Source organism: Acinetobacter sp. SwsAc6, assembly GCF_013391565.1.
In the GTDB taxonomy this organism is placed as follows: domain Bacteria; phylum Pseudomonadota; class Gammaproteobacteria; order Pseudomonadales; family Moraxellaceae; genus Acinetobacter; species Acinetobacter cumulans.
Genome location: NZ_JACAXE010000003.1, coordinates 1 through 115,343, shown reverse-complemented (window position 1 = coordinate 115,343; position 115,343 = coordinate 1). Strand labels below are relative to the sequence as shown.

108 protein-coding genes, 1 pseudogene and 1 riboswitch (1 of these 110 running past the window's edge) are annotated in these 115,343 nt (G+C 42.1%); of the genes and pseudogenes, 44 read left to right on the top strand and 65 right to left on the bottom strand.

Annotation, left to right across the window (positions count from 1 at the left end):
- From recJ to HYG93_RS03120, 10 genes are all read right to left on the bottom strand, one after another.
- On the bottom strand, positions 1 to 1,330 hold the 5' portion of the coding sequence (gene recJ / locus HYG93_RS03165; RefSeq protein WP_178961838.1) for a single-stranded-DNA-specific exonuclease RecJ. It extends 374 nt beyond the left edge of the window; 1,330 of the gene's 1,704 nt are visible here — the first part of the coding sequence; the start codon lies at positions 1,328 to 1,330; its stop codon lies beyond the left edge, outside the window.
- Positions 1,330 to 1,986 carry a pyridoxamine 5'-phosphate oxidase gene (pdxH, locus tag HYG93_RS03160; protein ID WP_106984206.1) on the bottom strand — a complete coding sequence of 219 codons (657 nt, stop codon included), beginning with the start codon at positions 1,984 to 1,986 and terminating at the stop codon, positions 1,330 to 1,332. Before pdxH ends, recJ begins: the two co-directional genes overlap by 1 nt.
- Positions 1,987 to 2,000: 14 nt before the next feature.
- Entirely contained in the window at positions 2,001 to 3,332 is a 1,332-nt protein-coding gene (gene glmM / locus HYG93_RS03155; protein WP_106984205.1) for a phosphoglucosamine mutase, read from the bottom strand.
- A 123-nt stretch (positions 3,333 to 3,455) separates the two neighbouring features.
- A complete protein-coding gene (guaB, locus tag HYG93_RS03150) occupies positions 3,456 to 4,922 on the bottom strand; it encodes an IMP dehydrogenase (protein ID WP_106984204.1) in 1,467 nt (488 codons plus the stop codon).
- A 229-nt stretch (positions 4,923 to 5,151) separates the two neighbouring features.
- The gene (locus tag HYG93_RS03145; RefSeq protein ID WP_106984203.1) at positions 5,152 to 5,508 is read right to left on the bottom strand and encodes a YkgJ family cysteine cluster protein; all 357 of its coding nucleotides are present in this window, start codon (positions 5,506 to 5,508) and stop codon (positions 5,152 to 5,154) included.
- Between the two features lie 99 nt (positions 5,509 to 5,607).
- Complete coding sequence (locus tag HYG93_RS03140; RefSeq protein WP_120365493.1) at positions 5,608 to 6,405, bottom strand: MBL fold metallo-hydrolase; 798 nt, start codon at positions 6,403 to 6,405, stop codon at positions 5,608 to 5,610.
- A gap of 193 nt (positions 6,406 to 6,598) precedes the next feature.
- Positions 6,599 to 7,177 (bottom strand): TMEM165/GDT1 family protein, encoded by a 579-nt coding sequence (locus HYG93_RS03135; protein ID WP_120365494.1) that lies wholly within the window; start codon positions 7,175 to 7,177, stop codon positions 6,599 to 6,601.
- A 74-nt stretch (positions 7,178 to 7,251) separates the two neighbouring features.
- Positions 7,252 to 7,390, bottom strand: a riboswitch (yybP-ykoY riboswitch).
- A gap of 157 nt (positions 7,391 to 7,547) precedes the next feature.
- Positions 7,548 to 9,503, bottom strand: a complete 1,956-nt coding sequence (locus HYG93_RS03130) for a 2-oxo acid dehydrogenase subunit E2 (RefSeq protein WP_120365495.1) — start codon at positions 9,501 to 9,503, stop codon at positions 7,548 to 7,550.
- A gap of 2 nt (positions 9,504 to 9,505) precedes the next feature.
- Positions 9,506 to 12,205, bottom strand: a complete 2,700-nt coding sequence (aceE, locus tag HYG93_RS03125) for a pyruvate dehydrogenase (acetyl-transferring), homodimeric type (RefSeq protein WP_120365496.1) — start codon at positions 12,203 to 12,205, stop codon at positions 9,506 to 9,508.
- 320 nt (positions 12,206 to 12,525) lie between these two features.
- Entirely contained in the window at positions 12,526 to 13,221 is a 696-nt protein-coding gene (locus tag HYG93_RS03120) for a M23 family metallopeptidase (protein WP_117006573.1), read from the bottom strand.
- A gap of 106 nt (positions 13,222 to 13,327) precedes the next feature.
- Between HYG93_RS03120 and HYG93_RS03115 the strand changes: the two genes are divergently transcribed.
- Positions 13,328 to 13,768, top strand: a complete 441-nt coding sequence (locus HYG93_RS03115; RefSeq protein ID WP_117006572.1) for a DciA family protein — start codon at positions 13,328 to 13,330, stop codon at positions 13,766 to 13,768.
- A gap of 97 nt (positions 13,769 to 13,865) precedes the next feature.
- On the opposite strand, the gene lpxC is transcribed toward HYG93_RS03115, so the two are convergent.
- From lpxC to gshB, 8 genes are all read right to left on the bottom strand, one after another.
- Positions 13,866 to 14,768: a UDP-3-O-acyl-N-acetylglucosamine deacetylase gene (lpxC, locus tag HYG93_RS03110; RefSeq protein WP_106984197.1), complete on the bottom strand. Its 903-nt coding sequence runs from the start codon at positions 14,766 to 14,768 to the stop codon at positions 13,866 to 13,868.
- 124 nt (positions 14,769 to 14,892) lie between these two features.
- Positions 14,893 to 16,077, bottom strand: coding sequence for a cell division protein FtsZ (gene ftsZ, locus HYG93_RS03105; RefSeq protein WP_106984196.1), 1,185 nt, complete (start codon positions 16,075 to 16,077; stop codon positions 14,893 to 14,895).
- A 158-nt stretch (positions 16,078 to 16,235) separates the two neighbouring features.
- A complete protein-coding gene (gene ftsA / locus HYG93_RS03100; protein ID WP_106984195.1) occupies positions 16,236 to 17,498 on the bottom strand; it encodes a cell division protein FtsA in 1,263 nt (420 codons plus the stop codon).
- 68 nt (positions 17,499 to 17,566) lie between these two features.
- On the bottom strand, positions 17,567 to 18,421 hold the full coding sequence (locus HYG93_RS03095) for a cell division protein FtsQ/DivIB (protein ID WP_106984194.1): 855 nt from the start codon (positions 18,419 to 18,421) through the stop codon (positions 17,567 to 17,569).
- A 3-nt stretch (positions 18,422 to 18,424) separates the two neighbouring features.
- A complete protein-coding gene (locus HYG93_RS03090) occupies positions 18,425 to 19,354 on the bottom strand; it encodes a D-alanine--D-alanine ligase (protein ID WP_120364084.1) in 930 nt (309 codons plus the stop codon).
- Between the two features lie 56 nt (positions 19,355 to 19,410).
- Positions 19,411 to 20,859 carry a UDP-N-acetylmuramate--L-alanine ligase gene (gene murC, locus HYG93_RS03085; protein WP_178961836.1) on the bottom strand — a complete coding sequence of 483 codons (1,449 nt, stop codon included), beginning with the start codon at positions 20,857 to 20,859 and terminating at the stop codon, positions 19,411 to 19,413.
- Between the two features lie 12 nt (positions 20,860 to 20,871).
- Positions 20,872 to 21,969, bottom strand: a complete 1,098-nt coding sequence (murG, locus tag HYG93_RS03080; RefSeq protein WP_106984191.1) for an undecaprenyldiphospho-muramoylpentapeptide beta-N-acetylglucosaminyltransferase — start codon at positions 21,967 to 21,969, stop codon at positions 20,872 to 20,874.
- A gap of 345 nt (positions 21,970 to 22,314) precedes the next feature.
- Positions 22,315 to 23,265 carry a glutathione synthase gene (gene gshB, locus HYG93_RS03075; protein ID WP_106984298.1) on the bottom strand — a complete coding sequence of 317 codons (951 nt, stop codon included), beginning with the start codon at positions 23,263 to 23,265 and terminating at the stop codon, positions 22,315 to 22,317.
- A gap of 633 nt (positions 23,266 to 23,898) precedes the next feature.
- Between gshB and HYG93_RS03070 the strand changes: the two genes are divergently transcribed.
- Entirely contained in the window at positions 23,899 to 24,108 is a 210-nt protein-coding gene (locus HYG93_RS03070) for a cold-shock protein (protein WP_106984297.1), read from the top strand.
- A gap of 139 nt (positions 24,109 to 24,247) precedes the next feature.
- Here the strand turns inward: HYG93_RS03070 and HYG93_RS03065 are convergent, their stop codons facing one another.
- Together HYG93_RS03065 and pyrE are read right to left on the bottom strand one after the other, a co-directional pair.
- Positions 24,248 to 24,661, bottom strand: a complete 414-nt coding sequence (locus tag HYG93_RS03065) for a hypothetical protein (protein WP_130125645.1) — start codon at positions 24,659 to 24,661, stop codon at positions 24,248 to 24,250.
- Positions 24,662 to 24,958: 297 nt separating this feature from the next.
- Positions 24,959 to 25,609 carry an orotate phosphoribosyltransferase gene (gene pyrE / locus HYG93_RS03060; RefSeq protein ID WP_106984188.1) on the bottom strand — a complete coding sequence of 217 codons (651 nt, stop codon included), beginning with the start codon at positions 25,607 to 25,609 and terminating at the stop codon, positions 24,959 to 24,961.
- 40 nt (positions 25,610 to 25,649) lie between these two features.
- Here pyrE and HYG93_RS03055 point away from each other — a divergent pair, with 40 nt between their 5' ends.
- Together HYG93_RS03055 and HYG93_RS03050 are read left to right on the top strand one after the other, a co-directional pair.
- Positions 25,650 to 26,468 carry an exodeoxyribonuclease III gene (locus HYG93_RS03055; protein WP_106984187.1) on the top strand — a complete coding sequence of 273 codons (819 nt, stop codon included), beginning with the start codon at positions 25,650 to 25,652 and terminating at the stop codon, positions 26,466 to 26,468.
- A 514-nt stretch (positions 26,469 to 26,982) separates the two neighbouring features.
- Positions 26,983 to 27,330 (top strand): Spx/MgsR family RNA polymerase-binding regulatory protein, encoded by a 348-nt coding sequence (locus HYG93_RS03050; RefSeq protein ID WP_178961834.1) that lies wholly within the window; start codon positions 26,983 to 26,985, stop codon positions 27,328 to 27,330.
- Positions 27,331 to 27,409: 79 nt separating this feature from the next.
- Here the strand turns inward: HYG93_RS03050 and HYG93_RS03045 are convergent, their stop codons facing one another.
- On the bottom strand, positions 27,410 to 27,847 hold the full coding sequence (locus tag HYG93_RS03045) for a DUF2147 domain-containing protein (RefSeq protein WP_178961832.1): 438 nt from the start codon (positions 27,845 to 27,847) through the stop codon (positions 27,410 to 27,412).
- 157 nt (positions 27,848 to 28,004) lie between these two features.
- Between HYG93_RS03045 and HYG93_RS03040 the strand changes: the two genes are divergently transcribed.
- Positions 28,005 to 28,916, top strand: coding sequence for an alpha/beta hydrolase (locus HYG93_RS03040; RefSeq protein WP_178961830.1), 912 nt, complete (start codon positions 28,005 to 28,007; stop codon positions 28,914 to 28,916).
- 176 nt (positions 28,917 to 29,092) lie between these two features.
- On the opposite strand, the gene HYG93_RS03035 is transcribed toward HYG93_RS03040, so the two are convergent.
- Positions 29,093 to 29,662 carry an FMN-dependent NADH-azoreductase gene (locus HYG93_RS03035; protein WP_106984183.1) on the bottom strand — a complete coding sequence of 190 codons (570 nt, stop codon included), beginning with the start codon at positions 29,660 to 29,662 and terminating at the stop codon, positions 29,093 to 29,095.
- Between the two features lie 261 nt (positions 29,663 to 29,923).
- On the opposite strand from HYG93_RS03035, the gene HYG93_RS03030 reads away from it, so the two are divergent.
- Positions 29,924 to 31,126 (top strand): GGDEF domain-containing protein, encoded by a 1,203-nt coding sequence (locus HYG93_RS03030; protein WP_117006568.1) that lies wholly within the window; start codon positions 29,924 to 29,926, stop codon positions 31,124 to 31,126.
- Here the strand turns inward: HYG93_RS03030 and HYG93_RS03025 are convergent.
- The 5 genes from HYG93_RS03025 to HYG93_RS03005 all read right to left on the bottom strand — a co-directional run bounded on the left by HYG93_RS03025 (position 31,123) and on the right by HYG93_RS03005 (position 35,523).
- A complete protein-coding gene (locus HYG93_RS03025) occupies positions 31,123 to 31,767 on the bottom strand; it encodes a glutathione S-transferase family protein (RefSeq protein ID WP_106984181.1) in 645 nt (214 codons plus the stop codon). The two genes, HYG93_RS03030 and HYG93_RS03025, sit on opposite strands and share 4 nt — an antisense overlap.
- A gap of 11 nt (positions 31,768 to 31,778) precedes the next feature.
- Positions 31,779 to 33,596, bottom strand: coding sequence for a protein-disulfide reductase DsbD (dsbD, locus tag HYG93_RS03020; protein ID WP_178961828.1), 1,818 nt, complete (start codon positions 33,594 to 33,596; stop codon positions 31,779 to 31,781).
- A 48-nt stretch (positions 33,597 to 33,644) separates the two neighbouring features.
- The gene (locus HYG93_RS03015; RefSeq protein ID WP_178961826.1) at positions 33,645 to 34,415 is read right to left on the bottom strand and encodes a transporter; all 771 of its coding nucleotides are present in this window, start codon (positions 34,413 to 34,415) and stop codon (positions 33,645 to 33,647) included.
- 31 nt (positions 34,416 to 34,446) lie between these two features.
- Positions 34,447 to 34,989 carry an ankyrin repeat domain-containing protein gene (locus tag HYG93_RS03010; protein ID WP_117006565.1) on the bottom strand — a complete coding sequence of 181 codons (543 nt, stop codon included), beginning with the start codon at positions 34,987 to 34,989 and terminating at the stop codon, positions 34,447 to 34,449.
- A 162-nt stretch (positions 34,990 to 35,151) separates the two neighbouring features.
- Positions 35,152 to 35,523, bottom strand: a complete 372-nt coding sequence (locus HYG93_RS03005; RefSeq protein ID WP_106984177.1) for an HPF/RaiA family ribosome-associated protein — start codon at positions 35,521 to 35,523, stop codon at positions 35,152 to 35,154.
- Positions 35,524 to 36,026: 503 nt separating this feature from the next.
- Here HYG93_RS03005 and HYG93_RS03000 point away from each other — a divergent pair.
- Entirely contained in the window at positions 36,027 to 36,773 is a 747-nt protein-coding gene (locus tag HYG93_RS03000) for an outer membrane protein OmpK (RefSeq protein ID WP_106984176.1), read from the top strand.
- Positions 36,774 to 36,870: 97 nt separating this feature from the next.
- Complete coding sequence (locus HYG93_RS02995; protein WP_120364095.1) at positions 36,871 to 37,371, top strand: GNAT family N-acetyltransferase; 501 nt, start codon at positions 36,871 to 36,873, stop codon at positions 37,369 to 37,371.
- 55 nt (positions 37,372 to 37,426) lie between these two features.
- Here HYG93_RS02995 and HYG93_RS02990 read toward each other — a convergent pair whose 3' ends face one another.
- From HYG93_RS02990 to HYG93_RS02955, 8 genes are all read right to left on the bottom strand, one after another.
- On the bottom strand, positions 37,427 to 37,912 hold the full coding sequence (locus HYG93_RS02990; protein WP_106984174.1) for a DUF1877 family protein: 486 nt from the start codon (positions 37,910 to 37,912) through the stop codon (positions 37,427 to 37,429).
- A gap of 245 nt (positions 37,913 to 38,157) precedes the next feature.
- Positions 38,158 to 38,856, bottom strand: coding sequence for an urea ABC transporter ATP-binding subunit UrtE (gene urtE / locus HYG93_RS02985; protein ID WP_120364097.1), 699 nt, complete (start codon positions 38,854 to 38,856; stop codon positions 38,158 to 38,160).
- Positions 38,857 to 38,866: 10 nt separating this feature from the next.
- Entirely contained in the window at positions 38,867 to 39,685 is an 819-nt protein-coding gene (urtD, locus tag HYG93_RS02980) for an urea ABC transporter ATP-binding protein UrtD (RefSeq protein ID WP_106984172.1), read from the bottom strand.
- Complete coding sequence (urtC, locus tag HYG93_RS02975; protein ID WP_106984171.1) at positions 39,682 to 40,755, bottom strand: urea ABC transporter permease subunit UrtC; 1,074 nt, start codon at positions 40,753 to 40,755, stop codon at positions 39,682 to 39,684. The genes urtD and urtC overlap by 4 nt, the downstream gene beginning before the upstream one ends.
- 4 nt (positions 40,756 to 40,759) lie before the next feature.
- A complete protein-coding gene (gene urtB, locus HYG93_RS02970) occupies positions 40,760 to 42,397 on the bottom strand; it encodes an urea ABC transporter permease subunit UrtB (protein ID WP_178961824.1) in 1,638 nt (545 codons plus the stop codon).
- A gap of 103 nt (positions 42,398 to 42,500) precedes the next feature.
- Positions 42,501 to 43,787: an urea ABC transporter substrate-binding protein gene (gene urtA / locus HYG93_RS02965; protein ID WP_121530959.1), complete on the bottom strand. Its 1,287-nt coding sequence runs from the start codon at positions 43,785 to 43,787 to the stop codon at positions 42,501 to 42,503.
- Positions 43,788 to 44,181: 394 nt separating this feature from the next.
- Positions 44,182 to 46,062 carry a DNA topoisomerase IV subunit B gene (parE, locus tag HYG93_RS02960; RefSeq protein WP_106984168.1) on the bottom strand — a complete coding sequence of 627 codons (1,881 nt, stop codon included), beginning with the start codon at positions 46,060 to 46,062 and terminating at the stop codon, positions 44,182 to 44,184.
- Positions 46,063 to 46,076: 14 nt separating this feature from the next.
- Positions 46,077 to 46,664, bottom strand: coding sequence for a YqiA/YcfP family alpha/beta fold hydrolase (locus HYG93_RS02955; RefSeq protein ID WP_178961823.1), 588 nt, complete (start codon positions 46,662 to 46,664; stop codon positions 46,077 to 46,079).
- Between the two features lie 248 nt (positions 46,665 to 46,912).
- Here HYG93_RS02955 and HYG93_RS02950 point away from each other — a divergent pair, with 248 nt between their 5' ends.
- The gene (locus HYG93_RS02950) at positions 46,913 to 48,244 is read left to right on the top strand and encodes an alpha/beta hydrolase (protein WP_117006560.1); all 1,332 of its coding nucleotides are present in this window, start codon (positions 46,913 to 46,915) and stop codon (positions 48,242 to 48,244) included.
- Between the two features lie 92 nt (positions 48,245 to 48,336).
- On the opposite strand, the gene HYG93_RS02945 is transcribed toward HYG93_RS02950, so the two are convergent.
- The gene (locus HYG93_RS02945) at positions 48,337 to 48,834 is read right to left on the bottom strand and encodes a disulfide bond formation protein B (RefSeq protein WP_117006559.1); all 498 of its coding nucleotides are present in this window, start codon (positions 48,832 to 48,834) and stop codon (positions 48,337 to 48,339) included.
- Positions 48,835 to 48,853: 19 nt separating this feature from the next.
- Positions 48,854 to 50,431 carry a glutamate--cysteine ligase gene (gene gshA / locus HYG93_RS02940; RefSeq protein ID WP_120364104.1) on the bottom strand — a complete coding sequence of 526 codons (1,578 nt, stop codon included), beginning with the start codon at positions 50,429 to 50,431 and terminating at the stop codon, positions 48,854 to 48,856.
- Between the two features lie 211 nt (positions 50,432 to 50,642).
- Between gshA and HYG93_RS02935 the strand changes: the two genes are divergently transcribed.
- From HYG93_RS02935 to HYG93_RS02910, 6 genes are all read left to right on the top strand, one after another.
- The gene (locus tag HYG93_RS02935; RefSeq protein ID WP_178961821.1) at positions 50,643 to 51,182 is read left to right on the top strand and encodes a DUF924 family protein; all 540 of its coding nucleotides are present in this window, start codon (positions 50,643 to 50,645) and stop codon (positions 51,180 to 51,182) included.
- Between the two features lie 48 nt (positions 51,183 to 51,230).
- Positions 51,231 to 51,794: a hypothetical protein gene (locus HYG93_RS02930; RefSeq protein WP_121530969.1), complete on the top strand. Its 564-nt coding sequence runs from the start codon at positions 51,231 to 51,233 to the stop codon at positions 51,792 to 51,794.
- A 21-nt stretch (positions 51,795 to 51,815) separates the two neighbouring features.
- Positions 51,816 to 53,120 (top strand): DUF445 domain-containing protein, encoded by a 1,305-nt coding sequence (locus HYG93_RS02925; RefSeq protein WP_178961819.1) that lies wholly within the window; start codon positions 51,816 to 51,818, stop codon positions 53,118 to 53,120.
- Positions 53,121 to 53,285: 165 nt separating this feature from the next.
- Positions 53,286 to 53,879 carry a hypothetical protein gene (locus HYG93_RS02920; protein ID WP_117006555.1) on the top strand — a complete coding sequence of 198 codons (594 nt, stop codon included), beginning with the start codon at positions 53,286 to 53,288 and terminating at the stop codon, positions 53,877 to 53,879.
- A 221-nt stretch (positions 53,880 to 54,100) separates the two neighbouring features.
- A complete protein-coding gene (argS, locus tag HYG93_RS02915) occupies positions 54,101 to 55,891 on the top strand; it encodes an arginine--tRNA ligase (protein ID WP_120365537.1) in 1,791 nt (596 codons plus the stop codon).
- 251 nt (positions 55,892 to 56,142) lie between these two features.
- On the top strand, positions 56,143 to 56,742 hold the full coding sequence (locus HYG93_RS02910; RefSeq protein ID WP_120365511.1) for an SPOR domain-containing protein: 600 nt from the start codon (positions 56,143 to 56,145) through the stop codon (positions 56,740 to 56,742).
- A 135-nt stretch (positions 56,743 to 56,877) separates the two neighbouring features.
- Here HYG93_RS02910 and asd read toward each other — a convergent pair whose 3' ends face one another.
- The 5 genes from asd to HYG93_RS02885 form a co-directional block, all read right to left on the bottom strand.
- Positions 56,878 to 57,729: an archaetidylserine decarboxylase gene (gene asd / locus HYG93_RS02905; RefSeq protein ID WP_178961817.1), complete on the bottom strand. Its 852-nt coding sequence runs from the start codon at positions 57,727 to 57,729 to the stop codon at positions 56,878 to 56,880.
- Entirely contained in the window at positions 57,726 to 58,568 is an 843-nt protein-coding gene (locus HYG93_RS02900) for a sulfurtransferase (RefSeq protein ID WP_106984157.1), read from the bottom strand. Before HYG93_RS02900 ends, asd begins: the two co-directional genes overlap by 4 nt.
- A gap of 165 nt (positions 58,569 to 58,733) precedes the next feature.
- On the bottom strand, positions 58,734 to 59,939 hold the full coding sequence (gene pncB / locus HYG93_RS02895) for a nicotinate phosphoribosyltransferase (protein WP_106984156.1): 1,206 nt from the start codon (positions 59,937 to 59,939) through the stop codon (positions 58,734 to 58,736).
- A gap of 103 nt (positions 59,940 to 60,042) precedes the next feature.
- Entirely contained in the window at positions 60,043 to 60,573 is a 531-nt protein-coding gene (locus tag HYG93_RS02890) for an ankyrin repeat domain-containing protein (protein WP_106984155.1), read from the bottom strand.
- Positions 60,574 to 60,779: 206 nt separating this feature from the next.
- Positions 60,780 to 62,297: a catalase gene (locus tag HYG93_RS02885; protein WP_178961815.1), complete on the bottom strand. Its 1,518-nt coding sequence runs from the start codon at positions 62,295 to 62,297 to the stop codon at positions 60,780 to 60,782.
- A gap of 230 nt (positions 62,298 to 62,527) precedes the next feature.
- Between HYG93_RS02885 and dtd the strand changes: the two genes are divergently transcribed.
- Positions 62,528 to 62,968 (top strand): D-aminoacyl-tRNA deacylase, encoded by a 441-nt coding sequence (gene dtd, locus HYG93_RS02880; protein ID WP_106984153.1) that lies wholly within the window; start codon positions 62,528 to 62,530, stop codon positions 62,966 to 62,968.
- Between the two features lie 90 nt (positions 62,969 to 63,058).
- On the opposite strand, the gene HYG93_RS02875 is transcribed toward dtd, so the two are convergent.
- From HYG93_RS02875 to serB, 3 genes are all read right to left on the bottom strand, one after another.
- A complete protein-coding gene (locus HYG93_RS02875; protein WP_120364111.1) occupies positions 63,059 to 63,538 on the bottom strand; it encodes an SCP-2 sterol transfer family protein in 480 nt (159 codons plus the stop codon).
- A gap of 151 nt (positions 63,539 to 63,689) precedes the next feature.
- Positions 63,690 to 64,022, bottom strand: a complete 333-nt coding sequence (aciT, locus tag HYG93_RS02870; protein WP_178961813.1) for an AciT family ciprofloxacin tolerance protein — start codon at positions 64,020 to 64,022, stop codon at positions 63,690 to 63,692.
- Between the two features lie 405 nt (positions 64,023 to 64,427).
- On the bottom strand, positions 64,428 to 65,648 hold the full coding sequence (gene serB / locus HYG93_RS02865) for a phosphoserine phosphatase SerB (protein WP_106984150.1): 1,221 nt from the start codon (positions 65,646 to 65,648) through the stop codon (positions 64,428 to 64,430).
- Between the two features lie 77 nt (positions 65,649 to 65,725).
- On the opposite strand from serB, the gene HYG93_RS02860 reads away from it, so the two are divergent.
- Positions 65,726 to 66,976: a hypothetical protein gene (locus tag HYG93_RS02860; RefSeq protein ID WP_106984149.1), complete on the top strand. Its 1,251-nt coding sequence runs from the start codon at positions 65,726 to 65,728 to the stop codon at positions 66,974 to 66,976.
- 67 nt (positions 66,977 to 67,043) lie between these two features.
- On the opposite strand, the gene HYG93_RS02855 is transcribed toward HYG93_RS02860, so the two are convergent.
- The 4 genes from HYG93_RS02855 to mhpT all read right to left on the bottom strand — a co-directional run bounded on the left by HYG93_RS02855 (position 67,044) and on the right by mhpT (position 70,587).
- Positions 67,044 to 68,012: a bile acid:sodium symporter family protein gene (locus HYG93_RS02855; RefSeq protein ID WP_106984148.1), complete on the bottom strand. Its 969-nt coding sequence runs from the start codon at positions 68,010 to 68,012 to the stop codon at positions 67,044 to 67,046.
- 120 nt (positions 68,013 to 68,132) lie between these two features.
- Entirely contained in the window at positions 68,133 to 68,768 is a 636-nt protein-coding gene (gene pncA, locus HYG93_RS02850; protein ID WP_117006546.1) for a bifunctional nicotinamidase/pyrazinamidase, read from the bottom strand.
- 51 nt (positions 68,769 to 68,819) lie between these two features.
- Positions 68,820 to 69,230 (bottom strand): hypothetical protein, encoded by a 411-nt coding sequence (locus HYG93_RS02845; RefSeq protein WP_106984146.1) that lies wholly within the window; start codon positions 69,228 to 69,230, stop codon positions 68,820 to 68,822.
- A 151-nt stretch (positions 69,231 to 69,381) separates the two neighbouring features.
- Positions 69,382 to 70,587: a 3-(3-hydroxy-phenyl)propionate transporter MhpT gene (gene mhpT, locus HYG93_RS02840; RefSeq protein ID WP_121530981.1), complete on the bottom strand. Its 1,206-nt coding sequence runs from the start codon at positions 70,585 to 70,587 to the stop codon at positions 69,382 to 69,384.
- A 728-nt stretch (positions 70,588 to 71,315) separates the two neighbouring features.
- On the opposite strand from mhpT, the gene dapA reads away from it, so the two are divergent.
- The 3 genes from dapA to purC are packed head-to-tail and all read left to right on the top strand — an operon-like array spanning position 71,316 to position 73,592.
- A complete protein-coding gene (gene dapA / locus HYG93_RS02835) occupies positions 71,316 to 72,215 on the top strand; it encodes a 4-hydroxy-tetrahydrodipicolinate synthase (protein WP_106984144.1) in 900 nt (299 codons plus the stop codon).
- Positions 72,216 to 72,229: 14 nt separating this feature from the next.
- A complete protein-coding gene (locus HYG93_RS02830) occupies positions 72,230 to 72,835 on the top strand; it encodes a lipoprotein-34 precursor (NlpB) (RefSeq protein ID WP_106984143.1) in 606 nt (201 codons plus the stop codon).
- A 37-nt stretch (positions 72,836 to 72,872) separates the two neighbouring features.
- Positions 72,873 to 73,592, top strand: coding sequence for a phosphoribosylaminoimidazolesuccinocarboxamide synthase (gene purC, locus HYG93_RS02825; RefSeq protein WP_106984142.1), 720 nt, complete (start codon positions 72,873 to 72,875; stop codon positions 73,590 to 73,592).
- A gap of 415 nt (positions 73,593 to 74,007) precedes the next feature.
- Here purC and HYG93_RS02820 read toward each other — a convergent pair whose 3' ends face one another.
- Complete coding sequence (locus HYG93_RS02820; RefSeq protein ID WP_106984141.1) at positions 74,008 to 75,282, bottom strand: replication-associated recombination protein A; 1,275 nt, start codon at positions 75,280 to 75,282, stop codon at positions 74,008 to 74,010.
- Between the two features lie 274 nt (positions 75,283 to 75,556).
- On the opposite strand from HYG93_RS02820, the gene HYG93_RS02815 reads away from it, so the two are divergent.
- Positions 75,557 to 77,689 carry an EAL domain-containing protein gene (locus HYG93_RS02815; protein WP_106984140.1) on the top strand — a complete coding sequence of 711 codons (2,133 nt, stop codon included), beginning with the start codon at positions 75,557 to 75,559 and terminating at the stop codon, positions 77,687 to 77,689.
- A 69-nt stretch (positions 77,690 to 77,758) separates the two neighbouring features.
- Positions 77,759 to 78,224: pseudogene (locus HYG93_RS02810) on the top strand (DUF523 domain-containing protein).
- On the opposite strand, the gene HYG93_RS02805 reads toward HYG93_RS02810, so the two are convergent.
- Positions 78,221 to 78,673, bottom strand: a complete 453-nt coding sequence (locus HYG93_RS02805; protein WP_120367340.1) for a YcgN family cysteine cluster protein — start codon at positions 78,671 to 78,673, stop codon at positions 78,221 to 78,223. The pseudogene HYG93_RS02810 and the gene HYG93_RS02805 sit on opposite strands and share 4 nt — an antisense overlap.
- Before the next feature lie 194 nt (positions 78,674 to 78,867).
- Here HYG93_RS02805 and HYG93_RS02800 point away from each other — a divergent pair, with 194 nt between their 5' ends.
- Entirely contained in the window at positions 78,868 to 79,026 is a 159-nt protein-coding gene (locus tag HYG93_RS02800; RefSeq protein ID WP_005006601.1) for a DUF1328 domain-containing protein, read from the top strand.
- Between the two features lie 108 nt (positions 79,027 to 79,134).
- Here the strand turns inward: HYG93_RS02800 and murJ are convergent, their stop codons facing one another.
- Positions 79,135 to 80,685: a murein biosynthesis integral membrane protein MurJ gene (murJ, locus tag HYG93_RS02795; protein ID WP_171356294.1), complete on the bottom strand. Its 1,551-nt coding sequence runs from the start codon at positions 80,683 to 80,685 to the stop codon at positions 79,135 to 79,137.
- A gap of 77 nt (positions 80,686 to 80,762) precedes the next feature.
- Positions 80,763 to 81,335 (bottom strand): 1,6-anhydro-N-acetylmuramyl-L-alanine amidase AmpD, encoded by a 573-nt coding sequence (ampD, locus tag HYG93_RS02790; RefSeq protein ID WP_106984138.1) that lies wholly within the window; start codon positions 81,333 to 81,335, stop codon positions 80,763 to 80,765.
- 185 nt (positions 81,336 to 81,520) lie between these two features.
- Between ampD and nadC the strand changes: the two genes are divergently transcribed.
- Positions 81,521 to 82,366: a carboxylating nicotinate-nucleotide diphosphorylase gene (nadC, locus tag HYG93_RS02785; RefSeq protein WP_106984137.1), complete on the top strand. Its 846-nt coding sequence runs from the start codon at positions 81,521 to 81,523 to the stop codon at positions 82,364 to 82,366.
- A gap of 58 nt (positions 82,367 to 82,424) precedes the next feature.
- On the opposite strand, the gene HYG93_RS02780 is transcribed toward nadC, so the two are convergent.
- The 3 genes from HYG93_RS02780 to rph all read right to left on the bottom strand — a co-directional run bounded on the left by HYG93_RS02780 (position 82,425) and on the right by rph (position 85,635).
- The gene (locus HYG93_RS02780; protein ID WP_178961811.1) at positions 82,425 to 84,638 is read right to left on the bottom strand and encodes a phosphocholine-specific phospholipase C; all 2,214 of its coding nucleotides are present in this window, start codon (positions 84,636 to 84,638) and stop codon (positions 82,425 to 82,427) included.
- Positions 84,639 to 84,659: 21 nt separating this feature from the next.
- The gene (locus HYG93_RS19290) at positions 84,660 to 84,791 is read right to left on the bottom strand and encodes a hypothetical protein (RefSeq protein ID WP_256733376.1); all 132 of its coding nucleotides are present in this window, start codon (positions 84,789 to 84,791) and stop codon (positions 84,660 to 84,662) included.
- Positions 84,792 to 84,918: 127 nt separating this feature from the next.
- Positions 84,919 to 85,635 carry a ribonuclease PH gene (gene rph, locus HYG93_RS02775; protein ID WP_106984135.1) on the bottom strand — a complete coding sequence of 239 codons (717 nt, stop codon included), beginning with the start codon at positions 85,633 to 85,635 and terminating at the stop codon, positions 84,919 to 84,921.
- A gap of 211 nt (positions 85,636 to 85,846) precedes the next feature.
- On the opposite strand from rph, the gene HYG93_RS02770 reads away from it, so the two are divergent.
- Positions 85,847 to 86,500 carry a TetR family transcriptional regulator gene (locus HYG93_RS02770; protein ID WP_106984134.1) on the top strand — a complete coding sequence of 218 codons (654 nt, stop codon included), beginning with the start codon at positions 85,847 to 85,849 and terminating at the stop codon, positions 86,498 to 86,500.
- Between the two features lie 59 nt (positions 86,501 to 86,559).
- Here HYG93_RS02770 and HYG93_RS02765 read toward each other — a convergent pair whose 3' ends face one another.
- The gene (locus HYG93_RS02765) at positions 86,560 to 87,177 is read right to left on the bottom strand and encodes a thiol:disulfide interchange protein DsbA/DsbL (RefSeq protein WP_106984133.1); all 618 of its coding nucleotides are present in this window, start codon (positions 87,175 to 87,177) and stop codon (positions 86,560 to 86,562) included.
- 181 nt (positions 87,178 to 87,358) lie between these two features.
- Between HYG93_RS02765 and ubiG the strand changes: the two genes are divergently transcribed.
- From ubiG to HYG93_RS02700, 13 genes are all read left to right on the top strand, one after another.
- Positions 87,359 to 88,075 carry a bifunctional 2-polyprenyl-6-hydroxyphenol methylase/3-demethylubiquinol 3-O-methyltransferase UbiG gene (gene ubiG, locus HYG93_RS02760; RefSeq protein ID WP_106984132.1) on the top strand — a complete coding sequence of 239 codons (717 nt, stop codon included), beginning with the start codon at positions 87,359 to 87,361 and terminating at the stop codon, positions 88,073 to 88,075.
- A complete protein-coding gene (locus HYG93_RS02755; RefSeq protein ID WP_106984131.1) occupies positions 88,072 to 88,770 on the top strand; it encodes an HAD family hydrolase in 699 nt (232 codons plus the stop codon). Before ubiG ends, HYG93_RS02755 begins: the two co-directional genes overlap by 4 nt.
- A gap of 45 nt (positions 88,771 to 88,815) precedes the next feature.
- Positions 88,816 to 89,565 carry a YciK family oxidoreductase gene (locus HYG93_RS02750; protein WP_106984130.1) on the top strand — a complete coding sequence of 250 codons (750 nt, stop codon included), beginning with the start codon at positions 88,816 to 88,818 and terminating at the stop codon, positions 89,563 to 89,565.
- 160 nt (positions 89,566 to 89,725) lie between these two features.
- Entirely contained in the window at positions 89,726 to 90,145 is a 420-nt protein-coding gene (locus HYG93_RS02745) for a hypothetical protein (protein ID WP_106984129.1), read from the top strand.
- A 275-nt stretch (positions 90,146 to 90,420) separates the two neighbouring features.
- Positions 90,421 to 90,576: a hypothetical protein gene (locus HYG93_RS02740; protein ID WP_167514216.1), complete on the top strand. Its 156-nt coding sequence runs from the start codon at positions 90,421 to 90,423 to the stop codon at positions 90,574 to 90,576.
- Between the two features lie 264 nt (positions 90,577 to 90,840).
- On the top strand, positions 90,841 to 91,245 hold the full coding sequence (locus HYG93_RS02735; protein ID WP_106984128.1) for an RcnB family protein: 405 nt from the start codon (positions 90,841 to 90,843) through the stop codon (positions 91,243 to 91,245).
- Positions 91,246 to 91,469: 224 nt separating this feature from the next.
- Positions 91,470 to 91,862 (top strand): RcnB family protein, encoded by a 393-nt coding sequence (locus tag HYG93_RS02730; RefSeq protein WP_106984127.1) that lies wholly within the window; start codon positions 91,470 to 91,472, stop codon positions 91,860 to 91,862.
- A gap of 145 nt (positions 91,863 to 92,007) precedes the next feature.
- Entirely contained in the window at positions 92,008 to 93,354 is a 1,347-nt protein-coding gene (gene argA, locus HYG93_RS02725) for an amino-acid N-acetyltransferase (protein WP_106984126.1), read from the top strand.
- Between the two features lie 331 nt (positions 93,355 to 93,685).
- Positions 93,686 to 94,648 (top strand): sulfonate ABC transporter substrate-binding protein, encoded by a 963-nt coding sequence (locus HYG93_RS02720; protein ID WP_106984125.1) that lies wholly within the window; start codon positions 93,686 to 93,688, stop codon positions 94,646 to 94,648.
- Positions 94,649 to 94,752: 104 nt separating this feature from the next.
- Positions 94,753 to 95,922, top strand: coding sequence for an FMNH2-dependent alkanesulfonate monooxygenase (gene ssuD / locus HYG93_RS02715; protein WP_106984124.1), 1,170 nt, complete (start codon positions 94,753 to 94,755; stop codon positions 95,920 to 95,922).
- A 1-nt stretch (position 95,923) separates the two neighbouring features.
- Entirely contained in the window at positions 95,924 to 96,739 is an 816-nt protein-coding gene (ssuC, locus tag HYG93_RS02710) for an aliphatic sulfonate ABC transporter permease SsuC (RefSeq protein ID WP_106984123.1), read from the top strand.
- 15 nt (positions 96,740 to 96,754) lie between these two features.
- A complete protein-coding gene (locus tag HYG93_RS02705) occupies positions 96,755 to 97,573 on the top strand; it encodes an ABC transporter ATP-binding protein (protein WP_106984122.1) in 819 nt (272 codons plus the stop codon).
- Between the two features lie 345 nt (positions 97,574 to 97,918).
- Positions 97,919 to 98,533, top strand: coding sequence for a TetR/AcrR family transcriptional regulator (locus HYG93_RS02700; protein ID WP_106984293.1), 615 nt, complete (start codon positions 97,919 to 97,921; stop codon positions 98,531 to 98,533).
- Between the two features lie 71 nt (positions 98,534 to 98,604).
- Here HYG93_RS02700 and HYG93_RS02695 read toward each other — a convergent pair whose 3' ends face one another.
- The 3 genes from HYG93_RS02695 to HYG93_RS02685 form a co-directional block, all read right to left on the bottom strand.
- Positions 98,605 to 99,174, bottom strand: a complete 570-nt coding sequence (locus HYG93_RS02695; protein WP_106984121.1) for a 5'-nucleosidase — start codon at positions 99,172 to 99,174, stop codon at positions 98,605 to 98,607.
- A 115-nt stretch (positions 99,175 to 99,289) separates the two neighbouring features.
- Positions 99,290 to 100,366, bottom strand: coding sequence for an aromatic ring-hydroxylating dioxygenase subunit alpha (locus HYG93_RS02690; protein WP_106984120.1), 1,077 nt, complete (start codon positions 100,364 to 100,366; stop codon positions 99,290 to 99,292).
- Positions 100,367 to 100,672: 306 nt separating this feature from the next.
- A complete protein-coding gene (locus HYG93_RS02685; RefSeq protein WP_178961809.1) occupies positions 100,673 to 101,824 on the bottom strand; it encodes a TDT family transporter in 1,152 nt (383 codons plus the stop codon).
- Between the two features lie 206 nt (positions 101,825 to 102,030).
- Here HYG93_RS02685 and ribF point away from each other — a divergent pair, with 206 nt between their 5' ends.
- From ribF to HYG93_RS02660, 5 genes are all read left to right on the top strand, one after another.
- Complete coding sequence (gene ribF, locus HYG93_RS02680; RefSeq protein ID WP_106984118.1) at positions 102,031 to 103,032, top strand: riboflavin biosynthesis protein RibF; 1,002 nt, start codon at positions 102,031 to 102,033, stop codon at positions 103,030 to 103,032.
- A gap of 65 nt (positions 103,033 to 103,097) precedes the next feature.
- Positions 103,098 to 105,944, top strand: coding sequence for an isoleucine--tRNA ligase (gene ileS / locus HYG93_RS02675; RefSeq protein ID WP_106984117.1), 2,847 nt, complete (start codon positions 103,098 to 103,100; stop codon positions 105,942 to 105,944).
- Complete coding sequence (gene lspA, locus HYG93_RS02670; RefSeq protein ID WP_106984116.1) at positions 105,937 to 106,479, top strand: signal peptidase II; 543 nt, start codon at positions 105,937 to 105,939, stop codon at positions 106,477 to 106,479. The genes ileS and lspA overlap by 8 nt, the downstream gene beginning before the upstream one ends.
- Complete coding sequence (locus HYG93_RS02665; RefSeq protein ID WP_106984115.1) at positions 106,472 to 106,954, top strand: peptidylprolyl isomerase; 483 nt, start codon at positions 106,472 to 106,474, stop codon at positions 106,952 to 106,954. The genes lspA and HYG93_RS02665 overlap by 8 nt, the downstream gene beginning before the upstream one ends.
- 114 nt (positions 106,955 to 107,068) lie before the next feature.
- On the top strand, positions 107,069 to 107,611 hold the full coding sequence (locus HYG93_RS02660; RefSeq protein WP_106984114.1) for an NADPH-dependent FMN reductase: 543 nt from the start codon (positions 107,069 to 107,071) through the stop codon (positions 107,609 to 107,611).
- A 256-nt stretch (positions 107,612 to 107,867) separates the two neighbouring features.
- Here the strand turns inward: HYG93_RS02660 and HYG93_RS02655 are convergent, their stop codons facing one another.
- Positions 107,868 to 108,263 (bottom strand): tautomerase family protein, encoded by a 396-nt coding sequence (locus tag HYG93_RS02655; protein WP_106984113.1) that lies wholly within the window; start codon positions 108,261 to 108,263, stop codon positions 107,868 to 107,870.
- A gap of 825 nt (positions 108,264 to 109,088) precedes the next feature.
- Here HYG93_RS02655 and HYG93_RS02650 point away from each other — a divergent pair.
- Positions 109,089 to 110,129, top strand: a complete 1,041-nt coding sequence (locus tag HYG93_RS02650) for a TauD/TfdA family dioxygenase (RefSeq protein WP_106984112.1) — start codon at positions 109,089 to 109,091, stop codon at positions 110,127 to 110,129.
- Between the two features lie 264 nt (positions 110,130 to 110,393).
- On the opposite strand, the gene HYG93_RS02645 is transcribed toward HYG93_RS02650, so the two are convergent.
- The 4 genes from HYG93_RS02645 to HYG93_RS02630 form a co-directional block, all read right to left on the bottom strand.
- Positions 110,394 to 110,705 carry an ankyrin repeat domain-containing protein gene (locus tag HYG93_RS02645; RefSeq protein WP_106984111.1) on the bottom strand — a complete coding sequence of 104 codons (312 nt, stop codon included), beginning with the start codon at positions 110,703 to 110,705 and terminating at the stop codon, positions 110,394 to 110,396.
- A gap of 74 nt (positions 110,706 to 110,779) precedes the next feature.
- Positions 110,780 to 111,766 (bottom strand): DUF3644 domain-containing protein, encoded by a 987-nt coding sequence (locus HYG93_RS02640; protein ID WP_178961807.1) that lies wholly within the window; start codon positions 111,764 to 111,766, stop codon positions 110,780 to 110,782.
- A gap of 88 nt (positions 111,767 to 111,854) precedes the next feature.
- Positions 111,855 to 113,195, bottom strand: a complete 1,341-nt coding sequence (locus tag HYG93_RS02635) for an aromatic acid/H+ symport family MFS transporter (RefSeq protein WP_106984109.1) — start codon at positions 113,193 to 113,195, stop codon at positions 111,855 to 111,857.
- A gap of 314 nt (positions 113,196 to 113,509) precedes the next feature.
- On the bottom strand, positions 113,510 to 114,874 hold the full coding sequence (locus HYG93_RS02630; RefSeq protein ID WP_106984108.1) for an MFS transporter: 1,365 nt from the start codon (positions 114,872 to 114,874) through the stop codon (positions 113,510 to 113,512).
- Positions 114,875 to 115,343: the final 469 nt, after the last annotated feature.

Genomic DNA, 115,343 nt, shown 5'->3' with positions numbered 1-115,343 from the left:
CCTCAAAAAACTGCTTAAATTTACCAAAATGTTCTTTTAAAATACTTAAGCCTGCTGCAGCAGCATGTCCACCAAAATGACTGATCAAATGCGGATATTGCTCGGCAATTTGCTCTATACAATCTCGGATATGAATGCCCTCAATTGAACGCGCTGAGCCCTTAATATGCAAGCCATCTTCATCCGAAGCAAAGACAATACTCGGTCGATGGAACTGCTCTTTTAAACGTCCTGCGACAATCCCAATCACACCTTGGTGCCAATGGGGTTCATACATAATAAGCGCTGAAGGCAAGTCTTGTATATCGAGTTGAATCGTCTCTAGCTCAGCCAGAGCTTCTTGCTTAATTTTACCTTCAACTTGACGGCGCTCAACATTCAATTGATTCAGTTGCTGCGCCAAAGCATAGGCCTGATTCAAATCTTGCGCCAATAGACATTCAATGCCGATGTCCATCGTTTCCATACGGCCAGCCGCATTAATCCGTGGCCCAAGCACAAAACCTAGATCCTGCGCTTTAAGGCTTGCTGGATCACGCCCAGCAATATCTAATAACGCAGTAATACCTGGGCGACACTGCCCTTGCTGGATGCGCTTTAAGCCCGCATCAATTAAAATTCGATTATTATAATCGAGGCTTGCGACATCGGCATAAGTGCCTAAAGCGACCAAATCCAAATACTGCACCACAGCTGCAGTGGATTTTCCGAGCTTTTTACGGTGGGTCGCCAAATTGGCCAATACATAAAAAGCCACCCCAACACCTGCTAAGGCTTTACTTAGAAATGGGCAACCTAGCTGATTCGGATTGACTACTGCTTCTGCATGAGGCGTTGGCTTAGTGGTTAAATGGTGATCTGTGATAATCACCTGCATGCCATGCGCCTGTGCTTGCGCTACACCAGTATGACTGGAAATACCATTGTCGACCGTAATGAGTAAATCTGGGGTATAAGTACAAAATGCCAAATCAGCAATCGCAGGCGTTAGGCCATAACCATATTTAAAACGGTCTGGGACTAAATACTCAACCTGTGCACCCATTTGACGAAGTACTAAGACCATCAGTGCCGTACTTGTCGCACCATCCGCATCATAATCCCCAACAATCACAATCTTCTGCTGCTGGTCTATGGCCTGATCAATGCGCTGAATAGCTTGCTCGAGCCCTTTCATTTCAGGGGCGAGTAAAAATTTAAGCTTTAAATCTAATTCTTGTTCCGACCTAACACCACGACGTGCCAAAATTTCGGCAATAAAGGGCGCAACGCCCTGAAAAGATTCAGGGCGTGACAATAAGGGTCTATGTTTAATTAACATCTTAGGCATTAAGGCATCAGTCTTTGCAGTGTCCAAACACCATCTACTTTTTCATAGCTCAAGCGATCATGCAAACGGTTTGGTCGCCCTTGCCAAAACTCATAATGGTCTGGCTGTAAACGGTAGCCTCCCCAAAATTCTGGCTTATTGAGTACCGTTTGACTTTCAACCTGATCATGTAAGCGCTGAAAGCGATCTTGCAGTTCTTCACGACTTTCAATCACACCACTTTGTGGTGTACTAATATGCGCAGCAATTTGACTGTCACGTGGACGCTTATGGTAATAGTCTATGGACTCAGCTTCATCAATTTTAATCACGCGTCCGCTCACACGAATTTGACGCTCTTGCTCTTGCCAATAAAACAGCAATTCCGCATACGGGTTCTCAGCAAGATCATTGCCTTTTTGGCTGTCATAGTTGGTATAAAAATCATAACCCAACAAGGTTGCGCCACGTAGCAAGACCGTACGTACATGTGGACGACCTTGCGCATTAGAGGTTGCCAAAGACATTGCATAAGGCTCAGGTAATTGAGCCTCTAATGCGTGATTAAACCAAGCCAAAAACTGCTCATGTGGATCTGCATTTACCTGATCCTCATGCAACTCTGCCTTTTGATAACTCAGACGAAGCTCACTTAAGTCTTTAATCACATCACTCACAGTACAACTCCCAATTAGACAGCATTGGCACGAACAGCATCCGCCAAATGATTGGCCAAAGCTGTAACTTCTGCCAAGTCATCTCCTTCAACCATCACACGGATCACAGGTTCTGTACCTGATTTACGAATTAATAAACGACCACGGCCTTTCAATTGCGCTTCTGCTTTTTCAAATTCAGTGACTAAAGCAGGGACTGAGTATGGATCAAACATAGCCTCTAAACGCACATTGACCAACACATTCGGCAGGAGTTTAAAATCTGCAACCAATTCATCTAAAGCTTTTTGTTGCTCAACCATGACTGTTAAAACTTGCAGTGAAGCAATAATGGCATCGCCTGTGGTGCTCTTGTCTAAGGTTAAAATATGGCCCGATGGCTCGCCACCAATCGCCCAACCTTTTTCTTCTAAACCTTGTAATACATAGCGATCGCCTACTTTAGCACGTAGTAGTTCTACACCCGCTTTTTCAAGTGCCAGTTCAAGCGCCATATTGGACATTAAAGTACCGACTATACCTGCCGGTTTATGCTTCGCTTTGGTCGCAAGAATATACAGAATATGATCGCCTGTAATTTGCTGACCATGTTGATCTACCATAATTACACGGTCTGCATCGCCATCAAAAGCGATACCTACATCAGCTTTATACTGAACCACTGCTTGTTGTAAGCTTTCAGGATGCGTAGAGCCACAGCCTTCATTAATATTTAAACCATTCGGCTCATTATGTATAGCAATGACTTTGGCACCCAATTCACGATACACCGCAGGACCAACGTTATAAGCCGCACCATTGGCACAGTCCACAACGATTGTAAGATCATTCAAATCATAATGGTAAGGAAAGGAAGACTTACAAAATTCAATATAGCGACCCTGAGCATCGTCTACACGAACACTCTTACCTAAGTTTGCAATATCATCAATAATCAATTCTTTTTCTAATTCTTGATTAATTTCTTCCTGTAATGCATCTGGTAATTTTTTACCTTCGCTAGAAAAAAATTTAATTCCATTATCAAAGTACGGGTTATGTGAAGCTGAAATCACAATACCTAAGTTTGCATGCAATGCACGAGTCAAATGTGCAATTGCAGGTGTAGGCAATGGACCCAGTAAATGGACATATACACCTGCTGCATTTAAACCTGACTGTAAAGCAGACTCTAGAATATAGCCTGAAAGTCGCGGGTCTTTACCCATTACAACAACTGGTTTGGCTTTTTTACTATGGCGTTTGATGACTTTACCAGTGGCAAAACCTAATTTTAATGCAAATTCAGGGGTAATTGGCATCACACCAAATTTACCACGAATACCATCGGTACCAAAATAGCTCATGTATGTCTCACTTCTTAATGGGTGATTTGCATCATCCTTTTCATTACGAAATACTTTACACCAAAACAAAAAAAACCGTCAGTTGAATGACGGCTTTTTTACGCTACTGCTCAGACTAAAATATTAGCCTACACGGTAGTTCGGCGCTTCTTTCGTAATCGTTACATCATGCACATGAGATTCAGACATGCCTGCTGAAGTAATTTTTACAAACTTCGCATTTTGACGAAGATCTTCAATCACCGCAGAGCCTGTATAACCCATAGATGAACGTAAACCACCCATCATTTGATGCACAATATTACCCATAGGGCCTTTGTATGGTACGCGACCTTCAATACCTTCTGGTACTAACTTCTCTGCGCCTGCTTTAGCGTCTTGGAAGTAACGGTCAGCAGAACCTGTAGAGCCTGCCATTGCGCCCAATGAACCCATGCCACGGTAAGCTTTGTAGTAACGACCTTGGAAGAATTCAACTTCACCTGGTGCTTCTTCAGTACCTGCAAGTAAAGAACCCACCATAATCGTGCTTGCGCCCGCGCCAATCGCTTTCGCCATGTCGCCAGAGAAGCGAATACCGCCATCCGCGATCAATGGAATTTGATCTTTTAGTGCATTTGCAACAGAGTCGATTGCCGAAATTTGTGGCATACCAATACCAGCCACAATACGTGTTGTACAAATTGAACCAGGGCCAATACCAACTTTAACCGCATCTGCACCAGCATCAAGTAAAGCCAATGCAGCATCGCCAGTTGCAATGTTACCGCCAATGACTTGTACTTGTGGGTAGTTTGTTTTCACCCAACGTACGCGTTCGATTACACCTGCAGAATGACCATGCGCTGTATCAACAACAATGGCATCAACACCTGCTTCTACCAATGCTTCAACACGGCTTGGTGTTTCAGCGCCAGTACCAACTGCAGCGCCGACACGCAGACGACCGAGGTCATCTTTACAGCTATTTGGATAGCTTTCAGCTTTACGGAAGTCAGTTACCGTAATTAGGCCTTTAAGCTCATTGTATTCGCCAACAACCAATACTTTTTCAATACGGTGTTTTTGAAGCAATGCTTGAATATTTTCTTTAGATTCGCCTTCACGCACAGTCACTAAACGGTCTTGACCGGTCATGATGTTGCTTACAGGCTGTTCTAAGTTCGTCACAAAACGTGTATCACGACCAGTCACAATACCTACAACTTTGCCATCTTTTACAACAGGTACACCGCTGATGTTGTTGGCTTGTGTAATTGAGATAAGGTCACGAACAGATGTTTCTGGCGTTACAGTGATAGGATCCTTCACCATACCCGCTTCGAATTTTTTCACACGGCGTACTTCTGCAGCTTGGGCAGCAATATCCATGTTTTTGTGCAAAATACCAATACCACCGTTTTGCGCCATTGCAATTGCCATACGTGACTCAGTCACAGTATCCATAGCTGCTGAAACAAGAGGAATGTTTAAATTAATGCCACGAGTGAATCGTGTCTTTAATGAGACATCTTTTGGGAGGACAGTCGAGTAGGCAGGGAGTAATAAGACATCATCAAAAGTCAAAGCGTCTTGAACGATGGTCAACATAACAGTCTCACTGGTAATTTCCGTGCGCTATTATAAACAAAAATTTGCTTTTTATTCATGCCTATTTCAAGCAATGCAGATTTTTTTTGTCAAAAGTGACCATTAATTTTTTTATTATTCTCTCAAGCATTGATTTTATCTTGCTTTATTTCAAGGCACTTGCTTTTTAAACACTCAATTTTTTATGTTACAAAAGTGAAGCCCTTGCTTCACTCTTGTAGTCACTAATTTAACTCACTTGATCAAAATGCTCAGTAAGTGCTGGTTCCAGGGCAACCAAAGGAATTAAATTGTAAGCCCGACGTGCTTTATTACATTGCGCATCTGCAACCTGTACATCCTTACAAGATTCACTACGCTGGTTATACACCCCACAACTGACCTGCCGACCAATTTCACCTTCTAGAGCGATACAACGCGGTGAACTTTGATTGGTTCCGACCATACATGAATATACGGCCGTCACTGGCTCTGTATAGTGCTCAGGTAAGTTCAAACCCTCTGCCCAATAAAACGATACCCTAAAAAAGGCGCAACAGGCGCCACAGCTTAAACACGCATCCTGTGTTGGAACTTGAGACAACATTTTTTACTATTCTCGTCATCTAAAACATTTATTTTTGGACGAAAAATTTTAAAAAATGCTGATTTTCAACTCAATATTTTTCTTTGAATACCGCGTTCATTATTCTGGGCAAGTAAAGACGGTTTCATCCATTAAATCGATACCGCATTCCAGCGTTTCAATCCAATCCAAGAATTGATTGATTTGTGTTTTGCCTACAAATGGAGTGCCATGCTGCGGCACAATCATTTCCACATCCATCGTGCGCACCATTTGCACCCATAAGCGAATCACTTTGTTCGAGCACATATAGCGCTGATGGAAGCCTTTCATTTTTGGAATATGCGCGGCGAAATTTTCCAGCGGCTTCGATGCGTCTTCAACCATTGATGCGCCCATATCGCCCGAAAACAGAATTTTGGCAATCGGATCATAGAACTGGAAGTTGCCGACTGAATGCAGGAAGTGCGCAGGCACCGCGATAATTTTGCTTTCACCCAAGCTAATCACCTGACCATGGTCTGGTAATTCAATTAGACGATCTAACCAGTTGCCCTTCATACGATCGCTCATAAAAGAAGAGTTTAAATGTGGTAAGAAACGTGCCCACAGCTTTGATGCCACGATTTTGGCATCGGTATACACCAACCAACGTGGCATTGAGGTAATAATGTCTGGATCTTGATGCGATGCCATCACCAAATCTAAATTGGTCAACCGTGTGTACTTATTCAACTCCATAGTCAGGGGGACATAGGTCAAGTCACCCCCTGGATCAAGTACTGCAGCACGGCCATTATCAATGATCAGGAATTGGTTGGCCTGTACACCTTCACCTTTAACCAAACTGGTAAAGCTGATGCATTTATGGATGCCATTATCAAATAAGACCTGCGATGTAGTACGTTCAAAAGCCATACCAATTCCCCAAAATTTTCTTTTAAAAATTGAATTTATATATGTGTCTACGATATAGAGATTTAGTTAAAGTTACAACAAGCAAAACAGACTATATTGTCTGAAATATCAGTGAATTGAATCACATTTTTAAAGCAAAAATCCCGAGCTTAAAGCTCAGGATTTGCGTTAATAATCGCTTTAAATATTAATTTTAAAATAAATAATGCTGCGCCAAGGCTGCCACACCGATCACCAAGAACACCAGCGCGCCGATTTTATGAATTAAAGCAATCGGCAGTTTTTCCGCCAGCTTATTGCCGATAAACACTGCAGGCGCATTCACCAGCATAATGCCCAGTGTCGTACCCAAAGTCACCCAGCCGATACTGTCAAAACGGGCAGCCAAAGCCACGGTTGCAATTTGGGTCTTATCGCCAATTTCAGCCAAGAAGAACAAAACAAAGGTCGCGCCGAATACGCCGTATTTCTGCCATTTGTTAATGCTCTCAGATTCATCATCCAGTTCATCCGGAATCAGCATCCATGCAGCCATGGCAATAAAGCCCAAAGAGACAATCCACAGCAGGACTGTAGGGCTCAGCAACGTGGTAATCCATTGACCTAAAACCGCCGATACGCCGTGGTTCACCACAGTCGCTAGAAAAATCGCAATGAGAATAGGAACAGGCTTACGGAAACGCGCGGCCAGCAATAAGGCCAAAAGCTGGGTTTTGTCGCCCATTTCAGACAGAGCAACAACGGCAAGTGAGATAAAGAATGCGGTAAGCATGATGCGTTTCTCTGGCTAGCATAACAAATACCGATGACTCACCTCTCCTGCTAGCCAAATGTGCAGAGGGGTAAATCAAAGGTCTTGCCAACAGAGAAATGCTTTGAAGAAAGCAATTGGTTCTTTGCTATGATGACCATGCCCGTTTTAGAGCAAATATGTTGACCATCACCTGTTCGAGCTGAACAGCGGCTACTCCCCAATGAAGTACGCTTATCTTAAGCTGTGCGCAAAGAATTTTCAATCTTCCGCGCATTAAAATTGCGCATAAAAAACACCCTGCCGTAGCAAGGTGTGTTCATCTTTTTCAATCCCTCGCAGTCCCTACTTCCAACGAAGAAGTGCGATGTAGAAGGACTTAATTCATGCTTTAAATTAACAAGGTGCGAATGTCTTTAAGTAACTTGGTGAGTTTATTGGTAAAGCGTGCCGCATCTGCACCATTAATCACACGGTGGTCGTATGACAATGAAAGCGGAAGCATTAACTTGGGATCAAAACCTTGACCATTCCAAACTGGCTGCATCGTTGCAGGTGAAATACCCAAGATTGCCACTTGAGGCCAGTTCACCAGTGGTGTAAACGCAGTACCGCCAATTGCGCCTAGGCTCGAAATTGTGAAGTTTGCGCCCTGAAGATCTTTCGGAGAAAGTTTCTTATCACGCGCTTTTTGACCCAACTCACCCAATTCAACCGCAATTTGCTTAATCGATTTTTGATCAGGGTTACGCAGTACTGGCACAGTTAAACCATCCGGTGTTGCAACTGCAATACCCATGTGAATTTCATTACGCAACAATACTGATTTACCGTCATCGGCCAAGTGGCCTGCAAACTCACGCTCTTCTTTGAGCAGGTGTGCAACCGCTTTAATAATGAATGCCATAATGGTCAGGCTGATGCCGTCTTTCTTAAAGTTGCCTTTAAGATCATTACGCCAAGCTTCTAGCTCTGTAATATCCGCCAAGTCGAACTGCGTCACTTGTGGAATGTAGTTGTTTAACGACAACTGTGGAATCGACACTTGTTGTAACCGTGTCAATACTTTCTCTTCCACCCCACCAAAGGCATCAAAACTTGGCAGTTTTGGCAAGCCCGATACCTGAGCGACTGCTGCCACTGGTGCAGCTTGTGGCGCAGTTAAACGTGTTTTCACATAAGCAAACAAGTCTTCTTTCATTAAACGTTCATGTGGACCCGATGCTTTGACTTCTGCAAGGACTACACCCAATTCACGCGCAAGTTTACGAACAGCTGGGCCTGCATATACTTTGGCATTGGCAGCATTTTGCTCTTTGGTCAGCTTGTCTGATCCTTGAGCGACAGGTGCTTGAGCCACAGGTGCAACCGCTTTAGGTGCTTCCGTTTTAGCAGGCGCTGGTGTAGCAGCAGGTACTTTGGCTACAGGTGCAGGCGCCGCCTGACCTTCAGCCTCAATTGTCACTAAAGCAACACCTTCAGAAACGTTTTGGCCCAGCGCGACATGAATTGCTTTAATCACACCTGCAGTCGTGCTTGGCACTTCTACAGTCGCTTTATCCGATTCAACCACAATAATGCTTTGGTCTTTTTCAACTTTGTCGCCCACTGCAACCAAGATTTCCGCCACAACCGCTTTATCTACACCCAAGTCAGGCACTGCAACGTCTACGTCACCTGCTGGAGCTGATACAGTTTGAGACACAACTTCTGAAACCTCTGCAACAGGTGCAGGAGTAGCAGCAGGTTGCGGTGCAGCTTGAGCCGCTGGCGCTACAGATGAAGCAGACTTCACTTGCAGAATCACCACGCCTTCTTTCACGCTGTCGCCCACTTGAATGCTGATTGACTCAACCACGCCTGCAGCTGTGCTTGGCACTTCTACCGTCGCCTTGTCTGATTCAACCACCACAATGCTTTGATCAACTTCAATCGTGTCGCCTACAGCAACCAATATTTCACCCACAATGGCTTTTTCAACGCCAATGTCTGGCACCTGTACATCAACAGTTTGTGATGCAGCAGCAGGCGCTGCAACTGGAGCTACAGACTCAGCTTTTACTTCAGCAGCGGGTGCAGCTGCAGCCTGAGGCGCTTCTACAGCTGGCGCTGCAGTTTGACCTTCAGCTTCTAATTCAATCAGCACAGCACCTTCAGCAACTTGGTCGCCTTGATTCACTAAAATGCTTTTTACAACACCCGCTGAAGTGCTAGGCACTTCAACTGATGCTTTATCAGATTCCAAAAGCACAATGCTTTCGTCAACACTGATGGTATCGCCAACTTTTACCAAGATTTCAGCAACTGTCGCTTTATCTACACCAATATCAGGAGTGGTAATTTTCATACTTAGTTCTCCTCTTTGTAGTCAGCAACAGCATGAAGTTCTGGAGTCGCTTGCGGCGCCCATGCAACTGGACGGTCTGTATCCAACTCAAAACTCGAAATTGCATCTTTCACCAAGCGTGCATCCACTTCGCCTTCATCAGCCAATTTCTTCAATGTTGCAACCACAATGTGGGCAGCATCTACGCCAAAGTAGCTACGTAATTTTGCACGTGTGTCCGAACGGCCATAACCGTCTGTACCCAGCGCTACAAATGGGCGGTTGTCCGGCAGGTAAGCACGAATCTGTTCGCTGTAAGCACGCATGTGATCTGTTGCAGACACCACAATACCTTTGGTGCCACGCAATTGTTGAGACACCCATGATTCTTTCGCTTCTGCCATTGGGTGCAAGCGGTTGTATTCTTCAACCACCATACCATCACGCGCAAGCTCGTTAAAGCTCGTTGCACTCCATACATTTGAATGAATTTGGTATTCATCACGTAGAATTTGCGCAGCTTTAATCACTTCACGAAGAATCACACCAGAGCCCATCAACTGAACCGTCGCTTTTTCATCTTCTTCAAGTAAATACAAACCGCGTTTAATGCCTTCTTCCGCATTTGCAGGAATCGCAGGATGCTCGTAGTTTTCGTTCATCACCGTTAAGTAATAGAACACACGCTCTTGATTCACATACATGCGTTTTAAGCCGTCATGCACAATCACAGCCAATTCATAACCGAAACATGGATCGTATGAAATACAGTTTGGAATCGTATTAGCCAAGATATGCGAGTGACCATCTTGGTGTTGTAAACCTTCACCGTTCAAGGTCGTACGGCCCGCTGTTGCACCCAACAAGAAGCCTTGCGCCTGCGCATCACCTGCAGCCCATGCAATATCGCCAATTCGCTGGAAGCCGAACATCGAGTAGTACATGTACATTGGAATCATTGGCAAGTTATTGGTTGAATAACTGGTTGCCAAGGCAGCCCATGCACTCATTGCACCGGCTTCGTTAATCCCTTCCTGAAGCATGTGACCGTCTTTTGCTTCACGGTAATGCATCAACTGTTCTTGGTCTTCTGGGGTATATTTTTGACCATGTGCGGCATAAATACCCAACTGACGGAACATACCTTCTAAACCAAAAGTACGTGCTTCGTCTGGAACAATCGGAACGACACGGTCTTTAATGGCTTTTTCTTTTAATAGCGATGAGATCAAACGCACCATCAGCATGGTGGTCGATTGTTCTTTGCCTGCAGAACCTTTTAACACTGCATCAAATACAGAAAGCTCTGGAATCGCCAGCTGTTCGCTTTCTTTACGACGTGCTGGCAGGTAACCACCTAAAGCTTCACGGCGCGCTTTCATATATTTCAATTCAGGTGAATTTTCACTTGGGCGATAGAACGGCACTTCGTCCAACTGCTCATCGGTAAATGGCAGGTTAAAACGGTTACGAACGTATTTTAAAGATTCCAACTGCATTTTCTTGATTTGGTGCGTTTTATTCACCGCCTCAATTTCTTCAGACAAGCCGTAGCCTTTTACTGTCTTCGCAAGAATAACCGTTGGCTGACCATTGGCTTTCATTGCTTCTGCATAGGCTGCATATACTTTGTATGGATCATGACCGCCACGGTTCAGGTTATCGATGTCTTCATCGCTCAAGCCCTTCACCAGCTCTTCAGCTTCAGGATATTTACCAAAGAAATGTGCGCGAGTATAAGCACCACCCTTCACTTGGTAGCGTTGATAATCACCATCAACCGCTTCTTCCATTACCGCTTTTAAAGCACCGCTATCATCTTTTGCAAGCAGTGGATCCCAATGACGACCCCATACAACTTTAATTACACGCCAGCCCGCACCACGGAATAGAGACTCAAGCTCTTGAATGATTTTACCGTTACCACGTACAGGGCCATCTAGACGCTGTAAGTTACAGTTCACTACCCAAATCAGGTTGTCTAGCTTTTCACGACCCGCAAGCGAAATAGCACCCGTGCTTTCAGGCTCATCCATCTCGCCATCACCAAGGTACGCCCAAACTTTACGGTTTTCTTCTTTAATCAAACCACGGTTCATCAAGTACTTTTGAATGTGCGCTTGATAAATCGACATGATCGGGCCCAAGCCCATCGATACGGTAGGGAACTGCCAATAGTCAGGCATTAAGTATGGATGCGGGTAAGACGGTAAGCCAATGCCATCGACTTCACGACGGAAATTATTCAAATGTTCTTCAGTCAAACGACCTTCAAGGAAAGAACGCGCATAAATACCTGGTGCACAGTGACCTTGGTAATAAATCATGTCGCCGCCAAAGCTATCGCTGTTGGCACGGAAGAAGTGGTTAAAACCCACATCATATAAGGTTGCAGAAGATGCAAAGCTGGCCAAGTGACCACCTAAATCATCGCCCGTTTTATTCGCGCGAAGTACCATTGCCAATGCATTCCAGCGGATTAAAGCGCGGATACGGCGCTCCATATCCTGATCGCCTGGCATCGCTGGCTCTTCTTTCACAGAAATCGTATTTAAATAAGGAGTATTTAGGCGCTGAATAGGAACGTGTTTAGCGATTGCTTGCTGATACAGTTTTTCGAGCAAAAATGCCGCGCGCTCTGTGCCCATATGCTGTAAAACTGAGTCAAATGCTTCTTGCCATTCCTGGGTTTCTTGCGCATCAGTATCGCCGTAAAACGCCATAATTCACCTATTCTATAAGCCTAATGTAATGTTCTTATATGTATCATATTTAGGTCGGTGGCAGTTATGGTCGCAGCTGAATACGCTTTTCGACCACTATTTATAAAATAAATAATGACTGACGTTTTATTACACAAAAGCACAATAAAAAGCCAATTGCGCGCATTTTATATACAGTTTCTATTTGTTTTTAGTGATAGTGTGATCTTTAATCAGCTATAAAAACAAATACCACCGTGACACTTTGAATATATTATTCAAATGACAACAGTGGTATCTGTAAAAGAGGTTTTTCTATTTGGTGCGGTGTATGACCTAAATTATGGCAACATCGCTAAATATGTAGATGGGTTCTTACGCTGACCATCTTTAACAACTTCATAGTGCAAGTGAGGACCAGTACAACGTCCTGTACAACCCACATTAGCGATTAACTCACCCGCTTGTACACGATCACCTACACGCGCAACTAAACGAGATGCATGCGCATAACGGGTTAAATAGCCATTGCCGTGGTTGATTTCAACATACTGACCATAGCCTGTGCCCCAGCCCGATTTGGTCACAATACCTGGGCCTGTAGCATAAATTGGCGTACCACTTGGTGCAGATAAATCTAAACCAGAATGATTTTCAGCGCGACCACCCATAGTACGACCGCCAAAATCTGAGCTTACACGCTTCATATCAGGTAATGGATGCGACACCAACCATGAATATGCACCACCAGCACTCATAGAATTGTAAGAAGATTTATTGACACTGCTATTGCCATATTTCTTTGCAATTGTATCGTTATTTAATTCGATGCTTTTTTCACGCAATTGAACGTTTAATTTCGTTTCTGCTGGTAGGTCAATATCACTCGAGTCAGAATATGCACCTTGAGACAAAGTACGTGTGAGTTGCTCAAGACTGTCAGTGGATGAATCGTTTAACTGAACCAAATCTGCAAATGCTACTGAAGCTGCAGAAGTTGCCAGAGAAAAAGCCAATAAAATACGTCGCAAATGCATAAAAAACCTCTTTAACTGTTCTTAACTGAGTTCCTTGGTGATCTCTTCCTTGATATCTACCGAAAGGAGCGCATAAGATTAAGACATAACCATGAAGGAAATATGTATGTCTGAACCTGTCAACGTCTTTCAACAAACAAGAAAACACATAAAAACAGGAAACTTATCGTTTCTCTCAACGCAAGTTGCTGCTTGGCAGAAACTTACTAAAATCATCCAACCTGTCTTGCCCCAACCAGAACAATGGCAAGTGGTTTGTTATCAAAATGGGGTGCTTACTGTGACTGGTGAAAACCAAGCCTTGATTAGTCAATTGGCTTATCTTCAGCACCAATACATCAGTCAGCTTTCACAAATAGCGGAATTTAAAGATTTAAGCAAGATACAAGTTCGTTTAAGAGTTCCTTCTCAAACACCGCATGTCCCTGAAAAAATTTCCAGATCCCTTAACCCAGAAACACAGGAATTACTTCGCCATGCTGCCGACTTTGTGAGCGACCCTAAGCTTAGCCAAGCCATGATACGTTTGGCAAGCAATAAAAAGTAACCGCCATGCTCACGTACCATTCAAAGATTTTTAATTATGCGACACACATCACACTATTGGTTGTTATATCATAACATAATAACCTAAAGACAATGACTTAAGTCACAGTCACATATTGAATTGGGCAATCTTCTATGTCATTAAATGTTACAATTTCATAGCTGCTTGGATCATTTTGAACATTGCGCAACAACTGATTATTCAACGCATGACCCGATTTAAATGCATCATATTTACCAATAATTTGATGACCTAATAAATATAAATCACCGACTGCATCTAAAATTTTATGACGTACAAATTCATCCGAAAAACGTAAACCTTCTTCGTTAACTACGCCAGTTTCGTCCACCCCAATTGCATTTTCTAAACTTGCACCCAAGGCCAAATTATTGGCTTTGAGATAATCCAAATCCTTCATAAAACCAAAAGTACGGGCTTCACTAACCTCATAAACAAATGTTTCTGTTGAAAAATCAATGGATGCTGTTTGGAACTCTTTTTTAAAGGCTGGGTGATCAAAGTCGATCTCAAAGTTCAACTGAAAGCCATCATGCGGACTAAAGACTGCTTTTTTATCATCAATAAACGCTTCTACAGGTTTAAGAATTTTGATGAACTTTTTAGGTGCGTCTAATTCTGCAAGGCCACCTTGCATTAATAAATAAATAAAAGGACCTGCACTACCATCCATAATTGGGACTTCGGAAGCAGAGACTTCAATGAGCAAGTTATCAATCCCTAAACCCGCAATCGCACTCATGATATGTTCAACTGTGCCGACTTTGGCCTCACCTTGAACTAAGTTTGAGCACATAAATGCTTCTTGAATCAGCATCGCATCTGCAGGAATATCAACAGGTGGATTTAAATCAATACGACGAAATACGATGCCACCATCTGCATGATGAGGCACGAAATTAATCATCACTTTTTGCCCGCTATGCAGACCGATTCCACTTGCCTTTACTACACGCTGCAGGGTTCGCTGTTTCAACATGCTCTTATTCATCAGTACACAAAACCGCTATACGTTAGCATATTTAGCCATTGATAAAAAATAAAAAAGGCAACATTACTGTTGCCCTTTCTTGTTTATTTGTTAAAAATCAAAACACTATAAATTATTTACGTTGCTGATTTTTCAAATAATCTTGGATGCTCATTGGCGTTGGACGCGGACTAGAGACTGCTGGCGCAGGGCTTGCCACTTCGGCTTGCTGGCGTTGAATTGCAGGAACATCGTCTTCATCTACAGCAGCTTGAGTCGCAGTTGCAGGACGTGTTGCTTGCACAGTCGTTGGGCGTTTCGTTGGTTCGGCAGAATCTGCTGAATTACGTGTTAAACCAGTCGCAATCACTGTTACGCTGATTTCGTCACGTGCATCAGGATCAAATACTGTACCGTAGAATACTTGACCTTCATCAAGGTCAACAATTTGGTTTACGACATCGGTAATTTCTTCAATTTCACCGAAAGTAACGTCATCACCACCAGTGACGTTAATCAAGATACCTTTGGCGTTCATGATCGTCACGTTATCCAGTAATGGACTACGAATTGCTTGCTCAGCAGCTTGGCGTGCACGGTTTTCGCCACGACCAGAACCTGCACCCATCATCGCATAACCACGTGTGCTCATCGCAGTTTTCAAATCGGCGAAGTCAAGGTTAATATGGCCCGGACGTACCACTAAATCAAAGATACTGCGCACCGCGTTTAACAATACATCATCTGCTTTTTTATAAGCATCTTTCATTGAGATATCACGGAATACTTTTAACAAACGTTGGTTCGGAATGATAATTAATGAATCTACATGTGCTTCTAAAGCTTCAATGCCTTTTTCTGCAGACTGCTGACGGCGCTTGCCTTCAAAATTAAATGGCGTAGTTACTACACCTACAGTCAAAATACCCATTTCTTTGGCAATTTCTGCAACTACTGGCGCAGCGCCTGTACCTGTACCGCCACCCATACCCGCAGTGACAAACACCATATCGGTGCCTTCTAAATGCTGACGAATCAACTCACGGCTTTCTTCTGCTGCAGCCTGACCCACTTGAGGATTTGCACCTGCACCTAAACCACGCGTACCTTGCTCACCCAATTGGATTTTAAACTGAGCGTTCATACGATCTAATGCTTGTTTGTCTGTATTTGCACAAACAAATTTCACACCTTGAATATCAGATTCAAGCATGTGCTGCACTGCATTACCACCAGCACCGCCTACACCAAATACAGTGAAACGGGCTTGACCATTGCTATCGCTTTGATCATCTTCAAAAAATTCAAATGAGGCCATGACCTATAAAATTCCTAATCTATAATGGCAGTCACTTCAGCCCGTATACTGCCTTGATCTTAATAAAAATTGTTTTTAAGAATGCTGTCCCTGTCTCGGCTTGTCAAGTACAAGCGATCATCCGTACAACTTCTTAACAATATTCCCAAATTTTTCAACTAAAAAATTGATTTCAGTGTTTCATTGAAACCAGACCATGCACGTTTGAAACGCTTCATCACAGTGAGTTTTTCTGAATCATCTGGCTCTACAATCGTGTCCTGCGTTTCACTTTGGCTAAACATCAACAAACCTGATGCTGTGGCATATTGTGAACGACGCAATGCCGCTTGATTTTGTTCATCCGCGTTGACTTGCGTAGGCGGATTACCCAAATGAGCCGAAACACCTAAAGTTTTACGAGAGAAACTAATCATACCCTCAATTTGACTTGCATCACCCGTTAATACAACACCATGATACAACCCTTGTAAGGCACCATTTCCTTCTAATACTTGACGCACTTGACCCAAAATTTCGTCATAACGCGCAATAATAATTTCAGTTAACTCAATACGACTAATGGTTTGTGGACCATCAATCCCTTGGAACTGAATCATGTGTTCTGGCTTCACCACTTTCAGATCCACACAGCCATAGAGCAATTTAATGCGCTCTGCTTCTTCTGTCGTGGTTTGTAATACTGCAGCAATATCACGCGTGACATGCTCACCACCGCGTTGCAAGGTATGCGTCATGGCCAAACGACCATCAAGATAAACCGCAATATTGGTTGTACCTGCCCCAATGTCGAGTAGGCACACACCATATTCACGCTCATCTTTCAGTAAGCTTGCTTCTGCCGTTGCTAAAGCAGAGACCACCATCTTCTCGACGCCAATATTGGCACCTTTTAATGCGCGGTCTAAATTCTGCATGGTGCTAATCGGAAGCATCATTAAATGATAATGGCCAGTCATACTGTGCGCAGACATACGAATAGGATTGAGCACCCATTCTGACTCGTCGTCTAGCTCAAATCCTAAAGGTACAGCACTCACCAAATAGTGATCTGAAGTTTGGTGGCTGGCTTTGGCGAGTTCTAACGCACGCACCACTTCACTTGTTGTAATCGTATGTTCACTATTTTCTACAGGCGTACGACCTGAAGCATAAAAACTTTTCATCTCTGCACTAGGAATAGAAATCCAGGCTGAATGCACACGGCACTCCGCCATATCCTCTGCTTCCTGCACAGCATTTTTAATTGCGGTGATGACTTTATCGAGACTGACAATTTTTCCCTTATTCATGCCTCGGTTACGTGCGGTCGCCATCCCGATCACTTGGATATTGTCTGGCGCATGTACCTTACCAATCAAAACTGAAACTTTGTGTGTCCCAATGTCAATCGCAACAACCGAGGGAACAGCTTCACTCATTATTTACTACTACCATTCACGTATTGGTTTAATTTATGGCACGAAGCCTCTATTTGCAAAGCGCCTCATTATGGCGTTGCTATTCTTCCATCTGCAATGCTTAAGTCACTACTGGTTACAAGAAAGTGACCATTTACTATCTTAGGCGCAGTTGCATTCTTCCATTGAATTGCAAGTCCATTACGATAGCGCAAGTCAATTGCTGAGATATTCGACCAAACTGGCTTTAAGTCAGTATGAGCCAAATGACTCAAGCGTTGCAGCTTACTCATGGTTTGATCCTGATCGACGATAATTCGTAAACCTGAATCAAACTGCATAAACCAAGTCATGCGCTCCGTTAAATATAGTTCTTTTAAACGAATGCCGACTGGCAGGAATAATTGGTTAATTTCGTTGTAGCGACGCATCATCATTTTTGAATGACTGACAGGTCCGTGTAGTAGTGGCAAATTTTGATTTTTAATTGGCGCAACTTCTACAAACACATCTCCGCTATCACTCAATAAGCGACCTGTACCCCAACGTGCAATTGCATGTCGTGGCATGACACGTACTCGAATCGCATTCGGCCAAGCACGTGACACTACAACACGATCGACCCAAGAAACTTCTAAGGCGCGATCTCTGATTGTTTCCAAATCCGACGTAAAATAATTTTCGGTGACTGTGGGTGATACGTATTGCATCACCTGCTGACGCTCAGCATCTGAACGGGCACCAACGACATCCAGTTCAGCTACTTTTGCATCCGTCATCACACGATATAAGCCCAACATCCCAAGTGCCAAGACCACGATTGCCACGCATAGCAACAACCAACCACCCGCATTGGCAAGTTTTTCCTTGCGCGTCGGTGGCTTGTCATGAATCGAGGTCACCGCCGCTTTTTTACGGCGCATGGATGCAGGAAGTTGAGCCATAATTTAGTGAGCCGTACCAGTTAAGGTTTGCTCTAAAATTGCCACACACAGTGCATCAAAATCAATGCCGATCGCTTGTGCTGCTTTAGGAACCAATGAATGACTGGTCATGCCTGGTACTGTATTGACTTCGAGCAACCAGAAATTACCTGCTTCATCTTGCATAGCATCAATGCGACCCCAGCCACTTGCACCTACCGCTTGGAAAGCACGCAAGCATAAAGCCTGTAAACTTTTTTCTTCATCTGCAGTCAAACCACACGGAATACCATATTGCACATCATTACGATTGTATTTTGCTTCGTAATCATAGAATGCAACGTCTTCAGGAGGCTGCAAACGAATAACTGGTAAAGCCTGACCATTTAAAATCACAATGGTAAACTCACGACCTGTAATCCATTTTTCAGCCATTACCACAGCATCATGTACGGTTGCTTTTGCAATTGCTTCAGCAAAGTCTTCGATTTTTTCGACTTTGCTCATACCAATACTTGAGCCTTCATGTACTGGCTTAATAATAAACGGCAGACCAATGCTGTCTACAATCTCATTTAAATCCGAATCTTTGCTCACAATACGGTACGGCGCTGTTGGTAGTTCTGAACCTTGCCAAACCTGTTTGGTTTTTACTTTGTCCATACCAATTGCAGAACCCTGAACACCTGTACCTGTATAAGGGATATTCAACCACTCCAACGCACCTTGGATTTGACCGTCCTCACCACCACGACCATGCAAAACAATAAATGCACGATCAAAGCCTTTGAGCTCAGTAATACTACGTTGTTGCGGGTCAAATGCTTCAGCATTTACGCCTGAACGGCATAATGCCTCAAGTACCGCTGTACCGCTATCTAGAGAAACCTCACGCTCAGCAGACTTTCCACCAAGCAACACGGCAACTTTGCCGAACTTTGAAGCATTTGACACGTTTATATCCTTAAACTTTTATAACTGGCCGATCAAATCTAATCACTACAAAGTGATTATTTTAAATACAAATTATTTTGAGCCAAATCGATTGAGATAGCTCCAACATTACCCGCACCTTGTGTTAATAACAAGTCTTTTGCTTGTAGGACTTTTTTCATCACACTTTGGATATTGCCTTCTACTGGATCCAGTAAAATTGGCTCGACTTCACCACGTAGACGAATACTGCGTGCTAATGCGCGACTGTCTGCACCCACAATTGGTTTTTCGCCCGCTGGATAAACCTCTAGTAGCAAGAGTTGATCCACTTGAGACAACACATCAACAAAATCATCAAAGCAATCACGGGTACGACTAAAACGGTGTGGCTGGAACATCATCACCAAACGACGGTCTGGATGACTTGCACGAGCCGCCTTAATGGTTGCTTCTACTTCTTTTGGATGGTGACCATAGTCATCAACCAATTTCACATCACCATTTTCTAGCTCAAATTGACCTTGAACTTGGAAACGACGACCAACACCACTAAAGCTTTCTAAAGCACGTGCAATTGCAGCATCAGACACACCTTCGTCTGTTGCAATGCCAATGGCTGCCAAGGCATTTAAGATATTGTGTAAGCCAGGTAAATTAATAGTTAAACGTAGTGGCTCACGGTCTTTACGTAATACAGTAAAGTGAGATTGCATGCCTTCTTGCACAACATCTACAGCGCGAATGTCATTGTCTTCATTAAAACCATAAGTCACCAATGGGCGACCAATACGTGGCATGATTTCACGGATATTGGCATCATCACCACACACCACCGCTAAACCATAGAACGGGAGCTTTTGTAAAAATTGTACGAAAGTATCTTTCAGTACATCAAAGCTACCGCCATAGGTATCCATATGATCGGCATCAATATTCGTGACAATTGTTGCCATTGGTTGTAAATGCAAAAATGATGCGTCTGATTCGTCAGCTTCTGCCACGATATAACGACTTGCACCTAAAGCTGCGTTCACACCTGTACGGTTGAGCAAACCACCAATCACATAGGTTGGATCAAGATTTTCTTCTGCCAACATACATGTTACAAGGCTTGTTGTTGTGGTTTTACCATGTGTACCCGCAACCGCAATACCATGACGATAACGCATCAACTCACCCAACATTTCTGCACGGCGTACAACAGGTGTACGGGTTTCTATCGCAGCTTTAATTTCAGGGTTTTCTTGATCAATCGCTGTGGATACCACAATAACGTTGGCACCTTGAATATTGTCAGCAGTATGGCCGATATACACTTGAATGCCATTTTCTTCTAACTGCGCAGTGGTTTTTGATGCCTTGATATCAGAACCAGATACTTTGTAACCTTGGTTCTTTAATACTTCTGCAATACCACACATCCCTGCACCACCAATACCCACAAAATGAATGTGTTTGATACGGCGCATCTCAGGAACTTTAATTAACTTTTTCGCTTGCTCAGCAGGAGTAGATGGAGACATATTTTACTCGTATTACAATTCTTGAATTAAACGAACCACATGCTGTGCTGCATCTGGCTGTGCCTGCTGACGTGCTTTCACTGCCATTTCTTTCAATAATTGGCGGTTCATCAGCGGTTGGAGCAGTGTCGCTAAACTTTCTGGCGTCATGTCTGCTTGCGGGCATATTTTCGCAGCATTAATGTTTGCTAGGAATTTGGCATTTGCAGTCTGGTGATCATCCACGGCCGAAGGAAGTGGAACAAATACCGCTGCTAAACCGGCGGTGGCAATTTCAGTGACTGTTAAAGCACCCGCACGGCAAATAATTAAATCGGCTTCAGAATAGGCTTTAGCCATATCTTCAATAAAAGGTGACACTTCCACTTGGAGTGTTTCAGGTGCGTTGGCATACAACGCTTGTGTTGCTTCCGCATGATTTTGCCCACATTGATGAAAGACCTGTAAAGGCACATTCAACTTCTGTAAAGCCAAAGGCACACATTCATTGAGTGCTTTTGCACCCAATGAACCACCCACAATTAAGATCCGTAACGCTTGACCCGCTTTTTCACGCTCTTGGTAGCGCCACGATGGATTCAATATTTCGGTAATTTCTTTACGTACAGGATTACCTGTCGTCACAATTTTGGTGCTTTCTGGAAAGGTATTTGGAAATGCCTGACACACAGTTGCGGCCACACGCGACAATTGCGTATTGGTAAAACCCGCAATCGCATTTTGCTCATGAATAATGACAGGAATACCCAAAATACGTGCTGCTAAGCCACCAGGCCCCGCAACATAGCCACCAAAGCCTGCAACAGCATCGACCTTTAATTGCTTCATGTATTTCATGGCACTCAACGTGGCTTTTAAAATTTTAAACGGTGCTAAAACTTTACGCACGAGGCCATTACCACGTACACCCTGAATGTCAATTTGATAAATTGGAATATTATGATTTTTTAACAGACGGTTTTCCATACCTGTCGGGGTGGCTAACCATGACACTTGTATGCCTTTTTGTTGTAATTCTTTGGCAACAGCCAAGGCAGGAAAAACGTGCCCACCAGTACCTGCGGCCATCATCATGACATGTTTAAGCTGTTTTTGCGGTGCGTCGGTCACGTTAATTCTTCAATTTAAATAATAGAGATTAAAAGGTGTTTATAGGTTGACAATTGTAATCACAAACGCATTGCGGTGAAAGATGATTTAGTTTTTTTCACGGCCGCCACTCATTGTTTTTTTCTACAGAAATTCGAGTTTAAACTAGTTTTATTATTAATCATGCGTTTTTGGCAAACTTTTACATTTTTTATGCAAATAGAAGCGCATATTTACAACCTACCCCTCCCCTGCTTAAACGATTTAAATAAATTCATCACACTAATTTTAACCTTTGTTCTACTTTAAATCACACTCTAACCCCAAAGGCGCTGTCATTACAGCGCCATTCTTTGAGCCCATGCCTTAAACTTTTTGTTTTAAACCTGCTTCAAGCACATCAAATAGATCATCCGCAATAGACGTACCAAACTGCGCATCAATTTCACGTACGCATGTTGGACTTGTCACGTTAATTTCCGTCACGTATTCACCAATCACATCCAGCCCCACAAAGACCAAACCTTTTTCACGTAAGAAAGGCCCAACTTTAGCTGCAATCGCTTTGTCATGTTCAGTTAATGGACGTGCTTCACCACGGCCACCAGCGGCCAAATTACCACGGGTTTCACCATTTTGAGGAATACGCGCTAAGCAATACGGTACTGGCTCACCATTGACCATCAAAATACGTTTATCACCATCCACGATTTCTGGAATATAACGCTGCGCCATAATCGGTTGTTGACCCATTTGCGTCAGCATTTCTAGAGTTGAACCAATATTTGCACCATCAGCAGTTAAACGGAAAATCCCCATCCCACCCATGCCATCTAGTGGTTTTACAATCACATCTTGATGCTGTGCAATAAATTCACGGATTAAACTTTGTTGCGATGTCACGAGCGTTGGCACTTGTAACTCAGGAAACTGCGTTGCAAATAACTTTTCATTACAGTCACGCAGGCTTTGTGGTTTGTTAATAATCCACGCACCTTCACGTTCTGCCTGTTCTAAAATATACGTGGTATAAACAAAGTTCATATCAAAAGGCGGATCTTTACGCATTAAAACGACGTCATAAGCCGCAATAGATTCTTTTTGTCGTGCACCTAATTCGTAATAGTGCTCATAATCTTCAAATACTTTTAATGGGGCAATCAGACCAAATGCTTTGCCTTGATCAATATATAAATCTTGCTGTAAAGCATAACCCAATTCATGTCCACGACGTGCCGCCGCCCAAAGCATGGCCATAGAAGTATCTTTTTTCAGGTTTACACTTTCGATGGGATCCATCACCACAAGTACGCGCATGCTGTCTGCTCTTTTAAAAATAATCTGGCAACGAGTATAACGGAGAATAATCGTTTCTTTAGTTTCAATTTCGCTAAAGCCCAAGACCTTCTTGCTTTCTTTTACTTTGTGTATTCATCATTTTTCATGATGCAGTGGACGTTGGTGAAACACCGCAGCCGAATCATTAAGACTTAAAAAGTTTCATTACAGGCTTTATATTTAAACAGTACATTCGCGGATAAAGATCTGAATTTATCTTTTGGGAGCAGTTTAATTGGGAAATTTGAGTTATTTTTTGAACTAATCGAATAAATTTATGCCAAATTGGTCAACTCAAGCAAACTCTGTCATAGAATTAGTGTAGGATGTTGGTAACGAGAAAAAAGTGTTGCTTAGGTAAACATCTTTAAAGTGCCGCCAGTTTAATTGATAAACTTTCGATTTTTCAGATTTTTATTTCCAATCCTTTTATGACCGCCTTTGATTTGAACTGGTTTTTTAACTTGTATGCCGTTGGCGTATTGCCAATTATATGCAAGACACAAAGAATATCGGGTATAATATGATGTAAAGGCGTGATTATTCAAGTTACCCCTTTTCAAGCCATGCTTCATGGCTAACATTATTAAAAATTTTGTAATAGGTTTTCTTATGTCTAATGCAGTGACTGGCACAGTAAAATGGTTCAATGAAACTAAAGGTTTTGGTTTTATTCAACAAGACGGTGGCCCTGACGTGTTTGCTCACTTCCGTGAAATCACAGGTTCTGGCTTCAAAACTTTGACTGAAGGTCAAAAAGTTTCTTTTGTTGTTGTTGAAGGCCAAAAAGGCTTAAACGCTACAAACATCGTTGTTCTTTAATTTAGAACTGCGTTAAAAAAAGCACCGATTGGTGCTTTTTTTATGGCAATCTATTTCTCTCTTGGTCAAACCCTGCGTTGCGCATAGGCTCAATTGCCCTTAGCTACACACTAGCTCGCGCTCAACCGTCAGTTTTACGCTAAATAATATTCCAGTGCAGAACTTTCGCACTCGCTTTGTTACTTTCCAAAGTTAAAGAACAAATTGAAGGATAGTCCTTCGGTTTACCCGCCAAATCTACGCTACGCTTTGATACATCACTCAGATAAAAATTATAAGTCGCCCCCATACTACTCAGTGCATAAGCACGTTGGTTGGTTAAGGTTTCATTACTCATACTTTCAATTTGTGCCTTGGTTTTCCCCAAAGAGTTTTGGCACTGCGCACCAGTTAAATAACCTGATTTAGCACGTTTAGATGATTGCGTTGCTGTAGTACTCGTCGTTTGTTGCGTACTTGCGAGAGCCTCATTTAAACTTTTAATGCCTTGATTTAAGGTGTTGTTAAAGGCTTGTACATTTTCAGGCATCGACTGACATCCTGTTAAAGTCATTGTGCATATCGCTGACGTTAGGACCAGCATCTTCTTCACATTCATTTTCCCCAAACTTCCTTATGTTTTTAAAGTGCCCCGAGCTTAAAGCCAAACGTTAAAAACAATCACCCATTTAATACTAAAGTTTATATTTTTAATTTATTTTCATATATTTAATTATAATTAATAAATTTTAAAATCTTTTATGGATCAACTTTTAATCGTATTAAAGACCATATCTTAGCCCTGACTCTTTTTCACAAGCATAAAAAAAGGAAGCCAAAGCTTCCTTTTAATCGTGTTGATTCCGTCGGATTAGATGCCGTATTTCACACGGTAATCTTCCATTTTCGCTAAAGCGTCCGTTTCACCTTTCGCATCTAAATAATCCATTAAGTCTTTCATGGTAATTAAAGCATGCACTGGGATTTCTAGTTCTTTTTGGACTTCTTGAATTGCAGACAATTCACCTTGGCCTTTTTCTTGACGATCTAATGCAACCAATACGCCCGCAATTTGCGCGCCAGCATTTTTAAGGATGGTTACCACTTCACGAATGGCCGTACCTGCGGTGATCACATCATCAATGATCCAGACTTTTTTACCTGCAACCGAAGCGCCTACCAATACACCACCTTCACCATGGTCTTTTGCTTCTTTACGGTTAAAACCCCAAGGTACGCTCACGCCATGGTTTTGAGACAATGCCACAGCCGTTGCTGCAACAAATGGAATACCTTTGTATGCTGGGCCAAAAATCACTTCAACATTTTCGCATTCGGTTAATTTAGCTGCATAGCCTGAAGCCAAGCCTGTTAAAGCCTCACCATCATTCAACAAACCTGCATTAAAAAAATAAGGACTCACACGACCCGATTTTAAAGTAAACTCACCAAATTTAAGCACACCACGTGATAATGCGAGTTCGATAAAAGCTTGTGGATTAAATGCCGCTTGCGCTGTCATAGGGTGCTCCATTTTTTTAAGTTTGAGGTTAAACCTGAGCATGATACCAAAGTGTAGCTATCCAAGTGATCAAAAAATTCTGCGTGTCGTTTCAATTAACGTAAACGGCTTACGTTCGGCAGAGAAAAAAGGGATTTTTGATTGGATGGCAACATCCGATGCGGATGTCATCTGTATGCAAGAATCTCGAATTACGCATGAACAATGGACAGATAAATTTAAACCCGAAGGCTGGTTTACCCACTTATTCCCAGCCGAGCGCCCAGGCTATGCAGGTACGGCGATTTATAGTCGCTATCCATTTGTATCCGTGACCAATGGACTCGGCTTTGAACTTGCAGATTCACAAGGTCGCTTTATTTCTGCTGAATTTGATTTAGGCTTAGCACAATCGGCACACATCTGTTCTTTATACTTGCCTTCAGGTTCTTCCGGTGATGAAGCCCAAGCGCGTAAAGATTTATTCTTAAATGAATATAAACAAATCTTGAAACAATGGCGTGATGAAAATAAATCTGTGATTGTGTGCGGTGACTACAATATCGTACATAAGCGCATTGATATTAAAAACTGGTCGGGCAACCAAAAAGCTTCTGGTTGCTTGCCACATGAACGCGCTTGGCTAGACCATATTTATGATGACTTAGGTTATGTCGATACCTTCCGTGAAGTCCGCAAAGAAGCCGAGCTGTATTCATGGTGGTCAAACCGAGGGCAAGCTCGTGCCAAGAATGTCGGTTGGCGGATTGATTACCAAGCATGTTCTCCTGACTGGAAAGAGCGCACTATTAATGCATGGGTCTATAAAGAAACATGGTTCAGTGACCATGCCCCAGTCATTATTGACTACCAGCTTTAAGCTAAAATTAACAAAGTTTGAGTGAACAACCGTTCACTCAATTAGTGTCAATTTCTCACAATGCATGTCGTATTTTCAGATTTATCTCAATCTCGAATCAGCGCATTATTACCGCACGGCACAGGGACATGTCAGGATGACACAAAAGGATAAGACGCCGTAGGAAGAAAATAAAATAAGTAATTTATTTTACTTATTTTCAAGGATGTGACAATGGACGTTGAAATGAGACCCGCATGATCAGGATGATTAAATGCGGGTTTTCTCTTTTTAAATCGTTTGTTTTTTCTTCTTATTTTCACTCTATTTATATTCTGTAATTTCACACATTATTTTTACTTTTTTATTCTAGTACTCTCTTTTTTTTATCTGTCTTTTTACTTACTTTAATCATTAGAGATGTCAGCAACGTGACGATTGCAAGTCAGTTTCATGACAGCATAGTTCTTTGAGATAGAATTGGTTAAGCTAGCCCTACCCATCTCATTTTTGAACTCGTTTAGGATCCTTTGCTATGCTTAAAATTTACGGCATTAAAAACTGTAGCACCATGAAAAAAGCCTTTGATCTACTGAATGAATTAGGCCTTGCCTATGAGTTTCATGATTATAAAAAGCAAGGCATTGATGCTACACATGTAAGTGCATGGTTAGATGCCAAAGGTAGCGACATCATTTTAAATAAAAAAGGCACAACTTGGAAAAAGCTAACTGAAGAAGAACAGCAACATGCTTTGGCTAGCCAAGAGAATTTAGTTGCTACTTTGACCACACATAGCAGTATGATTAAACGCCCTGTGCTCGAAACAGAACAAGGCTTAATTGTGGGATTTGATGAAGCTACCTATCGCGTTTTAAAATAAACAACGTTGTATATAGTTTGTGAGATTAAAAAAGCCCGACAATTGTCAGGCTTTTTTATCTTTAAATATGTGATTACACTTAGTGTGCACGTATCCACGTTTGGTTACGACCTAAGGCTGCTACGCCAATAAAGCCACGAAGCTCTAGTTTTTTACCACCATCAGCTAACTGGCCTTTTAATTTATAGGTTTTGCCTGATTGCGGATCTAAAATTGAACCACTTTCATAGCTGTTATCACCATTATTTTTTAATCCACTCACAATACGCAAGCCTTTAAGTGACTTGTTATGATATGGACCTTCGCATTTAGTACATGCGTTTTCTTCACCTGGTGTCAAAATCGCTTGGATACTGGCAGTTAATGTTCCATTTTTTTGCTCTGTAAACTTCACCAACGCTTTAGGTTGGTTTGTTTTGTCATCAATGGTTTTCCAAGCTGTACCATTTAAAGGGTCTGCCGCATTAGCCAAAGCGGTTAAACCTAGCAATCCTAATGCAAGTGCAATTTTTTTCATTTTTTTGATTTCCCTGATTTGATTTTAGATGCTTACACATAGTATTTTGCGCCGCAACAAATATTCAACTATTGATTGCCGCTATTTAGTGTAACCTTGTAAATAAAAGAGGTAAATAACCTCATCAGTAAGAAAATGATAAGAATACAGGAAGAATATGACAATCTCGCCCATCACCAAACAACTCTTCACGGAGCGCTTTCTGAAAACAGTATTGCGCGCACCGAGTCGCTTCAATTTACCTGCCTCAAGCTTACGTTTTTCATTAGAACAATTAACCAAACTCATTCCACAAAATAAAAGCGTAAAGATTCGTCCAATCCGTTTGGCTGGCTTACGTGCTGAAGAACTCAAACCCCAAGCACATTCCACACAATTAATTTTTCATATCCACGGTGGTGCATTTTTTTTAGGCTCGATGAATACGCATCGGGCCTTTTTAACTCAGGTTGCAGCACGTACGCAAATGCAAGTGTTACATGTGGATTACCCACTGGCACCTGAGCACCCACATCCAGAAGCGCTAGATGCCGTATTTGATGTTTATTGTCAATTACTTGATCAAGGCGTTTTAGCCAAAGATATTATTTTGTCTGGTGACTCTTGTGGCGCCAATTTAGCCTTAGCATTGGCCCTGAGAATACGCCAAGAGCAGCTACCACAAGCCAGTGGTCTCATTTTGCTGTCACCATTTTTAGATCTTACGCTCAGCAGTGAATCTTTACGTTATAACCGTAAGCATGATGCGCTGTTGTCTATTGAAGCCTTAGAAGCAGGTATTGAATATTACGTTCCGACAGGGATGGACCGCTCTGATCCGAGCATTTCCCCTTTCTTTGCTGACTTAAAAGGCCTGCCCCCTGTGCATATACAAGTGGGTTCGAAAGAAATTTTGCTGGATGATGCACAGCGCTTTAAAGAAAAAGCCGAGCAAGCCAAAGTGGATGTTGAATTTAAAATTTACACGGGCATGTGGCATAACTTTCAAATGTTTAGTGCCTGGTTTGACGAAGCACGCCGTGCCATCAGCGATTTATCTGACTTTGCACACCGCTTAGATCAAGACTAAAATCGCTATAATTCGGCAATGCATGATTGATCGCATCCCCGTCAAAACATGCGACATATAGTCTTCAGACAGCATTAAAAAATAAAAAAGGTCAGCACCAGCTGACCTTAAATACAAAGACTGAACAGAATAAAATACGAGGGAGAGAAATCTGTCCAGCTTACAGCCTCAATACATTATGAAATGCTACGAATCGCTTCAAAAGCATTGGTCATCGCCTGTTCTTTCGGCTCTGCACCCATATTAACACCTTCTGCACGAATCACTTCAACATCAGAAACACCTGTAAAAGTGAAGACCGTTTTAAGCAAACTTTCTTGGAAGTCCACTGGGCTGTTTTCACCATAGATGCCACCACGACTACTCGCGATATACACTTTTTTATCCCCTGCCAAACCAACAGGACCATTTTCTGTGTATTTAAATGTTCGGCCTGCAACACTAATACGGTCAATCCATGCTTTTAACGTCGACGATACGCCAAAGTTATACATTGCCGCACCAACCACCACGATATCTGCATCCAAATATTGTTGTACGAGTTGTTCACCTAATGCGCTTTGTTCTTCATTTTGCCCCATTAAAATATCAGCACTTAAATGTGGAATTGGTGTCGTAGCCAAATCTAAATGTTGTACTTGAGCAGTCGGATATTTCTGAGTTAACTGCGCTACGATCGCTTGGCTTAACTGACGAGAAACTGAAGCATCACCCATAATACTTGAATCGATATGTAAAACTTTCACGTGGCTACCTATAACGATTATGTTCTAAATTAAAACAAGTTTAATTCATAAACGTTTATAGAATAATCCTTTAATTTAAGACACTATGTCTTAAAAATAGAACAAATATTTCGGCTAAATTTTACACTCACTTTCGACTAAAGGTTAAAAATTGGTTATTAGATGTTCGACGAGTTATGTGTTATGTTAATAATATGTATATCTATCTACATAAACTCAAAGAAAAATTTTAATAGACCGAATACAGGCCTGTTGTAAATAATGAATAAAAATTCGCCTCCGCAAGAGGTATTAGACAAGCATAGAATCACCAAATTCTTGATTGAAAATGAAGCAATCATGAATTGGAATATATTAAAAAAATGTATTTTAATGCTGATTTTAGGTGCTGCTGTTCATGTGACTTGGATCATTTGGAAAGTCTCTGTCCTACTCATGCCCAATCTTTGGCAATGGGTCGACTTACCTTTATTAAAATTTCAACTGGGCCTTAATGTTGTTTTTTTAGTTCTAATGTTGTTACTCATCTATCCCTGTTATGCATGGAAAGATCGGCGATGGGCCCAAGTCGTTCTGCCTTATATTTCAGTCGGTCTGTTTGTGGTTTCATTATGCCGTGATGGCTATGTAGTAGGTGTACTCAGCCCTGCAACGATGACAGCCTATGTGAGCTTGGTGACTGTTGGTTTAGTTCTGTTTCCACGCGCCATTGTATATAGTGCGTTTCTTCCTGCAACGGCGTATTTAACGGGATGTATGTTCTTAAGCCAATGGGGCTATATCCCCTACTCGCCGGTTTTTCACATCACAAGTTATTATTTTAACAATGACTTTTGGCTCATTTCGATGGCCTTTTTCATTGCCCCCATTCTTATTACATGCTTGGTTTTATTTGAGATTTTATTGAGTCAGTGGCGCTACCGCGAACGTCTGATTAAAAAGCTGAGCCAAATCGATCCACTCACCAATCTATTTAATCGACGCCAAATCAATCAGTGTCTCGATCAAATTGTGCAAGAGCATGAACAAAACTATGCTTTGGTACTTTTAGACCTCGATCACTTTAAGTTTATTAATGATGATTATGGCCATCACAAAGGTGATGAAACCTTAGTTCGTGTCGCTGAAGTGCTCAATATGCATTTACGTGATAGTGATGTGGTCGGACGTTTTGGTGGAGAAGAATTCATTTTAATTTTACATAAATCTAATCTCGAACAAGCCACGCAAGCCGCCGAACGTTGTCGTAGCGCAATACAAGCACTTGAGATTTACAGCGATGATGGTGAAAAGATTCATGTGACCGCCAGCTTTGGCATTGCAATTTCACATGCAGAACTGCGCCCACAACAGTTATTGAGTCAAGCCGATAAGGCACTGTATGAAGCCAAAGCCAGTGGTCGTAACCGAGTAAAAACGTTTACGCTCAAAGCACAACCCGACACCGCCACAGCACCACTTTAAGCGACAATTTCCGCCCTAGCCCCCTGTATCCATAAGCGCACTGCAGGATGAGCCAGCATTGTATGCATATACTGCTGTGAGCTCGGATGAACAGCGAATTGATAGCTGATTAAACGACTCACCACAGGTGCATAAAAGGCATCAGCAATTGAAAAATGACCACATAAAAAGCCCTCTGGCTGTGGACGTTCAGCCCATATCTGCTCAATGCGCGCTACATCTTGACGTAAATCAGAATAGGATGACCATAAAACTTGGCCTTGTTGAGCCAAATTTGCAGTGATATTCATGGGACAATGGTTGCGTAAGGATGTAAAACCGCTGTGCATTTCTGCACTGATGCAACGCGCACGTGCTCTCAACATACGATCTTCAGGCCAAAGATGTTTAGCTGGAAATAGTTCTGCCAAATATTCACAAATGGCCAGCGAATCCCAAATGACATGATCATCATGCACCAAAGCAGGCACCTTTCCATTCGAATGGAGGCTTTGCATGGTCTGCGCAAATGTGTTTTCCGCTTGATCTGGCGTCGAAAAGCGTACCAGTACTTCTTCAAAAGGCAAATCAAAAGCAGTACAGACCAACCATACCCGCATTGACCAGCTCGATAGGTTTTTATTGCCGATATATAAGTGCATGCTGACTCTCCCTATTTTTTGCCTACACCCTCAAAATCCTTGAGCTGACGCAATAATTCAGCCTCAGTAAATGCGCCTGTCAAACGTAGGCCTCGTACTTCCTGATGTGTATGATCTAAAAATAAATAGGTCGGTGGGCCCAAAATATCCCATTCATTTAACAGCGCCTGATGGCCTGCATCATAATGGCTCAAATCCAGTTTAATCAGATAATAGGACGCCAATGCCTGCTGAACAGTCTCTGATTTTAAAATCCGATGCTCAATTGGCTGACAAGCCACACACCAATCGGCATAAACATCAATCACTGCTTTTTGGCCTGCTGGAATCTGCTTTAACAGTTGCTCAAATTCAGTACTGGTTTGAGCACGATGCCATTGCAAGTCTTGGTTCGAGCTTGCCACTAAAAAGCGCTGGCTTTGTTGGTATTGGCTATACAATAAATAGGGTACTGCGAGACACAACACCACAATATAGAGCCATTTCAATTGACTGTTGCGCTTAAAAATATGCCATAGCACATAGGCCACAAAGCTGAGCCCCAATGCCAAAGAAAGCCATTGCATCCATGCATCGCCCATTAATGGACGCACAAAATACAAGGCCAGACCCAACATGAGAAAAGCAAAGAGCACCTTGACTTGGTTCATCCATAAACCCGCCTGAGGCAAAATACGCGAACCCAGTACACTCGCAAGGAGTAAAGGCGTTCCCATCCCAAAACCAAGCGCAAACAGGAGCAATGCACCCTGCCACTGACTTTGGGTTTGAGAAATAAACAGCAATGCCCCTGCCAATGGAGCAGTCATACATGGACCAACCAATAGCGCGGAAATCATTCCCATCACACCAGCGCCCAGCAAACTACCGCCACGTTGCATGGATTGCACACGATCCAAACGGTTCATTAAGCCTTGGGGTAGCTTTAATTCAAACAAACCAAAAAGGTTGAGCGCAAACAGTACAAACAACAAACTAAAGGCAATTAAGGTCGAAGGCTGTTGCAGCCAGCGTTGAAAGCTTAATCCAGCTGATGAAGCGATCAAACCTAAGCCCGCATAGACCATCGCCATACTGCAAACAAAAGTCAGTGCAATCATCCAAGCCTTTAAACCCTTGCTATCACGAACAATTAATGAGGTCAAAATAGGGAGCATAGGCAATGAACAAGGCGTAAAAGCCAACAAGCATCCGAGGCCAAAAAACAGCAATAAGCCATAGCCCCACGAGCTTTGTGCCAAGATATCTGACCATTGCTGATCTTGAGCACGGTTTGAAAGTTGCACAGCGGAGGATGTAGATGATGAATCCAGCGCTCCTTCTGTCGAGCTTGTGGCCAGATTCTGTTCTGCTATAGAAGCATTACTCGGAGCTAAATCTAAAATCCGCTTAGGCGCTACACTTTGATTTTGAACACTAACCAACCCTGATTCATCGGTACGAAAGTCAATACTTTGCGGTGGATAGCACACTCGATCTTGGGCACAGCCTTGCCAAGTCACTTGATATTCGGTAGAAGCTTGTGTCGGTACATGCAGTTGTAACTGCTCAAAATAGACTTGCACATTGCCATAGTTGTCATCATGCAACTGTTGAGCTGGAGGCAATGTTAAAGGCACAGCCTGTTGGCCGTGTTTCACCTCTATTTTGTGCTGATAAAGATAATAATGTTCTGGAATGGTCCAACGAATTTCGGCTTCGTTGTCTTGGGTAGAACTGATTTGTATCGGAAAGGCTTGTTCAGCAGACAGCAACGCTGGCGCTGCTGATCCTGTCACTGAAGTTAAACTTAATGCGATGGCTACGCACCCATAAGCCAAAATTTTCATGCAACTGGACTCTGCTGATTATAAGATTTTGATATTAGGTTAACGCTCTTAAAATAAGTACGAAACGCCTAAGCCAGACTGATAACCTTTGTAAGCACCATTCAAATCCACACCAACACTGGCATCGAGTTGAAGGCGATCATTGACTGCATAAATTAAACCTGTACCCAAGGCATATTCTTTCTCTTCACTTTCTGCTTTACGGAAGACAAATTCAGAAAAGCCCGATAAATTGCCTGCAATTTTATATTCAATTGTTGACACAGCAGAAACAGCCCAATCGCTATTTTGAACTTCATAGCGCATGGTTAAAGAAGTGCTGATCAGATCGTTATAATCATAAGCTACAGCTGAGCTCAGACTATAAATATCATCACCATTCGAAAACTCATCATTGCCTGTAGCTAAAATCGCTTCAGCCAAAACTGCCATACTGAGTTTGTCATCATTCAGATCAATGGCTTTTTTCAAGCCAATGCTGACATCACCTAAGCCATGTTCTTCAATACGACGACCAGCAGCTTTGGTTTGAGACCAAGCTGGCCCCTGCCAACCTAACTGTAATTCTAAGTCTTCAGCTAAACCAGTACGGAACAACATGTCGGCATTTAAAGTTGTGGTTTTCACTTTTTGGCCATCAACACGCGCTTCACTATAGCTTGCCGAAGGTAAACCTTGCTCCCACGCGAGTTTTCCAACCGGTGTAATCCCCGTACCAAAGCCCGCACCAGGGCGGTCAAAGGAAAAATCAGCAGCCATTGCATGGCTAGCACAGCCCACAGCCACGGCTAAAAACGATAATGTTTTGATTATTTTCATATCTAGTCTCTTTATCCCGATTAGGTATAGATTAAGCCAATTCCTTCGTCATTTTTGCGCCATGCTTACGCAATAATTCTAAAGTTTGCTTTTCTTCTGCCAATGCTTCATCCCAATTGATTTCATCGAAATCACAATCAAAAAATAATTCACTAATTGAAGACAGAATTGTTAAATCGTCACTGTCTTTAGTATTTGGATTAACTTTTTCATCCAATAAACGTTGCACCGCAGGTGTGCAGGCTGCACTTGCAGCATCCCATAACGGGCCATAAATTTCTTCTGCATCCCAAAGGTGTACATTTGCCTTCGCTTGAATCAACGCTTCCAAAATATCAAGATGAACTACCAACAACTGCTGTTTTTCTTCTTCTGCTAAAGGCTGACCTGCTTCATACGCTTCAGATACAGTTTCCCACCATTTAAATAGGCCATCTGACCACACTGAAATTGCAGGGCCTTTTTCAAGGTCAATAAAGTTTGGATTGAGACCTTCCGCTAAAAGTCGCTTTACTTGCTCAAGATCTAATTCCTCTAAAGCTTGTACAAAAACTTGCTGTTGGGCATTTAACATTTAGAAAGCTCACTTCAATTCATTTTTGTCTATTATGCCGAATAAACGCTCTCTTGTTTGAGCTAAATGTAAAACAAATTTAAATTATTCACTGTCGTTAATTTGCATAACTTGATATGCACAAAAAAAGCCCCGAAGGGCTTTTTTAATCATAAAGTCATTTTAATCAAATGCTTCTTCACCAGCTTCATCTGCATCCGCCAATTCTGGCTGTGTACTACGCGGATTTTCTTTTTTCTCAAACAGATGTTCTAAACTGCGTTTTAGTCGATCAATGGCGCCATGAACTGCAGTATCTACATTATGCGCTCGATGATGTACGACGACAGGTTTCAAACCTGCTGGGCGCGCTTCGATCATACACTTGATGTCGTCGTCGCCACCTTTATCCCCATTTTCATCACTTAAATGCACCGAAAAATGCGTAATTCGTTCACTATGACGTTGAAATTCTTGATTGAGTTCTGCACGTATATATGTAATTAAACGATCGCTATTTTGAATGTTTTTATCAGTACGGATTTCAATATTCATAATATCATCCTCGACTTTCTCTGTCTTTCAGTATTCTAAAATTGTGCAAAACTTATTTATTTCGGCACGCTTTAACATGCTGTTTTAAAACAGCAAATTCATTTTTCAACTTCGTTTGGAACGTATTCCTCCACATTGAATAATGAACACTTTGAATGTCTGCAGAACTGTGCTCTTATACTTCGAATATCGTGCCTAAATTGATTTTTTGCAAGTGCTATTTTTATATTTTTTAAAATTCCTTACATAATGTAAGACTTTTTACTACAAATTGCTTCATTCCTGTCTATTCCGCACTGTATTGAACGCCATAATCGCCAACTCGGCCTTCAGCTGACATATTTTTTTATCTGAACTATGATTTTTTTTATTATTTGATAAATATCAACATTGTGTGAAATAACACCACAAATAGAATTTAAATTCGATCGTCTGATCATTTTTGGCTTTATTTTTGCTTAAGAATCTGTATGCTTTCATTGCTTCTTGGGGGAGACTTTTAAATGAAACTTACACAAATCGTTACTGCATGTACTTTGGCTTCAGCTGCTGCTTTCGCGCAGGCTGCACCAATCTGGCAAGACTTCAGCATCACTGGCTTATACGGTGAAGACTATGCATTTCCAGGTGCAGGTGACAACAACAAGCAATCTACTGCTACCTTTGAATATACTGCAAAGTTAAAGTACGGTGACTTTTTTGCTTTTGCTGATCGCACACACAATGACTCAGGTAATGCAACTTACTTCGAAGCATCTCCACGTTTAAGCCTTGGTGCTGTAACAGGTCAAAAATTGGAACTTGGTCCAGTTAAAGATGTTTTACTTGCAGGTACTTGGGAAGGTAACAGCGCAAACTACCCTGGTAGCGATTTTAACAACTACTTATATGGTGTAGGTGTTGATTTAGCGATTCCTTATTTCCAATATGCTCAAGTGAACTTGTATCGTGCAAACAACGATGGCAACACACCTGATGACTACCAATTAACGCTTGTTTACGGCGTACCGTTCAAATTAGGCTCTGAAGATTTCCTTGTTGATGGTTTCCTAGATTGGTCAACTGCTGAGAAAAATGGCCATGCAAGCGAATTAAACTGGACTACACAGTGGAAATGGAATGCTGGTAAACACATTTCTCCAGATACACGCTTATACCTTGGTATCGAGCACTCTGTATGGAATAACAAATACGCTGTGAAAGACAACAACGAAAATAACGTGAGTGCTTTGGTAAAATACCACTTCTAATGTAGTTGAAATGCACGATTGAAAAGCAAGGCAATATGCCTTGCTTTTTTTATGTTTGAAGCATTCAATATCGTTATCTTTATCATCTGTATAGATTATGGCTTTTATTATACGTGCAGTTCAAGAGACTGACTTAGCTGAAATCGTGGCTATTTATAATCATGAAGTGACAACGGGCTGTGCCACGTGGAATGATCAAATCTATAGCGTTGAAGATTTCAAAAAAAAGCTACTCACTTTTCAAGAAAAACAAGATCCCTTTGTTGTGATTGAACATAGTGAAACTCAACAGATCGCAGGCTATGCTGATTATGCGATGTTCCGTAATTTTGCTGGTTACCGACACACTGTAGAACACTCCGTTTATATTCATCCGCAGTATGCCCGCCAAGGCTTGGGTAAACGTCTCATGCAACACTTAATTGCACATGCAAAAGCACATCAAGTCCATGTCATGGTTGCAGGTATTGATCATGCCAATCTAGCGTCCATTGCTTTACACCAACAGCTGGGCTTTGTACAAACTGGCTACATGCCTCAGGTCGGACAAAAGTTTGGCCAATGGCGCGACTTAGTTTTAATGCAACTTAACATTTAACACCACGACTCAAAGTTTAGAATGCCACTGAACAAAAGTTGCGTGCTGAACGCGACTAAATGAGCTTTTGTGGATGAATCGCATCAACAATCACACTCATTATGGCCAAATTTTGTCGTGTTGCTTCACGGTAAAAATCTTGCAGTTGTAAATAAATCAATTTTAATTCAGCTAAGTTTAATTCTTGATCAATGGCTTGTTGCGTGGTTTGCGTCACCAGATACTGATAATGTGTTTTTACAGCATCGACATGAATCGTTTGCAATACCTGATGAATTTCTGCAACGCGTACCACCGTGTTGTAATGGACTGCTCGACCAATATTACGTTCCGACAAAGGATGCTCCGCCTCAATCACATACGCTAATGATTGATTTGGTGCATTTTCAGCATTCAAGATTTTGTTTAAGCTATCCCACGCACTCCCCAACCAAACATATTGCTTGATTAAATCAGAATCTAAAACATCTTGGGGCGTAGTCGCTTGTAGTATTAAGCGCTCTAAATCATTCGGATGGACCAAAAGTAAAATTGCTTGCATCTCGTTATCTTCTTGTTATGTATTTCTCTGAGCTTAACTTTTCTGGAAAAAAAATGTTCACAATTTTTGTATCTAAGCCAATTTATTTTTTTTAAAATCATTGATTAAAAGTATTTTTCTAGTGAATAGTGAGTTTCTAAAATATCAAGAATGATTTGCTTAGCTTTTGAGTAGCGAACAACCAAGTCCATAAAATAGAGCTCAAACTCATCGCCTCCCCCCAAAGGAGAAGGCTCTTTAAAACATTAAATTGCCACCAAATCACGAATGCCTTTTTCAGACATTTCACTCCCCACGCCTTGTGCCACCACCTGCCCACGTGCCATAACGGTATAACCATCGGCAAGCTCTTCAGCAAAGTCATAAAATTGCTCAACTAAAACAATGGACATCTCTCCGCCATCGGCCAGTTTACGAATCACACGGCCAATATCTTTAATAATCGAGGGCTGAATGCCTTCAGTAGGTTCATCTAAAATCAGTACTCTTGGTTCAGATGCCAAAGCACGCGCAATCGCCAATTGTTGTTGCTGTCCACCTGATAAATCACCACCTCGACGGTGCTTCATTTCGTCTAAGATGGGAAATATTTCATACAAATGCTCAGGAACTTTACGGGTTTTTGCCCCCTTAAACTTGGCCATGCCAATCAAGATGTTTTCTTCGACTGTGAGCGTCGAGAAAATGTCTCGCCCTTGCGGGACATAGGCCAAGCCTGCTCTCACCCGCTGTTCGGGGCTTAATTTGGAAATGTCTTTGCCATCTAATAAGATCTGACCTGACTTAATTGGAAGAATCCCCATTAAACATTTGAGTAGTGTAGTTTTACCCACACCATTGCGCCCAAGCACCACAGAGCATTCACCGATAGGCGCAGTAAAGGACACATCACGTAATATATGACTGCCACCATAAAATTGATTGACGTCTTTGACTTCTAGCATCTCGGTCTCCTTAACGTCCTAAATATTTTTCTATTACATCTTCATTGGCTTGAACCTCTGCCAATGTACCTTCTGCCAAAATAGCGCCCTGTGCCAACACGGTGACTTTTTCACTGATGGTGTCAATAAAGCTCATGTCATGTTCAACCACGATCAAGGTATGGTTCTTCTTCAGCTCTAAGCAAAGTTCAGCTGTACGCTCTGTTTCCGCATCGGTCATGCCTGCTACAGGCTCATCCAGCAAAATCAGTTTGGGGCGTTGCATCAATAACATGCCAATCTCCAGCCATTGCTTTTGACCATGTGACAACAAACCTGCAGGTTTGTTTACAAATTCTTGTAAGCGAATTTGTGCCAAAGATTCCTCCAAAGCCAGCTGTGCATCAGGCGCAAGTTTGCTAAAGAAACTCTTTTTCACACGTTTATCTTTGGGGGCAGCCAACAGTAAGTTTTCCATGACGGTGAAATTTTCAAATACGGTTGGCTTTTGAAACTTACGCCCAATCCCTGCTTCTGCAATTTCTTCTGTACTCATTTTGGCTAAATCATAGGTTTGCCCAAAGTGCGCTGTGCCTTCGGTTGGACGCGTTTTGCCTGTGATCACATCCATCAGTGTCGTTTTACCTGCACCATTTGGCCCAATAATGCAACGGAGTTCGCCTTCTTGAATATACAAAGACAAATCATTTAAAGCGCGGAAGGCATCAAACCAAACACTGACATTTTCTAAGTACAGCGCAATACCATGACTGAAATCTGCACCTTCGGCTTTGGGGCGACCATAACCCTCCGAGGCGTGCCCCCCATGTGGTTGCATTACATCACTCATTCACCACGCTCCTTTTTAAAACGATCAAACAGCCCAATGACCCCTTTGGGTAGAAATATCGTGACCACAATAAATAATGCACCGAGCACCAAGAGCCATGCTTCTGGATAGGCCACGGTAAAATAGGTCTTGAGACCATTGATTAAGCCCGCGCCTAAAATCGGACCAATCAGCGTACCCCGACCACCGGCTGCCACCCATACGGCCATTTCAATCGAGTTCACAGGGTTCATTTCACTGGGGTTAATAATGCCAGCCTGTGGCACATACAAAGCACCCGCAATCCCAGCGATAACTGCAGAAAGCACCCATGCGGAAAGCTTGTACCAAAGGGTGCGATAGCCTAAATATTGCAAGCGGTTTTCGCTGTCACGGATTGCACCCAAGACACGTCCGTAGGGTTGATTCATTAAATGACGTAAACCAACAAAACACAGCAACAACACCAAGGCTGTGATAAAGCAGAGACTGGCCCGCATAGCTGCCGAGCTAATGTCCATCCCTAAAAGAGTTTTAAAGCCCGTAAAACCATTATTGCCCCCAAAGCCTGTTTCATTACGGAAAAACAACAGCGCTGCCGCAAAGGTCATGGCTTGAGTAATAATTGAGAAGTACACGCCTTTAATTTTTGAACGGAAAGCAAAGAATCCAAAAATAAAAGCCACCAGTCCAGGAACCAGTACCACCAAAAGTAAAGCCCACCATAAATGCTGGGTACCTATCCAATACCATGGCAACTCGGTCCAGCTTAAAAAGCGCATAAAGTCGGGTAAGCCATCGCCTGCGGATTCCCGCATGAGGTACATACCAAAGGCATATCCACCAAGCGCAAAGTACAGACCATGACCCAGACTTAAAATACCCGCATAGCCCCAGACCAAATCCAATGCCAAAGCCACCAGTGCTAAGCACATAATTTTGCCAATCAACGTGACCCAATATGAGGATAAATACAGCGCTGAATCTGCAGGAAGCAGATGTAACCATGGCAAGATCAGTAATATGGCAAAGCACACACTAATCGCGATTGCACTGGTGGGTTTATCTGAAACTAAAGATGTGATTTTCATCGGCTTACTCCACAAATCGTCCTTTGATGGCAAATAAACCTTGTGGACGTTTTTGAATAAACAAAATCACAAGCACCAACAGTAAAATTTTTGCGAGTACTGCACCCATGCCAATTTCCAGCACAGTGCCACTCACTCCTAAACCAAGCGCGGCCAATACTGCACCCCACACTTGACCCACCCCGCCAACAACCACCACCAAGAAGGCATCGATAATGTAGTTTTGCCCGAGGTCAGGCCCGACATTGCCGACTTGGGCCAAGGCACAGCCTGCAAGCCCTGCTAAACCAGAACCTAAGCCAAAAGCCATCATGTCGATACGGCTTGAACGAATACCCACTGCACGTGCCATTTGACGGTTTTGCGTCACGGCACGAACAAAGAGACCAAAACGGGTTTTATTCAGCACATAAACCAGCACTAAAAGAATAACGATCGTGAAGGCAATAATGGCAATACGGTTATAGGGCAAGATCAAGCTTGGCGTCATCGCAATGCCACCAGACAGCCATGAAATATTGGAGACTTCGACGTTTTGTGCGCCAAAAATCATACGCACCAGTTGCATTAAAATCAGACTGACCCCAAAAGTCGCCAATAAGGTTTCTAACTGACGACCGTAAAGCGGACGAATCACCGTACGCTCAATGAGCATGCCTATCAGCGCACTCACCATAAAGGCTGCTGGAATGGCCGCAATTAAGTACCAATCAATCCAGCTTCCTAAATAGGTTTTAAACAGGCTTTGCACCACATAAGTGGTATACGCGCCAATCATAATCAGCTCACCATGGGCCATATTAATAACACCCAATAAACCGTAAGTAATGGCGAGACCTAAAGCTGCCAATAATAAAATGCTGGCAGTACTCAATCCTGAAAACACATGCCCCGTCCATTCACTGGCCTGAATTCGGGTTTTAATCTTGCTTTGGGCGCTCGTTAACGTTGCTTTTAATTCTGGATGTAAATCGGGTTGTTCAAGCTCGGTTGTCACCATTGCCAATACATCTGGACGATTTGAATCTTGTAATACTTTAGTGGCTTGGATTTTCGTCAACACATCTGGACTTTGATAATCCAAACGCGCCTTTAACTGTGCAAGGCGTGCTTTCACACTGTTATTTTTTTCGGCCAAATACAGCTGATTAATTTGCTTTACATCTAATTCAGATAAGTTATTTTCTAAAATATCTATCGCTTCTAAACGCTGAGTAGCATCGGTAGAGCTTAATTTTTTTTGTGCTTGCGCAAAACTTAATGCTTTTCTTAAAGTATTGACCAAAGTGACTTGTGAGATATCTGCGGGCCATGTGCTCACAAGCGTTTGATCTGCATAACGGCGCAGTTGATCTTGCCCTTCTAAAATATAGGTCTGTCCTGCGCCATCTCGATATAGCTGATCATTTTCAACATAGGTTGCCAATTGATCTAGCAATTCAATACTGGCAGGCCAGCGATTTAACAATGCACGTCGTGTGGCAAAGTCAGCACTGACAAATTGTTGAATGGCATCACCCTGAGCAAGGGTCTGCGCCGAAGCAAGCGTGGTTGATGCGGAAGATTCGGCATGGGCTAGATTGAGCCACAAGCACTGGCTCATGATTAAAAACAGAGCGAAAAAATGTAGGCGAGTGAACATCAACGTCCCCCCTTTTTTATAGATCGCATGCAGGTCAAATGCATGATGTGAACTTTAGAATTTTAGAAAAGCCCGCCACTGGCATGGCAGGCAAGTTGTGCTTTTATTTTGGAATGTACGGGCTCCATGGCTCCGCAGGAATTGTTTTTGCTGTTTTGTAGACCACATCAAATTGTCCGTCTGCACGGATTTGGCCAATCATGACAGGCTTATGTAAGTGATGATTTTTGGCATCCATTTCGAGCTTATAGCCCGATGGTGCATCAAAGCTTTGACCCGCCATTGCTTCACGGACTTTATCTACATCGGTCGTGCCTGCTTTTTCTACGGCTTGCTTCCACATATTGATGCCAACATAAGTCGCTTCCATTGGATCGTTGGTGACTATTTTTTCAGCATTTGGCAGTTTATATTCCACCGCATACTGCTTCATCTTGCCAATGAATTCCGAGTTCTTCGGATTTTTTACCGACATGAAATAGTTCCACGCGGCTAAATGCCCAACCAAAGGCTTAGTGTCTATGCCACGTAACTCTTCTTCTCCCACAGAGAACGCCATGACTGGAATATCCGAAGCTTTAATACCTTGGTTACCTAGCTCACGGTAAAACGGCACATTAGAGTCGCCATTGATGGTCGAAATCACAGCCGTTTTTTTGCCGGCTGCAAACTTCTTCACGTTGCCTACAATAGTTTGGTAGTTGCTATGACCAAATGGCGTGTACTCTTCCATAATGTCTGCATCGGCCACACCTTTAGACTTTAAAAATGCACGCAAAATTTTATTGGTGGTGCGCGGGTAAACATAGTCTGTTCCAAGTAAAACAAAACGCTCCGCTTTACCGCCCTCTTCGCTCATCAAGTATTCCACAGCAGGAATGGCTTGTTGGTTAGGTGCAGCACCTGTATAGAAAATATTTTTTGATTGCTCTTGGCCTTCATATTGGACCGGATAAAACAATAAGCCATTCAGCTCTTCCACCACAGGCAATACAGATTTACGCGAAACGGACGTCCAACAGCCAAAAATTACTGCAACTTTATCTTGCGTAATTAACTGACGAGCTTTTTCTGCAAATAAAGGCCAGTTTGAGGCAGGGTCAACCACCACAGGCTCAAGTTTTTTGCCCATCACACCGCCATTGGCATTAATTTCATTAATGGCCATCAGCGCAGTGTCTTTTAGCGACGTTTCTGAAATCGCCATCGTGCCAGACAGTGAATGTAAAATTCCGACCTTAATAGTATCGTCACTACTTGCCGTTGCTTTCGGTTCTGAGCTGGCTGCTTGTGTTTTTTCTTCTGCTGGTTTTGAGCAACCTGTTAAAGTTAATGTGCCCAACATGGCAAGTGCCAATAATGATTTTGAAAATAATTTTTGTTCCAACATCTACGCACTCTCCAAATAATTTTCGCGCTCTGCGCATGTGTTATTGCTAAGTGCTGTTATTCAAGTTCTATGCCAACCAACAAAATCATGTATAAAACATTAAAGCCAATATTCAATTTATTATTATTTTTCAATTTATTAAAACTCATTCAATTTATGTTTTGATAGTTTCATCTTCCTCAATATCTCATTTTTTTGCATACAAACTTGTATCCAACATGACAACTAAAAAATTCCAAGATGGCTCAAAGTGCACAATCACATTTTTAAAGCTGCACAACTACAGCGCATTTTATGTACTGCTTAGACATAAAAAAGCCCGCATCTGCGGGCTTTTTTACATAGTTGGCTCAAGTCGCACTCAGCCAGTACTTGCGCCAAATACAAAATTAAATTATACGGTCAACTCAGCTAAATTGCCTTTTTGCTCTAACCAATCTTTACGATCAGACGCACGTTTTTTCGCAAGAAGCTTATCCAAAAGACCTGCCGTAAACTGGCTATCATCTAAATCTAATTGCACCAAACGACGGGTATTTGGATCAAGTGTCGTTTCACGTAATTGACTCGCGTTCATTTCACCTAAGCCTTTAAAGCGAGTGATTTGCGGATTTTTAGTTTTGCATTTTTTCAAAATGCCATCTAACTCTGCATCATCCAAGGCATAGTGCACGTCTTTGTTATCATCAATACGATACAAAGGAGGCATGGCAACAAATAAATGCCCTTCTTCCACCAAGGTTGGAAAATGCTTCACGAATAAAGCACACAGTAGGGTCGCAATGTGTAAGCCGTCGGAATCGGCATCGGCCAAAATGCAAATTTTGCCATAGCGCAGTTCAGACAAATCATCTGAGCCCGGGTCTACACCAATCGCAATCGCAATGTTATGCACTTCTTGAGAAGCCAGCACTTCATCTGAAGAAACTTCCCACGTATTTAAAATTTTCCCGCGAATCGGCATAATCGCTTGGAAGTTTTTATCCCGCGCTTGCTTAGCAGAACCGCCCGCAGAGTCACCTTCCACAATAAACAGTTCAGATTCTTCGAGCGTATGCCCGACACAGTCAGACAATTTACCCGGCAAGGTTGGGCCAGCCACAATCTTTTTACGCTCAACTTTTTTGGCAGCTTTTAAACGACGGCCTGCTTTCGAAATCGCCATTTCAGCCAACTGCATTGCAATCTCTGAATTTTGATTCAGCCACAATGCAAATGCATCTTTGGCAATATTCTGCACAATGCCAGATGCTTCACGGCTCGACAGACGCTCTTTGGTTTGCCCAGAAAACTGCGGTTCTTGGAATTTCAGCGACAAAATATAGTTCACGCCGTCCCAAACATCTTCCGCAGATAATTTCAGATTACGAGGCAATAAATTGCGTAGTTCACAGAACTCGCGCATTGCATCTGCTACACCTGAACGCAAACCGTTCACATGCGTACCGCCCTGCGCCGTTGGAATCAAGTTCACATACGATTCTTGAATCGACTCGCCACCTTCAACATTCCAACAAATGGCAAATTCGGCACTGGCACGTTCGGCATCACCTGTTGCGACAAAAGCTGGCGCTGGAATAATCTCACGGTCTTGCAGTTCATCCATCAAATAGTCAACAAGACCATTTTCAAACTGCCAAGTGATTTTTTCATCGTTAATTTGGTCAACATAATTAATTTCTAAGCCCGCAGCTAACACCGCTTTGGCTTTTAAATTATGTTTTAGGGCTTTTAAAGCAAATTTTGGTGAATCAAAATACTTAGCTTCAGGCCAGAAATGTACCCGTGTGCCTGTTGCACGTTTGGCACATTTACCTTCCAAAACTTCTAAAGGTGCAACCGCTTCGCCTTGCTCAAAGGCCATTTTATAGAGGTTGCCTTGGCGCTGTACTTCCACTTCAACACGGGTTGAAAGCGCATTCACCACCGAAATACCTACCCCATGCAAACCACCAGAAAATTGATAGTTGTCTGTGCTGAACTTACCGCCGGCATGGAGTTTGGTTAAAATAATCTCAATACCAGATTGGCCATATTCTGGATGAATATCAACTGGCATACCGCGGCCATTGTCCTCTACAGACAAAGAGCCATCTTTATAAACAATCACAGTAATTTTATTGGCATGACCTGCAAGTGCTTCATCGACAGCATTATCAATCACTTCTTGCGCCAAATGGTTTGGACGACTTGTGTCGGTATACATGCCCGGGCGACGGCGCACCGGATCTAAACCAGATAAAACTTCAAGAGATTGGGCCGTATATTGAGACACGTTGTAAGGTTTCCTTATTTTATGCTGTCCGATAAAAACTGTAGCACTGCCGGTATTTTGTCTGCGAAATCGTCCATAGCATGACTGCCATGACAATCGATCATCAGCATTGCACCTTGCGAGGCTTCACTATAATAACGCTGTGCTTCACGATAATCCAAAACTTCATCGCCTTGGTGTAATAGCACTAAAATTTTGCTCGCATCTTGCACAAATGGTACAGAAATGTGTTCTAAGTGATCAAGCTGTGCTTCATCCAAGGACCAATCTGCCGTAACGGCATAGGGTAATGTAGTTGTTGCAAATAAAGTTCTAAACAAATGCCATGGTCGCATTGCTGGATTAATCAGTACAGCAGGAATACCATGCTTCGCGACCAATTGCGTCGCATAAAAGCCCCCCAGACTACTTCCGACCAAGACCACATCTGGCAAATTCCTAATCTGTGTAGACAGTAGATCTAAAGCATGCTGCGGATGCATATTTAAATCAGGCAAATGCACTACATCGTTCGGGCGATATTGTGCGCAGTACTGCTTTAATTGTTGACCTTTAATTGAATTTGAACTGCTTTGAAAGCCGTGTAAATAAATGATGTTCATCGCTTGTTCACAAAATTATATACAAATTAATCAAAATAAAGTTTATAAATGAGATGCAGGTCTCATTTTAAAAAGTGAGTTTCTGCATTTTGTTAGACAATAAATCCGCTGCCGAAACACGATCATCGGTATTTTAAATATTATTCATAATAAGGCACTAGCCTTAAACAATAAGACTTATACCGTGAAGCTTAGATAAAAGAAAGCCCGAATATACGGCGCATAAAACGACACAGGATATGACGCAGATGCCGAGTTTAACACCACTACACGAAACCTATTGTAAATGGGACCGCACACCACCCAGCCAAGCCGATGTCCTCGAAGGCTTGGCACAGCTGGTAACGATGCGTTTTAGTGATGTCGTGCATGACCTCATCCAAAATATTCAACGAGAGCTTTTAATTAGTATTTTTGGGATGAGCGAGCAAAAGTCGAAAAGCATCCATAAAATTCCCTATGTCAAAAAGCTGTATCAATTGACCTATGAAAGCTTTTTTAACTACGGAAACTATTTATTGGCACCTATTTTACGTGGCGTGATTGAGCGTTTCCCTAAACTACATGACAAACCATTAACCCCGAGTCTGCATATTTTGGTCGGTGCGTTAAATGGCGTACTGGGTGATTATTTACTCAAATATCAAAACCCTATGGCACTGCCTATGGCTGTGTATGACCATTATGGTAGCTTACAAAAAGGCGAACTCAGTGGCCGTGTGACCTTATTTGTACATGGCCTATGTATGCACCATTTGTCTTGGTCAAATCATAAATTTGGTGGCATCGGCGAAAAACTCTTGGCGCAACGTGATCACAACACCATGTTGTACCTGAACTACAATACAGGCCGTCGCATTTCTGCCAATGGGCGCAGTCTATCCAATACCTTAGAAGATCTGTTACAACATAATCCCAATATTACCAGCATTGATTTGATTGGCCACAGTATGGGCGGATTGGTGTCTCGTAGTGCCCTCTTTTATGGCAAACAAAATATGCACCACTGGATTCACCGCGTTGAAAACTTGGTCTGTCTGGGCTCTCCACACCACGGTGCAGTATTAGAACGTTTTGGCTTTGCAATGCAAGATAAGCTTGGGCATTTACCTCTTGGAAAAATTGTCGGCCATGTGGTGAATATTCGGAGTAATGGAATTCTAGATTTACGCTATGGAAGCGTCCGTGATGATGATTGGGAACACAATGATGTACGTATTGGGATGATGGACGACAATCGTAAACCTGCACCGATTCCTTCACATATTAATACCTATCTTGTGGCCGGAACCATTGAGTTTGAGCACCGTAAAAATCGGACTTTAAAAGTCATTGGTGATTATTTGGTCAGTGTAAAAAGTGCCTTGGGCGAACACCCCAATAGTCGCTATCAACTAAAAGTACCAGATGCACATAAAGCCATTTTCTATGGTCTAAATCACTTTGAAATTCAATATCACTCGCATGTTGCAGAACAAGTCGCTCGCTGGTTCTACCCAAGTGTAGAAGATCAAGCTTATGATCAAATTCATGAATATATGATGGACTTGGCGAGCATGGAAGGCATCGCGCTCACTTAAATAAATAAGATATTTTTGCCACAAAAAAGCCAGCTTGATGCTGGCTTTTTCATGTCGATGTGCATGCTCGGCGTCATGCAAATTTGGTTATGTTAAGCAGGATACCTACGACATAATTGCCAAAGGCTCACCACGGCCAGCACTGCAAAAAATATCCCAGACCAAACAGGTAAAGACTGTCCTAAGAAGGTCCAATCCACTTTGGCACATTCGCCAGAACCCGTTAATACCTGCTGAAACACAGATTTTAAAGGCAGTGTTTCAACCCAATAATCCAATCCAGGCCCACAACTTGGCACTTTATCTGGCGGTAAATTTTGTAGCCAGACATGCCGTGCTGCCACACCCACAGACCACAAAATAGATACGCTAGCCAAGAAGGCATAGATGCGTTTCATAACATTTGAGGCAGGATTATGTAAACATGCCAACAACGAAATCAGCCCAAGACCAATTAGGCCAATCCGTTGAAATACACATAATGGACAAGGTTCAAGCCCTTGCACATGTTCCAGATACAGCGCAAAACTCATGCCAATCACACTGGCTACAAATAATAAGCCACTGATCAGGCGATAACTCCACTGCATGGGGTTCCCTCTATTTTATTTATCTAAAATTCGCAAGATACTGTTCGAAATTAGGTGCTGTTTCTTGCTCTAATACTGCGAGTGTTTGTAAGGACTGAGTTGCCACTTCTGCAAAATAAGCCTTACGCTCAGGACTCAACTGATGTTGCTCATACATACTCGCATGCTGTTGTGCCATAAAGCTACCAAAGCCCCATGTACCACCTTGCTCAATTGTATCTTCAATCATTTTTGCAGACAAAGTTTCATCGACTTCGTCTACCCGTGACAGCATAACGTTCAAAGCTTGGCTATACAGTGGTGTACTGTAACTTTGGTCCATTAAAGCAGCGATGGATTGCATTTCGTTTAAATAACGACGACACCAATCTTCAATTGGATAAGCCTGCCCTTGCTCCAAAATCGTTGCATTGGGTGCACGGCCGCGGTTAACCACTTCTGCTTGGTTTTGTTCTATTACTTCTTGCTCTGCATCAAGCAAATCTGGGCTGTCGCTTAATAAGCAATGTAATGCCAAGATTTCCAAGAAGCCCGCTGTATTTTCATCAATGCCAATTGGGCTATAGGGGTTAACGTCCACTGCGCGTAATTCCACATAACCTACACCACGGTTGAGTAATGCTTCCGATGGTGTTTCACCTGCTTTTGGCACCTGTTTTGGGCGCACTAAGCTGTAGTATTCATTTTCAATTTGTAGCACGTGGTCATTAATTTGAATTGGCGTGCCCGCTTCATCATCTAAGCCCAAACGAGTGAATGGAGCATACGGCGTTTTGACTGCTTTTTGCAGACCATCCAAATAACCAGTCAAATTGTTATAGTGAATGCCCAATTGTTTTTGTGCTGAATTTTGATAACCGAAGCGCCCCATACGTAAAGCCGTGGCATACGGTAAAAATAGCGTACCTTTTAACAGTGGCAATAAGTGATGCTCTCGCCCTGTCATAAAGCATTGGCATACAGACGGACTCGCACCGACCAAAAACATCACCAAAGGTGTTAACCGGATAAAGTTACGAATCAAACCAAAGTAACGATGACTGCGATAGTCTTGCAAACTCAATGCTTTTAGGGCGTCGTCTGTTTCGTTTGCCTGTAAGGCTTCAAACAAATGATCAGGGAAAGATAAATTATAATGCACCCCTGAAATGGTCTGCATACGGCGACCGTAACGCACGCCTAAACCATGACGATATAAGGTTTTAAAACGGCCCACATTTGAGGTGCCATACTGTGCAAGACGAATACTTTCTTCCGCATCATCAAGCATACACGGCATCGATAAAGGCCATAGTTTTTCATCATGTTCTAATTGTTGATGCACAACGGCATGAATATCTTTTAAATAATTGAGTGTTTCACCAATGCTACTTAAGGGTGGTGTAATAAACTCCATCAATGCTTCGGAGTAATCGGTCGTAATATGCGGATGTGTTAATGCCGAACCCAGTGCTTTGGGATGATCTGCTTGAGATAAAAAACCATTGCTCTGCATACGTAAACTTTCACGTTCAATGCCACGTAACATGCCGTGTATATGCGTAGAGTCCACCCAATTTGGTAAAATATTTTGAGAGGTCGATTCGGGCTGACTCATTGCAATCTCGCTTAAAGGGAAGAACGACTAAAAGAAAATCATTTATTTAGCGCAGTATAACTTGATTTTTAGGTGGCACGTTACAGTCTGCTGGCTTTTGAGGCAAAGCTAGACTTTATTTTTGATTGTTTTTTTATCACAAAGTTGCACTATAAGACATTTGAGATTTGTGATTTTATTAACAAACAAATACGAAAGCTGATTAAAACTGATGAATTATCAAGATATTTTAGATTTTTGGTTTAGTGCAGAGACCCAACCGCATTGGTTTGCAAAAAGCGATGAGTTTGATGCCATTATTGAAAAAAACTTTAAAAATGTTCATCTTCAAGCCACGCAGTCCGAACTTTGGACATGGCGCCAGCATGCCTCTGGCCGTTTGGCTGAGATTATCGTCTTAGATCAATTTTCTCGTAATTTATATCGTCAGTCTGCACAAGCTTTTGCTCACGATGCAATGGCCTTGAGTTTGGCACAAGAAGCCGTGCAACAGGGCTTAGACCAACAGTTACCCACTGAACAACGCGCATTTTTGTATTTGCCATATATGCACAGCGAATCCAAATTGATTCAAGTGCAGTCCCTCGCGTTATTCGAGCACTTGGCCAATCCCATCAATTTAGATTTTGCCCAACAGCATAAAGTGATTATTGATCGTTTTGGACGTTATCCACACCGGAATAGCGTATTGAATCGTCCTTCAACGGCAACCGAAATTGAGTTTTTAAGCCAACCTCATTCAAGTTTTTAACCGTCCTCCTCGAAGGCCATTTTTTATTTTTCATTTAGGCTCCCCAACATGAAAACATGGTATTTATCACTTGCACTGGCCACAGCCTTGAGTCTATCAGGCTGTGCAACCACCCCATCAAAACCCTTAAGCTTTGCAGAATTGGGACAGTTTAGTGCCACGCCACTGAATGCTCAGACCTATCGTATTAGCTTTCAAGCAACACCCAATATTAGCTATGGCACAGCTGAAGAAATTACCTTGGTGAAAGCCGCTCAAGCCACCTTACAAAATGGCTTTCAATTATTTAAAGTCAGTGATGACCCAAGTAACCGCAGTCAACAACCGCCGCGAAAAGCCGTGGTGTATGCGAGCCCAATGTACCCTCCATCGGGTTTTTACCGCCGCCATCCTGCTTTTTGGCCCGACCCATTTTATGATATGCCTCAAGTGGTTAGCTTAGACCCAGTACAAGTGAGCTACACCATTGAATGCTTTAAAAATAATAAAGCGGCACCACACGATGCCTTTGATGCCAGCTTAATCTTACAATCGTTGGGTGCAAAATATGGTTTAAGTGCGACAGGTGAACCTTTAGTGCCACCGGCAGCCACACCACCCCAATCAAAATAATTACGGAGCCTAGACCGCCCTATGTCTGAAGCGACTCAAGCCTCACCCAATTTGCAACGCAGTAAACAATTCGCGGGCATTGCCTTAGTTGTTGCCGTGCTAATTTGGTTGGCTTTAATGATTAGCGCCAAATTACTGCCCGAATATGTTTGGCTCATTCATATTTTAATGCTTTCGGCAGAAGCAGGCGTGGTGGGTGGTCTGGCAGACTGGTATGCTATTACAGTGTTGTTTCGTAATCCTTTTGGCAAAATGCCAATTCCTAAATTTTTACGCGACCACACTGAAATTATTCCACGCAATAAAGCCCGTATTGCAGAATCTATGGGACGCTTTGTACAAGAAAATTTTCTCTCCCCGCAAATTGTGCAACGTAGCCTCGCCAATACAGATTTATCCTTAGCCATGGGCAAATGGTTGGCCAATCCTGAAAATAATCAAAAAGTCACCGAGCTCATTCAACAAACCGTACCTAAATTTTTTGACTTTGTTGGGCAAGATCAAATTGGCCGTTTTATTCAAAACAACAGTGTGCAATGGGTTAAAAACACCCAAATTAACCACTTAGCCAGTGAAATGCTTCGCGCGGTCTTAGACAACGATTTTCACCAAGATGTATTACAACGAGGCTTAGATTTAGCCCATGAATGGATGCTACAGCACCCTGAACAAGCACGAGATTTAAGTCGTCAGTTATTTAAAGAGTTAGGCGTTTGGAAACTGGCCAAAGGTGCCAGCTGGATTGGTATTGATGTGCAACAACGTACCATTGATTCCTTACTCGAAAAAGTCGAATCTATGCTGGCAGATCCAGAACATCCATGGCGACAAAAAATAGAAGACAGTGCCCAAAGCCTCATGCTGGCCTTAGCCAATAATCAGAGCAGTGCGAGCCTACGCCTCAACCAAACCAAAGATGCACTTTTAGACAGTCCACAAGTGCTGAACTTCTTGAGCGGTGCTGTGGTGATTTTATGCGATGCAATTAAAGCTGATTTGCAAAAAACAGATTCAGGTATTGCACAAAATTTACGTGTGGCAATTCAGCAAATCGGAGAAAATATGATCTCTAATATTGCCGTGCGCCAATTGTTAAATGACAAAATGAGTGACATTGCAGTCGACCTTTCCGACCAATACAGCGAAAAAGTGATTCTGTTTATTAGCGCCCGCATTCATGAGTGGGATTCACGTGAAATGATCGACAAAATTGAAAATGAAGTCGGTGGCGACCTGCACATGATTCGTGTCAATGGTGTGGTGGTGGGTGCATTTATTGGCTTGATTTTAGGGATTATCCGCGCAGTGGTTGAATACCTACTCTAAGCATACAATGGCCATCATGATGTCTGCGCATGATGGCCCCATGTATCAGGGATGCAACGCCACCTGTACGATCCATCACATAAAACCGACGGCGCATAGATTGACAAAGTAATGGAGCACGCTAAGCTAAGCGAACAATTTTAAACCGTAACACCATAATCAAAAATGATAAAAAAAACACAATCAATCTGCCTTATTTTTGGCTTGAGCCTTGTTGCCCTTTCGGGTTGTCAAATGATTTCCAAAACCAGTACTAAAGTCACCGACAGCGTCATGGGCATGTTCGGTCAAGAAAAAAGTCCAGAACTCGATGCACAAAGCATTTTAGACTTGGCCAAAGCATCGCAAGAAAAACTCGAACACCTACTGGCCAATATGCCTAAAAATGAATGGGTATATTTAGAAAACCCGCAATTGGGCACGGCAGAACTGCAAAACAAAGCCACAAATAACCACGTCTTATCCTTGGCGCTCAACTGTAAAATTGAGACTCAACGCCCAAGCTTTAGCCTGAGCAATGCCAATGGTCAAATCATTCTTAAAGCCTATGATGACAGTGCTGGGCAAATTCAATTTTTGCTCGACAATAAAAACTTCGGCAACCCTTTCCAAACCTATCAAAGCAAGCAGCTCGAGAGCTTTAAAACAGCACTCAAACAAGCCAAAGTGATTAAGATTTTTAATGCTTCAAAGCTATATAGTTTCCAAAATACACATGCCGAATTACTGGAAAAACCAGTGAATTGTAAAACATCTTAAGCCCCGAGCATGGCTGAGCACAGCACAAGCTCAGCCTTTTCAAACACGCTGATCACTGGCAAATATCACGGCTCCCTCAGGCAGGTGCAACCATTTCACATGCCGATGACCCTGAGCTTATTTCATCGAATATTATTTATTCACTACAAATGGGTTCACCTAAAGACAGCGAAATTTGCTATATTTATTGTTTTTCTGCGACATTTAATTTTCGACTGAATATGAATACGGCAATCCAAGCAGCTCTCGAACATGCAGTACACGCCCTTCAAGCTGAAGGCGTACTCCCAACTGACTTTAATAACAATGGCAACCTCACGCGTACTAAAGACCGAAGCCATGGTGACTTCGCTTCGAACATCGCAATGATTGCTTCTAAAGCTGCTGGTATGAAGCCACGTGATTTAGCCGAAAAAATTCTTGCTGCCCTGCCTGAAGTTGCAGATATCAGCAAAGCAGAAATCGCAGGCCCTGGTTTTATTAACTTCTTCTTAAATGCAGACCAGCGTTTTGCCGTACTGGATCAAATTCAAGCACAACAAAATGAATTTGGCCGTACCCAAGCCAATGCAGCAAAAAAAATTCAAGTAGAATTTGTTTCTGCTAACCCGACATCTAGCCTACACGTGGGTCATGGTCGTGGTGCAGCTTATGGTATGACCGTTGCAAATCTTCTTGAAGCAACAGGCGCAACCGTTGACCGTGAATACTATGTGAATGATGCCGGCCGTCAAATGGACATCCTGGCAACCTCTACTTACCTGCGCTACTTAGAGCTTACAGGTCAAACTTTGGTATTCCCTAAAAATGCATATCAAGGTGATTACGTTAAAGAAATCGCTCAAAGCATTATTGATCAAGACGGCGAAGCTTATGTACGCCCAGTCGCAGATGTCTACAAAGACGTGCCTGAAGATGTTCAATTCGCTGCCGAACTTGATGCTGATGGCAATAAAGTTGTACTTTCAGGCGACAAAGAAAAACACATTGATGGCTTAATTTTTAATTCGCAAACTTTGCTTGGCGAAGGCTACCGTGTATTCCTTCAAGCGGCCTTAAACGCGATTCTTGACGATATTAAAGATGACCTTGGCGAGTTTGGTGTTCACTTTAACCAATGGTTTAGCGAAGAAACACTGACAGATAAAATTACAGAAGCACTTCAAGTGCTGGACCAACGTGGTTTCCTTTACGAAAAAGAAGGTAACATTTGGTTCAAATCAACCGCATTTGGTGATGAAAAAGACCGCGTAGTGAAACGTCGCAATGGTCAAACTACCTACTTCGCATCAGATATCGCCTATCACTTAAACAAATTACAACGTGGCTATACAGACATCATCGATATTTGGGGTTCAGATCACCACGGTTATATCGCACGTGTGAAAGCGGCCATTGATGCAATGGGCTATGACTCTAAAAAGTTAACCGTGCTTCTTGTTCAGTTCGTCAGCTTATGGCGTGGTGGCGAGATGGTACAAATGTCATCTCGTTCAGGCCAATTCGTGACGTTACGTGACCTTCGTAAGGAAGTTGGTAATGACGCTGCACGTTTCTACTACGTAATGCGTAAGTCTGAGCAACACATTGACTTCGACTTAGATTTAGCGGTTTCGCAAAGCAAAGACAATGCTGTGTATTACATTCAATATGCACACGCACGTATCTGCCGTATGTTAGAAAAAGCTCAATCTATGCAAGTGAACTTCGATGCAAGCGTTGCACGTGGTTTAGCAAGCAAACTTGAATTAGAAACTGAAACTGAAATTCTTGCAAAACTTGCAGCTTATCCAGAGATTTTAGTTCGTGCTGCCAATGCATACGAACCACATCAAATTGGTAACTACTTAAAAGAATTGGCTGCTTTATTCCACGGTTGGTACAACGAAAATAAAGTCCTTGGTGATGATGCTGAATTGACCCAAGCACGTTTATTACTGTCTGTGAATGTACGTCAAGTCCTTCGCAATGGTCTTGAGTTACTAGGTGTATCTGCACCAGAAAGCATGTAAGCAAAACTCGGTTAATTTACCATTGGCAGATCAGTCTTACATTTTCTGAGCTGACCAAACCTAAAAAGCCAGATGCATCATGCGTCTGGCTTTTTTACCATAAGCCTTATATTTTTAAATTTGTCATTTGCTTAATTTGTGAAAATTAAACAAAATACAGATGACAGTAATGTAATATATAATAATCAAGAACAATATTTTGGGACTCTCCCAAAGTGCTTCGTCACAATTAAAATGAATGAGGTTTCCTCGTGTTTGGAAAAACGCAACGTGGTGTATCAGAGCGACCGAATAAACCTAAAAAACCACTGATTCCAGCATGGCTGGGAACCTTAGTGGCGATTTTGATCGTGTTAAGCTTTGTGGTTGCATTGATGCTTTGGAAACCTTGGCAACCGGTTAAACCACGTGCGCAAGCCACTGCAGAACAAACCCAAGAAGAAAACAACAAAGACTATCGTTTTTACGACCTATTACCTCAGCAACAAGTTACTCCTATTCCTGAGCAAGCGATTCCTGAAAGCAAGAATCAAGGCACTGTGGTGATTGTAGAAGCACCTGAGCAAAAAGCGGAACAAGCCAACCCAGAACCTGGCCTTGTAGAAAGTCCAGCAGCAGCGGCACCAAATTACATTCTACAAGTGCGTAGTTATGATGACCCAGATCAAGCCGATGCACGTCGTGCAGAAATTATTCTGAATGGTTTATCTGCCGATGTTGTACAGACTACAGAAAATGGGAAAGTTTGGTACCGCGTAGTCTCTGGACCTTATGACTCACAAGATGCAGCCGTCATTGCACAGCAAACCTTACAACACAGTGGCATCGATTCAATTGTTGTAAAACGCTAATTTGAATCCAATAAAAAAAGCACCTTAAGGTGCTTTTTTTATTCCTCCCTTTAATAAAGGGAAGTTAGAAGAGATTCTTTTTTTGAATAAATCAGCTTAGCTCAAAAGCTTTTCCTAAAAAGGAGAGAGAATTCCTTAAATGGTATGCCCTAAAGCTTCACCCATGACCACTGCTGAATTTGCGGAAAATGCGGCATCCCATGCCATTTTATCTTGTTCAAATAAAACCACCGCAGTTGAGCCCAAATAGAAACGCCCGAGCTCAGCTCCTTTTTCAAGTTTTAAATCGTGCTGGTTTAATTCAATACGGCCCGTTGGTTTTACTTTACCAGTCGCAACGGTTTCGATCCCCGCCACAATCATCGCACCTACCAGCACCACTGCCATACGGCCTAATTCCGTATCAAACAAACACACCATACGTTCATTACGTGCAAACAAACCAGGAATATTCTCTGCTGTGGTTTGGTTCACAGAAAATAATTCACCTGGCACATACAATGTTTCAGTTAATTTACCGGCAAATGGCATGTGCACACGGTGATAATCTTTCGGTGACAGGTAGACTGTAGCAAATTGACCATTTTTAAATGGCTCTGCCAATTGTGGATCGGCAATCAAATTTTCAACGGTAAATTTTTGGCCTTTGGCTTGAAAAATATCACCATTTTCAATTTTACCCAATTGTGAAATCGCACCATCCGCAGGTGAAACAATACTGCTTGCATCCTGATCAATTGCACGTACACCATCTTTTAAAGAACGGGTAAAAAATTCATTAAATGATTTAAATTTCAAAGCATTGCTTTGCTCTGCAATCGACATATCAATGCCATATTGTGCCTTGAACGCTGTAATCACCGCATTTTTAATGATTGGATTTTCGCTGGCTGCAACTTTACCCACCACACGTGACAAACGATGTTGTGGCACCACACGCTGAGCTTGAATGAAAATTTGTTGTTTTAAACGCGATGTAATGCTCAAGATGGCAACTCCCCTGTAGCGATTGGACTATCGAGGCGGTTGCCCCACTCACTCCACGCCCCGTCATACGCTCGAATATTCCAACCCAATAACCGCCCTAAAATATAGGCCAATCCTGAGCGATGATGTGACTGGCAATACACCACCACTGGTTCATTTAATTGAAAACCGAGTTGTTCTAAACGCTGCTGGGTGCGCGATAAAGGATGCAATTTTAAATGATTTTCACGGTTAAGGGCAGTACTCCACTCGAAATGGCGTGCGCTTGGAATATGCCCGCCACGTCTAGCCGCTAAGCGCAGTCCGGTATATTCATCTTCTGTACGGCAGTCCCAAACTTGAATTGATTGATTTTCAACACTTTGTTTTAATTCTGCATAATCAATTTGTACATCTTTTTGGGCATTTGACTGAATCGTCACAAATTGCTCAACGGGCTCAAATTGTGGTACTTCTGCGCTCGTTGGTAAGCCTGCACCCAACCATGCATGGATGCCACCGTTCAAAAGGCTGGTATTTTCAAACCCAATACAGTGTAAGTTCCAAATCAACCGTCCTGCCCATGCGCCACCTTCATCATCGTATGCCACAACATGATGCTCTGGGGAAATATTTAAGAACTCAATCAGCGCTTGCAAACCTTCTGCTTCAGGCAATAGCCCCATGGCTTGTTCTTCTTGGCGCACTAAAAGTTTCGGTTTCAGGTGAATGGCATGAGGAATATGCAGTTGCTCATACACCGATGTTCGGCTCAAATCGACAATTCTGAGTTTGTCATTGCCCAAATGTGGGACCAAATCTTCTGCTTCTATCAGCAGGCCAAAATCCAAAGTGCTCATTTTTTCGTAGCTATTATGGGTCAAATTTAACTGATCTTAGCACAGCTTATTTTCAAAAATATGCTGTTTTTAAAAGACCCTTAGCAAAATTTTAGATAAACCCTTGGTAAAAATTCACATCCAAAAAAAACCGTCTTGGGTTGCAAGACGGTTTTTACATTGTGCTTAAGCACTTTCAGGGATTTCAAACACCTGACGTAAATATGCCAAGAAGGTGTCGTTATCCGTCATGGTTTTACCCGGACTGTCTGAAATTTTTGCGACTGATTGACCATTACACTCCACCAATTTCAACACAATATTTAACGGCGTTTGCCCCATATCATTGGTTAAATTGGTGCCAATCCCAAAGCTCACTTGAAAGCGGTCTTTAAAGTAATTGTGTAAGCTCCACGCTTTTTCTAAATCTAAGCCATCACTAAATGTCAGCATTTTAGTTTTGCTGTCAATTTTCAACTTTTTATAGTGTGCATAGGCTTTATCACCCCATTCATAGGGGTCACCACTGTCATGGCGTAAACCATCAAACAATTTGGCAAAGTATAGATCGAAGTCTTTTAGAAATGCGTCCATACCCACCACATCGGTCAAAGCAATGCCCAAATCACCTCGGTATTCTTGTACCCAAGTTTCAAGTGCAGACTTTTGGAAATTACGCAGACGAACATCTAAAGCTTGGAAAGCTTGTAAAAACTCATGTGCCATGGTACCAATCGGAGTGAGCCCCAATTCTTTGGCAATCAGCACATTACTTGTACCACGGAAAATTTCAGGAGCCGCTTGATTAAACGCTTGAATGACATGCTTTTGCCATGCAAAGCTATAACGGCGACGCGTACCAAAATCAGACACCAAGAATGGTGGCTCATCTGAACCTTGTACTTCAGTATAATGCTTCAGAAGCTCAACTTTTGCGTCTAAACGGCGCTGCCCTTCGAGTAATACTTCGTCAGAACGAATGCGACGGAAATACAATTCATTGACCAATGCGAGTACAAAAATCTCAAACATCATAGCCTGAACCATAGGGCCTTCTACCCAAATGTCCAAACGGCCTTCGCTATCAATCCCAGCCTTAATAAAACGGCGTTTAAGCTGAAATAACTCGAGATAATCTACAAAGTCACTTTTTAGAAAACGTAGGCTGCGTAAATACAGCAACTCATCTTCTTTAAACTGAAGCGTACACAGATGGTCCAGCTGTTCATTGAGGTCATCTAAAATGTCTACGAGCGGATAAACCGTGTCTTGCAAATTACGGCAACGGAAATGATAAACGCTGTGCGTCTGAGGAAATTTATGTAACACCACCTGTAACATGGTGAATTTATATAAATCTGTATCAAGCAAGGATTGTATGATTGGAGCCATATCGGATTTAAATTCGCTGTACTTCTTGCATTAAAGCACACTTTCAAATGCGATATTGCTAGTTTTATACACAGCCAATGAAATAGCTCAGTTACAGACCTGCTTATTTCTGAGCAAGGACTGCTGATTTTTCTTGTGCTTGAATGATTTTTTGCAACTGTTTTTCTTGCCCAATAACTTTGGCAAATTCAGCTGTGGTTTTTTGACCTGTCTGCTTGGCATTTGCATCACAATCGACCTGACGTAATTGTTTTGCAATGGAAAATTCCATTTTAAACAAAGCACCCATTAATGCTGTATTGCCTTTATTGTCACGCGCACAGCGGTCGGCACCATGTTTTAGCATTGTCGTTACAATGTCTTGATGCCCATAATAAGTCGCCATCATCAACGGGGTAAAGCCTGAGGCATTACGCACGTCTACTGGAAATCCATGTTTTAAAAACTCATTAATAACCTCTTGGTTGCCCGTTTTGGCCGCGGCAAAAAACAGATCAATCAATTCTTGTTGTGAGTTCATCTGATCATTAGCAGCAGTTTTAGCGGGGGAGATTTCTTCCGCGATTGCCACGTTTGCGAATGCGGAACCAAACGCGAGAAGACTGGCTAAAAGTGTACGTTGCATAATGCCCATGATGAACTCCAACAAAAATCGAATGTGTTCACGTTTCTAAAAACGTAGAAAAATGAAATGTGAAGCAAAAAAGAGTGCCTGTAAAACTCCCCTAGGGTTGCAGGAAAGGGTTTGAGTTTTACAGGACTTTTCGGTGGTGACTTTCGTCTTTACCCTAGTCACCGATCTGATTGATGCATCGAAATGCATCTTTCAATTTTGACAACTTAGTCTTTTAACTGAGCTGCTTTTGCTTTAACAGTTGCAAGGTTACCGTTAACCGCTTTAGTCATACGTGTACCGTAGTCAGCATCAGCTTTGTAGAAGTAAGACAACATGATGTGCTTAGTTTCTGAATCTTTAACATTGCCAAGATCAGCAGCCAAGTTCATGATTAAATCGTCTTTTTCTTTCGCAGTGTATGAACGGTAAAGCTCACCCGCTTGCTTGAAGTTTTGCTCTTTGGTATCCACTTGTTGAACAGTACCAGTTAAAGGCGTTTGAACTGCACGTGCTTTCGCAGTTGCTGGTTTTGGTTCAATACGACTTGGTTCATAGTTCACGTTAGATGAAGTACCGCCAACATTCATGTAGCCATCTTGGTTGTTGTTGTTTACATTCACAACTGGACGGTTTACAGGAATTTGCTGGTGGTTCGCACCTAAACGGTACATTTGAGTATCTGAGTAAGAGAAGATACGACCTTGTAATAGACGGTCTTCAGATGGCTCGATACCTGGTACGAGGTTACCTGGAGCTAAAGCAACTTGTTCTGTTTCTTGGAAGAAGTTCTTCGGCATACGGTTCAGCGTTAACGTACCGACTTTAGTTTCTGGAACGAGGTTCGTCGGCCAGATTTTCGTTGGATCTAGTGGATCAAACTCGAAGCTGTTTAGGTCTTTAGGATCCAATACTTGGATGTAAAGATCCCATTTCGGGAAATTACCTGCGTTGATGTTTTTGTAAAGATCATTCGTTAAGTGGTTAAAGTCTTTACCTTGTAACTCACTCACTTCTTTAACGTTAAGACCCTTCACGCCTTGTTTAGAACGGAAGTTGAATTTCACGTATTTGTATTCGCCTTTATCGTTATAAAGTTTGAATGCGTGTACGCCAAAACCGTCTTGTTCGCGGTAGCTCGTCGGAACACCTTCTTTACCGTAAACATGAGTGATCATGTTGGTTGCCCAAGGCTGGCTAGACAAGAAGTCAAATACGCGGTTTGCGTCTTGCATGTTGTCAATTGGGCTTGGCTTCATTGCGTGAATGAAGTCAGGGAATTTGATTGCATCACGGATGAAGAATACTGGAGATTGGTTACCCACTAAATCCCAGTTACCTTCTTGCGTGTAGAACTTGATCGCGAAACCGTGCGGGTCACGTAAAGTTTCTGGAGAATGTTTACCGTGAATTACAGTAGAGAAGCGTAAGAATACTGGAGTTTTAGTACCCGCTTTGAATAATGAAGCAATTGTTAGATCAGATAAATCTTTAGTTGCAACAAACTCACCATAAGCACCTGTACCACGTGCATGCACTACACGCTCAGGAATACGCTCACGACCAAAACGTTGTAATTTTTGAACCAATTGTACGTCTTGAAGTAGAACTGAACCATTTGGACCCGCAGTAATCGAGTTTTGGTTATCGCCTACTGGTGCACCATTGTCTTTTGTTAATGGCGCTGCTTGAGTCGCCGCTGTTGCAGTTGCTAACATAGCAACCAGTAAAGAACGCTTAAACATCGTCTTCATCTCACTAAAATTAATACCTTTCCTGCACGAGAGAAGATACCTATTTTCTTTAAATTGTTAAAAAAGATTATTTTTATAATTTCAATCGCTTTGTTAGATTGATTATTTTTTTATCTAATATTTTTCAACAACTTAATGCTTTAAATTTAATCAAAAACTCCATTTTAAATGCATTTTTGCTACAATTTGTTCTGATTTGATTTGATGGAAAATAGTCCCAAATGCGCGCCTTATTACAACGTGTTCTAGAAGCTAAAGTAGTCGTGGATGGCGAAACTACAGGTGAAATTCAGCACGGCATTTTAGTTTTTTTAGGCATTGGCAAAGAGGATGATTTGGTCAAAGGCAAAAAACTGATTGATAAGATCTTGAAATATCGTTTTTTTGATGATGAACAAGGCAAAATGGGCTGGAATATCAGCCAAGCAGGTGGTGGCTTACTCTTGGTCTCGCAATTCACCTTAATGGCTCAAACGCAAAAAGGCTTACGCCCAGACTTTGGCCCTGCCATGCCACCAAGCGAAGCCAAAGCGCTGTACGAAGAACTTGTAAACTATGCAAAGTCGCAGTTTGAAAATGTGCAAACAGGGATTTTTGGCGCCGATATGAAAGTGCATTTGGTCAATGACGGCCCAGTGACGTTCAATTTAGAAATCGAATAAATCCTGAACGATAAAAAAGCCCTCCAAAGAGGGCTTTTTAAATCCTCCCCTAGCCCCTCCTTTAAAAAAGGAGGGGAAAAGGAGTACATCTTACTTACCTGTTTTTTCTTTAATAAATGCACGTGCAATTTTGAATTTTTCTTTCACCGGTTTTGGTAGCTTCGGTGGAATCAACTTCGCCACTTGGTTAAACCAAACCAAAAGCCCAAAGTCACCTTCCATTTTAATACTGCCATTTTGCATGCCCGTCATAAATGCAGTCGGGTCACCTTTCATCAAGGTTTTTACACCTTGTTCGCTGTCTGCAAATTGCAAAATAAAATCTGCTTTTTCTGCATTACCTGCAACGGTATCAATGTGGCCATTATTTACAATAATTTGACGTGCTACACCTAAGTCTGTACCAATTTGGATACGAAATTGACGCTCATGAACCAACTCAATAAATTTAGGGCTGGTACGCGCAAGTTGTTTCATACGCAATGCTAAACCAGCAACCAGTAAATCCAGCGGATCCGTGCTGACATCAACCAGTGGTAATTTTACGACAGGAATTGATGATAATTTCATGACTTTAAGCCTATTGTAATTGTTGGAAAATTAACTGCCTCATCCTAACATAACTTCGTTTTTTAAAAGCATGCCTTTACAGTTTAAATTTGTGCTCGACATAAAAAAGGCATGTATGAAACATGCCTTTTTTCACCTTAAAAATTGACTATCAGCGACTTGAATATTGCTGATCATCCTCATAGACAGGTGTATGTTCGATATATTGACGTTTTGCTGACGCACGCTCCGCACGGCGGTCTTCAAGCAATAGCATCAGACTAAATACCGTCATCGTCGTCATTAATGCCACAAAGTAGCTGGAAATCATGGTGAGCTCAAATACAGCTTGTGTGCCAAAACGAATGACTTCAACCATGCCCCATACCAGCATCCCAGCCAGCATATAGTTTAACCAGCGACGATACGGCGAGAAGAAAACAGCAATGACAGCAGCCGCGACTAAGCTCATGCCTAGAATGGTGGCAAAATTCGCTGTTACCATATAAACCTCCGTCATTTAATGAAACCATTGCTATGGCTAGGTTTCATTTAAAATTACCGTGTAATCAATCAATGGAATGTATCAACTTCAAACTCTATGCATGCATTATGCGCAGTTTTTTTGATAAAAAAAGTCTTGTCTTCGGCCTAAGCGACACACATTGTCGTAACATTATTTTGTCATTACATTTTTTTATTTTTGAGTTTTCTTAGAACAAAGACCATGCCTCGCTTGGCGTGTCATTACAAAAAAAAACCTACTTTTTTGCAGTGAAAAATTTATTTTTCAGATCATGTTAATCGTTGTTTTTATCAACAATTTTATATTTACCGTTGGTCGCCTCTAAACTGAAATCCATAAAAAAACGCAGTCATTTGACTGCGTTTTTCATACAACGGTCACATATTAGGCACGATTTAAATCTTTATCATGTACACCTAAAAGATATAACACGCCGTCAAGTCCTACACTTGAAATCGCTTGATTGGCATTTTGACGTACCAATGGTTTAGCACGGAATGCGACACCTAGACCTGCAATCGAGAGCATTGGTAAGTCATTTGCACCATCGCCCACGGCAATCGCTTGTTCTAAGGAAATGCCCATTTCTTCAGCAATTTGCGTCAACAAGAGTGCTTTACGTGCGCCGTCAACAATATGACCTTTGACTTCACCCGTTACTACGCCGTCTTGTACATCTAAAATATTGGCATGAACTTCATCAATACCGAGTTTCGCCTGTAGATATTCTGCAAAGTACTGGAAGCCACCCGATAAAATCGCGGTGCGGTAGCCCAATGATTTCAATGTTGAAATTAGGCGTTCAGCACCTTCAGTGACTGTTAAGCGCTCTGCAATACTCGCCAGCACAGATGCATCCATACCTTTGAGCAAAGCAACACGGGCACGGAAGCTTTCTTGGAAGTCCAGTTCACCTTGCATCGCACGTTCAGTAATTTCTGCAACTTGCTGACCAACACCTGCTTCTTTTGCCAGCTCGTCAATGACTTCTTGCTCAATCAGCGTCGAATCCATATCAAAACACACCAAACGGCGGTTACGACGGTAAGCATTATCTTCTTGTACTGCAACGTCTACGCTCAGCTCTGCAGATAAGCTCAAGCAGGCTGCACGCATTGCTTGAGCATCTAACATTTGGCCACTTAAACCAAATTGTACGCAGGCACGTTTAGGCCCAATACTGCCTCCATCAAGCTGCGGACGACCAGATAAACGCGTCACAGTTTCAATATTGAAGCCTTGGCTCGACACAATTTTTGTTACAGCCTGTAAATGCGATGGCGTCAACTCTGGCGCTAAAGCAGTCACGATATAACGTGTACGGCCACCTTCACTTACCCATTGATCATAATCTGCAGCAGAGATTGGTTTAAAACGGACTGTTAAGCCAATTTCATGTGCTAAAATCAGAATTTCCTTCATGGCTAATGCTGTAGCAGTTTGGTCATCTGACGAAACAACAATACCTAAAGTCAGTTGGTTATGTATGACGGCTTGACCTACATCTAAGATTTGTAAGGAATGAACGGACAGGGCCTGCATTAATCGTGTAAATTGATTAGGCTGGTCTGGCCCCAGAAATGAAATAAGGATGATTTCTCGCATGAATTGACTCGGGTCTGAGCTACAACTATTGTTAGAATCATAATCGAAAATAAACAGTTTTGCCTTGGAAGTTTACGTTGAATGCGCCTAGACAAGGGCTATTTGCTAGCCTACTAATAGTAAGTTTCGCTTTTCATACCTTTTTACTGGTATTGGCGACCACACATCAGCTGAACGAAAACCGTGCCAGCCAAGGTCAACTGATGACCAGCCAATTGGTCACCGACAGTATTTCGGAAATGGAACCCGCCAATACCGTATCATTGGCATTACTTGCCGATCGTTACGCGACCAATCCTAGCGTGGCGTCTATTCGAATTTTAAATTCGGCAAAGCAAGTCCTTGCAACGGGTGGTCAAACCAAAACCCGTGAAGGCGAAGTCTTTGTACGTGATGCACTACTAAATGAGAAAAAAGTCGGTACAGTTGAAATCACACTAATTCAGCCGAGCATAGGTGAAATCTTACGCACCCAGTGGCTGGCTATTTTGGTTTCGCTTATTATTCATGGTTTATTGTGGTTAGCTTACCGTGGTATTGCTCGCCCAAGTCGTACCGAATATTTGGCACGCATTAATAATGAATCACGCTTAAAACACGAAATTCAAAGCTTGACCCAAGCATTTGAGCAAGAGAAACATGCTGCCGCAGTTGCAATAGCACAAGCACAGCAAAATGCGCAAAACAAAGCGAAAAAAGAACATAAACCCGTCGTTATTGACAGCAGTAGCTTAGCGCTCAATATTCAATACTATGACCCAAAACAATTGCTCGATACTGTCAATAAAACAGTGTCTGGGCCGTATTTTAATTTATGTCAGTTGTTTTTAAATAAAGCCACTGAACTCTGCGTACAGCACTATAAATTAAATAGCTCAGACATTTGTACTGTGCATAAATTTGATGATCAGGGTGCAATTATTAGCATCTCAGCAGACACGCCAAATGGCTTACAGTGTTTAACCATGATTAGCGCAGTATTCCAATTGCTTTCAGATGTGCTCTATAAACGCTACCGTGAAGAACGTCGTTTTGTTTTACAAACGCGTAGCGCGATTTCAAGTGCTGTAGAGGCGATGCAACTCAGCTCAGTCCAAGCTGCAGAGCGTCTGGTACAGCAACTCTCTGCCAAAGAAAGTGCCGTGCAGGTACCTAACCACTTACTTAAAGAAATTTCGGATCATTTCCAATTGGTAAGTTTGCCAAACCCAACCAATGTACTGACTCGACATGCCTTTATGATTAATGGAATGGATGCTGATGCCGCTGAATTGGCGCAGTCTTTCCGTACTGAAATCTTAAAATCAAAGCAGTCTAAAGCTTCTTAAACACTGCCCTGTTTACTATAAAAAAAGCCTGAACACATTCAGGCTTTTTTATATGCATTTGTTCTCATCAATTGGGTTCATGGCTTGTCTTTGGCATAGCTTCAGACTGTGCTTTTGACGCCCAATAGGTTGCCAGTGCAGGACCAGAAATATTGTGCCATAAACTAAAAATTGCGCTTGGTAATGCTGTTAAAGGCGATGCTGCAAAATGCGTTGCTGCTAAGGCCACACCCAAACCTGAGTTTTGCATGCCCACTTCAATTGCTACAGCCTTGGCATCTGCATAAGGTAGCTTAAAGAAGCGACTCACCCAAAAACCAAGTAAATACCCCAAACCATTATGTAGGGCAACTACACCTAGAATGAGCAAGCCAGATTCTAAAATTTGTGTTTTACTGCCCGCCATAATGGCTGCCACAATAGCCACAATGGCCACGACAGAAACCAAGGGCATCACCTGAATATATGATTCAGCCTTAGACTGTAACAATGTACGAATAATTAAGCCCAAAACTATTGGGAATAACACAACTTGTAAAATAGAGATGAACATTGAGCCTGCATTAATTTCAATCCACTGGCTAGCCAATAAATAGAAAATAGCGGGTGTTAATAACGGAGCGAGTAAAGTAGATACCGAAGTACATGCAACTGAAAGCGCAGTATTGCCTTTGGCCATATAAGTGATGACATTTGAAGCTGTTCCACCTGGACAACACCCAACCAGGATCACACCAATGGCAATCTCAGAAGGCAAATTCATCAATTTACATAATACAAATGCCAATCCCGGCATCACAAAAAACTGTGCAACGACTCCTATGAAGACCGCTTTAGGACTTTGCAATACCCCTTTAAAATCATCTAAGGTCATTGTCATGCCCATACCCAGCATAACAATACCCAGCAACCATGGAATATAGGCTTTGAGCCACACAAACATTTCAGGTGCTAAAAGCGCAATCCCTGCAAAGAATATTACCCATAATGCGAACGTTTTTTGAATCAATTGTGTAAAGCGCAAGAATCCTGACATAACTCTGCCCATCTCAATGTACATGCTTATACCCTGCCATAAGTCGCTAGCACGTCACAATTCACCTTTGGACTAAAAAGTATAAAATGCCTACATATTCATAATATTTCTATTTCTGCTTTATGCCTCTGTTATTGCTTTTATGTCTTTCATATAAATCCGTTTCACACCATTAGATAGCATGTCCTGCCATGCCTGCTGCAATGACCCTTGTAGATCAATCCCCTTGCATGCATCTGCCACCACAAAGGTACGAAAACCTAAACGACTTGCATCCATTGCTGTCCACGCCACACAAAAATCTGTAGCAATACCCACAATAAAAACGCTATCAATCCCACGTTCTTTTAAATAACCAGCAAGTCCTGTTGAGGTTTGATGATCAGCTTCCATAAATGCAGAATAACTATCAATGTTGCTATGCATTCCTTTACGAATCACCAATTGGGCATGTGGAATAGACAAGTCTGGATGTAAAGCAGCATCATGTGTGCCTTGGACGCAATGTGTAGGCCAAAGCACTTGTGGGCCATAGGCCAATTTAATGATGTCATAGGGCTTCGCACCCTCATGATTGGCCGCAAATGAAATATGATTCGCCGGATGCCAATCTTGCGTTAATACTACATTTTCAAAATATTGCGCCAATTGATTAATTGCAGGAATAATCTGATCTGCATTTGCCACAGCAAGGTTGCCACCTGGTGTAAATCCATTCTGAACATCGACCACAATTAAGGCACAATTCTTTTGCATATCACTCAATCCATTTTCATTCAATTCAATCTGCGCTTGGGCGCATTCGGTTCACGGTTGTAGTATTTCGTCTTGACGATAAAAATAAAATGACCCGCCTAGCGAATTCAAGTTATATCTCGGCAAATCCTGTTGTAAAGACCGCGCAAAACGTGGATAAATTTTGGATTTACGTTCAGTGGAGGCATGAAAACAAAAATACAAAGGTTGATATTTATAGACAAAATTTACAATATGCTCACGCGCCAAACGCATGACTTCAAAGGCATTAATCCCCATATTAACATCATCTTGTACAGGGTCATCGGCAAAAGCCAGCCAAGCATTCATACCTTTGCTTCGAGCGAAATTCATTTTTTTAACATCACGTTTGAGCGTTAAGTTAAATTCATTTTGCTTAAATGAAAGTGTAAAAAGCTGACCATCAACTTTAAATTGTGCCATCCAATGATTTTGACTCATTTGGCCCCCGTATTCTTTTTTATTTAATTTTATTATCACATATAAATCAGCAGTCTAACTTAAAATTTCAGCAAATATTTAAACATCAAAACATTTATATCCCACAATAAAAAAGCCCGTCGATGACGGGCTTTTTTACTTTTATTGGCGATTAAGCCAGACGACGTGTCAGTAATAACATCACAATCGCAGAAATAATAATACATGGAATGGCTGCTGAAATTACACCTGCAGCACCAAAGCCAGCAGTTAACAATGCACCAGCAATTGCGGGCCCAAGCATTGCTCCTACACGACCCACTGCCGATGCAACACCAATACCTGTACCACGTACAGTTGTTGGGTAAACAATACCACCGAACGCATACAATACGCCTTGGCAACCAATCACAAATGCACCAACCAATGCAGAAGCCAAGTACATTTGCGTTAATGAACCTGCTGCATTTAATGCCAATAGGCCTGCTAAAATACCGCCGTACATCAACAAGATTACGAAGGTTTTTTTCCAACGATCCGTCAATACACCTAGCACCACCGTACCTACAGTTGCACTCACCATGAAGTAGAACTGTGCAGTCGCGCCTTCTTTACGTGTAAAGCCTAATTCTTGGAACAACGACGGTAACCAACTTAACATGATGTAAACCACCATCAATGTGAAGAAATAGCTCGTCCAAAGGAAGACCGTACGCAATAAGTTTTCAGAGTTAAATAGGTCTTTAAAAGAACCTTGTGGAACTGCTTCATTGCTTGCAGTCGCAGTTTGCTCTTTTGCTTTTAAATATTCTTTAGACTCAGGAAGCAATAGCATCATGATTGGAATCACGATGATCGGTAACAAGCCACCTAAATAGAAAATGTTTTTCCAGTTTGAACCAAACTCAGTACTTGCCACCAACGATAAAATTGCAGCACCAACAGGCATACCGCAGTACATTAGACCTACAGCACGACCACGGTTTGCAGGTGTTACCGCTTCAGAAGCCAATGTAATTAAGATTGGCATAGCAGCACCAAGTCCTGCACCAGCCAAGAAACGTACTGCAAGTAATGAATTAAAACTATTCACCCATACTGTACATAATGTGAAAACTGCAAAAATGGCAACCGACCAAATTAATACCGTTTTACGACCAATCCGATCCGCAATTCGACCACCAACTAGTGCACCAGGCAGTAAGCCTAAAATCCCTGCACTAAAAAACACCCCCAGTTGCGAACTATCTAGACCGAAACTTTCACGAATACCAGCAGCTGCAATACCTGCTGCCTGAATATCTAAGCCTTCGATTACGGCAATTAGAAAACAGATCGCTACCGTGACAATAGCATGTTTATTATCTGACTTTTCCATTGGAGAATCCTTGTGTCAATCAGTGTTCAAAAAAATGCATCATCTATGAGCAACTTAAATGAACATACTGACAATAAGTGTTAGTCCAAAGGCGAATAGGGCTTATATTTGTTGATTTTTCTTTTAGTTAAGCAGGTAGATATAAAGTCTTAAAAGCGATAAATACATTTCACTCTGATTCATTAAATGTGACATTTCAACAGATAGATCAACTACTATTCTTTACGGTTTGATATGTAACAGAAAAAATCATTATATTTAAAACAGATTATTAACATAATTTTTAAAGATCATTTGCAACAAATACATCGCAATTTTCTATAACTTTCAAGTCTATGTTCATCTTTTTTTTATCTTAAATTCTGATCAAAATAGACGGAATAGCACACTAGACACGCTCTTAAGCTAATCTCATTCTATTTTAACCATAGATTTTGGCACTTTTTAGCCTATATTTTGTTGTTTATCTATACAGTATAGCCATACGCGTAAAAACCAATCTCATTTGTTAAAAGCAAGTGCTTGATTGTTTTAATTAAGCTTTGTATAAAGTTTTTTACCGCTTTGACTAAAGCATATTGTTCTTAGACGCATGATCAGTCATAATTTGCATAAGCATTACCCAATTCCATGCAAACGGATTGATTTGCTGTCTATCAAAAATACGAACCTGTCCAAATTCATACTCAATTTAGTCGTTTGGATAGAAAAATAGGATTGTTTTAAAAATGACTCAGCAAGCACAGCCGATCCAAGGCTCAATTGTCGCAATCGTCACCCCAATGTTCGAAGATGGCAGCGTAGATTGGAAGGGACTCGAAAAGCTCGTTGAGTGGCATATCCAAGAAGGCACAAACAGTATTGTTGCTGTAGGTACGACAGGCGAAGCATCGACTTTAAGCATGGCAGAACACACACAAGTGATCAAAGAAATCATTCGTGTTGCCAACAAACGTATTCCAATTATTGCTGGTACGGGTGCAAACTCAACCCACGAAGCGATTGAACTGACCAAAGAAGCAAAAGAACTTGGTGCAGACGCAGCGCTACTCGTAACGCCTTATTATAATAAGCCAACTCAAGAAGGCCTGTTCCAACACTACAAAGCCATTGCTGAAGCTGCTGATTTACCCATGATTTTGTATAACGTACCAGGTCGTACTGGTGTCGATATGCTCAATGACACGGTTATTCGTTTAGCTGACATTCCACAAATTGTGGGCATTAAAGATGCAACAGGTGATGTGCCACGTGGTATTGAATTAATCAAAGGCCTTGAAGGCAAAAGCATGACTGTTTATTCAGGTGACGATGCTACGGCATATCAACTGATGGAACATGGCGCAAAAGGCAATATCTCTGTTACTGCCAATGTTGCACCAAAAGCAATGAGCAACGTATGTGCAGCAGCACTTGCCGGTGATCATGCTAAAGCTACTGAAATTAATGCAACGGTTGCAAATCTACACAATATTTTATTTTGTGAATCTAACCCAATTCCTGTGAAATGGGCACTTCATGATATGGGCTTAATCAGCACAGGTATCCGCCTGCCGTTGACACCGCTTGCAGAACAATACCGCGCACCGCTACACGAAGCACTTAATCAAGCGGGCGTAATCAAATAAAGAGCAGTAAAATTATGCAATTACGTTTAGGTCTCACCCTTGCACTTTCAGTATTCAGTTTAGCAGGTTGTAGTTCTTTGGCCTTTAAAAATGGCACCTTAGATTATAAAGAAACCACAACTTTAGAACCGTTAAAATATCCTGAAGGTTCAATGGTGCGACCTGTGGCGCCATTGTACCCTGCTCCAACGGTTGACGCGCTTGCAATTGAGCATGCACCAAAACTTGAAAACAAACGTGGCAACCGTTTTGCTTTACCACGCCCAGATGCAGCTCAGGAACAATCCTCTGCAGACGACTCAAATAGCACAGCTATGCTAGGACATCCTCAGCTTTTAAGTGATGGAAATCAAAATCCTTTACTCAAAATTGATGGAAATTCTGCTACAATTTGGCAGTACACACTTGCTACCCTCAGTAGCCTCAATCACACCATCGTTGGTCAAAGCAAAAACCGTTATGAAGTAACTGTTAAAGTCGACCAAAAAACGTATGTGTTAAGACTTTCTTCTGTGGGTACTAGCAATAACCTAGCTGTATTCAATGCCGATAACACTTTTGCAGATAAAGAAGTCGCTGCAGAATTGTTAGCTCAGATTTACCAAAATTGGCCAGCCTAGACATTTCTAGGCATTTTTTTTGAAAAAGGTTCCCTCCATGTTAAAACAAACCTTGCTCTATACTGGTAAAGCGAAATCTGTTTATGAAACAGACAGTGCAGATCACCTCATCCTAGTCTTCCGTGACGATGCCTCTGCATTCAATGGCGAGAAAATCGAACAACTAGATCGTAAAGGTAAGGTGAACAACCGTTTTAACGCCTTTATCATGGAAAAATTGGCAGCCGCTGGTATTGAAACTCACTTTGAGAAACTTCTTTCTCCAACTGAAGTTTTAGTAAAAAAATTACACATGATTCCTGTGGAATGTGTAGTACGTAACTATGCAGCTGGTTCTTTATGCCGTCGTTTAGGTGTTGAAGAAGGTAAAGAATTGGTTCCACCAACATTCGAACTTTTCTTTAAAGACGATGCACTTGGCGATCCAATGGTAAATGAATCGCAAGCTATTTCTTTGGGTTGGGCGACTGCTGAGCAATTGGCTCAAATGAAAGACCTTACATACAAAGTAAATGACGTACTGAAAGAACTTTTTGCTACAGGTAACATGCTTCTTGTTGATTTCAAACTTGAATTTGGTGTTTTCCATGACCGTATCGTACTGGGTGATGAATTCTCTCCAGATGGTTGCCGTCTATGGGACAAAGACACCAAGAAAAAACTCGACAAAGACCGTTTCCGTCAAGGCCTAGGCGGTGTTGTTGAAGCATACGAAGAAGTTGCTGCACGTATTGGCATCGACCTTTCAGACATCTAATTGATTCTGAAACTTCACACAAAAAACCGAGCCTTGCTCGGTTTTTTGTTTTTATCGCCTGAGTGCTTCACTATGGCGCAGACAGTTTCTTGAAGAGAAATAACAGAGTCATAAATAATATTTTACCAGTCGTAAAATTTTTAGTTATATTTTTAATAATAAATTCAAATACTTTTAACTTAATCTAAAAAACAAATCAAACTTATAAAAATGCCCGTTTTTACAAACAAGGCAAAGCCTCTTATCATACAAAACAGATTAGACAGCCAGAGTGATCTCAAACCAATCATATCTGTGCTGTCGACCAAATTTGTTATTGTCTGCATAGATGTCTGACACAAAAGCTTTCTTTTTCGGCCCAGTTCTCCCCCAAGATACTGGGCTTTTTTTTGTCCAGACATGCTCGCTTTGTACTTTATTGTTGCTGTTGTTGTTCCTGCCAACGGCGTTGTTGCAAACGCTCCCCCTCAACCTCACGCTTATTACGTGCCGACTCATACAACTTCGTGCCTTTTAATTCAGGTGGAAGGTAATCTTGACGAACAAAATGCTCTGGATAATTGTGTGGGTATAAATAGTGGGCACCGTAGCCTTGTTCTTTCATCAATTTGGTAGGTGCATTACGTAAATGTAAAGGCACAGGCAAATTCGCAGTTTTCTCGGCCAAATCCATGGCTTTGTTAATCGCTAAATAGGTACTGTTGCTTTTTGCACTGGTGGCTAAATATACAACGCATTGGCCCAATATAATGCGTGCTTCAGGCATGCCAATCGCTTGTACCGAACGGAAGCATTCACCCGCCAGCAATAAGGCATTCGGATTCGAATTACCAATATCTTCGGATGCTGCAATCAGCATACGGCGTGCTAAAAATACAGGATCTTCACCGCCTTTGAGCATACGTGCCAGCCAGTACAAAGCTGCATCTGGGTCACTGCCACGAATCGATTTAATCATGGCAGACACTAAGTCATAATGTTGCTCACCAGATTTGTCATAACGGGCAATATTTTGCTGTGCAACTTTCACTACGACTGCATTCGTAATAATATTTTCTAAATCTGCTTCAAACGTGCTGGCCACTAAATCCAACAAATTGAGTGCCTTTCGAGCATCTCCAGCAGCAAATTGGATCAAAGCTTCATATTCTTCTATTTGAATATAACGGTCTTTTAAAAATTGATCTTGCTCAATTGCATGCTTTAATAATTTTTGTATAGAAGCTTCATCTAAAGCATTTAAGGTATAGACCTGACAGCGGGATAGTAGTGCGCTATTCACTTCAAAAGATGGATTCTCCGTGGTCGCACCAATTAAAGTGATTTTGCCTTTTTCAACTGCATTTAATAATGCATCTTGCTGAGACTTATTAAAACGATGAATCTCATCAATAAACACCACAGGCGTGAGTAAATCACCGCTGTCTGCAATCACTTCACGTAGCTCTTTAACACCCGTATTTAAAGCCGATAAACTCACAAAAGGCCGATCAACAGCTTGAGCCAATAGCAAGGCAATTGTGGTTTTACCAACACCAGGTGGCCCCCAAAATATAATAGAGGGTAAATGCCCTTGATCAATCATCTGACGCAATGGCGCTTCCTCTCCCAGCAGGTGATCCTGCCCAGTAATCTCAGAAAGGTCGCGGGGTCTAATTCGTTCTGGAAGCGGAATATTGCTGTCTGACATTGTCTAAATTCACGGCTGCTTAAAAATACATCGGGCTCTATTCTAACACTAGCTTTTTTAATTTAAGCAGGAATATTCTGTGCCGTTTATAGAAGTTTTTTGGGTATTCATCGGCTAATTGTTGGATGGTCTGAATTTTGTGGAAAGTTTAAAATAAATATGATTAGTTGTTTGTAAAACACTTCCTGAAAGCAATGCTTCAAGCTATGCTTGGAAGGATAACACGTACAGAAACAAGGATTGCTTCTGCCGCCATAGCCACATTGGTGACCCCATGAAATCATCATCGAAGAACAAACCAGCCGTGCCACACGCTCAGTATGATACTGAGCTTAGAACAACTTTAAATAAAGCACAGCGCAGTGTTGCCGATGATGTCATGTTACAACAATTTGCCAATAATATACCGTTGCCACTTTGGCTACAAACTGCTCAAGGTCCTGCTTTTAGCAACAGTAAACTTTGCCAGTTTATCGATGTCGACCTGAACCAACATCTACCAGAAAAATGGTTAAACTATATTCATCCAGAAGACTTCGAACATTTCATTGTTCTATGGCAAAAAGCACAACAAACCAAACAAAATTTTAAAAAAGAATGTCGCCTTAAACATCATCAACTTGGCTATCGCATGTGTGCCGTTCACATCGAATTTCCACAAGCACCCAACTCATTATTTGAATGTTCAGTCAGTTTTATCGACATTCATGACAGTTATGAAAAACAACAAGCGCTCAGCCATCAAGTATCAGCACAAAATAAAATGCTCAATGCCAGTATCGATTGCATTAAAATTTTGGCACCCGATGGCAACTTAACACACATGAATCGTTCAGGATGTTTGGCTTTAGGCGTATCGGTTACTGAAAAAAAATTTGGGATGCCTTGGTTAAATTTATTACCTGAAGACATTCGCAAAGCAGGTTCAGCAGCCTTAGCTCAAGCCTGCCAAGGCAAAAATACCCGATTTGCAAGCAAGAGTACCCTTGACGGACAAACGCACCAGTTTTGGGACAATATTTTGACGCCCATTGTGGACGAAAATGGGGTAACTGAAAGTATTTTATGTGTGTCACGTGATGTGACCCAACAAAAAGCAGCCGAAAGTCGCTTACAACAAATCATAGAACATGATGAGCTGACTGGCTTATTTAACCGTCGTGCCTTTACTCGAATTTTTAAAAAGCACCTGCAATATGCGCTCAATTATGATCATCAAATTGGCCTAATGCTGATTGACCTCGACTATTTTAAGCACGTTAACGATACGCTCGGTCATGTTGCAGGCGATCATTTATTACACACCCTTGGCCAACGTTTTAAAAGCTGTTTTTCTGAAGATATTATTGTTTCACGCCTTGGTGGTGATGAGTTTGCAATCTTGGTACCCGAGCTTGTCGATGAGCAACAGCTGATGGATGTGGCTCACCAAGCTTGGTTACAACTGGATATGCCCATTAGCTACACAGGGCAATTTATTAATGGTGGTATGAGTATCGGTTGTTCGATCTATCCCCGTGATGCGCAGAGTTCATCAAACTTAATGAAATGTGCCGATATTGCGCTGAATGATTTAAAAATTAGCGGACGCGGTGGCATACGCATGTTTAATCTAGACATGTTTAAAGCACTTGAAGCCACTACACGCCAGCTCACTTTGGCACGTAGTATCATTAAAAATGATCAAATTGAGCCTTTCTACCAACCCAAAGTTCAGCTCCAAGATAGTCGTGTGATTGGCTTTGAGGCCCTACTCCGTTGGAAAGATCAACACGGTGTACTACAACTGCCTTCACATATTTATGCTGCTTTCCAAGATTATGACTTGGCTTCGCGCATTAGCGAAACCATGCAAAATAAAATCTTCCAAGATATGAATGAATGGCAGGATCAAGGCTTAGAACTCTTACCGATTTCAATTAATGCAGCACCCGTCGAATTTTTACGAGACGACTATGCAGAGAAAATGCTTCAGCGCCTACAAAAGTACAAAATTCCGCATGATAAAGTAGAAGTTGAAATTACCGAGCAAAGTTTGTCTGAACGAGGTTCTCATTATGTGATTCGTGCTTTGCATCTGCTGAAAAAAGAAGGCTTAAGTATTTCTTTAGACGATTTTGGTACAGGACATTCATCACTGACACGCCTCAGCGACTACCCAATTGACTGTATTAAAATTGATCGTAACTTTGTAGAACGTATGACCAAAGACTCCTCGGCACTTGCAATTGTCAAAGCCATTACACAGCTAGGCTCGAGTATTTCTATGGATATTTTGGTTGAAGGAATTGAAAATACAGAGCAACTCAATGTGCTCAAAGACTGTGAATGCCAAAAAGGCCAAGGCTTTTATTTTTATCGCCCAATGAGCTTTGAACATATTAGCGCACTGTTAGAGGTACGCTAATATCCTTCTTGTTTGTGCTTTGATTTTAGTCATGCTTTATTTTTACAGCATCATGAGCTCCATTCAGCAATGTATTTGATTAGTGCTTGCCTCGTTGGGCAGACTGTTCGCTACGATGCAAAAAGCTATACCTATACCTATACTGCAGCAACTTGTAGACTCAGGCCAAGCTATCATAGCCTGCCCTGAAATGTTAGGTGGTTTGGCATGTCCGCGTGCACCCGCAGAAATTCATGGTGGTACAGCACTCGATGTGCTCCAATCGCGTGCGCACATTCTCGACAATACTGGTTTAGATGTCACACAAGCATTTTTAAACGGTGCTTATCAGACACTCAGATTGGCTCAGAAACACCATGTTAGCGTAGCGATTCTTAAAGAGAAAAGCCCATCCTGCGGGCGACATTGGATTTATGATGGACAGTTTACTGGGCAACTCATCACGGGTATGGGTCTCACTGCGACCTTACTCCAGCAAGAAGGCATTCAGGTATGCTCAGAACATGATTTTATCAGCGCGTGGCCAGAAGCTTAACGCACCCAGCGCACGATGTATTCTTCAATCTCTTCTGGGTCGACATCTAATTCACTAATGCAACGACCCGCGGCTGTTTTCTTTACGGTCATCACCGTTTGGCGACTACCCGAAATTAAATAATGCCATGAAGGCAGTTTTTTACCCTCTTGCACTCGCTTATATGCGCAGCTTGAAGGCAACCAGCGAATGGTATCAACTTGTGCTGGCGTGAGTTGAATACAATCAGGCACTGAGTCTTTTCGATGGGCATAATCCGAGCATTGACCAGTTTTACAGTCCAATAACTGGCAAGCAACGTTGGTATAAGCCACTTCCTGAGTTTCATCATCTTCGAGCTTGATCAGACAACATAAACCACAACCATCACATAAGGCTTCCCACTCAGCAGAATTTAACTCTGCAAGCGTGTAGTTCTTCCAAAATTGAGGGCGTAAGGTTTCCGTCATCATCGTGTCATATCAGTCTAAAAAAGCTGAATCAGTATACCAGTACATCCACAAACTTTGCGGATCCCATTGCGTCATACACCCGCACAAATAGATTAAAACTTAATCAACATATTACCAACGAAAGATCAACATTAGCTTGAACTGCATCACACTATACTGAATATGAAAAGAAAAACACTTGGAGAATAACAATGTTCCGTTGGGCGATTATATTTGCTGTGATTGCACTCATTGCCAGTTTATTAGGATTTGGTGGTGTTGCTGGTCTTTCTAAAGACTTTGCTGTGATTTTATTGGTGATCGCAGTGATTCTAGCCATCGTAGGCTTTCTCTCTCGAGGCAAAGTCTAAAAGCTACGTTAAATTCTCAAATGTCATGTCTATGGCACAAAAAAAACAGCACCTCATGTGCTGTTTTTTTAGATCCAATATCTAGGTTATATCCACACCTATACTGCATTAGGGTTTTAAATGACGCGGTCTAAAACCCATCGCGATTAAAGCAATCAGGTAAGCAACAACCCCAACAACGCATAGACCAATGACTTCTGCAACACGTATCCATTGTGATACTTCGCCGTTGTACCAGGTTAAGGCATACCATAGGGCACCAATCATCACGATATTGGCCACTGCAAATTGCACTGCAAGCTTTTTCCAATGCGCACCAAAACGGAAAATATTGCGTTTATGCAGATAGAAATACAACATCCCTGCATTGACCAATGCCGAACCAGAAGATGCTAAAGCCAAAGCCATGTGCTCTGCATGCCAGTCAATCAGTTTAAAGAAACCAATAAATACCACGTTTAAAATCGCATTGGCTGCAACCGCCATCAAGCCAACACGTACAGGTGTTTTGGTGTCTTGTTGTGCATAAAAACCTGGTGCAAAAACCTTAATCAGCATAAATGAAATTACCCCAGCACTCATACATTGCAGTGCCAAAGCGGTCATTTGCGTGTCTTCTAAACTAAATGCGCCACGTTGGAATAAGGCTTGAATAATTGGCGTAGACAACATGAACAAAGCAATACTGGCAGGAATACCCACCAAAATAATCACTTTGGCCGCCCAATCAATCATGCCACGGAATTTGGCCTGATCTTGCTCAGCATGACGTGCTGACAACGACGGTAAAATGACTGTACCAATCGCCACCCCAATTAAGCCCAAAGGTAACTCGGTCATACGTTCTGCACTATATAACCATGATACTGAGCCATCTTGCATGAACGATGCCCAAATGGTATTGAGCAAGAGGTTAATTTGTGTGACCGATACACCAAAGAGTGCAGGTAACATCAATTTCATGATGCGATCTACACCTTCGTGTTTAAAATCAACTTTAGGTGGAATGAGTAATTTTTTCTTCCACAGCTCTGGAATCTGAATCACTAACTGTAAAATACCTGCAATAAATACCGCCCAACCCAAGGCCATAATCGGCTCTGCCATATACGGCGTAAGCCACCATGCCCCAGCAATCATCGCTAAGTTAAGCAATACAGGCGAAAATGCGGGTGAAAAAAATGAGCCATAACTGTTTAAAATACTGCTGGCAAAAGCCGTTAAGGACATAAACAGTAAATACGGAATCGTTAAGCGAAACATCTCCGTAGCCAAGGCAAACTTTTCAGGATCATTATGAAAGCCTGGTGCATAAATATATAAAATTGCAGGTGCGGCAATCATTGCGACAAACGTCAGCGCACTCATAAAGGTTGCCAAACAGCCAAATACCCGACTAATCAGAATTTGTACTTCGGCATGCGTACGACTGGTTTTATATTCGGTCAGTACAGGAATAAAGGCTTGGGAAAATGCCCCTTCGGCAAATAAACGCCGAAAAAAGTTCGGAATACGAAATGCCACCACAAAGGTGTCAAAGTCCTTCCCTGCACCAAATACATTGAGTAGCACAATATCTCGGACTAAACCCAATACCCGTGACAACATGGTCATTGCGCTGACTATAACGGTTGACCGCCAAAGTGCCATCGTCTTCACCTAATTTTTAAATTGGCGCTATTGTAATGAAACTTAGGCCAACATTTCATTGGTTAAATTAGCGCTAGTTTGGTTATTTATTTGTTTTTAAAATGATGTAATTGTTTTCGAAACAATGCCCAATCAAAAAACGGCCCTGGATCGGTTTTACGTCCTGGTGCAATATCGGAATGTCCTGCCAAGTGCTGTTGAAGCTTAGGATAAGCCTCTTGTAAACACGCGGTGACTTCGGTCAGTGCTTGATACTGATCAGCTGTAAATGCCAAATCATCACTGCCTTCAAGCTCAATACCTATGGAATAATCGTTACATTCTTTTTTGCCCAAATAACTCGAACGACCTGCATGCCATGCCCGATCATTAAAATTGACAAATTGCAGTACTTCACCACTGCGTAAAATCAAAAGATGCGCCGAAACCTGCATCCCTTCAATAGTTTGAAAATACGGATGTACTGACCAATCCAATTGATTTTGAAAAAACTGCTCGATATAGCCACCGCCAAATTGCGACGGAGGCAAGCTAATGTTATGGACCACGAGCAACTGAATCTCGGTCTGTTCAGGGCGCTGATTATAATTAGGTGATGGCACTTGGCGTGCCCCCAACAATTGGCCCTCACAGACCCGAAAATTTGCCTCTCTTGGCATAAATCAATCCTAATTCATCTGATGTCATGCAGTATGCAACACACTACCTGAAGCCATGCTAAAACTTTCAATCTAAAATCTCAATTCAAGGTGATGATCCCCCTTCGGAAATATCGCTCATTTTTTAATGAACAATGCTAATATAACGCGCAAAATTTCCTCGGGTAAAAAGAGACGGAACTTCTATGAGCATATCTCAAACCTTGCTTGAACAAACTATTCAAATCAATATTCAGCAGGCGCTGCATGAAGATATTGGCGAAGGTGACATTACCGCGCTACTCACCCCTGAGGAAGAACAAGCAACCGCAACCATCATTAGCCGTGAAAGCATGATTCTTGCAGGCCAGCCTTGGGTCAATGCACTTATTCAAGCTTATGATCCGAATGTACAAATCACATGGCTCAAAAATGACGGTGATCGTGTCGAAGCCAATGAAGCCTTTTTAAAATTAGCCGGTTCTGCACGGAGCTTGTTAACCGTAGAACGCCCTGCCTTAAACTTTGTACAGACCTTGTCTGCTGTTGCCACCAAAACCGCGCAGTATGTGCAACAACTTGAAGGCTTACACACCAAACTTTTGGATACGCGTAAAACCTTACCCGGCTTACGTATTGCACAAAAATATGCCGTAGCAGTGGGTGGCGGTCAAAACCATCGTTTAGGGTTATTCGATGCCTTTTTAATTAAAGAAAACCACATTATGGCGGCGGGTGGTATTGCACAAGCCATTGCCAAAGCACATAGCATTGCACCAGGCAAAGCTGTAGAAGTTGAAGTTGAAACTTGGGATGAGCTCAACCAAGCCCTCGAAGCCAAAGCAGACATTGTGATGCTGGATAACTTTAGCCAACAACAAATGATTGATGCTGTGAAGCATGTGGCAGGACGTTGCAAATTAGAAGCATCAGGTAATATTACTATTGCGAATTTACGTGAAGTTGCAACCACAGGTGTCGATTATATCTCTATGGGCGTTCTCACTAAGGATGTCACCGCTGTGGATTTATCTATGCGTTTTAATGCCTAGGCAAAACAGTATAAAAAAGCGCAGCATCGACTGCGCTTTTTTATGGGAAATCTTGTACTTAAACAGCACCCATAAATGGGTCTGAATAGCCATGTTCACCTGTTTCAACACGTCCTGCAAAACGACGTTCAAAACTTGATGAGGCACCCAGGCTGACACTAAAGTCATACCAACCATGCACGCTACTCATGTCTAGCACCAATTCAGTTTCACTGCCTGAAGTGGTTTTTATAGTCCATGTTTTACCATCTAAATACGCATTGGCTTTTACCGTGAGCTCTGCACTTTGTGTGCCATCTTGGCGGACTTTCAAAAATATGCGCGCTGCACATTCTTCCATGCACACCCGAATTTCAGGCAAAACTGCCTGTTGGTTTTTATCTCGAATATCGCCCTTAAAACTACGATGAAAACCATTAGGGCCGAGCACCCACAGATCATATTTTCCATCTTGTAGTATCCAGTCATCATCCAATTGCTTACCCGCTTCAACCATATAACGACGTGGTACTGCATTTAAATCTAACTGGTTATACACATGGAAAACACCCGCCTGTGTGCCCGTATTAGAAAACAGTAACTTCACTTGATTGCTCGCCTCATTTAACTTGGCACTGCAATGCAGAATATAAGGCAAAGCACGCGATGGGCGTACCCCCGTGTCCTGCATCGGTTTTGCTTGCTGGCTTGGCACCTGAACTTGGCTGAGTTTTTCTTGATTGCTACGAATCATATCGGCCTGTGCCTTGGTTCGACTGCCGTCTAAAGTGGGCAATACTTGCGTATTTGGCGTTTTAAAATCAAAAGCTGAACTTAAATCGCCACAGACGGCACGTCGATAAGGGCTAATATTCGGCTCGTGTACACCAAAGCGTTGCTCTAAAAATTGAATAATCGAAGTATGATCAAATACTTGTGAATTGACCCATCCGCCACGACTCCAAGGTGAAATCACATACATGGGTACACGAACGCCTGGACCATACACCCCATGCCAAAAATTGCTATTTTGCCCATTTACAAACTCAGGGCGTGGTTGGCTGACCGAACCTGCCACAGCAGGATGATTAAAATATTCATAGGAAAGTGCTTGATCCGATAAAGTCGTTTTACCGTGTACTTTTAAAATATCGCCTTGTGCATTAATCTCACGCGAAGGTGCTGAAGGTGATGGCACATGATCGAAGAAGCCATCATTTTCATCAAAATTGACCAAAAGTGCAGTTTGGCTCCAAAGCTCTGGATGATCGGTCAGTGCATTCAGAAGCTCCTGAATATACCAAGCACCTTGCACTGGACTCGATGGACCAGGATGCTCACTATAGGTGGCGGGTGCAACAATCCAGCTCACTTGCGGTAATTTATTTTGCAACAAATCCTGCTTAAATTGCCCCAATAAGCCACCATCATTGGGCATCGTATTGGCAATGCCTTTATATAAAGGCTCTTTTGCATCAATGGCTTCATCATAAGCAGGGCAAACCGCTAATGCATGGCTCACAGGTTGCCCTGAACGTTCATTGGCTGCACGGTATTGCTTAAAGCCTGCCAAGGGATTATCGGTAAAATTATCGGGCATATTTTGATAAATTTTCCAGCTCACCCCTGCTTGCTGTAAACGCTCTGGATAGGTCATCCAATCATAGCCAACTGCCGAGCTACCAATTTCATCAAACTCATTGACTACGCTGGCGACTCCAGCCCCTGTTGGTCCATTGCTTCCTGTCCAAATAAACTGACGATTGGGGTTGGTCCCGGCATGCATCGCACAGTGATAAGCATCGCAAAGTGTAAACGCATCTGCCAATGCATACTGAAATTCAACTTCTGCTTTTTTAAAATAGCCCATCGATTGTGGCTTTTTATGCTCCACCCAATTGCCCATACGGCCACAGTCCCAAGCCGCTTGGCCATCTTTCCATGAATGTGGCGTGCCACTCACCCGCTGCGCATTGCCTAGCCTGCTGTCTAAATGATAAGGGAAATAGACTGTTTTATTTTTATCGTACTGTGCCCAAACTTTTCGCCCTTCGCTTAAAGGAATCGCAAAGCGATCACCAAATCCACGCACACCTTTGAGCATGCCAAAATAGTTATCAAAGGAGCGATTTTCCTGCGTCAAAATAATCACATGCTTAATATCTTGTAGGGTGCCCGTTTCAACTTTGGCATCTATGGCCAAGGCTTTTTGAATACTCAGTGGCAAGCTCGCTAAAGCAGTCGCCCCCAAAAGTGTTTTAGACGACTGAACTAAAAAATCACGACGGTTCATACCTATATCCTGTTGTTATTCTTAAGGTGCACAATGCATTTTACAATTGGGTTCAGGGGTTGGTGCTTGCGCATCACCTTGCGCCTGATCGTTTTTACATGCACTCAAAAGCAAGACTGAACTCATCATGAGCCCGACAAAAAAAACACGCATTTGCATTTCCTATCTGTAAATACCCTCATAGGAATAACGCATAGGCATGACCAAAACATGATGCTTTGATGTCAATCAGATGAAAAAAAACGCACCCAAAGGTGCGTTTAGTCTGGCCAATCAGGTCTTACCAACCCAATGCCTCTTGTTGCTTTTTAATCAATTCTTGAATGCCTTTTTCAGCCAATTCAAGCATTTCGTTACACTGCGCACGTGTAAATGGTTTGTCTTCTGCTGTGCCTTGAATTTCAATGAATTCACCTGCTTGCGTCATCACCACGTTTAAATCTGTTTGGCAGTTTGAGTCTTCTTCATAGCAAAGATCAAGCAAAGCTTCGTCTTGATACATACCCACTGAAATCGCAGCCACTAAACCTTTTAGCGGATCATGCTTAATTTTTTTCTTTTCAAGCAATACATTCATGGCATCAATCAATGCAACCGCAGCACCTGTAATTGATGCAGTACGCGTACCACCATCAGCTTGAATCACATCACAGTCGATCGTAATGGTGTTTTCACCCAATTTTTTCAAATCCACCATGGCACGTAAGCTACGGCCAATTAAGCGTTGAATTTCTTGCGTACGACCACTTTGTTTACCACGTGCCGCTTCACGATCAGAACGTGTATGTGTCGAACGTGGCAACATACCATATTCTGCTGTTACCCAACCTTGACCTTGACCTTTTAAGAAACGTGGCACTGAATGATCAATACTGGCAGTACACAAGACTTTTGTATGACCAAATTCAACCAATACCGAACCTTCGGCATAACGTGTGTAGTTACGGGTAATTTTGACATCACGTAATTGATCTAATGCTCGCTGGTCGATACGCATAAAGGGTCCTTCATTTTACTAAATTACAATGCGCTTCAGTATAGCAGAAGCCCGCTTCGAGTTTGACCACCACACTCAGCCTTTTACAAAATGCATGAATTCAAGCCGTATTTGCGTACTTTCTCCATGCGCTATTTTCCATGCCAGATCATCTCTAGGTGCTGCATACAATTTTTGCTAGACTGCAAACAAAGGATTTTCGGAACACAACATGTCGATACGCGATGAACGTAAACAACAAAGTCGACAAGCACTTTTAGATGCAGCCTTAGCATTAAGTGGCCAAGGACGTGCCTTTAGCAGTATGAGCCTACGTGAAATTGCCAAAGCCGCCAACTTAGTGCCGACCGCGTTTTATCGGCACTTTAGTGATATGGATGAGCTGGGTTTAGAACTGGTGGATCAAACCGCCTTACAGCTCAAACAAATGCAATATCAAATGGGGCAAGTCTTTCAACATCAGCCCGACACACGTATCCAAAACTGTATCCATTTACTGTTTCAGCATATTCAAATGCATCCAGAGCCATGGATTTTTTTTATTGCGGAACGCTGGGGCGGTTCTGCACATTTGCGTTATGCCATCCAACGTGAGATTCAATATTTAACTGCCGATTTAAGCGCAGATTTGGGGCGTACCCAAACGCTGAATCATATTCATCTACAGCATGATTTACAGGTCTTGTCACAAATTTTGATGAGCTTAGCCTTTAATTGGGCCATGAACTGGATGGACTTACAACGCTCTGTGGCCGCTGCAGAACTTGGCGCACAACAAGAACACCTCAAGCTCAGTGCAATTACTCAAGTTCAACTGCTCTTCCGCGGTATTTTGCATTGGGATCGCAATCAGCCATCGGTCTAACACGCGATCTTTAAGCATAAAAAAAACCCGCAACTTGCGGGTTTTTATTTAAGGTCGGCTTATTTGCCTGAACGTTCTTTTTCAATTAAGTAATTTAACACTTGAGTGACTTTTCCATCTTCACCTTGAATGACGTATTTACCATTCACCGTTACCGCAGGTACACCTGTCAATTGATAACGTTTTGCAAGATCTTGAGCTTGCGCAATTTTAGATGCGATTGGGAAAGAATCGTAAGTGCTATTAAATTTAGCTTCTGGAATACCAAACTGCGTAAAGTATTTGGCAAAAGCAGCTTTTTCTAAAATTGGTTTTTGGCCTTCATGAATCGCATGGAACAACATTAAATGTGTTTTTTGGCGTACCCCAAGTGCTTCCGAAACATAATATGCGCGCGCACCTTGTTCCCATACTGGATTCATGGCTGCCGGCGTACGTACAAAACGTACATCTTTAGGCATGTTTTTTAACCACGTTTGCATGTGCGGTTCAAGTTTAAAACAGTGTGGGCAGCCATACCAAAAGAATTCACGAACTTCAATTTTCCCCGGAACCTCAACTTGTACAGGGTTTGCGAGCACTGTATAGTCTTTTCCTGCAACAAAGTCAGCGGCCATCGCGCTACCAGAAACGGCAAAAACAGCAGCGACCAAACTGCCGAAAAGGAATTTTTTCATTGAGATTATAGTCCTCTAACTCATTATGATTAGCTTATGCGATCACTATAAATCATTTATGCAAATTTCGTTTCCATTCTGTGAACTTTTTTAGCGCTTTTATCGCTTTTTTTAGAATAAGCGCTACACTAATAAGCCTCTGACTTTATTTTAAAATATAACCCTTGCCTGAGGTGAACCCATGTCGCAGTTGAATGTTGATCCACAAGAAATTGCTAAGTTTGAAGCATTCGCTGCCATCTGGTGGGACCAGAACTCTGAATTCCGTCCATTACACATGATTAATCCACTCCGTTTAAATTGGATTGATGAGCATTCAGGTGGCATCGCAGGTAAAAAAGTTCTTGATGTCGGCTGTGGCGGTGGCATTTTGGCAGAAAGCATGGCACGTCGTGGCGCTCAAGTCTTGGGTATTGATATGGGCCTTGCACCGCTCAATGTTGCACGCCTACACGCAGAACAAGAAGGCGTCGACAATATCGAGTACCGTCAAGTACCCGTAGAGCAATTGGCCGAAGAACACGCTGGCCAATATGATGTGGTGACATGTATGGAAATGCTCGAACATGTGCCAGATCCAGCTTCAATTATTGCAGCCTGCAAAAAGTTAGTTAAGCCAGGTGGTCATGTGTTTTTCTCAACTATTAACCGTAACCCTAAATCATATTTATTTGCCATTATTGGTGCCGAATATGTGCTACGTATGCTGGCCAAAGGGACTCACGATTATCACAAATTTATTAAGCCTTCAGAATTAGCACATGACATTCGTGGCGCTCATTTAAAGCTCAAAAATATGACCGGGCTACATTACAACCCGCTGACCAAACGCTACTGGCTCGCACCCAATGTAGACGTCAACTACATGGTTCATACCGTGAATGAAGGCGCACAATGAAAGCGGTACTGTTTGATTTAGATGGGACACTGATCGACACTGCAGCCGACTTTATTCGTATTTTGCAAGACATGTGTCGCGAAAAAGGCTGTCCTGTCGTCGATACAGACCTGATCCGTACGCAAGTGTCGGAAGGCGCACGTGCGATGGTTAAATTGGTTTATCCTGAACTCGATGTAGAAGATCCGATCTTTTTGGCGCATCGCCAAGACTTTTTGGACCGATACGGCGCCGATATTGCGGTCGATACCGACTTATTTACAGGCATGCAAGCGCTGTTAGCCGAACTTGAACAGCATCAGATTCCTTGGGGTATTGTGACCAATAAACCCCGCTGGCTGAGCGAGTCTTTATTGCAAGCACTGAATTTGACAGCGCGCTGTTCAGTGCTGGTCTGCCCTGAAGATGTGAGTAAAACCAAACCAGATCCAGAGCCAATGTATTTGGCTGCTGATCAGATCCAAATTGACGCCAAAGACTGTATTTATGTGGGCGACCATCCACGTGATATTGATGCTGGGCGCAGTGCAGGTATGCACACCATTTTAGCAGCCTATGGCTATTTACCCCTTCAATATAAAGATGACTTAACAGCCTGGCATGCAGATTGTATAGTGAATACTGTTGTAGAATTACACGATGTCATTCGTCAGCACGTCATAGGTACAAATAGCATCTACCCTGCTCAAACCTAGCCAAAATAAAGACTGAAAAAACACAATAAAACGAGGAGATAGACAATGAAATATTCAGAATATCAACCTCGCCCCGATCTACTCAAAGATCGCATTATCCTAATTACAGGTGCGGGCGATGGTATCGGTCGTGCAGCTGCAATCACTTATGCTCTTCATGGCGCAACAGTGGTTTTGCATGGCCGTACACTGAACAAACTTGAAGTAATTTACGATGAAATTGAAGGATTGGGCGCACCACAACCTGCAATTTTACCGCTTCAATTGTCGAGTGCTTCTCCGCGTGATTATGAGTTATTGGTTGATACACTTGAGCGCCAATTTGGCCGTTTAGATGGTATTTTGCATAATGCAGGCATTTTGGGCGAGCGTACACCCTTAGCACATTATCCTGCCGATGTGTGGGATGATGTGATGGCCGTAAACTTACGTGCGCCTTTCGTACTCACGCAAGAATTATTACCGCTATTGCAAAAATCAGAACATGCCTCTGTGGTGTTTGCCAGTTCAGGTGTAGGCCGTGAAGCGCGTGAAAACTGGGGTGCATATTCTGTGTCTAAAATTGCCATTGAGGCTGTAAGCACTTTGTTTGCCAAAGAAAATCAGCACCCTAATATTCGCTTCAACTGTATCAATCCCGGTGCAACACGGACTGCGATGCGCGCAAAAGCCTATCCAGATGAAGATCCAAAAATCTTACCGACACCCGAGCAAATTATGCCGGCCTATTTATATTTGATGGGCGATGATAGCTTATCCCTCAATGGTGCCAGTATAGATGCACAAGATGCCTAAACGCATAACGGTATCAATGCATTAAATAAAAGGAGGCTTTGGCCTCCTTTTTTTCGGCACATACATTTTTTATGCTGAGTACATTCATGCCACATTGGCTTGTAATTCCAGACAATATGCGGATACTTATGCCAAACATTTTAAGCAATGAGTGTCCGACATGTCTGACTTTAGCAATATTACTGTAACACCAACCGAAGATGGCATGCTCAATCTATTGATTGATGGCAAAGCGATTTCTGAAAAATATGGTATGAAGTTTGATCCAAGTATTTTGGATGATCTCAAAGCCTTAGAAAATGGCCAAAATGTGAAGCTATTTGAGCAGTTTGTATTTTCACATACTGACTTAAACTTCGAACATCGTTATCAGTACGTGCTATGTATTGTGAAACAAAATGACCGCTATGAGACTGCAAAAAGTTTTGTTTATCGTATTACTGCAGAAGGCCAACCGCCTGTTGAACACGTGATTACCAAGCAAGGTGCTCCAATGACTGAGCAAGATGTACGTGAATTTATACAAGCACATTTACAAAAATCGCTGACCGACTACACTGACCTTCAATTTGCTTACTAAGCCTATATTTCGGATTAGGCTTTGCTTTTAAATCCTGTCATAGGTTTACACCCATAGATCGCACGATCACAAGGCAACCCCGTGTGCCTTGTGTGATTTACGCTAACGGGTCAGTTTAATATCCATTCATTCTGTACAAATCCTCAATTGATGACTTTATGCCATCAATCGTATTTTTAAATTATTTTTATAATTTTATTCGGTTTTTAAAATAAACAGATCTTCTCTATGCTGACTGCATTGATTTTGTAGTCTCAACACTCTGGAGATAGATCATGGCCGATCAACAACGTAAAACTGAAATTATTCGTTCAATTGAACAACTACAATTGTCTACAACTCTAATTATGGCACTGGATCATGCAAGTTCAGCGGAAGCAGTCGCTGAAGCGGTATATTCATTGTCTGGTCTAAGTGAGCAGTGGAACTAAAGGCAAATCTTCATGTGCTCATACGATTTCATTTACTCAGTTGCCAAAATAGGATTGAATAAAAACATCCCACTATATTCAATCCACAATTTACTTTCGTCACCATAAACAGATTTGATCATTTATAGATCTGCATTTTTAACGCATAATATCCTTATTATCTCTGCTTTATTTAAAGAATTATCGCACTATCTTCACAGTTTCTCTGCATTTTTTGCGTAGAGTAATCCCATACATTATGAATCATTTAGATGAGGACTTAACATGAAAAAGATTTTGACTGCATTAGCAATATCTTTCAGTGCTTTGACAGCAAGCAGCATTTCGATTGCTGGTCCTCATTTTGACCAACGCGATGGTTATGATCAGCCACGTGACTTCAACCGCGGGCAAGCGAAAAAAAATCGCGAATTCCGTGAAGATAATGATGGTGAACGCATGGAGATGCGTCGTATGCGTGAAGAGCGTGGTGTAAAACGCTTACAACAACATAAATGGCAAGCGGGTTATGTGCTTCCACAACATTATCGTGGTAATGGTTATAAAGTCGATTATCGAGACCAAAACTTACCAAGACCAGATCGTAATCAACAATGGTACAAAATTAACAATGACTACATTTTAGTCAACTCAGAGACCAACAGCATTATGCGTATTTTAGGTCTTTAGCCCCTTACACTGCATAGCCCAACATTGTTTGGGCTTTTTTTATGCCAGCACTTTTGCCTGCCAGTAGCTTAAGCAATTGATAGAGCATTCACCTGCACGCAATCTGCTATTTTTCTTCATACATTTCACAATTCCACTCTATATCCCTCACGCTTTCTCTGAACTTTGTCGGTAATTTAAAGTTATCGAAACAGAACAGCATTACAGCAATTTAGGTGAATGAAATGAAAAAACTGATCTCTTTTGCGACCCTTGCACTTTCAGGTTTAATCGCAACATCGGCAATGGCAGCGCCTGATCATCGTTTTGATGACCGTCGTGGTAATCCACCACCACCGCCAAGCCATGTTCAACCCCATGATTCACGTTGGGACAACAAACATCCACAACAATGGAATAACAACAATCAGTGGAATCAACAACGTGTAAACCCAAGCCGTGAATGGCGTAGTGGTCAAACCTTACCACGCGCGTTTCAGTCAACACGCTATAAAGTGAGTGACCGTGAAGCACGTAAATTACCCAACACTGGGCGCTACCAACAATGGTACAAAGTGAATGGCGACTATGTACTCATCAACGAACGTAACGACCGAATCATCCGAATCATTGGCTAATTCCTAAGCCTCGGTGAATATCCCTTTCGCACCTGTATAATTCAACTTATACGGGTGTTTTTTGTCTGCACAGAGGCTTTCCCTTTTCTCTCCATGGTTTTTTTGATTAGAATCAATAAACCGTAATCTCGGCATAGGCCTGCACATGACTTCAATGGACGTTTCTCAAAGCACAACTTTACAATACGTGCATTGGTTTCGGCATTCTGCACCCTATATTAATGCCCACCGTGGCAAAACCTTTGTCATCATGTTTGATGGTGAAGCCGTCTTACATGCGAATTTTCAACACATTATTCATGACATTGCCCTGTTGCATTCTTTAGGTATTCGTTTAATTTTGGTTTACGGCGCACGCCCGCAAATTAATCAGAACCTCAAAGCCAGCGGACTCACAACGCCATTTCATCATCATCGTCGCGTGACCACACGTGAGTCTTTAAGCGCAGTGATGAATGCATCAGGTTCTATTCGTTTACAAATTGAAGCGTTGCTCTCGATGGGATTGGCCAACTCACCGATGTACGGCGCACGTATTGATGTGGTATCGGGCAATTTAGTTACTGCAAAGCCTTATGGTATTCGGGATGGTGTTGATTTTCAGTTGTCTGGTGAAGTGCGTAGTATCGACACTGATGCCATTCAGCGCCATTTACTCAGTCAAAATATTATCTTGCTTGGGCCAACGGGCTATTCCACTACAGGTGAAGTATTTAATTTGTTGGCGGAAGAAGTGGCAACCAAAACTGCAATTAGCTTAAAAGCAGATAAATTGATTTTCCTTGGCCAATCAGCAGGCCTCATGGATGAACATGGCCAATTAATTCGAGAAGTCTTACCACACCAACTAGAAGAACACCTTTTACAATACCAAGATGCCAATCCCGACATTTTCTTACATTTGCATGGTGCAAAAACAGCCTCGCTACAAGGCGTACATCGGGTGCATTTAATTTCGTATGCAACCGATGGTGCCATGCTAGAAGAACTCTTCACGCGTGATGGTTCTGGCACCATGATTACTGATGCACATTATGAAGAAGTCCGCACGGCGAATATTCAAGATGTCGGTGGTTTAATTAATCTACTTCGTCCGTTAGAAGAAGAAGGGATTTTGGTCTATCGCTCGCGTGAACGTTTAGAAAATGAAATCGAACAATTTGCCGTAATTGAACGCGATGGTACGATTTTAGCCTGTGCAGCGCTTTACCCAATTCCTACCGCTGAAGGCGAATTGCGTTCGGCTGAAATTGCCTGTGTTGCTGTACATCCGAGCTACCGTAAATCGAATCGTGGCAGTCAAATCCTGCATTATTTAGAAGAAAAAGCCAAAGCTTTGGGAATCGAGCAATTGTTTATTTTAACCACACGTACGGCACACTGGTTTATCGAGCAAGGCTTTGCATCTGCCAGTGTCGATGATCTCCCGAATGCACGTCAGGCTTTATACAACTACCAGCGTAACTCCTTGGTCTGTATCAAAACCCTTTAAGTAGGTTTAGAGCGCCCTGCTTAGCTCAATTTTGACTAAGTTTATCTCTAAATTTGCGCAGTCCATGCTTTGGACTTATGCGCATAAAGAGATAAACTTATGCATAGATCGTATATTAAAAAATAAGTATTAAATTTCAATAAATTAAAATCATTAAACAGCATATCTCTCATTATTTTATTCAGCATAAATTTGCATAAGGTTTGCTGTTTTTTATTTATCTTTTTTCTTCATTAGAACTTTAAGTTTTTTTATTTTTTCCGAAAAAGAAAATTCATTAGCGTATGTGCATTCCATGTCGTTCTTATTTTAGGTTCAGGAGCAACCTGCCATGCGCATCATCCCTTCTCAATTTTGGACAAAATCACTCGCTCTTTCTGCTGCGACTGTTGCTGTCATGATGCTGACGGGTTGCTCTAAAGATCAAGCCCAAGAGACCATTACTTTAAATATCGGCTTTCAAAAATATGGCATTTTGCCGATTGTCAAAGAACGCGGCAATTTAGAAAAAGCGCTAGAAGCGCAAGGCGTTCAGGTGAAATGGGTGGAATTCCCGGCTGGGCCACAGCTATTAGAAGGCTTAAATGTCGGTAGCGTTGTGTTAGGCGAAGCAGGTGAAGCCCCGCCAATTTTTGCACAAGCAGCCAACTCAAATTTAGTCTATGTGGCCAACCAACCTGCTGCACCCAAAGCAGAAGCCTTACTGGTGCCTAAAGATTCTGCCATCAACAGCATTGCTGACTTAAAAGGCAAACGCGTTGCCTTAAACAAAGGCTCAAATGTTCATTATTTATTGTTGAAAGTTTTAGAAGCCAATCATTTAACACTGAATGACATCAATGTCATTTATTTACCCCCTTCCGATGCACGTGCAGCCTTTGAAAAAGGTGCAGTCGATGCTTGGGTGATTTGGGATCCGTTCTTTGCTGCAGCTGAACAACAAATTGGCGCGCGCGTTTTGGCCACAGGTGAAAACCTCGTGAGCAACCATCAGTTTTATTTGGCTGACCGTAAATTTGCTGAAGCCAATCCAAAAGTGATTCAAGCCGTGGTGAAAGAATTGAACCTGTCTACACAGTGGGTAGCGAGCCATCAAGATGAAGCCGCCAAGTTACTCGAAAAGCCAACTAGCCTCGATTTTAACATTTTAAAAAGTTCGATTTCACGGATGGGTTTTGGCGTGCAACCCATTAGCCCTGCAGTAATTAGCGAGCAACAACGTGTTGCAGATGCCTTCTATGCGCAAAAGCTCATTCCAAACAAACTCAATATTGACGCTGCCATTATTAAATAAGTTTTTTCACTTTCATTTTATTTCCCGCAGGACTGACATCGACCAAATCAGAACCAGATGCAGCCTGTTGGATGACCGAGCACATTCAAAATTAAGGAACAGATATGAAAATTTTTTGGTTTATCCCGACGCATGGTGACAGTCGCTACCTCGGTACCAGCAAAGGTGCTCGTGTTGTTGATCATGCATATATGAAACAAATTGCGGTGGCGGTAGACAACCTTGGCTACGAAGGCGTACTGATTCCAACAGGCCGTTCATGTGAAGATCCATGGTTAACAGCTACCAGCTTGATTGATGCAACCAAAAAATTAAAGTTCCTTGTTGCACTTCGCCCTGGGGTGACTACACCTGCTTTAGCTGCACGTATGGCAGCAACATTTGACCGTTTATCGGGTGGCCGTGTATTGCTTAACTTAGTTACAGGTGGTGACGAGCAAGAACTCAAAGGTGATGGTGTATATGAAGACCATGCGACTCGCTACAAAACTGCAAACGAATACACCACCATTTGGCGTGAAATTTTAACCCGCTCACATACCGGTGAAAGCTATACCTTCCATGGTGAACGCTTAAGCGTAGATGATGCCAAACTTTTATATCCACCTGTACAACAACCGTATCCACCGCTTTGGTTTGGTGGCTCTTCAGATGATGCAATTGAGTTAGCGGCATCACAAGTCGACACCTATCTCACTTGGGGTGAACCACCTGCTGCAGTGAAAGAGAAAATTGCCGTGGTCAAAGCCCGCGCAGAGGCCAAAGGTCGTGAACTGAACTACGGTATTCGTTTACACGTAATTGTACGTGAAACCAATGCTGAAGCATGGCAAGCGGCTGAAGAGCTCATCCAATATGTTGATGATGCAACCATTCAAGCCGCGCAAGCCAAATTCAAAAGCATGGATTCAATCGGACAACGCCGTATGGCTGAACTGCACAATGGAGACCGTACTAAACTCGAAGTATCCCCTAACCTTTGGGCTGGTGTAGGTCTAGTCCGTGGCGGTGCAGGTACAGCTTTAGTCGGTGATCCTGAAACAGTGGCTGCACGTATTCAAGAATATGCAGACCTCGGTATTAATACCTTTATTTTCTCGGGCTACCCGCATTTAGAAGAATCGATTCGTTTTGCAGAATTGGTGTTCCCGCTACTGCCACTCGAAACCCAACAAAAGCTAACTCAACCCAATTTGACTGGCCCATTTGGCGAAATTGTCGCGAACAATTACACACCAGATGAAAATAAAAAACCGATTCAGGAGCCAGCTTAAAATGTCTAAATCTGTTTCGGTTGAAGCCTTCGCAGAAAAGAAGGTTTCACGTGGAACACAGCTCGGGCAGCGTTTGCTGCCTTGGCTTCTTCCTATTGTTCTGATTTTGCTTTGGCAAGTTGCCTCAGTCACTGGCCTATTACAAAGCCGTATTTTACCTGCACCAAGCGCCGTTGTTAGTGCATTTTGGAGCTTGCTTTTAAGTGGTGAACTATGGAAACACGTGCAAGTCAGTGCGGGCCGTGCACTTTTAGGCTTATTGGTCGGTGGTGGTTTGGGCTTATTACTAGGCCTGCTCAATGGCTCATCTAAAGTCGCTTCAAACTTGCTCGACACCACCATTCAAATGATCCGTAACATTCCAGCGCTTGCACTCATTCCATTGGTGATTTTATGGTTTGGTATTGATGAAAGTGCCAAGCTATTTTTAGTGGCGATCGGGGTATTTTTCCCTATTTATATTAATACCTATCATGGTATTCGTTCTGTCGACCCACAGCTCATTGAAATGGGCAAAAGTTATGGCCTCACACGCTGGCAGCTCTATAAAGACATTATTTTGCCGGGTGCAATGCCTTCAATTTTGGTCGGACTGCGTTTTTCCTTAGGTTTGGTGTGGGTGCTGTTAATTGTGGCCGAAACCATTTCTGCACAAGCAGGTATTGGTTATATGACCATGAACGCACGTGAGTTTTTACAAACCGATATCGTGTTGGTAGGGATTTTACTGTATGCCCTACTGGGTAAATTAGCTGACGTTTTAGCCGTGGCTTTAGAGCGTTATCTCCTCCGCTGGCACGCTGGCTATCAAAAATAAAAAAGGACACATGACATGACTGATTTAAGTATTGGCCGCCATGCCCAAGATACCTCAAATGCAAATACATCAAGCTCAAACACGCACACCAACGACATTAACCCCAATGCTGTGCTTGGTGCCGAAATTCACATTGAGCAACTGCATAAGTTCTATGGCAGTGTAAAAGTACTCGAAGACCTCGACCTGCATATTCAGCCCGGTGAATTCCTTGCCATTGTGGGCCGTAGTGGCTGTGGTAAAAGTACCCTACTTCGCTTAATTGCCGATTTAGAAAAACCAAGCTACGGTGAAATCAAATTTAAATCTGCGCGTCATATTCGTGAAGGTATTACCTCCGATGACATTCGTGTGATGTTCCAAGATCCACGACTTTTGCCTTGGCGAAGCATTGAACAAAACGTACAGCTCGGTTTAGAAAAAGAGCGACATGCCAATGCCTCAGCCATGCTAGAAAAAGTTGGCCTGAAAGAAAAAGCCTCATTATGGCCGTCCCAACTTTCAGGTGGACAGCGTCAAAGAACGGCGCTTGCACGCGCATTATCTCACCAACCGCGAATCTTACTGTTAGATGAGCCACTCGGCGCTTTAGATGCATTAACCCGCTTAGACATGCAAAATCTGATTGAAAAACTCTGGACCGAGCAAGGCTTTACGGCCATCTTGGTAACCCATGATGTGAGCGAAGCGGTACAACTTGCAGATCGTATTATTCTGCTCGATAAGGGCCATATTGCCTCACAATTTCAGGTCGATCTGCCCCGTCCACGACAAAAAAATCTGGCTTTTAGCACACTTGAACAACAGGTGCTCAATGCTGTGCTCGCGACTTAAATATTTTTAATTTGTCTCATACTCATCATGTAGCAAGTGATGAGTGTGGGGCATATATATCGATTAAATCGTCGATTTATATGCGGTATAAAGCACCTAAAAGGTGCATGAATAGGTGCCCCAACTTAAAATCAACAACTTCCATAACATTAATGAATAAAAATAATCATTTTTTTATTTATGCATACTATTTTTTATTTGATTTTAGTGGGGCTGTCAGGATAATTTAATCATCGATCTATAAAATAAATCGCCATTATTCATAAAATTACAAAGTTTGGTTGTGCACAAGGCTGCTGATTTGCCGTACAATCCCCGATCCCCCTTTTCATTGTTAAAATGCTAATGGAACAAAAAAAGAGTACTCAAAAACGTAACCAGTTGCTTAGCGCTGCACTGGACGTATTTTCCCTATATGGTTTCAATGGGGCCAGTCTGGATGAAATCGCGCAAATTGCAGAAATGCATAAATCGAATATTTTCTATTACTATGAAAATAAAGAAGCGCTTTATGTCGAAGTGTTAACCACAGTGTTACAAAAATGGTTAGCGCCTTTGCAAACTTTAGAAGCAGATTTAGAACCTGCTGAAGCGATTACCAATTATTTGATGCAAAAAATTGAAGTATCGCGTACGCAGCCTAAAGCGTCTCGTTTATTTGCGCTTGAAGTGATTCAAGGTGCGCCACATATTCTTGATATCCTCAAAGGACCTTTAAAGAAGCTGGTAAAACGTAAAGCTAAAGTGATTAGTAACTGGCAAGAACAAGGCAAAATTTCAAAGGATATTGATCCTGAAATTTTGATTTTGAATATCTGGGCTGTTACACAGAACTATGCTGACTTTGCTACGCAAATTGAAATGGTGACAGGCAAAACCTTGCGTAACCGTAGCATGAACCAACGTGTGATCCAACACACGGTGCACATGATGCTCTATGGTGTATTACCTCGTAATTAATTCTCTCTATTGTCTTTCGTGGCAATGATTGGCATTCGGCCATAACTCGATATGGCCGCCAACCTTATTTTTTATACTTTTAAACTTTGATATAACGATAATAATTTTTGCGCGCCTAACAATAAGTTTTCTTCCCAATCCAGATGTGCTGTGTCATTTGCACCATCGGTAATATATTTTACCGAGATTAAGCGAACGCCCAGTTTTTTACATACTTTTGCGATTGCGTAGCCTTCCATGTCCACTAAATTACACGGTACTTTCGGTAGCCCAGTTTCAAAGCTGTCGCCAGTACCGCAAATTCCTTGTGCAAGATGATCAAAATAAGGTACCAGCTCAATCCCCGCAGGATACTCATCATCTAGTGGCGTAACCCCTACTGCAAAGCCCAATGGCGACACATCCATATCACGTTGCACAAACTGTGTAACCTCAACCAATGCATGTGCATCAAAATGGGAGCTCCCAGCCGTCCCTAAGTTCAGCAAGGTTTTGCAACCTGTTTTTTGAATTACTTCATAGGCTTTAAATGCTGCGTTGACTTTACCAATGCCACTATAGTGAACATCAATTCCCGCAGACTCAAACAAACCTTTAGACTCATTGGCTAAGGCCATCATTAGGGCTAAATCTTGTTTCATGTGCCATTCCTCATATTCATGGCTACCGATATAACATAGATTGGCACAAAACCATAAAGACCTTCGTGTGAAACACCTTGCTTGGGGTCAGCAATGCACTTCCCCCTTTGCTATCTTAAATTTGAAACTGCATAGGACGCTTGCCCAAAATAGATGGGGTTAAAGACTGATCATGACGTAAGGATTCTAAAATCTTTTCCAATGCGATATGCGCCATATCACCACGTACACTATGTGAATGCGTCATCGGCATACTTTCCAAACCTTTACGGCGTGCCGCCAAAATTTTAATGTCTTGGTTATTCACCACCCACGTGTATACGTTCACCGCAGGTTGAATTGCTTTTGCCAACACACGTGGAATTGGAAATTTATAGCTTACACAGGTATATACCCGTGATTCATAAGGCCCAACAGGCGTAATCAGGCTGTTAAAGACCATGCCTGAAGGTTCACCCCAGTGGTATTCCACCAAGGTAATATTGGGTGCAATAAAGCTATCACGATGAACCTGCTGTGCACCATGTGGATTGGTCAGCCACGGCATCATGCCTACATCTGCCTCATGGTCATGATATTCCACCACCACCTTACGTGGACTCACCTCAATCGTGGCATCTACCGCTTTGCCCGACTCAGAGCGAAACCAGCCTTCGTGCACAAATATCGTGTGGGTAACATCCATAATGTTTTGTGCGACAGTGCCCATCTCACCATCATATTTGCCCACCATATAATAACTTTGCCAACCTGGTGCATCATAAAAAGGCAGTTTAAATACTTCAGGGCGTGCTTCAGGCGCTTTATCGCCTAAATAGACCCAGATCAATCCATCTTGCTCACAGACGTCATAACTCCGCTGTTTAAATGCATGAGCTTTCTCTGGAAAAAATTTGCCATTCACACTGGGAATATGCGCCACCTGACCATCGCCTTGATAAGACCAGCCATGATAAGGACAAGTCACACAACCATTGGTCATTTTGCCTGCGGAAAGAGGAACACCACGATGTACACATTGATCGAGTAGAACGGCTGCCTGCCCATTCTTTTGACGAAACACCACAAAATTTTTACCGTAAATGGTGGTTTGTAAAGGTTGATCTTTTTTTAATTCTTTCGCAGTACAAGCAACGTACCACTCTTCCAATAAACCCTTGGCCTGATCCCAAAATTGAGTTTTTTCGCACATTTTAAAATCCTGATTTCCATATAGAATTTTTATCTATTTAATTTTTATTGCGTGTTGTTTTAATTGATTGAGTGCACAGAATATGCCCATCTCAGGGGCATATTCTAACAGTTTAATTTTTTTGCAAAATAGCATCGTACAGATAAATCGTATCAGTATGGTCAAGTGGCAAACTGTGCAATGTGATGTATCCCGTATATGCAGTATGGTGAGTCACCTTGTTTATCGAGCAATCCTCAGCGTATGCTGTCATCCATGAACATGCTCACCACGGGTCTGCATACGCACTCAATCAAGCCTCCCCCATTACACGGCTTTTTCAGCGCACTGTTGCTTTGCCTCCAAATAGCTTTTTAAACACGGTGAAAAAAATAAATGCCCGTGATAAAAACCGTGTGCAGTTTTGCCAGCCACCCATAACCACAGCACAAGCAAAGCCGCACTCAAACCATAAGCAAAGCCATAAATCCATGCCATCTGTAGTTGCGCAGCTAGATTTAAGATCGCAAAGCTATACACCCCCAACGGAAAGGTTAAGGCCCACCAACCTAAATTAAAAGGCAACACACGCCTGTGATGTAATGTGGTCAATATCGCTAAGCCTAACCACCACAAGCCAAAGCCCAATAATATTAAACTACCCACAATACCTGCACCATGTAGGATCTGCCCTACATGTGCGAGTCCAATACTGGCCAATACGCTAGGCGCCTGAGCACCCAGTACCAACAGAGCAAAAGCACCTGTACCAATTGGCCCCAAAGCCAACCAATTACTAATGGCTAATTCTTTGGCAGGTAACTGATGTAGCGCCAAACGGAGCATGAGGATAGTTAAAATCGCAAAAGCTGGCAGTACAGACATTCCCAACAGCACATAACTGGCTAGCAAGATACCAACAGCATGCTCCGTCACAACAAGATGACCCAGTAATAAGCCTCCACTTGTGGCTGCAACCTCACAGGCCACAATCGGCAGTAGCCAAACTGCAGTCATGCTTTTGAGTTCGTGTTGTTGTCGTTGGTACATCACAAAAGGGACCAGCCAAGCAATTGCTACAGCCAAGACCACATCGACATACCAAAGTAGCTCGGCCCAAACCAAGGCGCTTTCGCCATAAATTGGCTGACCATATTTTAAAAAGCCATTTAAAATGGTCGCCAGCGCCATCGGGATAGCTCCCAAAAACAAACACATCATGGGATGCTTAAAAATTTGTTTGGCTTCGACAGGGTAATACAGCCAACGCAACACATATAAAGCACTAAACAACACAAAGAGCAGCATATTCAAATGCCAAAGCATCGCGCCGAATGACCATGTGAATGCTTGAAAGATAGGGAACTCTGATACAATCAGTGCAACCACGCCCGTCCCCATACACACCGTAAACCAGTTCGGAGTGAACTGACGGATCATCGTCTCAAGCCGTGTCTGTAAAAGCACCGTGTTTTGCATATTGTTGTCCTCATCTAGAAGCTGGTCTTATCTTAACCAACCCAACAAATAAGAAAAATTGATTAATATTTATTAAATGAATCAATTTTTTCTATATACGAACTTAAACTGCGGATTTCTTTTGCGTAAAAACACAACAACAAGACGAATGCTGAAGAATATGGCAATATATAGCCCACAAACATTTTCAACGATTTGATTCGCCCATGCAGCTGCTCCGTCTGAATGCTTTAGCGCCCAACTTAGAATTTCCTCAAACGGCCTTAACGATCGGCAATTTTGATGGGGTACATTTGGGTCATCAGGCGATGCTCAGCCAACTTAAAGAGATTGCAGAACAACAAAATTTAAAAACTGCAGTGATGATTTTTGAGCCACAACCGCTTGAATTCTTTAAATCTTATGAAGCACCACCCCGCATTTCTTCGCTACGTGAAAAAGTCGAATATTTAACAGCGCTCGGCGTAGACTATATTGTGGTGGCAAAATTTGATAATGACTTCCGCAACCTCAGCGCTGACGCTTTTTGCGACATTTTAAAATACAAACTCAATACGCAAAGTTTAGTCTTAGGTGAAGATCATCACTTCGGTAAAAACCGTCAAGGCAATAGTGAATTTTTACGCCAACGCGGTTTTCATGTGACCGATTTACAAAATGTTGAAGTCAATGGTGAACGTGTTAGTTCAACCCTCGTTCGGCAAACTCTGCAAGCTGGTGACTTAGCCCATGCAGCAAAATTACTCGGTCGTCCTTATAGCATCACCGGTCGTGTGCAATACGGCGATCAAATTGGTCGTACCATTAATTTTCCGACCATTAACGTAAGGCTCAACCGTCATAAACCCTGCCTAAATGGCATTTATGGTGTAGAAGTTCTGTGTGAAACTGAGTCCCTACGTGCCAAAGTGCAACAGGACAACCCTGAGCAACTTGGCATTGCGGGCTATGAACCCACTGCCCTATTCGGTGCGGGTCATGTCGGTACACGTCCTGCCATTAAACATGTTCATCCAGAGTGGCGTTTAGAAGTACATTTTCCGAATGTTTCTGCTAATCTGTATGGCCTGTTAATGCGGGTAACGTTCCTCAACTATTTACATGGTGAAAAGGACTATCCGTCGCTTGAAGCCCTAAAAGCTGGAATTGATGATGATGTCGAAAAACTCCTTGAGTTTCGACAAAATACCCCAACATTTCCATTCTAATTCGACTTAATTTTTATTGATAAAACGTGTCCGTCCTAGACGGATGAAATTGGATGACAACTTGCATGAGCGATAAGCAAACTCCTGAAAATGCAGTGGATTACAAAGCCACGCTAAACCTCCCAGGTACTGAATTTGCAATGAAAGCAAATCTCGCAGTACGTGAAGCGAAATGGTTAGAAGAGTGGTATGCCGATGACATTTATCAGCAGATTCGTGCATCGCGTATTGGCAAGAAAAAATATGTGCTTCATGACGGCCCTCCATACGCAAATGGTCAAATTCATTTGGGTCATGCCGTTAACAAGGTTTTAAAAGACATCATCATCAAAAGCCGTGTGATGGATGGCTTTGATGCACCATACGTACCAGGTTGGGACTGCCACGGCCTTCCAATTGAACTCAAAGTAGAAGAAAAAGTGGGTAAAGTTGGCGTGAAAGTAGACGCCTCTACTTTCCGTAAAGCCTGCCGTGAATATGCATACACACAAGTTGAACTGCAAAAGAAAGACTTTGTGCGTATGGGCGTGTTTGGTGATTGGGACAACCCTTACCTCACCATGAACTTCAAACAAGAAGCCGACATTGTGCGTTCACTTGGCGCCATTGCCAAAGCGGGTCATATTGAGCCGGGTCTTAAACCTGTCAACTGGTGTTTGGACTGTGGTTCATCTTTGGCTGAAGCTGAAGTTGAATACGAAGATAAAAAATCGGATGCAATTGACGTAGGCTTTACTGTTGTTGATTTAGCAGATTTATCGGCACGTTTAGGCGTACAAATCGCGGATCGTACAGACATCGTGATTTGGACCACTACGCCTTGGACCATGCCTGCCAACCAAGCGGTTGCACTGCATGCTGAGCTTGAATACCAATTGGTGAAAGCAACTGGCGAAGACAAAGCACCACAAAACTTCATTCTTGCAAAATCATTGGTTGAGTCTGCAACACAGCGTTATGGCTTTACAGCATTTGAAGTGATTGCTGAATTTGTTGGCGCTAAACTTGAAAACTTAGTACTACAACATCCGTTAATTGCTGAACGCCAAGTCCCAGTCATCTTGGGCGAGCACGTCACAGACGGTAGCGGTACAGGTGCAGTACATACAGCACCCGGCCATGGTGTAGACGACTATAAAGTTGGCTTACAGTACAACTTAAAAGTTGAAAATCCAGTTGGCGGTAATGGTGTGTATTTACCAACATCTCCACTGTTTGCTGGTGAGCACATCTATAAAGCCAATCCAAAAATTATTGCTGCTTTAACTGAAGCGACTAAGCTTTGGGCGCATGTGGTGATTAAGCATAGCTACCCGCATTGCTGGCGCCACAAAACTCCAATTATCTTCCGTGCGACACCACAATGGTTCATTAGCATGGATGCACAAGGTTTACGTGCCAAAGCACTCAATGCGATTGAAAATGACATTGGCTTTGTACCGGATTGGGGTAAAAACCGTATTGAAGCGATGATCGAAGGTCGTCCAGACTGGTGTATCTCACGTCAACGTACATGGGGCGTGCCAATTCCATTCTTCGTACACAAAGATACTAACGAATTACACCCACGCACACCTGAATTGATTGAAGAAGTTGCAAAACTGATCGAGCAAGAAGGGATTGATGGTTGGTATAACCGTGACGCAGCAGAATTTATCGGTGCAGATGCAGAGCAGTACAATGCTGTACGTGACACTTTAGATGTATGGTTCGACTCTGGAACAACACACTTTGCAGTGCTTCGTGAACGTGAAGAACTGCAAGATCCAGCAGACTTATACCTTGAAGGCTCAGATCAACACCGCGGTTGGTTCCAATCTTCATTGTTAACATCGATTGCAATCAATGAACGCGCACCTTACAAAGGCTTATTGACGCACGGTTTCGTGGTCGATGAGAAAGGCCGTAAGATGTCAAAATCAATCGGTAACGTGATCACACCACAAGACATCATTAAAGATATGGGTGCTGATGGTCTACGTTTCTGGATCGCATCTGCAGATTACCGTTATGAAATGACTGCGGGTAAAGAAATCTTTAGCCGTGCATCTGATGGTTACCGTCGTATTCGTAACACTTTACGTTTCTTGCTTGCCAACTTGAATGGTTTCAAACCATCGACGGATGCATTGCCTGTAGATCAATTGATCGCGCTTGATCAATACATCTTGCAACGTGCAAGCGATGTTCAAAAAACCATTCAACAAGCATACGAAGATATGAACTTCCATATCGTAACGAATGCGTTGACCAACTTCTGTATTAACGACTTGGGTGGTTTCTACTTAGACATCATCAAAGACCGTCAATACACCACTAAAGCAGACTCTGCAGCACGTCATTCTGCACAAACTGCGTTGTATCACTTGGTACAAGCATTTGTTCGCTGGATGTCACCAATCTTAAGCTTTACCGCGCAAGAAGCATGGCCTTTAATTCCAGAGCAATCTGAGAAATATGTCTTCACTGCTGAATGGTATGACATTCCAACTGCATCAGCCGCTAACCTTGTTTCTGAAGCAGAATGGCAAACGCTCATTGCTGTAAAATCTGCAGTAAATAAACACATTGAAGCAGCACGTAATGCAAAAGCAGTAGGTTCTAACTTATCTGCCAAAGTAGAGCTTTGGGCATCTGAAGAACTCAAAACTGTACTTGACCGTCTAGGTGATGAGCTACGTTTTGTCCTCATCACATCTCAAGTGGTTGTAAATGCATTTGATGCAGCGCAAGGCAACGAATCTGACCTTGAAGGTTTACGTGTAAACGTATCAGCAGCTGACGGTGAAAAATGCGCGCGTTGCTGGCATGTTCTACCAGATGTGAATACACATCACGAACATCCAGGTCTTTGTTCTCGTTGTATTATTAACCTTCCTACAGGTCAAGGCGAAGAGAGAAAATATGCCTAATCCACAACAAAAAAAGGGTTTATTTCAATTCTATCCACACAATTTAGTGTGGGTAGGCTTATCCATTGTTGCCATTCTTTTGGATCAATGGACCAAATGGATTGCCAGCACGAGTCTGAATTATGCAGACCCTGTCCCAGTCCTACCCTTTTTAAATTGGACATTACTACATAACTATGGCGCTGCTTTTAGTTTCTTGTCCGATGCCGGTGGATGGCAACGTTACTTCTTTACCTCACTTGCAGGTTTAGTGTCTGTTATTTTTGTATTTTGGCTGATGCGTATGCCAAAAACCGTGAAAATTTTACCCATTGCGATTGCCCTTATTTTAGGTGGCGCAATTGGTAATTTAATCGACCGCGTATCTTTAGGTTATGTGGTCGACTTCATTCATGTGTATTACAACAACAGCCACTTCCCTGCATTTAATCTTGCAGATAGTGCCATTACGCTGGGTACCATCTTATTGTTGATTGATACCTTCTTCCTTGAGAAGCAGCGTATTCAACGTGCGGAAGCGCAAAAAAATGACTGATTTGATTCATCCTAACGAAGAAATTCGTATTGAAAACGGCTCTAAAGTCGATCTTCACTTTTCTGTCGCGATTGAAAATGGCGTAGAAATTGATAACACCCGTAGCCGTGCTGAACCTGTGAGCTTAGTGATGGGTGATGGCAGTTTATTACCTGGTTTTGAAAAAGCATTATTTGGTTTACGTGCTGGCGACCGCCGCACTGTAAGCTTGCCACCAGAGGATGCGTTTGGCCCTTGGAACCCTGAAAATGTACAAAAGTTTGACACTGTAAAATTTGAACAGCGTCCAACTGAAGGTCACATGATCGAGTTTGAAGACAAAGCCAAACAAAGCCTATACGGCGTGGTAAAAACAGTGGGTGAAGACATTACAGAAGTCGACTTTAACCACCCATTGGCAGGTAAAAACATTACTTTTGAAGTAGAAATTTTTAAAGTAACGCCTGCTGGCCAGCAAGGCATTAAAATTATGTAAGTGACGCAAGTCATAAAAAGCACCTTCGGGTGCTTTTTTATTATTTACAGATCAATACTATACAGCCCAATCACCATAGATTAATTTAAACAGAAAATAGCACTTGAGAAACTTATGAATATTCAAATTATTGTGGGTAGCGTACGTGAAGGCCGTACAGCAATTAAAGTTGCAGCATGGATCCAATCACAAATCAACAGTTATGAATTCAGCACGGTTCAAACCGAAATTGTTGATCTAAAAGCATGGGATCTGCCATTTTTTGCTGGTGCCAACCCGCCTATGACGGGTATTTATGATCAGCCCAAACAACAAGAATGGGCTGCACAAATTGCCAAAGGCGATGCATTTATTTTCATTAGCCCCGAATACAACCACGGCTACAGTCCAGCACTCAAAAATGCCTTAGATTATTTAGGCAAAGAATGGAATGCAAAACCAGCTGCCTACGTCAGCTATGGTGGGAGCAACGGTTCACGTTCAATTGATCAAATCCGTCAGGTAGCAACGCAGCTTGGACTGGTAGACACCAATGCCGTGGTTGAAATCCGTGATATTTTTGCTCGCAACCGCGCAGAAACATTTGAAGGCAATGAGTTTGATGACAAAGCACTGAAAGCAGCTTTTGATAAATTGGTGCAATACGTCAACGCATAAACCACCTTGTAAGCTTTTGCTTACAACAACTGCGGAAATTGACCACTTTTCACTTATTCGCAGCCAGTCTAATATTGGATTCATAGAGAGACAGGAAGTCTCCAAAGCCTAAAACAATAATGATAAGCAGGACAGACGCAGGAAGCGTACGGTACGACAGGAGTTATACCGCTAGAATGAATCCGAAAAAGCCTCAACAGGATGTTGAGGCTTTTTTCGTTCTATGCAGTGTCATTCAACTTTACGTTCAACGACTTTACACATCCAATTGAAAACCCAAATCAATATCACATGCTGCTTGACCACCACGAATCCCCCAATTCTGTAATGGGCTTTCTCGAAGCAAAATTAAAATATGGTCAGCAGGAATACCGAATGTGATTAAATTCTGTACTAAACTTTGATACAAACGACGCTTTGCCGTTAAAGAGCGTCCAGCAAAACAATCAATACTAATCTGTGTAAACAGCACGGGCTGTGCTAAACCATCAAACACTTGAAAACGATGTGGCGCATGTACACACAAGCGAATATTACGATCTGTTTGAGGAAGCTGAAAACTTTGCTGTACGGCATCCAAAACCGTATTTAATAATGCTTGTTCTTGCACGTCGTTATACTGGGTACGAATATCAATTTGAATGATCGGCATAAAACTTATTCTTTGCTCTTGTTATCAGCCAAACATTATGAACATTTCTTTGCGATATCGCTGTAAGCATTTTCCTACACCATTTGCAGAAATTAACAGCTATCTCAGTTTCATCTTTCAAACTATATTAAGTTCATAGCCAGACAGGATGTCTGATAAGAAAAATAAAAAAATGTCACAACAGCAGGATGCTGAATGGTATGAAAGGAAACATACCTTTGCAACGAATCAAAAAAAGCCCCGACAGGATGTTGGGGCTTTTTTTATCTTCCTCATCAAGGCATACATATTTTGCATTTTGCCCTGGCTCTGATTTTATGCTGTATCCATTTAACTGACTTGTCTCAAGATTTTGTGGCTTTGTACGCTATGACTTACACGAGATGCAGAATTTAGCGTCTTCTTTACCTAAGGAAACACAATTATATTAAGTTCATACCAAACAGGAAGTTTGGAAGAGAATAAAAGCAAAAACAATACAGCAGGACTGCTCAACATAAAAAATATGCTTAAGCGCATAACATAAAAGAAAAAATAGACACAGCAATAAGAATCAGGCAATAGCCCGAGTAATAGATTAGAAAAGCCTCAACAGCAATGTTGAGGCTTTTTTCATTTCGGGTAGCTAAATTTTCAACCACCATCCTCTCGCCTTGCATTTGGTCGTAAATATAAAACTGCTTCACAAAAGTTAAAGCGTTTCAGTAAAACTCTACATATAATTTGCATATTCTTTACGCAACTTGCGCTATGATTTGCTCGCGTATAAGAACTGCCAAAGGATCAGGCAGCAACTATAAAAAAAATGAAATGAGAGAATCAGCTATGCAGCCTCAGCAGCACTTTTTAAACGAATACACCAAAGTATTTTCAGCAACAACTGAAAATAACTCCAGTATGGCCTTGGCACAGTATATTGGCTCACACCGTAATGAACTGATGCAACAACTGCATGATTACGGCATTTTAGTCTTTCGAGGCTATCAAATTGAGCAACCTGAACAGTTTCAAATGCTGATTGAGCAATATTTTCAACTTCAACCTTGGAATGCATTTAATCCCAATATGCCAGGCTGGGCAGCGTCATGGATGCGTAAATACAGTGAAAGCATTTTAGGTGCTGGCGATTATCGTCGCTATATCGACCGTAATACGGTACAACTTGGCCCCGTCGAAAATTCAGTACAAGGCCCGCATGTTGAAGGGGGTGTACGTTCAGAGCGTTCACGTTATATCGCTCTTTTTTGTCAGGAGCCTTCGACTTATTTGGCCGAAACTGGCTTTAATAATTTAGAACTGATTTGGAATAAACTCCCAAAAACCTTACAAGAAAAATACCTTGGTGCTTGGAATCATTTTTCTTATGTCTCTGCACGCAAACTGAGTGTATTGGATCGGCTGTTATTACAAAAGAGTCCGTTTAGCATTGAAATGCGTAAGGACAAAAAAGCCAAACTGACCCTACAGCGCTCACCTTTAGTGATTCACCATCCAGATACCAAAAAACTGGCCTTACAACCGTGGGCATTTGCCAACAATACCAATCCTTTTGCACATCAAGCCGCACAAAACTGCTTTGATAACCGTGGAGAGATTGAAATTGATTCCACAGCAGATGGCATGCAACTCACATGGGAAATTTACAACCAACAAGGCGACAAAATTGAATGGACGGATGAAGAAAAACAACAGTTCTTCAATGCCATGTATAAGGATGCTTTGTTATTAGAATGGCATAAAGGTGATGTTGCACTGGTTGATAATGTGAAAATTGCACACTGGCGTATGAATGGCGAACAAGGTAACCGTAAGCTCATTCAGATTCAGGCCAATGTGTTTAATGCAGATGACCATTATGCAGCTTAGCGACATGGCCTCAGTGATGATTCTTCATCCGTTCGTGTACGCTACAGCTTACATCGCTTGCAGAATTCTGCCTCTAGGCAATAGTGCTCATTCAGCATAATCTATAGTTATCAGGAAACAGGAAGTTTCCAAACTTAACAACAAGAATAAAAGGTTTGTACACCAGGACGTGAGATACGACAGGAGTCATATCTAAACTTACGAAATATCGAAAAGCCCTATCAGGAAGATGGGGCTTTTTCGTATCTGCGCGATCGTGATTTTTTATAGGCTTTTTAGGTAGTTTACGATTTCTGTCTGCTCTGCCATTTCTGCAAGCTCTAAAGCCGTATAAGGCGCTTTATGCTGTACATCCGCACCTTTGCTGACCAAGAACTGAACCACATCCAAATAGCCGTTTTCTGCAGCTGCTTGTAGTGCGCTGTAGCCTTCTTCATCTGCTTGGTTTACATCTACACCATTGGCTAAACGTTTTTCAACTTCTGCTACATCACCTAAAGATGCCCAATACACTAATTCTGGTAGGTGCAGTTCGTCATCGTCTTCAGGGATTGGGGAGATAGAATTAAATTGCATTCCTAGACCTTCAACTTTATAGGATTATGAACAGACTAACATAACTCTCGCACCACAATTTATGTAAATTATGATCATTTCTTTTCATAGTATTTATCAAATTCTTTAAATATATTTGCATTGTAAAAAGTTTTTTTACTGCTATTAGGATTTGAAGGATCAAGAAGTCTTTGATACGCATATCTTTGATCAGACTCAAATTGTTTCCTTAAATCATGGTATTTCTTATTAACTTTAAACTCTACATACCTCTTTATACATCTTGTGCTGAGAACATCATAATTCCAAGGATATTTATCGCTAATATCTTCTTCGGATAACTGTACTACCGTAGCAGCAGGATCATTTGTAATGATAACTGGTAAGCCCGATGTACTTTTAACTTTTTGAAATTTAAGATCAATTCTTAATGTTAGATTGTAATCACTAAAATCATTATCATCATATTTTTGTTCACTTTTCTTTATATAGTCGAGCACATTTTTCTCACTATTATTTAATATCGTTCCTGACGCATTCTGAAAATCTCTAAAAAATGAGATAGGCATAAGATAAAAATTATATTTTGCTAAAACATTACCAAACCACTCATTTACTAAATGCAGATAGTTTTGTAATGCCGCTGTACCTAATTCTTGTATTTTGATTGCAATAGTAAAATCATCATTAATAAAGTGAATAGAGTTATCTCTAATTTCAGTAAGAGCTAATAAATTTTCATAGACTACTTTATTTATTTTTAATCCAAAATCATTTGTAATAACATTGTATGCTTCAAACAAATTAATAGACATCGCGTTACCACTTCTATTTTTTTTAATGCTTTTAGATGTTGATTTATTACCACTTTTCAAAGTTTTTAATTCAGTCTTATATATTGAACTTAATTTATTGCTAGAAAGATGCAGTACTTGGGCTTTTAATAATAACTCCCAAGAATTTATACACAAGACAGAAAAAGTTTCTTCTCTGTATTTAAAATCTGGTTTGTTATAAATCTCGATAGCTGACAGTATAGCTGCTATCGATTTTTCTAGCATCAATCTTGAGCGTGATTTCATAATTTACTAATTTAATTTTTTTTTAGTATATTTATTTTAATAAATATAAAAAAGCCCCCATACGGAGGCTTATTCATTTTAAATCTGCTTAAGCTTTTGCTGGCTGCGCCACTTCAATCTTGTCAGAATCTGTATCTTGCATAATCAATGCAACTGCAATCGCACAGATCAATACAGGTAAACCCACTGCAATAAAGTTAAAGTGTGCAGGAAGGCTCATCCCTAATAAGCCACCAATGAGGATAGGACCAATAATTGCACCCATACGGCCAATCGCAGATGCCCAGCCAATACCCGTCGAACGTACTGCCAATGGATAGAACTGCGCTACATAGCTGTATAGCAACATTTGCGAACCAATAGACGCCGCACCAGCCAAGAACACCAAAATGTAAAGCAAGAACTGGTTAGACTGGAAGCCCATTAAGCTCATCACAATCGCACCCATTAGACCCAAGCACATCAATACTGGTTTCAAATGGAAACGGTCCGCCAAAATACCACCGCCCACGATTCCAACAACTGCACCAACGTTCATAACCATCATAAACATGAGGCTGTTATCCATCGAATAGCCTGCCGCCATCATCAATTTTGGTAACCAACTGCTCAATGCATACATGGTGAGTAAGCAAGTGAAAAACGCGATCCAGAACAAAATTGTATTTGTTGCACGGCCACGACGGAACAAACTCATCACGCTTGCAGATTCAGGCGTATCAACTTGATGCAATTCAAAAGTTGTTGTTTCTTGCACAGATACTTGTGGAGCCAATTGACGCACAATAGTACGAGCTTCGGCTTGACGGTTCTTTTGCACAATAAACGTTAAAGATTCTGGTAAAAATTTCCAAATAACAGGCAGTAAAAACAGCGGAATGCCAGCAATAAAGAACATGATTTCCCAGCCAAAACTTGGGGTAAACCATGCACCCAATAAAGCAGCCATAACACCACCGACCGCATAGCCACTAAACATACCTGTAACCAAGGTGCTACGCATCTTCTGTGGGGCGTATTCAGAGGTTAAAGCCACAAGGTTAGGCATTACACCACCAATGCCTAAACCCGCCAAGAAACGCAAAATAGCAAATTCTGTCGGGTTTGAAGCAAAGCCACCAGCAAAGGTTAAACCACTGAATAAAACAATACAGATCATAATGACTTTTTTACGGCCAATTTTATCGGCCAAGGAACCAAATAGCATGGCACCAAACATCATCCCTGCAAGTGCTGTACTCGCAAGCATACCTGCCTGCATTGCACTTAAGCCCCACTCTTCCATAAGCAAGGGTAAAACAACACCATTAATCGCTAGATCATAGCCATCAAATAAGATAATAAGCAAACACCAAGCTAAAACTTTAAAATGGAATTTGGAAAATTTTGCGTGATCAATAATATCATTCACATTCACTGCTTTTGACATTACTCACCTCCTGTAAATCTTTATTTGCATTGCACTTTAACTAGCGCCCTTCAGTTTAAAATTTTGTTTTTTAGAACAAAGCTGAAGCCATTTACTAAAGTAGTTTTGCCTAATATTCACATAATTTATACCACCATAAAAATTCAACATTAGTCTAATCAATCACATTTTCAGTGACTTAAATTCATTTTCTTGAGTGATTTTTAAACCATTTAAATACTTTTAATTCAAATTTGATTATTTTTACATCGCCAAAGAAAAAGCCTTCATCAAAGATGAAGGCTTTTTTAGAGATACTTTAAGCCAAAATTCAACTAGGCTTTCACACTGCTCAAACGTTTCTGCAATTTGACTTCTGCATCCACTTCTTCCTTCGACGTTTTAGTGCTAATGAATGCCACAGCAATCGCAACAATAATGACGGGTAAACCTACTGCCATAAAGTTGATTTGGTGAGGCAATTCCATACCCAACAGCATACCAATTAAAATTGGGCCCACAATCGCACCTGTACGGCCCACAGCAGAAGCCCAGCCAATACCTGTTGAGCGTACAGTCACTGGATAAAACTGTGCTACATAGCTATACAGCAAGATTTGTGAACCAATTGCAGATGCACCAGCAACAGCCACCAATAAATAAATAACGGGCTGTGGAGACTTAAATCCTAATAAAGATAATGCAACTGCGCCTGCCAAACATAAGCTAATAATCACGGGTTTCATATGAAACTTATCAGCCAAAATACCACCGCCAACAGTACCAATGACTGCGCCTATATTCATGGCTAATAAGAACATTAAGCTACTGCTCATCGAATAGCCCGCAGCCATCATCAGCTTTGGTAACCAACTGCCTAAAGCATACAGTGTTAATAAACACATAAAAAAAGCTAACCAGAACAGCAAAGTATTGCTTGAACGCCCTTGTTTAAACAAGCTGCTAACAAAAGCAGGCTCTGACACTTTTGCTTCGCTCAGAACGAGTTTCACCTGTTTTGGTAAATCAACCTCAGCATCTAAACGCTGTAAAATTTGGCATGCTTGCTGATCTTTTTGTGCTTTCACCAAAAAGGTTAATGATTCAGGCAAGAACTTCCAAACAAAAGGTAAAAACAACAGCGGTACACCAGCAATAAAGAACATGATTTGCCAGCCGTAGCTTGGGGTAAACCATGCGCCAAATAAAGCAGCCATCACACCACCCACAGCATAACCACTAAACATGGTTGTTACTAAGGTCGCACGTAAACGTTGTGGCGCATATTCCGAAGTTAAGGCTACTAAATTAGGCAATACACCACCAATTCCTAAGCCCGCTAAAAAACGTAGTAGACCAAATTCGGTCGGATTTGATGCAAAACCGCCAGCAAAGGTAAAGCCACTAAACAGTACCACACAAATCATAATGACTTTTTTACGGCCTATTTTGTCGGCCAAGGTACCAAACAGCATGGCGCCAAACATCATGCCCGCTAAAGCAGTACTGGCCAACATCCCTGCCTGCACAGCCGTTAATGACCATTGTTGCATCAGTAGAGGAAGTGCCACACCATTAATGGCTAAGTCATAGCCATCAAATAAAATAATCAATAGACACCAAAACACCACCTTAAAATGAAAAGGTGTAAATTTAGCCTGATCAATCACTTGATTCACATTTATTGCATTCGTTGCCATAGCTCACCTCCTGTGAGATTACATATCATTGTTGTAGTGATCACATCGGGAAGCTTTTATTGTTTTACAGATTTAGCTCAGCCCAATACAAGAGCATTATTTGAGCACAGCGATATTTGACGAGACACACGACAAAAGTCTAAAAAATAGACAAATAACTGCACCTATAGGTACAGTTATTTATGCTTAGAATGGAAAATTTGAGCAATTTTGATCTTATATTTTTTAATGATTTATGCTAAATACGCTTATTTTTTATCCTATTTATTCTTTTTTATTGAAAGTCACGAATTCAAACCTGTTTCTAAATAAGCTTTAGCCTTATTTAAAATATTTTTTATGCATAAAAAAACACCCCCTGCACTAGTCAGGGGGTGTTTCGAATAATGAGCTGGCGATGACTTACTCTCACATGGGTAACCCCACACTACCATCAGCGCTAAGAGGTTTCACTTCTGAGTTCGGGAAG

What these genes read in the sequence shown, in the direction of transcription:
- ubiG (WP_106984132.1), top strand. Translation starts at nt 87,359, where the DNA reads ATGTCGCAGTTGAATGTTGATCCACAAGAAATTGCTAAGTTTGAAGCA.
- HYG93_RS03045 (WP_178961832.1), bottom strand. Translation starts at nt 27,847, where the DNA reads ATGAAAAAAATTGCACTTGCATTAGGATTGCTAGGTTTAACCGCTTTG.
- HYG93_RS02990 (WP_106984174.1), bottom strand. Translation starts at nt 37,912, where the DNA reads ATGCAAGCAATTTTACTTTTGGTCCATCCGAATGATTTAGAGCGCTTA.
- HYG93_RS02955 (WP_178961823.1), bottom strand. Translation starts at nt 46,664, where the DNA reads ATGAACATCATTTATTTACACGGCTTTCAAAGCAGTTCAAATTCAATT.
- HYG93_RS02735 (WP_106984128.1), top strand. Translation starts at nt 90,841, where the DNA reads ATGAAAAAGATTTTGACTGCATTAGCAATATCTTTCAGTGCTTTGACA.
- dsbD (WP_178961828.1), bottom strand. Translation starts at nt 33,596, where the DNA reads ATGAAAATTTTGGCTTATGGGTGCGTAGCCATCGCATTAAGTTTAACT.
- HYG93_RS03015 (WP_178961826.1), bottom strand. Translation starts at nt 34,415, where the DNA reads ATGAAAATAATCAAAACATTATCGTTTTTAGCCGTGGCTGTGGGCTGT.
- HYG93_RS02665 (WP_106984115.1), top strand. Translation starts at nt 106,472, where the DNA reads ATGACTGATTTGATTCATCCTAACGAAGAAATTCGTATTGAAAACGGC.
- HYG93_RS02630 (WP_106984108.1), bottom strand. Translation starts at nt 114,874, where the DNA reads ATGGCAACGAATGCAATAAATGTGAATCAAGTGATTGATCAGGCTAAA.
- nadC (WP_106984137.1), top strand. Translation starts at nt 81,521, where the DNA reads ATGAGCATATCTCAAACCTTGCTTGAACAAACTATTCAAATCAATATT.
- murC (WP_178961836.1), bottom strand. Translation starts at nt 20,859, where the DNA reads ATGTCTCCATCTACTCCTGCTGAGCAAGCGAAAAAGTTAATTAAAGTT.
- ampD (WP_106984138.1), bottom strand. Translation starts at nt 81,335, where the DNA reads ATGCCAAGAGAGGCAAATTTTCGGGTCTGTGAGGGCCAATTGTTGGGG.
- gshA (WP_120364104.1), bottom strand. Translation starts at nt 50,431, where the DNA reads ATGAGTCAGCCCGAATCGACCTCTCAAAATATTTTACCAAATTGGGTG.
- aciT (WP_178961813.1), bottom strand. Translation starts at nt 64,022, where the DNA reads ATGGTAACAGCGAATTTTGCCACCATTCTAGGCATGAGCTTAGTCGCG.
- HYG93_RS02885 (WP_178961815.1), bottom strand. Translation starts at nt 62,297, where the DNA reads ATGTTTAAGCGTTCTTTACTGGTTGCTATGTTAGCAACTGCAACAGCG.
- HYG93_RS03010 (WP_117006565.1), bottom strand. Translation starts at nt 34,989, where the DNA reads ATGTTAAATGCCCAACAGCAAGTTTTTGTACAAGCTTTAGAGGAATTA.
- HYG93_RS02755 (WP_106984131.1), top strand. Translation starts at nt 88,072, where the DNA reads ATGAAAGCGGTACTGTTTGATTTAGATGGGACACTGATCGACACTGCA.
- HYG93_RS03025 (WP_106984181.1), bottom strand. Translation starts at nt 31,767, where the DNA reads ATGCACTTATATATCGGCAATAAAAACCTATCGAGCTGGTCAATGCGG.
- HYG93_RS03040 (WP_178961830.1), top strand. Translation starts at nt 28,005, where the DNA reads ATGACAATCTCGCCCATCACCAAACAACTCTTCACGGAGCGCTTTCTG.
- HYG93_RS02820 (WP_106984141.1), bottom strand. Translation starts at nt 75,282, where the DNA reads ATGTCAGACAGCAATATTCCGCTTCCAGAACGAATTAGACCCCGCGAC.
- HYG93_RS02690 (WP_106984120.1), bottom strand. Translation starts at nt 100,366, where the DNA reads ATGTGCGAAAAAACTCAATTTTGGGATCAGGCCAAGGGTTTATTGGAA.
- lspA (WP_106984116.1), top strand. Translation starts at nt 105,937, where the DNA reads ATGCCTAATCCACAACAAAAAAAGGGTTTATTTCAATTCTATCCACAC.
- argS (WP_120365537.1), top strand. Translation starts at nt 54,101, where the DNA reads ATGAATACGGCAATCCAAGCAGCTCTCGAACATGCAGTACACGCCCTT.
- HYG93_RS02830 (WP_106984143.1), top strand. Translation starts at nt 72,230, where the DNA reads ATGCAATTACGTTTAGGTCTCACCCTTGCACTTTCAGTATTCAGTTTA.
- HYG93_RS02745 (WP_106984129.1), top strand. Translation starts at nt 89,726, where the DNA reads ATGTCTGACTTTAGCAATATTACTGTAACACCAACCGAAGATGGCATG.
- argA (WP_106984126.1), top strand. Translation starts at nt 92,008, where the DNA reads ATGACTTCAATGGACGTTTCTCAAAGCACAACTTTACAATACGTGCAT.
- HYG93_RS03005 (WP_106984177.1), bottom strand. Translation starts at nt 35,523, where the DNA reads ATGAATATTGAAATCCGTACTGATAAAAACATTCAAAATAGCGATCGT.
- dtd (WP_106984153.1), top strand. Translation starts at nt 62,528, where the DNA reads ATGCGCGCCTTATTACAACGTGTTCTAGAAGCTAAAGTAGTCGTGGAT.
- HYG93_RS02935 (WP_178961821.1), top strand. Translation starts at nt 50,643, where the DNA reads ATGAATTATCAAGATATTTTAGATTTTTGGTTTAGTGCAGAGACCCAA.
- HYG93_RS02995 (WP_120364095.1), top strand. Translation starts at nt 36,871, where the DNA reads ATGGCTTTTATTATACGTGCAGTTCAAGAGACTGACTTAGCTGAAATC.
- rph (WP_106984135.1), bottom strand. Translation starts at nt 85,635, where the DNA reads ATGCGTATCGACCAGCGAGCATTAGATCAATTACGTGATGTCAAAATT.
- urtA (WP_121530959.1), bottom strand. Translation starts at nt 43,787, where the DNA reads ATGTTGGAACAAAAATTATTTTCAAAATCATTATTGGCACTTGCCATG.
- aceE (WP_120365496.1), bottom strand. Translation starts at nt 12,205, where the DNA reads ATGGCGTTTTACGGCGATACTGATGCGCAAGAAACCCAGGAATGGCAA.
- mhpT (WP_121530981.1), bottom strand. Translation starts at nt 70,587, where the DNA reads ATGGAAAAGTCAGATAATAAACATGCTATTGTCACGGTAGCGATCTGT.
- HYG93_RS02730 (WP_106984127.1), top strand. Translation starts at nt 91,470, where the DNA reads ATGAAAAAACTGATCTCTTTTGCGACCCTTGCACTTTCAGGTTTAATC.
- HYG93_RS02765 (WP_106984133.1), bottom strand. Translation starts at nt 87,177, where the DNA reads ATGAAAAAATTCCTTTTCGGCAGTTTGGTCGCTGCTGTTTTTGCCGTT.
- urtC (WP_106984171.1), bottom strand. Translation starts at nt 40,755, where the DNA reads ATGAAAATCACATCTTTAGTTTCAGATAAACCCACCAGTGCAATCGCG.
- HYG93_RS02685 (WP_178961809.1), bottom strand. Translation starts at nt 101,824, where the DNA reads ATGCAAAACACGGTGCTTTTACAGACACGGCTTGAGACGATGATCCGT.
- HYG93_RS02640 (WP_178961807.1), bottom strand. Translation starts at nt 111,766, where the DNA reads ATGAAATCACGCTCAAGATTGATGCTAGAAAAATCGATAGCAGCTATA.
- serB (WP_106984150.1), bottom strand. Translation starts at nt 65,648, where the DNA reads ATGCGAGAAATCATCCTTATTTCATTTCTGGGGCCAGACCAGCCTAAT.
- HYG93_RS03145 (WP_106984203.1), bottom strand. Translation starts at nt 5,508, where the DNA reads ATGTTGTCTCAAGTTCCAACACAGGATGCGTGTTTAAGCTGTGGCGCC.
- HYG93_RS02780 (WP_178961811.1), bottom strand. Translation starts at nt 84,638, where the DNA reads ATGAACCGTCGTGATTTTTTAGTTCAGTCGTCTAAAACACTTTTGGGG.
- HYG93_RS02855 (WP_106984148.1), bottom strand. Translation starts at nt 68,012, where the DNA reads ATGTCAGGATTCTTGCGCTTTACACAATTGATTCAAAAAACGTTCGCA.
- HYG93_RS03065 (WP_130125645.1), bottom strand. Translation starts at nt 24,661, where the DNA reads ATGACTTTAACAGGATGTCAGTCGATGCCTGAAAATGTACAAGCCTTT.
- pncB (WP_106984156.1), bottom strand. Translation starts at nt 59,939, where the DNA reads ATGGCTCCAATCATACAATCCTTGCTTGATACAGATTTATATAAATTC.
- HYG93_RS02695 (WP_106984121.1), bottom strand. Translation starts at nt 99,174, where the DNA reads ATGAAACAAGATTTAGCCCTAATGATGGCCTTAGCCAATGAGTCTAAA.
- urtB (WP_178961824.1), bottom strand. Translation starts at nt 42,397, where the DNA reads ATGTTCACTCGCCTACATTTTTTCGCTCTGTTTTTAATCATGAGCCAG.
- HYG93_RS02815 (WP_106984140.1), top strand. Translation starts at nt 75,557, where the DNA reads ATGAAATCATCATCGAAGAACAAACCAGCCGTGCCACACGCTCAGTAT.
- ileS (WP_106984117.1), top strand. Translation starts at nt 103,098, where the DNA reads ATGAGCGATAAGCAAACTCCTGAAAATGCAGTGGATTACAAAGCCACG.
- HYG93_RS02770 (WP_106984134.1), top strand. Translation starts at nt 85,847, where the DNA reads ATGTCGATACGCGATGAACGTAAACAACAAAGTCGACAAGCACTTTTA.
- HYG93_RS02890 (WP_106984155.1), bottom strand. Translation starts at nt 60,573, where the DNA reads ATGGGCATTATGCAACGTACACTTTTAGCCAGTCTTCTCGCGTTTGGT.
- pncA (WP_117006546.1), bottom strand. Translation starts at nt 68,768, where the DNA reads ATGCAAAAGAATTGTGCCTTAATTGTGGTCGATGTTCAGAATGGATTT.
- urtE (WP_120364097.1), bottom strand. Translation starts at nt 38,856, where the DNA reads ATGCTAGAAGTCAAAGACGTCAATCAATTTTATGGTGGCAGTCATATA.
- HYG93_RS03135 (WP_120365494.1), bottom strand. Translation starts at nt 7,177, where the DNA reads ATGCTTACCGCATTCTTTATCTCACTTGCCGTTGTTGCTCTGTCTGAA.
- HYG93_RS03140 (WP_120365493.1), bottom strand. Translation starts at nt 6,405, where the DNA reads ATGGCTTTTGAACGTACTACATCGCAGGTCTTATTTGATAATGGCATC.
- ssuC (WP_106984123.1), top strand. Translation starts at nt 95,924, where the DNA reads ATGTCTAAATCTGTTTCGGTTGAAGCCTTCGCAGAAAAGAAGGTTTCA.
- HYG93_RS02920 (WP_117006555.1), top strand. Translation starts at nt 53,286, where the DNA reads ATGATAAAAAAAACACAATCAATCTGCCTTATTTTTGGCTTGAGCCTT.
- HYG93_RS03120 (WP_117006573.1), bottom strand. Translation starts at nt 13,221, where the DNA reads ATGCATTTGCGACGTATTTTATTGGCTTTTTCTCTGGCAACTTCTGCA.
- HYG93_RS02805 (WP_120367340.1), bottom strand. Translation starts at nt 78,673, where the DNA reads ATGACGGAAACCTTACGCCCTCAATTTTGGAAGAACTACACGCTTGCA.
- glmM (WP_106984205.1), bottom strand. Translation starts at nt 3,332, where the DNA reads ATGAGCTATTTTGGTACCGATGGTATTCGTGGTAAATTTGGTGTGATG.
- purC (WP_106984142.1), top strand. Translation starts at nt 72,873, where the DNA reads ATGTTAAAACAAACCTTGCTCTATACTGGTAAAGCGAAATCTGTTTAT.
- dapA (WP_106984144.1), top strand. Translation starts at nt 71,316, where the DNA reads ATGACTCAGCAAGCACAGCCGATCCAAGGCTCAATTGTCGCAATCGTC.
- HYG93_RS02950 (WP_117006560.1), top strand. Translation starts at nt 46,913, where the DNA reads ATGCCGAGTTTAACACCACTACACGAAACCTATTGTAAATGGGACCGC.
- HYG93_RS19290 (WP_256733376.1), bottom strand. Translation starts at nt 84,791, where the DNA reads ATGCGTGTTTTTTTTGTCGGGCTCATGATGAGTTCAGTCTTGCTTTTG.
- HYG93_RS02925 (WP_178961819.1), top strand. Translation starts at nt 51,816, where the DNA reads ATGTCTGAAGCGACTCAAGCCTCACCCAATTTGCAACGCAGTAAACAA.
- HYG93_RS02645 (WP_106984111.1), bottom strand. Translation starts at nt 110,705, where the DNA reads ATGCAATTTAATTCTATCTCCCCAATCCCTGAAGACGATGACGAACTG.
- HYG93_RS03130 (WP_120365495.1), bottom strand. Translation starts at nt 9,503, where the DNA reads ATGAAAATTACCACTCCTGATATTGGTGTAGATAAAGCGACAGTTGCT.
- ssuD (WP_106984124.1), top strand. Translation starts at nt 94,753, where the DNA reads ATGAAAATTTTTTGGTTTATCCCGACGCATGGTGACAGTCGCTACCTC.
- HYG93_RS02650 (WP_106984112.1), top strand. Translation starts at nt 109,089, where the DNA reads ATGCAGCCTCAGCAGCACTTTTTAAACGAATACACCAAAGTATTTTCA.
- HYG93_RS02875 (WP_120364111.1), bottom strand. Translation starts at nt 63,538, where the DNA reads ATGAAATTATCATCAATTCCTGTCGTAAAATTACCACTGGTTGATGTC.
- HYG93_RS02845 (WP_106984146.1), bottom strand. Translation starts at nt 69,230, where the DNA reads ATGAGTCAAAATCATTGGATGGCACAATTTAAAGTTGATGGTCAGCTT.
- HYG93_RS02660 (WP_106984114.1), top strand. Translation starts at nt 107,069, where the DNA reads ATGAATATTCAAATTATTGTGGGTAGCGTACGTGAAGGCCGTACAGCA.
- HYG93_RS02930 (WP_121530969.1), top strand. Translation starts at nt 51,231, where the DNA reads ATGAAAACATGGTATTTATCACTTGCACTGGCCACAGCCTTGAGTCTA.
- HYG93_RS02800 (WP_005006601.1), top strand. Translation starts at nt 78,868, where the DNA reads ATGTTCCGTTGGGCGATTATATTTGCTGTGATTGCACTCATTGCCAGT.
- HYG93_RS03070 (WP_106984297.1), top strand. Translation starts at nt 23,899, where the DNA reads ATGTCTAATGCAGTGACTGGCACAGTAAAATGGTTCAATGAAACTAAA.
- HYG93_RS03030 (WP_117006568.1), top strand. Translation starts at nt 29,924, where the DNA reads ATGAATAAAAATTCGCCTCCGCAAGAGGTATTAGACAAGCATAGAATC.
- gshB (WP_106984298.1), bottom strand. Translation starts at nt 23,265, where the DNA reads ATGCGCGTACTTGTGGTGATGGATCCCATCGAAAGTGTAAACCTGAAA.
- HYG93_RS02705 (WP_106984122.1), top strand. Translation starts at nt 96,755, where the DNA reads ATGACTGATTTAAGTATTGGCCGCCATGCCCAAGATACCTCAAATGCA.
- HYG93_RS02655 (WP_106984113.1), bottom strand. Translation starts at nt 108,263, where the DNA reads ATGCCGATCATTCAAATTGATATTCGTACCCAGTATAACGACGTGCAA.
- urtD (WP_106984172.1), bottom strand. Translation starts at nt 39,685, where the DNA reads ATGAGTGATGTAATGCAACCACATGGGGGGCACGCCTCGGAGGGTTAT.
- ftsA (WP_106984195.1), bottom strand. Translation starts at nt 17,498, where the DNA reads ATGAGTGAAGCTGTTCCCTCGGTTGTTGCGATTGACATTGGGACACAC.
- HYG93_RS02740 (WP_167514216.1), top strand. Translation starts at nt 90,421, where the DNA reads ATGGCCGATCAACAACGTAAAACTGAAATTATTCGTTCAATTGAACAA.
- HYG93_RS02635 (WP_106984109.1), bottom strand. Translation starts at nt 113,195, where the DNA reads ATGTCAAAAGCAGTGAATGTGAATGATATTATTGATCACGCAAAATTT.
- HYG93_RS02945 (WP_117006559.1), bottom strand. Translation starts at nt 48,834, where the DNA reads ATGCAGTGGAGTTATCGCCTGATCAGTGGCTTATTATTTGTAGCCAGT.
- HYG93_RS03095 (WP_106984194.1), bottom strand. Translation starts at nt 18,421, where the DNA reads ATGGCTCAACTTCCTGCATCCATGCGCCGTAAAAAAGCGGCGGTGACC.
- HYG93_RS03000 (WP_106984176.1), top strand. Translation starts at nt 36,027, where the DNA reads ATGAAACTTACACAAATCGTTACTGCATGTACTTTGGCTTCAGCTGCT.
- HYG93_RS03050 (WP_178961834.1), top strand. Translation starts at nt 26,983, where the DNA reads ATGCTTAAAATTTACGGCATTAAAAACTGTAGCACCATGAAAAAAGCC.
- ftsZ (WP_106984196.1), bottom strand. Translation starts at nt 16,077, where the DNA reads ATGGCCTCATTTGAATTTTTTGAAGATGATCAAAGCGATAGCAATGGT.
- HYG93_RS02720 (WP_106984125.1), top strand. Translation starts at nt 93,686, where the DNA reads ATGCGCATCATCCCTTCTCAATTTTGGACAAAATCACTCGCTCTTTCT.
- HYG93_RS02900 (WP_106984157.1), bottom strand. Translation starts at nt 58,568, where the DNA reads ATGAGCACTTTGGATTTTGGCCTGCTGATAGAAGCAGAAGATTTGGTC.
- HYG93_RS02700 (WP_106984293.1), top strand. Translation starts at nt 97,919, where the DNA reads ATGGAACAAAAAAAGAGTACTCAAAAACGTAACCAGTTGCTTAGCGCT.
- HYG93_RS03055 (WP_106984187.1), top strand. Translation starts at nt 25,650, where the DNA reads ATGATACCAAAGTGTAGCTATCCAAGTGATCAAAAAATTCTGCGTGTC.
- ribF (WP_106984118.1), top strand. Translation starts at nt 102,031, where the DNA reads ATGCAGCTGCTCCGTCTGAATGCTTTAGCGCCCAACTTAGAATTTCCT.
- lpxC (WP_106984197.1), bottom strand. Translation starts at nt 14,768, where the DNA reads ATGTTGAAACAGCGAACCCTGCAGCGTGTAGTAAAGGCAAGTGGAATC.
- pyrE (WP_106984188.1), bottom strand. Translation starts at nt 25,609, where the DNA reads ATGACAGCGCAAGCGGCATTTAATCCACAAGCTTTTATCGAACTCGCA.
- HYG93_RS02750 (WP_106984130.1), top strand. Translation starts at nt 88,816, where the DNA reads ATGAAATATTCAGAATATCAACCTCGCCCCGATCTACTCAAAGATCGC.
- guaB (WP_106984204.1), bottom strand. Translation starts at nt 4,922, where the DNA reads ATGTTGACCATCGTTCAAGACGCTTTGACTTTTGATGATGTCTTATTA.
- HYG93_RS03115 (WP_117006572.1), top strand. Translation starts at nt 13,328, where the DNA reads ATGTCTGAACCTGTCAACGTCTTTCAACAAACAAGAAAACACATAAAA.